113 protein-coding genes and 9 pseudogenes (2 of these 122 only partly in view) are annotated in these 111,224 nt (G+C 68.9%); 62 read left to right on the top strand and 60 right to left on the bottom strand.

The window, feature by feature from the left end; all coding sequences use genetic code 11:
- From OHA77_RS40680 to OHA77_RS40670, 3 genes and pseudogenes are all read right to left on the bottom strand, one after another.
- A protein-coding gene (locus tag OHA77_RS40680) for a carboxylesterase/lipase family protein (protein WP_406314862.1) crosses the window boundary here: on the bottom strand, positions 1-1,024 show its 5' portion. It extends 218 nt beyond the left edge of the window; 1,024 of the gene's 1,242 nt are visible here — the first part of the coding sequence; it begins with the start codon at positions 1,022-1,024; its stop codon lies beyond the left edge, outside the window.
- 3 nt (positions 1,025-1,027) lie between these two features.
- A complete protein-coding gene (locus OHA77_RS40675; protein WP_406314860.1) occupies positions 1,028-1,906 on the bottom strand; it encodes a VOC family protein in 879 nt (292 codons plus the stop codon).
- 167 nt (positions 1,907-2,073) lie between these two features.
- Positions 2,074-3,192: pseudogene (locus OHA77_RS40670) on the bottom strand (Tn3 family transposase); the annotation flags it as partial.
- Positions 3,193-3,845: 653 nt separating this feature from the next.
- On the opposite strand from OHA77_RS40670, the gene OHA77_RS40665 reads away from it, so the two are divergent.
- The 5 genes and pseudogenes from OHA77_RS40665 to OHA77_RS40645 all read left to right on the top strand — a co-directional run bounded on the left by OHA77_RS40665 (position 3,846) and on the right by OHA77_RS40645 (position 8,352).
- On the top strand, positions 3,846-4,394 hold the full coding sequence (locus OHA77_RS40665; RefSeq protein WP_406314858.1) for a cysteine hydrolase family protein: 549 nt from the start codon (positions 3,846-3,848) through the stop codon (positions 4,392-4,394).
- A 599-nt stretch (positions 4,395-4,993) separates the two neighbouring features.
- Positions 4,994-6,433 (top strand): annotated as a pseudogene (locus OHA77_RS40660) (DUF4158 domain-containing protein).
- Positions 6,376-7,482, top strand: a complete 1,107-nt coding sequence (locus OHA77_RS40655) for a Tn3 family transposase (protein ID WP_406314855.1) — start codon at positions 6,376-6,378, stop codon at positions 7,480-7,482. The pseudogene OHA77_RS40660 and the gene OHA77_RS40655 overlap by 58 nt, the downstream one beginning before the upstream one ends.
- Positions 7,464-7,985: pseudogene (locus tag OHA77_RS40650) on the top strand (Tn3 family transposase); the annotation flags it as partial. The gene OHA77_RS40655 and the pseudogene OHA77_RS40650, both read left to right, overlap by 19 nt.
- A gap of 208 nt (positions 7,986-8,193) precedes the next feature.
- Positions 8,194-8,352 carry a hypothetical protein gene (locus OHA77_RS40645; protein WP_406319981.1) on the top strand — a complete coding sequence of 53 codons (159 nt, stop codon included), beginning with the start codon at positions 8,194-8,196 and terminating at the stop codon, positions 8,350-8,352.
- Here the strand turns inward: OHA77_RS40645 and OHA77_RS40640 are convergent.
- Entirely contained in the window at positions 8,320-9,447 is a 1,128-nt protein-coding gene (locus OHA77_RS40640; protein WP_406314853.1) for a winged helix DNA-binding domain-containing protein, read from the bottom strand. The genes OHA77_RS40645 and OHA77_RS40640 overlap by 33 nt on opposite strands.
- A 4-nt stretch (positions 9,448-9,451) precedes the next feature.
- The gene (locus OHA77_RS40635; protein WP_406314850.1) at positions 9,452-10,021 is read right to left on the bottom strand and encodes an ArsR/SmtB family transcription factor; all 570 of its coding nucleotides are present in this window, start codon (positions 10,019-10,021) and stop codon (positions 9,452-9,454) included.
- A 60-nt stretch (positions 10,022-10,081) separates the two neighbouring features.
- Here OHA77_RS40635 and OHA77_RS40630 point away from each other — a divergent pair, with 60 nt between their 5' ends.
- The gene (locus OHA77_RS40630) at positions 10,082-10,651 is read left to right on the top strand and encodes a dienelactone hydrolase family protein (protein WP_406314848.1); all 570 of its coding nucleotides are present in this window, start codon (positions 10,082-10,084) and stop codon (positions 10,649-10,651) included.
- A gap of 374 nt (positions 10,652-11,025) precedes the next feature.
- Here OHA77_RS40630 and OHA77_RS40625 read toward each other — a convergent pair whose 3' ends face one another.
- Positions 11,026-12,339: an erythromycin esterase family protein gene (locus OHA77_RS40625; protein ID WP_406314845.1), complete on the bottom strand. Its 1,314-nt coding sequence runs from the start codon at positions 12,337-12,339 to the stop codon at positions 11,026-11,028.
- 91 nt (positions 12,340-12,430) lie between these two features.
- Complete coding sequence (locus OHA77_RS40620) at positions 12,431-13,195, bottom strand: SDR family oxidoreductase (protein ID WP_406314842.1); 765 nt, start codon at positions 13,193-13,195, stop codon at positions 12,431-12,433.
- Positions 13,196-13,316: 121 nt separating this feature from the next.
- Here OHA77_RS40620 and OHA77_RS40615 point away from each other — a divergent pair, with 121 nt between their 5' ends.
- Positions 13,317-14,213: a LysR family transcriptional regulator gene (locus tag OHA77_RS40615; protein WP_406314840.1), complete on the top strand. Its 897-nt coding sequence runs from the start codon at positions 13,317-13,319 to the stop codon at positions 14,211-14,213.
- A 9-nt stretch (positions 14,214-14,222) separates the two neighbouring features.
- Here the strand turns inward: OHA77_RS40615 and OHA77_RS40610 are convergent, their stop codons facing one another.
- The gene (locus OHA77_RS40610; protein ID WP_406314837.1) at positions 14,223-15,263 is read right to left on the bottom strand and encodes a hypothetical protein; all 1,041 of its coding nucleotides are present in this window, start codon (positions 15,261-15,263) and stop codon (positions 14,223-14,225) included.
- Between OHA77_RS40610 and OHA77_RS40605 the strand changes: the two genes are divergently transcribed.
- Positions 15,256-15,738, top strand: a complete 483-nt coding sequence (locus OHA77_RS40605; protein WP_406314834.1) for a cytochrome P450 — start codon at positions 15,256-15,258, stop codon at positions 15,736-15,738. The genes OHA77_RS40610 and OHA77_RS40605 overlap by 8 nt on opposite strands.
- Positions 15,739-15,815: 77 nt before the next feature.
- Here OHA77_RS40605 and OHA77_RS40600 read toward each other — a convergent pair whose 3' ends face one another.
- Together OHA77_RS40600 and OHA77_RS40595 are read right to left on the bottom strand one after the other, a co-directional pair.
- Positions 15,816-17,057 carry a hypothetical protein gene (locus OHA77_RS40600; protein WP_406314831.1) on the bottom strand — a complete coding sequence of 414 codons (1,242 nt, stop codon included), beginning with the start codon at positions 17,055-17,057 and terminating at the stop codon, positions 15,816-15,818.
- A gap of 433 nt (positions 17,058-17,490) precedes the next feature.
- Positions 17,491-18,441: a LysR family transcriptional regulator gene (locus OHA77_RS40595; RefSeq protein ID WP_406314829.1), complete on the bottom strand. Its 951-nt coding sequence runs from the start codon at positions 18,439-18,441 to the stop codon at positions 17,491-17,493.
- 113 nt (positions 18,442-18,554) lie between these two features.
- Between OHA77_RS40595 and OHA77_RS40590 the strand changes: the two genes are divergently transcribed.
- The 8 genes from OHA77_RS40590 (at position 18,555) to OHA77_RS40555 (ending at position 23,440) form a co-directional block, all read left to right on the top strand.
- Positions 18,555-19,475 carry a zinc-binding dehydrogenase gene (locus OHA77_RS40590; RefSeq protein ID WP_406314826.1) on the top strand — a complete coding sequence of 307 codons (921 nt, stop codon included), beginning with the start codon at positions 18,555-18,557 and terminating at the stop codon, positions 19,473-19,475.
- 32 nt (positions 19,476-19,507) lie between these two features.
- The gene (locus tag OHA77_RS40585) at positions 19,508-19,915 is read left to right on the top strand and encodes a nuclear transport factor 2 family protein (RefSeq protein WP_406314823.1); all 408 of its coding nucleotides are present in this window, start codon (positions 19,508-19,510) and stop codon (positions 19,913-19,915) included.
- Positions 19,916-19,921: 6 nt separating this feature from the next.
- A complete protein-coding gene (locus OHA77_RS40580; protein ID WP_406314821.1) occupies positions 19,922-20,311 on the top strand; it encodes a cupin domain-containing protein in 390 nt (129 codons plus the stop codon).
- Complete coding sequence (locus OHA77_RS40575; protein WP_406314818.1) at positions 20,259-21,158, top strand: NAD-dependent epimerase/dehydratase family protein; 900 nt, start codon at positions 20,259-20,261, stop codon at positions 21,156-21,158. Before OHA77_RS40580 ends, OHA77_RS40575 begins: the two co-directional genes overlap by 53 nt.
- An 89-nt stretch (positions 21,159-21,247) precedes the next feature.
- A complete protein-coding gene (locus OHA77_RS40570; protein ID WP_406314815.1) occupies positions 21,248-21,721 on the top strand; it encodes a tyrosine-type recombinase/integrase in 474 nt (157 codons plus the stop codon).
- Positions 21,722-21,864: 143 nt separating this feature from the next.
- A complete protein-coding gene (locus OHA77_RS40565; protein ID WP_406314812.1) occupies positions 21,865-22,197 on the top strand; it encodes a hypothetical protein in 333 nt (110 codons plus the stop codon).
- Positions 22,198-22,511: 314 nt separating this feature from the next.
- Complete coding sequence (locus tag OHA77_RS40560) at positions 22,512-23,153, top strand: TetR/AcrR family transcriptional regulator (protein WP_406314810.1); 642 nt, start codon at positions 22,512-22,514, stop codon at positions 23,151-23,153.
- A gap of 152 nt (positions 23,154-23,305) precedes the next feature.
- On the top strand, positions 23,306-23,440 hold the full coding sequence (locus OHA77_RS40555; protein WP_406314807.1) for a hypothetical protein: 135 nt from the start codon (positions 23,306-23,308) through the stop codon (positions 23,438-23,440).
- 101 nt (positions 23,441-23,541) lie between these two features.
- Here OHA77_RS40555 and OHA77_RS40550 read toward each other — a convergent pair whose 3' ends face one another.
- Positions 23,542-23,973 carry a TetR-like C-terminal domain-containing protein gene (locus OHA77_RS40550; protein ID WP_406314804.1) on the bottom strand — a complete coding sequence of 144 codons (432 nt, stop codon included), beginning with the start codon at positions 23,971-23,973 and terminating at the stop codon, positions 23,542-23,544.
- Positions 23,974-24,341: 368 nt separating this feature from the next.
- On the opposite strand from OHA77_RS40550, the gene OHA77_RS40545 reads away from it, so the two are divergent.
- Both OHA77_RS40545 and OHA77_RS40540 read left to right on the top strand, forming a co-directional pair.
- Positions 24,342-25,241, top strand: a complete 900-nt coding sequence (locus tag OHA77_RS40545; RefSeq protein WP_406314802.1) for an alpha/beta fold hydrolase — start codon at positions 24,342-24,344, stop codon at positions 25,239-25,241.
- Positions 25,242-25,263: 22 nt separating this feature from the next.
- Complete coding sequence (locus OHA77_RS40540; protein WP_326822921.1) at positions 25,264-26,055, top strand: MerR family transcriptional regulator; 792 nt, start codon at positions 25,264-25,266, stop codon at positions 26,053-26,055.
- Between the two features lie 266 nt (positions 26,056-26,321).
- Here the strand turns inward: OHA77_RS40540 and OHA77_RS40535 are convergent, their stop codons facing one another.
- The 4 genes from OHA77_RS40535 to OHA77_RS40520 all read right to left on the bottom strand — a co-directional run bounded on the left by OHA77_RS40535 (position 26,322) and on the right by OHA77_RS40520 (position 29,402).
- Positions 26,322-27,101: an NAD(P)-binding domain-containing protein gene (locus OHA77_RS40535; protein WP_406314798.1), complete on the bottom strand. Its 780-nt coding sequence runs from the start codon at positions 27,099-27,101 to the stop codon at positions 26,322-26,324.
- Between the two features lie 94 nt (positions 27,102-27,195).
- The gene (locus OHA77_RS40530) at positions 27,196-27,330 is read right to left on the bottom strand and encodes a hypothetical protein (protein ID WP_406314795.1); all 135 of its coding nucleotides are present in this window, start codon (positions 27,328-27,330) and stop codon (positions 27,196-27,198) included.
- Positions 27,331-27,579: 249 nt separating this feature from the next.
- Positions 27,580-28,386: an aminoglycoside N(3)-acetyltransferase gene (locus OHA77_RS40525; protein WP_406314792.1), complete on the bottom strand. Its 807-nt coding sequence runs from the start codon at positions 28,384-28,386 to the stop codon at positions 27,580-27,582.
- A gap of 53 nt (positions 28,387-28,439) precedes the next feature.
- Positions 28,440-29,402, bottom strand: coding sequence for an alpha/beta hydrolase (locus tag OHA77_RS40520; protein WP_406314789.1), 963 nt, complete (start codon positions 29,400-29,402; stop codon positions 28,440-28,442).
- Between the two features lie 131 nt (positions 29,403-29,533).
- On the opposite strand from OHA77_RS40520, the gene OHA77_RS40515 reads away from it, so the two are divergent.
- From OHA77_RS40515 to OHA77_RS40505, 3 genes are all read left to right on the top strand, one after another.
- Positions 29,534-30,187 carry a TetR/AcrR family transcriptional regulator gene (locus tag OHA77_RS40515; RefSeq protein ID WP_406314786.1) on the top strand — a complete coding sequence of 218 codons (654 nt, stop codon included), beginning with the start codon at positions 29,534-29,536 and terminating at the stop codon, positions 30,185-30,187.
- A 699-nt stretch (positions 30,188-30,886) separates the two neighbouring features.
- Positions 30,887-31,426 (top strand): ArsR/SmtB family transcription factor, encoded by a 540-nt coding sequence (locus OHA77_RS40510; RefSeq protein WP_406314783.1) that lies wholly within the window; start codon positions 30,887-30,889, stop codon positions 31,424-31,426.
- Positions 31,423-32,739 carry an MFS transporter gene (locus OHA77_RS40505; protein WP_406314780.1) on the top strand — a complete coding sequence of 439 codons (1,317 nt, stop codon included), beginning with the start codon at positions 31,423-31,425 and terminating at the stop codon, positions 32,737-32,739. The genes OHA77_RS40510 and OHA77_RS40505 overlap by 4 nt, the downstream gene beginning before the upstream one ends.
- Before the next feature lie 124 nt (positions 32,740-32,863).
- Here the strand turns inward: OHA77_RS40505 and OHA77_RS40500 are convergent.
- A pseudogene (locus OHA77_RS40500) lies at positions 32,864-33,221 on the bottom strand (Tn3 family transposase); the annotation flags it as partial.
- A gap of 93 nt (positions 33,222-33,314) precedes the next feature.
- Between OHA77_RS40500 and OHA77_RS40495 the strand changes: the two are divergent.
- Together OHA77_RS40495 and OHA77_RS40490 are read left to right on the top strand one after the other, a co-directional pair.
- Positions 33,315-33,434, top strand: coding sequence for an RICIN domain-containing protein (locus tag OHA77_RS40495; RefSeq protein ID WP_406319960.1), 120 nt, complete (start codon positions 33,315-33,317; stop codon positions 33,432-33,434).
- A gap of 166 nt (positions 33,435-33,600) precedes the next feature.
- Positions 33,601-35,235, top strand: coding sequence for a hypothetical protein (locus OHA77_RS40490; protein ID WP_406314778.1), 1,635 nt, complete (start codon positions 33,601-33,603; stop codon positions 35,233-35,235).
- Positions 35,236-35,461: 226 nt separating this feature from the next.
- Here the strand turns inward: OHA77_RS40490 and OHA77_RS40485 are convergent, their stop codons facing one another.
- From OHA77_RS40485 to OHA77_RS40460, 6 genes are all read right to left on the bottom strand, one after another.
- Positions 35,462-37,450 (bottom strand): excinuclease ABC subunit UvrA, encoded by a 1,989-nt coding sequence (locus OHA77_RS40485; protein ID WP_406314775.1) that lies wholly within the window; start codon positions 37,448-37,450, stop codon positions 35,462-35,464.
- Positions 37,451-38,216: 766 nt separating this feature from the next.
- On the bottom strand, positions 38,217-38,747 hold the full coding sequence (locus OHA77_RS40480; protein ID WP_406314772.1) for a pyridoxamine 5'-phosphate oxidase family protein: 531 nt from the start codon (positions 38,745-38,747) through the stop codon (positions 38,217-38,219).
- A 463-nt stretch (positions 38,748-39,210) separates the two neighbouring features.
- Positions 39,211-39,855: a TetR/AcrR family transcriptional regulator gene (locus OHA77_RS40475; protein WP_406314769.1), complete on the bottom strand. Its 645-nt coding sequence runs from the start codon at positions 39,853-39,855 to the stop codon at positions 39,211-39,213.
- Between the two features lie 118 nt (positions 39,856-39,973).
- Positions 39,974-40,798, bottom strand: a complete 825-nt coding sequence (locus OHA77_RS40470; protein WP_406314768.1) for an SDR family NAD(P)-dependent oxidoreductase — start codon at positions 40,796-40,798, stop codon at positions 39,974-39,976.
- Positions 40,799-40,947: 149 nt separating this feature from the next.
- Complete coding sequence (locus OHA77_RS40465; protein ID WP_406314765.1) at positions 40,948-41,640, bottom strand: Tn3 family transposase; 693 nt, start codon at positions 41,638-41,640, stop codon at positions 40,948-40,950.
- A gap of 95 nt (positions 41,641-41,735) precedes the next feature.
- Positions 41,736-44,966 carry a BTAD domain-containing putative transcriptional regulator gene (locus tag OHA77_RS40460; protein ID WP_406314762.1) on the bottom strand — a complete coding sequence of 1,077 codons (3,231 nt, stop codon included), beginning with the start codon at positions 44,964-44,966 and terminating at the stop codon, positions 41,736-41,738.
- Positions 44,967-45,078: 112 nt separating this feature from the next.
- On the opposite strand from OHA77_RS40460, the gene OHA77_RS40455 reads away from it, so the two are divergent.
- The 4 genes from OHA77_RS40455 (at position 45,079) to OHA77_RS40440 (ending at position 47,879) form a co-directional block, all read left to right on the top strand.
- The gene (locus OHA77_RS40455; protein WP_406314760.1) at positions 45,079-45,717 is read left to right on the top strand and encodes a hemerythrin domain-containing protein; all 639 of its coding nucleotides are present in this window, start codon (positions 45,079-45,081) and stop codon (positions 45,715-45,717) included.
- Between the two features lie 34 nt (positions 45,718-45,751).
- On the top strand, positions 45,752-46,171 hold the full coding sequence (locus OHA77_RS40450; RefSeq protein ID WP_406314758.1) for a DUF4267 domain-containing protein: 420 nt from the start codon (positions 45,752-45,754) through the stop codon (positions 46,169-46,171).
- A gap of 71 nt (positions 46,172-46,242) precedes the next feature.
- Positions 46,243-47,553, top strand: a complete 1,311-nt coding sequence (locus OHA77_RS40445; RefSeq protein ID WP_406314755.1) for an FAD-binding oxidoreductase — start codon at positions 46,243-46,245, stop codon at positions 47,551-47,553.
- Between the two features lie 122 nt (positions 47,554-47,675).
- Complete coding sequence (locus OHA77_RS40440; protein WP_406319980.1) at positions 47,676-47,879, top strand: hypothetical protein; 204 nt, start codon at positions 47,676-47,678, stop codon at positions 47,877-47,879.
- Positions 47,880-48,006: 127 nt separating this feature from the next.
- On the opposite strand, the pseudogene OHA77_RS40435 reads toward OHA77_RS40440, so the two are convergent.
- Positions 48,007-48,105, bottom strand: a pseudogene (locus OHA77_RS40435) (hypothetical protein); the annotation flags it as partial.
- Positions 48,106-48,250: 145 nt separating this feature from the next.
- On the bottom strand, positions 48,251-49,768 hold the full coding sequence (locus OHA77_RS40430; RefSeq protein WP_406314752.1) for an MFS transporter: 1,518 nt from the start codon (positions 49,766-49,768) through the stop codon (positions 48,251-48,253).
- Positions 49,769-49,864: 96 nt separating this feature from the next.
- On the opposite strand from OHA77_RS40430, the gene OHA77_RS40425 reads away from it, so the two are divergent.
- On the top strand, positions 49,865-50,389 hold the full coding sequence (locus OHA77_RS40425) for a MarR family winged helix-turn-helix transcriptional regulator (protein WP_406314749.1): 525 nt from the start codon (positions 49,865-49,867) through the stop codon (positions 50,387-50,389).
- Here OHA77_RS40425 and OHA77_RS40420 read toward each other — a convergent pair.
- Positions 50,328-50,585 carry a DUF4158 domain-containing protein gene (locus OHA77_RS40420; RefSeq protein WP_406314747.1) on the bottom strand — a complete coding sequence of 86 codons (258 nt, stop codon included), beginning with the start codon at positions 50,583-50,585 and terminating at the stop codon, positions 50,328-50,330. The two genes, OHA77_RS40425 and OHA77_RS40420, sit on opposite strands and share 62 nt — an antisense overlap.
- Positions 50,586-50,966: 381 nt before the next feature.
- Between OHA77_RS40420 and OHA77_RS40415 the strand changes: the two genes are divergently transcribed.
- Genes OHA77_RS40415 through OHA77_RS40400 form a run of 4 tightly spaced genes read left to right on the top strand, consistent with a single transcriptional unit; the run spans position 50,967 to position 54,916 of the window.
- The gene (locus tag OHA77_RS40415) at positions 50,967-51,500 is read left to right on the top strand and encodes a hypothetical protein (protein WP_326822900.1); all 534 of its coding nucleotides are present in this window, start codon (positions 50,967-50,969) and stop codon (positions 51,498-51,500) included.
- A gap of 52 nt (positions 51,501-51,552) precedes the next feature.
- Positions 51,553-52,572: a hypothetical protein gene (locus tag OHA77_RS40410; RefSeq protein ID WP_406314744.1), complete on the top strand. Its 1,020-nt coding sequence runs from the start codon at positions 51,553-51,555 to the stop codon at positions 52,570-52,572.
- 22 nt (positions 52,573-52,594) lie between these two features.
- Positions 52,595-53,926, top strand: a complete 1,332-nt coding sequence (locus OHA77_RS40405) for a Dyp-type peroxidase (protein ID WP_406314741.1) — start codon at positions 52,595-52,597, stop codon at positions 53,924-53,926.
- A 48-nt stretch (positions 53,927-53,974) separates the two neighbouring features.
- Entirely contained in the window at positions 53,975-54,916 is a 942-nt protein-coding gene (locus OHA77_RS40400) for a bile acid:sodium symporter family protein (protein WP_406314738.1), read from the top strand.
- 469 nt (positions 54,917-55,385) lie between these two features.
- Here OHA77_RS40400 and OHA77_RS40395 read toward each other — a convergent pair whose 3' ends face one another.
- Positions 55,386-56,201, bottom strand: coding sequence for a class I SAM-dependent methyltransferase (locus tag OHA77_RS40395; RefSeq protein ID WP_406314735.1), 816 nt, complete (start codon positions 56,199-56,201; stop codon positions 55,386-55,388).
- An 80-nt stretch (positions 56,202-56,281) separates the two neighbouring features.
- On the opposite strand from OHA77_RS40395, the gene OHA77_RS40390 reads away from it, so the two are divergent.
- Positions 56,282-56,764, top strand: a complete 483-nt coding sequence (locus OHA77_RS40390) for a MarR family transcriptional regulator (protein ID WP_326822895.1) — start codon at positions 56,282-56,284, stop codon at positions 56,762-56,764.
- A gap of 122 nt (positions 56,765-56,886) precedes the next feature.
- On the opposite strand, the gene OHA77_RS40385 is transcribed toward OHA77_RS40390, so the two are convergent.
- From OHA77_RS40385 to OHA77_RS40370, 4 genes and pseudogenes are all read right to left on the bottom strand, one after another.
- Positions 56,887-57,057, bottom strand: coding sequence for a hypothetical protein (locus OHA77_RS40385; protein ID WP_406319959.1), 171 nt, complete (start codon positions 57,055-57,057; stop codon positions 56,887-56,889).
- Positions 57,058-57,072: 15 nt separating this feature from the next.
- Positions 57,073-57,273 (bottom strand): annotated as a pseudogene (locus tag OHA77_RS40380) (Tn3 family transposase); the annotation flags it as partial.
- Between the two features lie 124 nt (positions 57,274-57,397).
- Positions 57,398-58,558, bottom strand: a complete 1,161-nt coding sequence (locus OHA77_RS40375; protein WP_406314731.1) for an epoxide hydrolase family protein — start codon at positions 58,556-58,558, stop codon at positions 57,398-57,400.
- Between the two features lie 39 nt (positions 58,559-58,597).
- Positions 58,598-60,811, bottom strand: a complete 2,214-nt coding sequence (locus OHA77_RS40370; RefSeq protein ID WP_406314729.1) for an HAD-IA family hydrolase — start codon at positions 60,809-60,811, stop codon at positions 58,598-58,600.
- Positions 60,812-60,865: 54 nt separating this feature from the next.
- Here OHA77_RS40370 and OHA77_RS40365 point away from each other — a divergent pair, with 54 nt between their 5' ends.
- Positions 60,866-62,062 carry an ROK family transcriptional regulator gene (locus OHA77_RS40365; RefSeq protein WP_406314727.1) on the top strand — a complete coding sequence of 399 codons (1,197 nt, stop codon included), beginning with the start codon at positions 60,866-60,868 and terminating at the stop codon, positions 62,060-62,062.
- Between the two features lie 94 nt (positions 62,063-62,156).
- Here the strand turns inward: OHA77_RS40365 and OHA77_RS40360 are convergent, their stop codons facing one another.
- Together OHA77_RS40360 and OHA77_RS40355 are read right to left on the bottom strand one after the other, a co-directional pair.
- A complete protein-coding gene (locus OHA77_RS40360; RefSeq protein WP_406314724.1) occupies positions 62,157-62,300 on the bottom strand; it encodes a hypothetical protein in 144 nt (47 codons plus the stop codon).
- A complete protein-coding gene (locus OHA77_RS40355) occupies positions 62,297-62,707 on the bottom strand; it encodes a hypothetical protein (protein ID WP_406314721.1) in 411 nt (136 codons plus the stop codon). The genes OHA77_RS40360 and OHA77_RS40355 overlap by 4 nt, the downstream gene beginning before the upstream one ends.
- A 93-nt stretch (positions 62,708-62,800) precedes the next feature.
- Between OHA77_RS40355 and OHA77_RS40350 the strand changes: the two genes are divergently transcribed.
- On the top strand, positions 62,801-62,998 hold the full coding sequence (locus tag OHA77_RS40350; protein WP_406314718.1) for an integrase core domain-containing protein: 198 nt from the start codon (positions 62,801-62,803) through the stop codon (positions 62,996-62,998).
- 80 nt (positions 62,999-63,078) lie between these two features.
- Positions 63,079-63,267, top strand: a complete 189-nt coding sequence (locus tag OHA77_RS40345; protein WP_406314716.1) for a hypothetical protein — start codon at positions 63,079-63,081, stop codon at positions 63,265-63,267.
- Positions 63,268-63,539: 272 nt separating this feature from the next.
- On the opposite strand, the gene OHA77_RS40340 is transcribed toward OHA77_RS40345, so the two are convergent.
- A complete protein-coding gene (locus OHA77_RS40340) occupies positions 63,540-64,373 on the bottom strand; it encodes a helix-turn-helix transcriptional regulator (protein WP_406314713.1) in 834 nt (277 codons plus the stop codon).
- A gap of 116 nt (positions 64,374-64,489) precedes the next feature.
- Between OHA77_RS40340 and OHA77_RS40335 the strand changes: the two genes are divergently transcribed.
- Both OHA77_RS40335 and OHA77_RS40330 read left to right on the top strand, forming a co-directional pair.
- Positions 64,490-65,554, top strand: a complete 1,065-nt coding sequence (locus OHA77_RS40335; protein WP_406314711.1) for an aldo/keto reductase — start codon at positions 64,490-64,492, stop codon at positions 65,552-65,554.
- Positions 65,555-65,863: 309 nt separating this feature from the next.
- Positions 65,864-66,181, top strand: coding sequence for a putative quinol monooxygenase (locus tag OHA77_RS40330; RefSeq protein WP_326824663.1), 318 nt, complete (start codon positions 65,864-65,866; stop codon positions 66,179-66,181).
- Between the two features lie 25 nt (positions 66,182-66,206).
- Here OHA77_RS40330 and OHA77_RS40325 read toward each other — a convergent pair whose 3' ends face one another.
- Both OHA77_RS40325 and OHA77_RS40320 read right to left on the bottom strand, forming a co-directional pair.
- Positions 66,207-67,016, bottom strand: a complete 810-nt coding sequence (locus OHA77_RS40325; protein ID WP_406314709.1) for an IS5 family transposase — start codon at positions 67,014-67,016, stop codon at positions 66,207-66,209.
- A gap of 90 nt (positions 67,017-67,106) precedes the next feature.
- Entirely contained in the window at positions 67,107-67,325 is a 219-nt protein-coding gene (locus OHA77_RS40320; RefSeq protein ID WP_406314707.1) for a hypothetical protein, read from the bottom strand.
- Between OHA77_RS40320 and OHA77_RS40315 the strand changes: the two genes are divergently transcribed.
- A complete protein-coding gene (locus tag OHA77_RS40315) occupies positions 67,320-67,598 on the top strand; it encodes a Tn3 family transposase (protein ID WP_406314704.1) in 279 nt (92 codons plus the stop codon). The two genes, OHA77_RS40320 and OHA77_RS40315, sit on opposite strands and share 6 nt — an antisense overlap.
- A 58-nt stretch (positions 67,599-67,656) precedes the next feature.
- On the opposite strand, the gene OHA77_RS40310 is transcribed toward OHA77_RS40315, so the two are convergent.
- Positions 67,657-68,760 (bottom strand): alpha/beta hydrolase family protein, encoded by a 1,104-nt coding sequence (locus OHA77_RS40310; protein ID WP_406314701.1) that lies wholly within the window; start codon positions 68,758-68,760, stop codon positions 67,657-67,659.
- A 77-nt stretch (positions 68,761-68,837) separates the two neighbouring features.
- Here OHA77_RS40310 and OHA77_RS40305 point away from each other — a divergent pair, with 77 nt between their 5' ends.
- Positions 68,838-69,758 carry an AraC family transcriptional regulator gene (locus OHA77_RS40305; RefSeq protein ID WP_406319958.1) on the top strand — a complete coding sequence of 307 codons (921 nt, stop codon included), beginning with the start codon at positions 68,838-68,840 and terminating at the stop codon, positions 69,756-69,758.
- Between the two features lie 358 nt (positions 69,759-70,116).
- Positions 70,117-71,310 (top strand): LLM class flavin-dependent oxidoreductase, encoded by a 1,194-nt coding sequence (locus OHA77_RS40300; protein WP_406314698.1) that lies wholly within the window; start codon positions 70,117-70,119, stop codon positions 71,308-71,310.
- Here OHA77_RS40300 and OHA77_RS40295 read toward each other — a convergent pair.
- On the bottom strand, positions 71,307-72,110 hold the full coding sequence (locus tag OHA77_RS40295; RefSeq protein WP_326822885.1) for an enoyl-CoA hydratase/isomerase family protein: 804 nt from the start codon (positions 72,108-72,110) through the stop codon (positions 71,307-71,309). The genes OHA77_RS40300 and OHA77_RS40295 overlap by 4 nt on opposite strands.
- 84 nt (positions 72,111-72,194) lie before the next feature.
- Here OHA77_RS40295 and OHA77_RS40290 point away from each other — a divergent pair, with 84 nt between their 5' ends.
- Complete coding sequence (locus OHA77_RS40290) at positions 72,195-72,752, top strand: TetR/AcrR family transcriptional regulator (RefSeq protein ID WP_406314694.1); 558 nt, start codon at positions 72,195-72,197, stop codon at positions 72,750-72,752.
- A gap of 399 nt (positions 72,753-73,151) precedes the next feature.
- On the opposite strand, the gene OHA77_RS40285 is transcribed toward OHA77_RS40290, so the two are convergent.
- The 4 genes from OHA77_RS40285 to OHA77_RS40270 all read right to left on the bottom strand — a co-directional run bounded on the left by OHA77_RS40285 (position 73,152) and on the right by OHA77_RS40270 (position 76,676).
- A complete protein-coding gene (locus tag OHA77_RS40285; RefSeq protein WP_406314691.1) occupies positions 73,152-73,799 on the bottom strand; it encodes a hypothetical protein in 648 nt (215 codons plus the stop codon).
- Between the two features lie 844 nt (positions 73,800-74,643).
- Positions 74,644-75,396, bottom strand: coding sequence for an alpha/beta hydrolase fold domain-containing protein (locus tag OHA77_RS40280; RefSeq protein ID WP_406314688.1), 753 nt, complete (start codon positions 75,394-75,396; stop codon positions 74,644-74,646).
- Positions 75,397-75,677: 281 nt separating this feature from the next.
- Positions 75,678-75,980 (bottom strand): hypothetical protein, encoded by a 303-nt coding sequence (locus OHA77_RS40275; RefSeq protein ID WP_406314686.1) that lies wholly within the window; start codon positions 75,978-75,980, stop codon positions 75,678-75,680.
- A 165-nt stretch (positions 75,981-76,145) separates the two neighbouring features.
- Positions 76,146-76,676, bottom strand: coding sequence for a hypothetical protein (locus tag OHA77_RS40270; protein ID WP_406314683.1), 531 nt, complete (start codon positions 76,674-76,676; stop codon positions 76,146-76,148).
- Between the two features lie 862 nt (positions 76,677-77,538).
- Here OHA77_RS40270 and ltrA point away from each other — a divergent pair.
- The gene (ltrA, locus tag OHA77_RS40265; RefSeq protein WP_406312929.1) at positions 77,539-78,936 is read left to right on the top strand and encodes a group II intron reverse transcriptase/maturase; all 1,398 of its coding nucleotides are present in this window, start codon (positions 77,539-77,541) and stop codon (positions 78,934-78,936) included.
- A 249-nt stretch (positions 78,937-79,185) separates the two neighbouring features.
- Here ltrA and OHA77_RS40260 read toward each other — a convergent pair whose 3' ends face one another.
- From OHA77_RS40260 to OHA77_RS40245, 4 genes are all read right to left on the bottom strand, one after another.
- Positions 79,186-79,479 (bottom strand): DUF1330 domain-containing protein, encoded by a 294-nt coding sequence (locus OHA77_RS40260; protein ID WP_406314680.1) that lies wholly within the window; start codon positions 79,477-79,479, stop codon positions 79,186-79,188.
- A gap of 281 nt (positions 79,480-79,760) precedes the next feature.
- Positions 79,761-80,645, bottom strand: coding sequence for a carboxylating nicotinate-nucleotide diphosphorylase (nadC, locus tag OHA77_RS40255; protein ID WP_406314677.1), 885 nt, complete (start codon positions 80,643-80,645; stop codon positions 79,761-79,763).
- Between the two features lie 244 nt (positions 80,646-80,889).
- Positions 80,890-81,057, bottom strand: coding sequence for a hypothetical protein (locus OHA77_RS40250; RefSeq protein WP_406314674.1), 168 nt, complete (start codon positions 81,055-81,057; stop codon positions 80,890-80,892).
- Positions 81,054-81,638: a carboxymuconolactone decarboxylase family protein gene (locus OHA77_RS40245; protein ID WP_406314672.1), complete on the bottom strand. Its 585-nt coding sequence runs from the start codon at positions 81,636-81,638 to the stop codon at positions 81,054-81,056. Before OHA77_RS40245 ends, OHA77_RS40250 begins: the two co-directional genes overlap by 4 nt.
- Before the next feature lie 81 nt (positions 81,639-81,719).
- Here OHA77_RS40245 and OHA77_RS40240 point away from each other — a divergent pair, with 81 nt between their 5' ends.
- Complete coding sequence (locus OHA77_RS40240) at positions 81,720-82,073, top strand: winged helix-turn-helix transcriptional regulator (RefSeq protein ID WP_406314669.1); 354 nt, start codon at positions 81,720-81,722, stop codon at positions 82,071-82,073.
- A gap of 64 nt (positions 82,074-82,137) precedes the next feature.
- Complete coding sequence (locus tag OHA77_RS40235) at positions 82,138-83,007, top strand: PhzF family phenazine biosynthesis protein (RefSeq protein ID WP_406314666.1); 870 nt, start codon at positions 82,138-82,140, stop codon at positions 83,005-83,007.
- 105 nt (positions 83,008-83,112) lie between these two features.
- Here OHA77_RS40235 and OHA77_RS40230 read toward each other — a convergent pair whose 3' ends face one another.
- The 4 genes and pseudogenes from OHA77_RS40230 to OHA77_RS40215 all read right to left on the bottom strand — a co-directional run.
- Positions 83,113-83,511, bottom strand: coding sequence for an integrase core domain-containing protein (locus OHA77_RS40230; RefSeq protein WP_406314664.1), 399 nt, complete (start codon positions 83,509-83,511; stop codon positions 83,113-83,115).
- 85 nt (positions 83,512-83,596) lie between these two features.
- Positions 83,597-84,886 carry an IS110 family transposase gene (locus tag OHA77_RS40225; protein WP_406314661.1) on the bottom strand — a complete coding sequence of 430 codons (1,290 nt, stop codon included), beginning with the start codon at positions 84,884-84,886 and terminating at the stop codon, positions 83,597-83,599.
- Between the two features lie 79 nt (positions 84,887-84,965).
- Positions 84,966-85,430, bottom strand: coding sequence for an IS3 family transposase (locus OHA77_RS40220; RefSeq protein WP_406314660.1), 465 nt, complete (start codon positions 85,428-85,430; stop codon positions 84,966-84,968).
- 148 nt (positions 85,431-85,578) lie between these two features.
- Positions 85,579-85,707: pseudogene (locus OHA77_RS40215) on the bottom strand (IS3 family transposase); the annotation flags it as partial.
- 165 nt (positions 85,708-85,872) lie between these two features.
- Here OHA77_RS40215 and OHA77_RS40210 point away from each other — a divergent pair.
- Together OHA77_RS40210 and OHA77_RS40205 are read left to right on the top strand one after the other, a co-directional pair.
- A complete protein-coding gene (locus tag OHA77_RS40210) occupies positions 85,873-86,313 on the top strand; it encodes a nuclear transport factor 2 family protein (protein ID WP_406314659.1) in 441 nt (146 codons plus the stop codon).
- A 510-nt stretch (positions 86,314-86,823) separates the two neighbouring features.
- Positions 86,824-87,498: a tyrosine-type recombinase/integrase gene (locus OHA77_RS40205; protein WP_406314658.1), complete on the top strand. Its 675-nt coding sequence runs from the start codon at positions 86,824-86,826 to the stop codon at positions 87,496-87,498.
- Here the strand turns inward: OHA77_RS40205 and OHA77_RS40200 are convergent.
- Positions 87,488-88,087, bottom strand: a complete 600-nt coding sequence (locus OHA77_RS40200) for an IS3 family transposase (protein ID WP_406314656.1) — start codon at positions 88,085-88,087, stop codon at positions 87,488-87,490. The genes OHA77_RS40205 and OHA77_RS40200 overlap by 11 nt on opposite strands.
- Before the next feature lie 234 nt (positions 88,088-88,321).
- Between OHA77_RS40200 and OHA77_RS40195 the strand changes: the two genes are divergently transcribed.
- Positions 88,322-89,761 (top strand): DUF4158 domain-containing protein, encoded by a 1,440-nt coding sequence (locus OHA77_RS40195; RefSeq protein WP_406314654.1) that lies wholly within the window; start codon positions 88,322-88,324, stop codon positions 89,759-89,761.
- A 479-nt stretch (positions 89,762-90,240) separates the two neighbouring features.
- Here OHA77_RS40195 and OHA77_RS40190 read toward each other — a convergent pair whose 3' ends face one another.
- Positions 90,241-90,879: a TetR/AcrR family transcriptional regulator gene (locus OHA77_RS40190; RefSeq protein ID WP_406314652.1), complete on the bottom strand. Its 639-nt coding sequence runs from the start codon at positions 90,877-90,879 to the stop codon at positions 90,241-90,243.
- A gap of 183 nt (positions 90,880-91,062) precedes the next feature.
- Here OHA77_RS40190 and OHA77_RS40185 point away from each other — a divergent pair, with 183 nt between their 5' ends.
- The 6 genes from OHA77_RS40185 to OHA77_RS40160 all read left to right on the top strand — a co-directional run bounded on the left by OHA77_RS40185 (position 91,063) and on the right by OHA77_RS40160 (position 95,126).
- On the top strand, positions 91,063-91,914 hold the full coding sequence (locus tag OHA77_RS40185) for an SDR family NAD(P)-dependent oxidoreductase (protein WP_406314650.1): 852 nt from the start codon (positions 91,063-91,065) through the stop codon (positions 91,912-91,914).
- 270 nt (positions 91,915-92,184) lie between these two features.
- Positions 92,185-92,538 (top strand): DoxX family protein, encoded by a 354-nt coding sequence (locus OHA77_RS40180; protein ID WP_406314648.1) that lies wholly within the window; start codon positions 92,185-92,187, stop codon positions 92,536-92,538.
- Positions 92,539-93,209: 671 nt separating this feature from the next.
- Entirely contained in the window at positions 93,210-93,416 is a 207-nt protein-coding gene (locus OHA77_RS40175; protein WP_406314647.1) for a hypothetical protein, read from the top strand.
- An 81-nt stretch (positions 93,417-93,497) separates the two neighbouring features.
- Positions 93,498-94,145 (top strand): tyrosine-type recombinase/integrase, encoded by a 648-nt coding sequence (locus OHA77_RS40170; protein ID WP_406314645.1) that lies wholly within the window; start codon positions 93,498-93,500, stop codon positions 94,143-94,145.
- Positions 94,146-94,177: 32 nt separating this feature from the next.
- Complete coding sequence (locus OHA77_RS40165) at positions 94,178-94,660, top strand: hypothetical protein (RefSeq protein WP_406314643.1); 483 nt, start codon at positions 94,178-94,180, stop codon at positions 94,658-94,660.
- 130 nt (positions 94,661-94,790) lie between these two features.
- Positions 94,791-95,126: a hypothetical protein gene (locus OHA77_RS40160; protein ID WP_406314641.1), complete on the top strand. Its 336-nt coding sequence runs from the start codon at positions 94,791-94,793 to the stop codon at positions 95,124-95,126.
- Between the two features lie 55 nt (positions 95,127-95,181).
- On the opposite strand, the pseudogene OHA77_RS40155 reads toward OHA77_RS40160, so the two are convergent.
- Positions 95,182-95,821, bottom strand: a pseudogene (locus OHA77_RS40155) (IS3 family transposase); the annotation flags it as partial.
- A 1,441-nt stretch (positions 95,822-97,262) separates the two neighbouring features.
- Here OHA77_RS40155 and OHA77_RS40150 point away from each other — a divergent pair.
- Together OHA77_RS40150 and OHA77_RS40145 are read left to right on the top strand one after the other, a co-directional pair.
- On the top strand, positions 97,263-97,403 hold the full coding sequence (locus OHA77_RS40150) for a hypothetical protein (RefSeq protein ID WP_406314639.1): 141 nt from the start codon (positions 97,263-97,265) through the stop codon (positions 97,401-97,403).
- A gap of 172 nt (positions 97,404-97,575) precedes the next feature.
- Positions 97,576-98,484: a hypothetical protein gene (locus OHA77_RS40145; RefSeq protein ID WP_406314637.1), complete on the top strand. Its 909-nt coding sequence runs from the start codon at positions 97,576-97,578 to the stop codon at positions 98,482-98,484.
- 16 nt (positions 98,485-98,500) lie between these two features.
- Here OHA77_RS40145 and OHA77_RS40140 read toward each other — a convergent pair whose 3' ends face one another.
- Positions 98,501-98,839 (bottom strand): hypothetical protein, encoded by a 339-nt coding sequence (locus OHA77_RS40140; protein WP_406314635.1) that lies wholly within the window; start codon positions 98,837-98,839, stop codon positions 98,501-98,503.
- 115 nt (positions 98,840-98,954) lie between these two features.
- Here OHA77_RS40140 and OHA77_RS40135 point away from each other — a divergent pair, with 115 nt between their 5' ends.
- Positions 98,955-100,037, top strand: a complete 1,083-nt coding sequence (locus tag OHA77_RS40135) for a transposase (protein WP_406314634.1) — start codon at positions 98,955-98,957, stop codon at positions 100,035-100,037.
- Between the two features lie 252 nt (positions 100,038-100,289).
- Here the strand turns inward: OHA77_RS40135 and OHA77_RS40130 are convergent, their stop codons facing one another.
- The 6 genes from OHA77_RS40130 to OHA77_RS40105 all read right to left on the bottom strand — a co-directional run bounded on the left by OHA77_RS40130 (position 100,290) and on the right by OHA77_RS40105 (position 104,929).
- Positions 100,290-100,913 (bottom strand): PepSY domain-containing protein, encoded by a 624-nt coding sequence (locus OHA77_RS40130; RefSeq protein ID WP_406314632.1) that lies wholly within the window; start codon positions 100,911-100,913, stop codon positions 100,290-100,292.
- On the bottom strand, positions 100,849-101,334 hold the full coding sequence (locus OHA77_RS40125) for a PepSY-associated TM helix domain-containing protein (protein WP_406314630.1): 486 nt from the start codon (positions 101,332-101,334) through the stop codon (positions 100,849-100,851). Before OHA77_RS40125 ends, OHA77_RS40130 begins: the two co-directional genes overlap by 65 nt.
- A 305-nt stretch (positions 101,335-101,639) precedes the next feature.
- Positions 101,640-102,377, bottom strand: coding sequence for a copper resistance protein CopC (locus OHA77_RS40120; RefSeq protein ID WP_406314628.1), 738 nt, complete (start codon positions 102,375-102,377; stop codon positions 101,640-101,642).
- The gene (locus tag OHA77_RS40115; RefSeq protein WP_406314626.1) at positions 102,374-103,606 is read right to left on the bottom strand and encodes a Dyp-type peroxidase; all 1,233 of its coding nucleotides are present in this window, start codon (positions 103,604-103,606) and stop codon (positions 102,374-102,376) included. The genes OHA77_RS40120 and OHA77_RS40115 overlap by 4 nt, the downstream gene beginning before the upstream one ends.
- Positions 103,606-104,199, bottom strand: a complete 594-nt coding sequence (locus OHA77_RS40110; protein ID WP_406314625.1) for a copper chaperone PCu(A)C — start codon at positions 104,197-104,199, stop codon at positions 103,606-103,608. The genes OHA77_RS40115 and OHA77_RS40110 overlap by 1 nt, the downstream gene beginning before the upstream one ends.
- 166 nt (positions 104,200-104,365) lie before the next feature.
- Positions 104,366-104,929 carry an MFS transporter gene (locus OHA77_RS40105; RefSeq protein WP_406314624.1) on the bottom strand — a complete coding sequence of 188 codons (564 nt, stop codon included), beginning with the start codon at positions 104,927-104,929 and terminating at the stop codon, positions 104,366-104,368.
- 43 nt (positions 104,930-104,972) lie between these two features.
- Between OHA77_RS40105 and OHA77_RS40100 the strand changes: the two genes are divergently transcribed.
- From OHA77_RS40100 to OHA77_RS40085, 4 genes and pseudogenes are all read left to right on the top strand, one after another.
- Positions 104,973-105,194 (top strand): hypothetical protein, encoded by a 222-nt coding sequence (locus tag OHA77_RS40100; RefSeq protein WP_406314622.1) that lies wholly within the window; start codon positions 104,973-104,975, stop codon positions 105,192-105,194.
- A 170-nt stretch (positions 105,195-105,364) separates the two neighbouring features.
- The gene (locus OHA77_RS40095; protein WP_406314620.1) at positions 105,365-105,898 is read left to right on the top strand and encodes a DUF3841 domain-containing protein; all 534 of its coding nucleotides are present in this window, start codon (positions 105,365-105,367) and stop codon (positions 105,896-105,898) included.
- 519 nt (positions 105,899-106,417) lie between these two features.
- A pseudogene (locus OHA77_RS40090) lies at positions 106,418-106,888 on the top strand (DUF4158 domain-containing protein); the annotation flags it as partial.
- Positions 106,889-107,723: 835 nt separating this feature from the next.
- A complete protein-coding gene (locus OHA77_RS40085) occupies positions 107,724-109,532 on the top strand; it encodes a Tn3 family transposase (RefSeq protein WP_406314618.1) in 1,809 nt (602 codons plus the stop codon).
- Between the two features lie 248 nt (positions 109,533-109,780).
- Here the strand turns inward: OHA77_RS40085 and OHA77_RS40080 are convergent, their stop codons facing one another.
- A complete protein-coding gene (locus OHA77_RS40080) occupies positions 109,781-110,647 on the bottom strand; it encodes a helix-turn-helix transcriptional regulator (RefSeq protein WP_336216931.1) in 867 nt (288 codons plus the stop codon).
- Positions 110,648-110,829: 182 nt separating this feature from the next.
- Between OHA77_RS40080 and OHA77_RS40075 the strand changes: the two genes are divergently transcribed.
- Positions 110,830-111,224, top strand: partial view of an aldo/keto reductase gene (locus OHA77_RS40075; protein ID WP_336216930.1) — the beginning only. It continues 661 nt past the right edge of the window; 395 of the gene's 1,056 nt are visible here — the first part of the coding sequence; it begins with the start codon at positions 110,830-110,832; the stop codon falls past the right edge of the window.

Genomic DNA, 111,224 nt, shown 5'->3' with positions numbered 1-111,224 from the left:
GTGACCAGTCGAACTGGTAGAGGTGGGCCGAGCGGGCTCGCCCGGCCAGGCGCAGGCTGCCGTCGCGGAACAGCCGCGCGGTGAGCTCGGCCTCAGCTTGAGGGAAGAAGGCCCGAGCCTCGTCCTGGGTGGTGCCGATCAGCATGGGCACCTCCTCCTGGGCGCCGGTGGTCAGGTCGGCTGGCACACCGTCGGCGGCGACCAGTTGGAAGGGCGGCGTCACCCCCGTGGGCCGCGCGATGCGGCGGGCGGTCTGCTCCTGGCCGGCGAGCAGGTCGGCGAGCGGTAGGGTGCGCAGCCGTTCGGCGTCACTCAGGCGCAGATTGAGGACGTCCAGGAGGATCTGGCCGATCTCGGCGGCCTCGCCGATGCTGTACGGCCGTACGCCGGCCGGTGTGCTTTGCAGGATGACTTGCCGGAACAGGTCACGGCCCGCGGAATGACCGGGCAGGGCCAGCGCGGACAGCGCTCCGGCGGACTGGCCGACCAGCGTGATGCGAGCCGGGTCACCGCCGAACGCCGAAATGTTCTCCCTCACCCAGCGCAGGGCGGCGATCTGGTCGAGCAGCCCGAGGTTGGCCGGGGCGAACTGCGGCGTCAGGTACAGGTAGCCCAGGGCTCCCAGCCGGTAGTTGACGGTGACGACCACCATCCGGCCGCGTTCGGCCAGCAGCGCGCCGTCGTACCAGGCTTGGGCGCCGGAACCGGTCAGGAAGCCGCCACCGTGCAGCCACACCAGGACCGGCAGCCCGCTGCCGCCCGGTGTCCACGCATTGAGTGACAGGCAGTCCTCACCCTGGCGAAGTTCGCTGCCGGGGCCGAGGGCGCGTTCGAGCCGGGACGTGCGCGGCTGCGGGGCTGCCAAACCCGGTTGGACGGCATCCAGCACGCCGTTCCACCGCGTCGGCCGCGGCGCGGCGAACCGCTCGGCGCGAGCATAGGGGATGCCGAGGAAGGCGGTGACCGCGCCACCCGCGGGGACGCCGCGCAGCGTCCCGGCGGATGCTTGGATCAGGTCGGTCACCGGTCACATCTCCAGGAAGGCCAGCGCGGCGCCGCGGGCCTGGGCGGCCCCGACGAAGAATCCGCCGGGCATGTCTTTTGTGGTGAACCCGTTGCCGTCCACCAGGTCGCGGGCCGCCTGTACGTCACGTACCGACACGGCTTGCCTGGCCATGTACGGCAATGCGGGCACCGACTCGCCGGGCATCATCGCGCGGAAGGCGGACACCGCGACGACCTCCACCCTGCCCAGCGGCAGCGGCAGCACGTGCACTGGTCCCTCGGTCACCGGTTCGGTGTCCAGGATGAGGGCGTAGCGGGCGACGGTGGGCTCCAGGTCGGCGTCGTCCACCACGAGCAGCACGCTGTACAGGCCGGTGGCGCCGTTGGCGTGCTCCAGGTAGCGCGGCTGGTGGATCAGTTCAGGGGTCAGGTGGTACGCGGCGTGGATCAGCCCTTCGGGTGTGAGCGCCCTGTCGAGGTGGACCGCCTGAAAGCGGGCGCTCTCCACACCGTCAGGGGTGTCCACATCCCGCTGCAGCGGCAGCACACCGGAGGAGGACAAGCCGGCCGCTCGCAGGCGCTTTTCGGCGGTTTCGACGTCGGTGCAGCCGAAGGAGTAGCCGTGCAGGCCCTCGTACTGGGCGATGAGCGGGCGGATGTTCCAGGGGTCGACCGAGCCGTCCCCGTACAGGCCGAGCAATTCCAGGTAGGTGCGGCCGAACAGGGCGCACCGGTTGCCGGCACCCATCGGCCTTCGCTCGCCGCCGGGGCGGTCGGAGCCCATGTGCATTGACAGTGGGCTGAGCGTGAAGCCCAGCGCCTCGTAGGCCGCCGCGGTGGCGTCCATGTCGGTGGTGTAGAGGACGGAGTGGTCGATCCGGTCGATGTCACGAGCAATCATGGGTGACAGGCTGCCGCCCCGGCGGCCACCGACTCCAGCCAACGGGGTGGGATCGACGTCTTTCGACATTCAAGGTCCTATCGTGATGGAATCCCACGCGCCAGCGCCAACCGCCGCTTCACGGGAGCAGCCTCGGGTTCAGCGACATCACTGCAGACGATCATCAAGATGTAGTGGTAGGCGATGCCGCCGAATCCTCCGTACCGGATGCTGGTCTCGGCCAGGAGATTATCGATGTAGGTGTCCACCTGGGTGCCGTCGGCGGCTACCGTGCTGCCGTCCCCCCAGGCCTTGACCACGTCCAGTTCGGCGAAGGCGTTGACCACATCGACGACCGCGGCGTTCAGCTTCTTCAGGGTGATGTGCCGGTTGCGGACCATGGACAGCTCGCGGGCGGTGACGCCGGCGATGTGCTTGGCCGCCTCGTAGGGGCCGATGTTGATGCCGCCGGTGAACACCGCCAGCGAGTACCGTCCCAGCTTGTCTTTGATCTTGGGGTCGGAGCCGGAGGCCGGGCCGAAGTGGCGATACCAGGTGAGCCAGTGGGCGGTGCGCGCGACGATGGACAGCAGCGAGCGTTCGGGCATGCGCCGCTCGATCTCGGCCGCCAGCCGTTCGGCCTCGGCATCGCTGCCCTTACCGCGGCGGCGTTTGAGGGTGGGCACACCACCTTCATCGATGACCAGGTCGGCGTTGTCGAGGTAGCCGGCGTCCAGCTGCGCGGCCGCGCTCAGGTGGGCGTCCTTGAGGTGGGCGACGAAGCCGGCGGGGGTGTCGGGCAGGCCGACCTTCTCGCAGAACGCCGCCAGCTTCGGCTGGCACTCCTCCCAGGGCAGCAGATGGGCGCCCCAGTCGGCGTACTCATTCGAACCGAGCACGGCCACGTCCCCGGTGCGTAGTTCCTCGGCCAGGTAGCAGAACACCATCGCCTCGAAGTGCCGCCGCGCCACCATGCCAGGCCGTCTGCGGTCGGTCACTGCCCGTCGCCAGTTACCCGACGCGAACGCGATACCCGACTCCGGCTCATCCTCCTGCACCGGTGGCGGCAGCGGGATGAAGTCGCGCCGCTTGGGTGAATGCTCGCGGGCGTGCGCCAGCGCAGCCAGCACCGAATCGTCGCTGGAGGTGGCCTTCAGCCGCAGCTTGCCCGCCAGCTCAAACAGCGCCGGCCGGTCCTTCTTGAAGAACCGGTACACCAGCAGCTCGTGCGCGTCACCGTGGAAGGCGGCGACCTCCTCGATGTCCGCCAGCTGCGCGGCGAACCCGCCGGCCTGCTCTACCGCAGCCCGGACCGCCTGCACGCTGTGAGTCTGCACCACGAGCGCCGACAGCATCTCGCCGAGTGCCTGGACCTGCCCGGCGTTACCGGCGCACGAGGTCACCGCCTCGACGGCCCGCGCCACCGCTTCGCGTCCGGCAGCCGAGGTCTCGCTGCCGGGGTCGAGACGTTCCAGCACCTGACGGTAGGTGCCAATCAGCCGCTCGCTGGTCGCGCGCTGCCGGGCGCGGATCTCCTCCAGCTCCGCCTTGGCCCGTTTGACATGGGAGGCCATCCGCTTGCACAACATCTCGGCCAGGTCGTCTCGGGCCCGCATCCGGGCGGAGTGCGTCAGGCACGCCAGCAACGCCACCTGCTTGACCGGGTCGTAGCGCGACAAGGTATCGACGTCCTGGGCGTCGGCCTCCCCCGAGAAGTCGGCGATCTTCGACGGCGCGATGCCCTCCAGCTAGGCGGTCCGCTCGATCCACGTCATCCCAAGGCCGTCCCTCGCCTCGATCCCGGCGTCCAGACGCCGAAACCGTAGCGGCGATCAACCATGCCAAACGGTCTTGTTCACCAAACCGCAACTAAACCCACGCGGAGGGTCACATCAGCGGACGATTAAACCTTCTGGCCAGCGACTCACTGCCCCTTTCACTCGTACTTGGTCTGCCCCCCATGGACTATCAGCCCGCGATCCTCGCGCTGCTACCCGAAAGCGACAGTGAAGCCCTGCTGGGACGCATGGAAAAGGTAATCGCCGACGTTCGCGCCACGGGCGGCACCGTCGCCTATGTCCGGGTCGGCTTCACCGAGGCCGACTGGGCCGCGATCCCGCCCACCAACAGGTCTTTCGCACCGATCGCCCAGCACCGTCTCATGCACCACGCAGACCTTGACACCGCCATCCACGAACGTCTCGCTCCCCAGGACGGAGACATCATCGTGCGTAAGATCCGTTATGGAGGCCTATCCACCACCGACCTCGATCAGCGGCTGCGCGAACACGGCATCACCACTCTGATCATCGCGGGCATCAGTACCAGCGGCGTCGTCCTGTCCACCGTCATCGACGCGGCCGACCGCGACTACCGGCTCTACGTCCTGGCCGACGGCGTCGCCGACCCTGACCCCGAAGCGCACGACGTCCTGCTCCATCAGGTCTTTCCCTCCCGAGCCCACATCATCGAAACCGCCGAGTTGCACACCCTCCTGCGGGCTGACTGACGCCAGCCGCGCCCGCCCGGCGTGGCACAACCCGCGACCTCCGAGGATGTCTCCAGCCCCTAAAGTAGCGGGGCCCTGCGCGCTGACCTGCTGTGGTTCAGCGCGCACGGTACCCGGCCGACCGTTATGGCCGGCCCGGCACATCCCGTCGCCGCCCTGGCCCCCGGAGCACTACGCCGCGGTGATGGACCGATGGAAGACTGTGGCGGCTGCTGTACGACACGGCCGCCCGCGCCGAGGAAATCCTCACCCTCACCGTCGAGGACCTCGACCTGGAATTCCGTCGGGCAGATCGGTCTGCACGGTGAGGACGGTCGCCTCGTCCACGACCATGGCCTCGGCGAACGAGCCGCACCCGCACAGGGCCGGAGCCTGGCGTCCGTCGGGCACCTCGCCTGCGCCCGGCAAATGTCATGTGAGCTTCGCTTTCCGAGATCCGCGTAGGCGAAGGAACGGGGTCGTGGTCATATCTCGACGAGATTTCTCGATAGGCGCTGAGTCGCAGGTCAGCAGGCTGTCGGGGTTGTAGCGGGACGAGTCGGTCTCGATTTGGGCATACCGGCGAGTAGTAGCTGACTACTCTCCTATGGTGACGATCCGTGCATCATGAGTATCTGTCTGACGAGCAGGTAGGCCGCTATGGCCGGTTCGTGGCGGACCCGACGCCAGAAGAGCTGGAGAGGTTCTTCTTCCTGAATGAGGCCGCGCTGGCGCAGGTGCAGCGGCGGCGTGGTCTACACAATCGGCTCGGCTGGTCGCTTCAATGGGGGACCGTGCGCATGCTCGGCAGGTTCCTGACCGACTCCGGCCCGGTCGAGGTGCCGGAGGTGGCGATCCGGTATGTCGCCGAGCAGTTGGGGATCGAGGAGTGGAGCGCGGTCAAGCAGTACGGCGACCGGTGGCAGACCCCCTACGATCACGCGGCGAAGATCCGCAAGCTGCTGAAGTACCGGGAGTTCGGCGAGGCCTAGGACGAGCTTGCGGCGTTCGTGGCCTCGCGGGTGGCCAAGACGCGTGACTCCAAGCGGGAGTTGTTCGACCGTGCGGTGCTATGGCTGATCGAGAACCGGGTGTTGCTGCCGGGCATCACGACGGTGTCACGACTGGTGGCCGAGGTACGGCGGGCGGGGTTGAGCTCGATCAACCGGACGTTGGTGGAGGCGGCGCCGCAGCATATGCGCGGGGAACTGGTGGCCACGCTGGCCGTGCCAAGGGGCAAGAAGGTATCGGTGCTGGAGTGGATGCGCACCGCGGTGACCAAGCTGTCGGGCACGGGCATGTGCGAGGCCTTCGACCGGTCGGCGTATGTGCTGGGGCTGGGCACCGGGGCGGTGGACTGCAGCGCGGTGGCGCTGGTGAAGATGGCCGAGCTGGCCAGGTTTGGAACCACCGCGAAGGCATTCCGGATCAGGCAGCTGGAGGATGACCGGCGCGAGGCCACGCTGCTGGCCACGGTACGGCACCTGGAAGGCGTCGCGGTCGATGACGCGCTGCTGCTGTTCGACCTGCTGATGTCGACGAAGCTGCTGTCGCAAGCCGGCCGGGCCGGGGACAAGGCCAAGCTGCGCAACCTGCCCCGGCTGCGGGTGGCGGCGGCCCGGCTGGCGGCCGCGTGGGCGATCGTACGCGACACCCCGCCGGTCCGTGTCGCCGAAGATGGCGCGCGCACCGACACCACGGCCAGCGAGGTGGTGGACGCGGTGGTGCAGGTGATCAGCCGTGAGCAGCTGGAGGCGGCGCTGGCCACGGTCGCAGAGCTGTTGCCGTTGCCGACGGAAGAAGACGACGGTGATCTGGAATGGCGGGCGGAGCTGGTGGCCCGCTACGGCACGGTCAAGCCGTTCATCGGGCAGCTGACCTCCGTCATCCCGTGGGGAGCAACGGCCGCAGGCTCTCAGGTTGTCGCCGCGGTGAAGGCGCTGGTGCGGGTGACGGCGGCGCGCAAACCGGGCCGCGAGCACATCAAGGGTTCGAGGAGCTGGTGGCCGGATCGTGGCGGCGCCTGGTGTTCGACAATCCCAAGCTGGAGGCGCCGCTGATCGACCGTCCAGCGTATGTGTTCTGCATCCTGGAGGCCCTGCATTTGGCGCTGCGCCGCCGCGATGTGTACGCGGTGGGGGCGGACAAGTGGGGCAATCCGCGGGCCCGGCTGATCGAGGAGCGGCTGTGGGTACGCGAGCGCGCCTCAATGCTGACCGCGCTGGGCCTGGAGGGCGACCCGCGCGCTCATCTGCGCGAGCTGGCCGACCTGGTCGATGACGCCTACACCCAGGTCGCCGCCGGTCTGGCGGCCAACGCGTCGGTCCAGATCAAGGGCGGCAAGCTGCAGCTGTCGCGGCTGGAGGCCGCCCCGCTGCCCGAGGGGTTCAAAGTCGTGCACGACGCAGTGGCGGCGATGCTGCCGCGCGTGGACTACCCCGAGCTGCTGCTGGAGACGCATGCCAAGACCGGGATGTTCGACTGCATGGGCCACATCACCGGAACGCATCTGCGCCGCGACGACCTCGATATCTCCTTGGCCGCGCTGACGGCGGCACGCTCGTGCAACGTGGGCCTGGTGCCGGTGGTCAAGGCGGGCGAGGCTGCGCTCACCGAGCACCGGCTGCTGGGCGTGGAGAAGGGCTACTTCCACGGCGAGGGCATCGCCGGCGTCTCGGCCCGCCTGGTCGAGAGGCAGGCCGGGATCGACATCACCGCCGACTGGGGCGGCGGGCTGGTGGCCTCGGTGGACGGCATGCGGTTCGTGGTGCCGGTCCGGTCCCTGCACGCCCGGCCCTCGCCGCTGTACTGGGGAATCGGCAAGCGCGCACGCGGTTCGACCTGGCTGAACACCATCTCGGACAAGGTGATGGGGCTCGGCGGGCTGCTGGTGCCCGGCACGCTACGCGACTCGCTGTTCATCCTGGACGCCATCCACCGCCTGGACGCCGTCGAGCACCCCGAGGTGATCACCACCGATCAGGGCAGCTACAGCGACGTCGTATACGGCCTGTTCGCCGTCTGCGGCTACCAGTTCGCGCCGCGGCACGCCGACATCACCGACACCCAGCTGTGGTGGGTCATGTCGCCATGCTGGAGGGCGACATGACCCGCGGCAACCGCGCCGGCAACGCCTGGGGCGACTTCAACACCCTGGGCCTTCGCCGGGTGTCGCTGCCGACCATCGTGCAGCACTGGGACGACATGGTGCGGGTGGCCGGGTCGCTGGCCACCAATCAGGTCCGCGCATACGACCTGATCCGCATGATGATGGCCGATGGCCGCCTGACCGGTCTGGGCAGCGCCTTCGCCCACTACGGCCGGATCTTCAAGTCGCTGCATTTACTCCAGATCATCCATGTCGAGGAGTACCGGCGGATGATCGGGGCCCAGCTCAACATCGGCGAATCGCGCCATCAGCTGGCCCGCCGCGTCTTCTTCGGCAACCTCGGCCGCCTGACCAGGGGATATGAATGGGGCATGGAGGATCAGCTGGGCGCGCTGGGCCTCGGTCTCAATGCGATCACCTGGTGGAATTCGCTCTATATCGACGCGGCCGTCAAGCAGTTGGAGGCCGGGGCGATGGGGATCGAGGGCGGCCGGGTCAGCCCCGAGATCCGAGCCCGGCTCAGTCCGCTGGTGTTCGAGCACATCAACTTCCACGGCTTCTACCCCTTTCACCGTCCTAACCTGGGCGCAAGGCTGCGGGAGCTGCTCGATCCCAGCGCCCGGACGACGAGGAGTAGGCCCTTGAGCAGTAACCATTCGGCCAGTGGCGATAGCGAGGCAAGACGCGGAGTGGCCGCCAATCGGTGCTTCGATGAGCCCGGCCAACAGCGCGTACCGGCTGAGCGTGGAGACCTTCGCCATCCCGCTCTTCCTGCTCGCGAACGCTCTGCTACTGGTCGACACCTGCCGCGCCGCCTCCCGCCAAGCCATGATCCATCTACCGGACGATCCGGAGCTCCGCACCGGGTAGGTCGGACCACCAGCGGTCATAGCGACGGTAAACCCCCGGCTCGCGGTCGGCCAGCAGCGCCGCCAGCGCCTGCGCCTCGCCGGCCAGTTCGTCCCACACCTGGCCGGGCAACGGATGGAACGCGGTGGCCTCGATCCCATCCCCGGTCGGCCGCCAGACGCCGGCGACATAGCCGTCGACCAGGAGCGTCGGCAGGACATCGCCGTTGGTTCGGGTGACGAGCTTGCGATACTGCGGCGGGATGACCCGGCTACGGTCGGCGTGGGCGAGCAGGACGTTGTCCCACATGGGCAGCAGCCTTACCGGGGCGGGCGTGTCCCCCGCCGGGCGAGGCGCACCCGGCAGGTCGAACAACTCCGAGCCGTCCGGCCCGGTCAGCCGCTGGAGTGTGCCTGCGAGGGCGTCTATCGCGCCGCGGGCGCGCTTGCGGGTCACCAGCGCGAACTGCGCCACGTCGGCAGCCGTTGCCGGGCCGAACCCCTCCAGGTAACGCAGGATCAGCCTCTGCAGGGCCGGGTCGGCTTCGGCTCCGAGCGTCGGCGGGATTCCGGCGGCGATGTAGGCCGGGCGGGCGCCGAACGACCACGGCGCTCCCGTGACCGCGTGCAGGAGCGGCGCGTAGCTCCGCAGCGCCCACCACACGCCCTTCGGTGGAACACCGAGCCGCTCTTCGATCCATGACTGGATCTCCTCCGCGGACCGGGGCTGATCCGCGAAGGCCAGCAGGTCACCGACCAGGGCGTCAGCGTCGGCCGGGGTGAGGCCGCTGCGGGTGAAGCGCGGGTCGCCGAGCCGGGGGCCGCGCAGCGAGGGCTGCATCGCCTCATGGATGTGGGGGTGGTCGTCGGCGTGAACGGCGTGCAGCGTGATCCGCAGGAGCGTGGCCTTGACGATCTTGCGGTCCGCGAAGGCCGCGTCCAGGTCGGCCGGATCGAACGCGGTGATCCGATTCCACAGGGCCAGGTACGGCGAAGCCGCATGTTGCGCCTGCAGGGCGACCACCCGGCGCACCGTCTCGGCGGCATCGAGGGCCTCCCGCCCCAGCAGCAGCTGGCGGGCCAGGGTGGACCGGTTGAGCTCGCGCGTGGTGAGCATGCTGTCATTCCTCCCCGGCCGGCAGGGTCGGATAGTCCGTCATGGGATACAGGCCGACGGCGAATCCGTAGGTCGTCTCACCGGAGCGGGGCATCAGGTCGAACTCCTGCACGAGGTCCTTGATCCGGTGCCAGAACTCGGTGGCCCGGTCCGGCGAGATGCGGGCATGCCGGATGAACGCGTACAGCTGGTGAGCCTGATAGGCCGCGGCGGATTCCTTGGCCGCGACCTCGAAGTCGTTGAAGTCCAGCGGCAGCGGGCCGCCGCCCGGAGCTTGGCCGACGCCGACGTAGAACATCCGGGCCGTACGGCCGTAGTAGCGCTCGTCGATCGCCCGTACGCGCCGGGTCCGTACCACGTACAGCAGCCCAGCCTCGGTCAGGACGTTGACGTGGTGCGCGACCGTGCTCTTGGGCCGTTTGACCGCGGTGGCCAGCTCGGTCACGGTCGCGGCCCGCTCGTGCAGGAGGCCGAGGATCGTGGTCCGCAGCGGATCGCCGATGGCCCGGACCTGCTCTGCAGCGGTGAGCACGATCGTGTCGGCGAGCTCGTAGTCGGGAACATTGGTTGACATATCCAGATTAATCTATCATCTTCAACCGTTCGAGATATCTGGTTCATAAGAGGCGGCCACATGGCGGAGATCTTGCTGTTTCACCACATTCAGGGGCAGACGACCGGGTTCCTCGGCTTCGCCGCCGAGCTACGCCAGGCCGGGCACACCGTGCACACACCGGACCTCTTCGCCGGGCACACCTTCGCCGGCCTGGACGACGGCCAGGCCCACGCCGAGAAGATCGGCTTCGACACCCTTCTCCAGCAGGGTGTCCGCACTGCCGACACCCTGTCGAACGAGTTGGTGTACGTCGGCTGGTCGCTCGGCGTCATGCCGGCCCAGACGCTGGCGCAGACCCGGCCGGGGGCCCGCGGGGCACTGCTCTTCGAGGCATGCCTCCCCACCTCCGAGTGGCCGGAGCAGCTGCCCGTGCAGATCCACGGTATGGACGCCGACCCCTTCTTCGCCGGCGAAGGCGACATTGACGCGGCCCGCACCCTGGTCGCCTCGGCCGAGCACGGCGAACTGTTCGTCTACCCGGGTGACCGCCACCTGTTCGCCGACGCCGGCCTGCCCTCCTATGACGCCCACGCGGCCGCGCTGCTCATGCGCCGCACGCTCGACTTCCTCGGCCGGACCGCACCATGACCGACAGGCCGCCTCCGGTGCGTGCGCCGGTGGCGAGGGTGGCGTGGTGCGCCCGAGCGACGGCATGGACGGCGGCGAGACCGAGTCCGTAGCTGTTGGAGCATCAACGGAGACTGGGGCAACCCGATCAGCATCTTCGCCGAGTTCCGGTAACCGCTCCACAATCACCTGTTTCATCCGGCCTCGCGAGCGCGAGGCCGGATCAGCTCGCGAACCGCACGCTGTCGCCACTGGCCGATCGGTCACTGCTCAAGGACCGGCCCGTCGCTGGTAGGCCGTCCGCCTCCTCCCTCATCCACACCACCCGCATCCGTCCCTCGGCGGAGAGTTGCCTAAGCGGCTGAATGGGCGCGCAGCCCGTGTGCTGGGGTTGTTCAGGGCAGGAGGTGTGCGGCCTTGACCTGGTGGAAGTGGATCACCACGTCGAACGAACGCCCCAGCGAGGCATGGAAGGCCTGGTCGGGTGACCAGAAGCCGCCGCCGATCACCCGGGTGGGGCGAGCCTGGGCCAGCCACTGCTTCGCGGGGCGCGGTGCCGTACGCGTGTCCAGGATGTAGTCACGGTAGCGGACCTGGTCCAGGACGTATTCGTTGTAGTCGGCGGGTGCGGCCTCGACGGAGCCCTTGCAGGTCAGGGGCCGCTCTGCGGGCTTGATGCCGTCCGGGCAGTCACCCTTGTCGATGGTGAAGTTGTAGCCACCCTGGTCGAAGGTGGTGCCGACGGTGACGAAGCGGTCGCCGAGCCGCTTATGCAGCACGCCACCCATTGGGGCGGGAACGTACGTGGTGTCGATCGGGGTGTAGCTGAGGTGCGCGTTCAACCCCGACATCTGGATTTTGTCGCCGGTGGTCCTGTTCCACCAGGCGATGTTGTCGGCCAGCACGGTGTCGCGGTAGACGGCCGCCTGGCGGCGTCCCTGGGCGGTGGCCTGGTCGAAGGCGAAGTCGGTGAAGGTCTGCGACAGTGCGCGGGCGTGCTGCACCACCCACCGGTCCGCGCCGTGCTTCTGCAGCAGCTTGAGCGCCCGGGTGGCGCGCTCGGCGTTGTCCTGCCGGGTCTTCAGCGGTACGGCCAGCGCCATGCCCATGTACTCGCCCGCGTTCTTCGTGGTGGGGCGCAACCCGTCGTACAGCTTGGTGAACTCGTCCAGCAGGTCGGGCTGACGCTGCTTGACGTAGCCGAGAACCTTGTCGAACAGGAGGTCACCGGGGTAGAGCAGGTCGGCGCCCATGAACTGCACCTTGCGCGGGTGAGTGGTGTTGTAGGCGCGCATCCACTGGACCAGGTTCAGGAATTCCTGGTTGTCGAACAGGTCGTAGGGGCCCTTGACCTCGTCGCGGAAGATGGCGCGGGGGTCGCCCTCGCCGTGCAGGACGTAGTCGTTGAGCCGCACGCCGGTGCTCCAGCTCAGCTCGCGGGCGAACGTGGTGAAACCCTTCTCGGTCACCAGGTAGCGAAACAGCCGCTGGTTGAGGGTGTAGAACTCGGCGGTGCTGTGGGTGGCCTCGCCCACCCCGACCACCTGCGCGTTGCCCACCATGGCGCCGAAGGCGTCCAGGTCGCGGGTGAGCGGCTTGGCCACGGTGTCGAGCGCGGCGACCACCTTCGCGTTGCCGGTGTCGGCCAGCGCCGGGGAGGTGATCGTGGCGAGGGCCAGGCCGAGCGCGAGGATCGCGGTCTTCTTCATATGAGTGCTTCCAGAACGGTTGAGTGGTGGTACGGACAGGGGAAGAGCCTGCTGGGCTGCGCTGACAGCCCAGCGACGGTGTGCTGCCAGCTCAGATCTTGGGCCCGAGGAAGCAGCCGCCCGAGGCGTCGATGACCTGCCCGGTCACCCACCGGCCGGCATCGGAGGCCAGGAAGGCGACCACGTCGGCGACATCCTCGGGCTGCCCGACCCGGGGGATGGCATTGCCGGTCCCGACCATCTGCTGGATCTCGGGGTTGCCGAGCATCCACGGGTTCATGTCGGTCACGGTCGGTCCGGGTGCCACCGCGTTGACCGTGATGCCGCGCGCGCCGACGGTCTGGGCCAGGGAGCGGCTGAGTACCTCGATCGGGGCCTTGCTCATCGCGTACGGGGCCTCCGGCATCGCGATCCTGGTTGCCGCGGTGGTCACGTTGATGATCCGGCCACCGTCATTGAGCAATGGCAGCGCCCGCTGGGTGATGAACAGCGGCGCCTTGGTGTTGATCGCCACGAGCCGGTCGAACGCCTCCGGGGTGATTACGTCGATCGGCCCCCCAGTGTTGATGGCGGCGTTGTTGACCAGGATGTCCAGCCGTACCTGGCCGGTCCACGCCGAAAGGCCCGCCTCCAGCCCGGCGAACAGGGCATCCACGTCCCCGGGCACGCCCAGCTCGGCCCGCACCGGGAAGCCCCGGCCGCCGTCCTTCTCGATCAGCTGTACGGTCTCCAGGGCCGCGGCCTCGTTGCTGCCGTAGTGCACCGCCACCAGTGTGCCGTCGGCGGCCAGCCGCCGCGCGATGGCTCGGCCGATCCCCCGGGAGGCCCCGGTTACCAGCGCTGTCTTGTCCGTCATCTCGTTACTCCAGAATCAGCCGACTTTGTCCGACAACTAGGATCGGCTCGACGGAGCACCGGAACAACGACAAAGATCGCAAGGTGGCATTAACCCAGCGGTTAATGTGAGAGGAGGGATTGTGGAGCTGCGCGACATCGAAATCTTCCTCACGCTCGCCGAAGAGCTCCACTTCGGCCGGACCGCCGAACGGCTGCGCGTGACCCCGGCCCGGATCACTCAGGCGATCAAGCAGCAGGAACGCCAGATCGGCGCCTCCCTGTTCGACCGGACCAACCGCACGGTACGGCTCACGCCGCTCGGCCGGCAGCTACGCGACGATCTCTGGCCGATGTACACCGGCCTCCAGGACAGCATGCACCGGGCCAAACTGGCCGCCCAAGGCATCACCGCCGTCCTGCGCGTCGGCTCGATGCCGGTCAACACCCACGACCTGCGCCCCTTCTGGGACGCCTTCCGCAACCTCCATCCCGAGTGGAGGCTGCAGATCCGGCATGCCCCCTTCATCGATCCGTTCGCCGGGCTGCGCCGCGGTGACCTCGACATTTTGATCACGTGGCTGCCGGTCGAAGAACCCGATCTGACGGTGGGGCCGATCGCGCTGAGCGAGCCACGAGTCCTGGCCGTGTCCGCCGACAACAAGATCGCGCAGTTCACCTCCGTCTCACTGGAAATGCTCACCGATTTCCGGCACGTGGACGGCCCGTCGATGCCGGAGTACTGGTTCGATGGCTACGCCCCGTTCCAGACCCCGCGGGGCCGCCAGATCGAACGCGGCCCCATGACGCGGAACACCGAAGAGGTCCTCTCCCTGGTCAGCGCCGACGAGGCGGTCAGCTTCTTCCCCGCTCACATGACCCGCTACTGGACCCGGCCGGATATCGCCTATGTGCCCGTCAGGGACATGAGCCCGCTGCCGTACGCCCTGGTGTGGTCCACCAAGGCGGAAAACGAGCTGATCCGCGCCATCGCCCAGATTGTGAGGGACCTCGGACCACTTCACCTCAGCGGCCCGTGAACCGGAGGATCAATACCGGCCTCCGAGCTTGATGATCCCGTTGCCGGCAATCTCGACCGGGGCCCCGGCCTGACGATCACGTGGGCAAGGACGAGCCATCCTGTCCGAGGTCGTCGGCCTGTCATCGCGGTCGCGGAGATCTTCCGGTCGCCCTGTTCGCGATGGCGCATGGCTTCGATCATGAAGGTGCAGGCGATCGCCCAGCGGTCCGAGCCGCTGCGCACCCGGGCGATCTCTTGATCGAGCAGCTCGTCCAGCCCGAGTATCGCCGCCATCACCAGCACTATCGTCAGCAGCATCGGATAGCGGCGCAGCGCGCCCGTGCGCGCAGTCGCCGATGAGCGCGCGGAGCCGCTCGTGGTCAGTGATCGGCCCGCCCTCGACGCCCACCAGGTGGATCGCGGTGAACGCGGCGCGGGCGTCCGCGGGCAGCGCGTCGCCGAACTCGGTGACCTTGGCGATGTAGGTCTCGGCCCGGGCGTCGTAGCGGAGCATGACCCAGTACCAGTACAGCGGTCCGAGCATCCGGGCCGCGGTCTCGGCGTCGTCTCCGTCGATGGCCGTTTGCAGGGCGTACATCAGGTTGTCGTACTCGGCCTGGAACAGCCGCAGCGACTCCGCCTGCTTGTCCGAGCGCAGCAGCGGCTCGTGTTCGTCGGCCAGGTCCGCGAAGTACCGGGTGAGCCCACGCAGGACGGTGTCGGTCTCTCCTGCGAGTCGGAGCTTCCCCGCCGCGTGTGCCCGGATGGTTTCCAGCATCCGGTAGCCGTCGCCGGCCCGCTCCACGATGGATTTGTCGACCAGGGAGTCCAGGAGGTAGACGACCTCGTCCGCGGGACGCGTCTCATCCGCGCAGACCGCTTCGATCACAGCGATACCCGTCCGCGCCGGAAATATCGATATCCGGGCGGCCAGTGTGCGCTCTTGTGAGATGAGGAGATCCCAGCTCCACTCAATGACCGCATGCAGCGTCTGCTGGCGGGGCTGGGCGGTCAACATGGTGTTCACGCTGATCCTGGCCGGCCACGAGACCACCGCTTCGATGATCATCCGAGGCACGTTCAGGCTGCTGTGCCACCCCGCCCAGTACGCCGAGCTCGCCTCCCGCCCCGACCTGCTGGAGCCCGCCGTGGAGGAGACCCTGCGCCACGAGGCTCCCGGCAGCAACGGCATGCTGCGGCGGATCACGGCCGACGTCGAGATCTCCGTCGGCACCGTCCCCGCGGACAGCGTCGTCCTGCCGAACCTCTTCGCCGCCGACCACGATCCGGAGGTGTTCGAGGACCCGCTGCGGTTCGACATCCACCGCTTCGCCGGCGCCTCGCCCACCCCGCACCTGGCGTTCGGCCACGGCCCGCACTACTGCCTGGGCGCGAACCTGGCTCGCATGGAGCTGCAGGAGGCGTTCCGTGCCCTGGTGACCCGCCTGCCGGGACTGTCCGCGCAGGAAGACCTGGCGGCCGTACGGTGGAGCGATGGCGCCTTCGTCTACCGCCCGGTCCGGCTCCGGGTCAAGGCCGGCTGACCGAACCCGGAGACGGTGGCGGCGCACCCCCCCGGGGGTCGTCGCGGCCCAGCAGCGCTACGACCCGCATGCGACGCTCAGCAGTTCTTCTCCTCCTTGAACACCATGTACAGCGCCTGGCTCGGCCCCACCGCCAGCAGCCGGCGCGCTTCGCCGTACCGTTCGAGGCCGCCTTCGTCCGTCCGCCAGAAGCGGCCGTCCTCCTCGGCGTCCGCCCACACCAGCAGACGGCGCTCCGGCCCGCCCACCCGCCGTACGAGCTCGCGAAGGAATTCCTCCAGCAGAAAGGGCACGAGCTCGCCCGCCTCGTGATCGGCGGCTTCCCGCCGGCAGGCGGCATCGAACACCTCGGCCTCGGCGAGGAACCCCGCCGTCGTCAGCGGTCTCATTCCCTCCCCCGCGACCCATCCCGCCCGCTCAAGGCCTTGCGCCGGATCGCCCAGCTCAAGTGGATCCCGCTCCTCCAGTACGGCGAGATCGTCGAGGTCATGCTCCTGAGCCTGAGGATCATCGGGCACGGGGTATTCGTCCTCCAGATACTCCTCCTCATAGCGCCGGGACCATACGGTGTCGCTCCACCAGCGGCGGACGGCGGCAAGCTCGGGAGCGGGCGGCAACCCGTGCTCGGCCAGATCCACCCGGAACGCGCCATACCCGGCCAGGCCCAGCGGGGCTCGCAGGATCGTTCCGGCGCAGACGGCACGCAGCCGTACCTCAGCGAGCGCCAGTCCGGCCTCCGGCAGCGACGGACAGGTCTCGCACCAATGTCCGGCGAACGAACAGGCCGGGTCGTGGTCGTCCCGACGACCGCTGCCGCGACCGACGCTGATACGGATCAGCCTGGAGCAGAAGGAGAAGACGACATGCGTCTCCTCACGGGCCTCGGGTCCGGTGGCGAGGTCGGTGACCGCCACCAGGACCGCCTCATCCGCCCACTCGAGAACGGCCCTGCCGAACGCGGCGGAGAGCAGACCGAGGCGCCGCGACGGCGCCGTCCGGAACACGGCCTGGCGGACGGTCTCGACCGCGTCCTGGACGTCGACCGGCTCGCAGGCGAACGGCTCCCGCATCGGTCCGCTCGGCGACAGGGCCGGGAAGATCCCGCACTCCAGCAGGGAACCGGCGAGCAGCGGGCCATCGAAGTCCCGCACATCCACCGAAAGGCGCGCCGCATAGGCGGGGTCTTCGTCCGAGTCCTCGTCCAGCCACCGGTTCAGCAGGTGCGCATGCGCCGCCACCTGCGTTTCCTCGTGCCAGTCGAGCGACAGAGCGTCGTCATCGCAGACATGCCCGAGAAACTCGCAGATCGTCAAATCCAACGGTCTAACCCCTTCGCCTGATCCCCGGGGTCCGGGGCCGTACCGCTCACGAGGGTGGCCTTCAGCCTCCGGGCCGCCTCCTGAGAGCGTGCTGCCCGTCCTGTGGTCAGCAGGTCCGACGGTAGGGGATCTCCGAAATGTACGTCTTGCGATCCGCTTCGGACGGCGGGCAGCGCTGGCGTGATTCACGCGTGCCCCGGTGGACGGCTACGGGCATCAGCTCAGCCGGGGAGATGCAGGCGGGCACGCTCAGCTCGGCAGTGGTCCCAGGTCGCGGACGACACGGGCGAAGACGCGTTCCTGCTTTTTGATCGACTGGCTGATCCGGGCCACGGAGACGTGCAGCCGCTCGGCGACCCGGCCGAAGTGCAGTCCAGCATATGCACCTTCACACCTGGCGATCTGTGGCGGTAGCGACCGCGGGGCCGCCGGTCTAGCGGACCGTGAGCTTGGCGTGGTCGGTGTCGGGCAGCCAGTCCCGCTGTGGTGTGTAGTCCAGCCAGCGGCGGGTGCGGCCCGTCTCGGCGAAGCCGCGCAGCAAAGTGTCCAGCAGCGGGTGGCGGTGCGCGGTACGCCAGGCCAGCGACCACGCGTACAACGGGGTCGGCTCCACCAGCGGGATGGAGCGCAGGCCCGTACGGTCGGGAAGCGGCGCGTCGGCCGGGAACAGCGTGAAGCACGAGGCGTCGGCGCGGATGTGCTGGACGAGGTGGTCCAGGCCGAGGTTGGGGCCGTCCTGGCGGCGGGTGATCTGGAAGTCGTCGGCGAAGCGGCGCAGGAAGTCCAGGCGGGTCAGCTCGGCCGGGCACCACAGGGTGCTGTCGCGCAGGTCGGACGGACGCAGCTCGGCGGCGTCGGCCAGCGGGTGAGACACGCTGACCACCGCGTCGACCGGCTCCAGCCGCGCCAGCCGCGCGGTGAGGCCCGCGTCGAGGCCGCCCGCGAGCGAGTGCACCCGGCCGAAGCCCAGGTCGGTGTCACCGCGCAGCAGCGCCGCCGCGACCGAGGGCCAGTCGCGTCCCGGGCCTGGCTCCAGCCGGACCGTGTCGAGCGCCCGCACCGCCTGAGCGATGGTACGCATCGGCGCGTACAGATGACCCCAAGTGTCGATGCGAACGACCGGCCCGCCGCCCGTCACCGCCGCGACCGCGCGTTCGCCCGCCGCCAGCGCCTCGTGCGCGGCCGGCAGGAACCGCTCACCCGCCTCCGTCAGCCGGGTGCCGCCCTCGCGTTCGAACAGCCGGGCCGCCAGCATCGTCTCCAGCCGCGCGACACGCTTGGACAGCGCCTGCTGGCTGGTGCCCAGTCGGTCGGCGGCACGCCCGAAGTGCAGCGTCTCAGCGGTCACGGCGAACGCGCGCACCAGAGCCAGGTCAAGATCCATGCCCACGACCATAGGCGACAACCGGGCGTTGTCGGCCAAGCGGTCGCGTTGTTGGCCCGGCCACCACCTGATCCGGTGAAGTAGTCGCAGACGCCACCAAGGAGGCAGAAACCATGAAAGCGCTCATCCCCACCGGAGACTCCGCCGAACCGGTCGTGCTCGCCGACGTTCCCGAGCCGACGCCACACGCGAACGAGGTGCTGGTGAAGGTCGAGGCGTTCTCGATCAACCGGGGCGAGACATTCAAGCTGGAGAGTCCCACGGCCGGTGACCGGCCCGGCAAGGACGTCGCGGGGCTGGTGGTGCAGCCGGCCGCCGACGGCAGCGGGCCGACCGGCATCGTCCGCGTGGTCGGCCACCCCATGGCGGGCGGCTGGGCGGAGTACGCCGCGGTGCCCACCGACGCGCTCGCGGTGCTGCCGGACACCGTCTGCGCGGTGCGGGGCGCGGCGTTGCCGCTGGCCGGTCTTACCGCGCTGCGGCTGCTGCGCACGGCCGGGACCCTGCTGGGGCGGCGGGTGCTGCTGACCGGCGCGTCAGGAGGGGTGGGGCACTACGTGACCGAGCTCGCCGCCGCGTCCGGAGCCGAGATCACCGCCGTGACCCGGGACGCCGAACGCGGGGCGCGGCTCACCGAACTCGGCGCGGCCGAGATCGTCCATGCCGTGGCCGACGCGCGCGGACCCTACGACCTCGTGCTGGAGTCGACCGGCGGCGCAGCCCTTCCCCTCGCCCTCGCCCGGCTCGCCAAGCGCGGCACCCTCATCTGGTTCGGGCAGGCCAGCCGGACCCCGGCAACGCTCGACTTCTTCGCCTTCTTCGACGGCCCCGAGTCCGGCGTCATCCGCCACTTCCACTACCTTGACGCTGACACCCGCCTCGGCGACGACCTCGCGGCGCTCGTCCGGCTGACCGCCGAAGGCCGCCTGCACCCCGAGATCGGCCGCGTCGGCGACTGGGCCGACACCGCGACCGTCCTGACCGACCTGCGTGAGCGCCGCATCCGCGGCAAGGCCGTGCTCACCCTCTCCTGAACGACGACAAACCCACCTTGAGGAGCATGACCATGAACAACGACCCCAGGGCCGTCGTCATCCGCTACGTCGAAGCCGTCCGCGACGGCGACGCCGACGTCATCTTCGACAGCTTCGCCGAGGACGCGACCTGGCATTATCCGAGCGACCTGCCCGTCTCGAAGGTGTGGCGGGGCCGCGATGCGATCGTCAACGACTTCCTGGGCGGCATGGGGCCGATCCTGGTCCCGGGCACCATGGAGATCGAGCTGATCAGCACGATCGCCGAGGGCGACCGCGTGGTCGCCGAGTGGACCTCCAAGGCCACCACCGTCTACGGCGGCGCCTACGACAACCGCTGCCTCGGCATCTTCACCGTCCGGCACGGCCGCATCGCCTCCGTCATCGAGTACGCCGACACCCGGCACGTGGCCGCCGCCCTCTTCCCGAACGAGAGGTAGAAACCGATGAGCTCCACGCTGGTGACGACCCTGCTGCACCGGACACCACCCTTCATCCCCGACGGCGCGGAGGTGATGACGGCGACGATCGAGCTGCCGCCCGGCGACCCGGGCACCCCGCCGCACCGCCACTCAGGCCCCGTCTTCGGATACCTCCTCGAAGGAGAGATGCTCTTCGAGCTGGAGGGCGAACCGGCCCGGGTGATCCGCGCCGGAGAGGCGTTCTGGGAACCGGGCGGTGACGTCATCCACTACCAGGCCGCCAACAACCTGCCTGGCTCCTGGACCCGGTTCGTGGTGGTGATGATCGGCGCCCCCGGCGAACCGATGCTCACCCTCGTCGATGAGCACGAACTCATCGCCCGCCGCGACCGTCGCGCACCGGCGGAGCGCTGAGATGCGCGTCTTCCTGGCCGGCGCGACCGGCGTCATCGGCCGCAATCTCCTCCCGCTCCTTCTGCGGGCCGGTCACCAGGTCACCGGCACCTCCACAACGGCACAGGGCGCGACGCGGCTCATCGACCTCGGCGCCACCGCGGTCACGCTCGACATCTTCCACCGTCCCGCCGTCTTCGCGGCGGTCAGGGACTCGGCACCCGACGCCGTCATCCACCAGCTGACCGCGCTCGGCGGCGGCAGCTCCGCCGACAATGCCCGCATCAGGCGCGAGGGCACCCGCAACCTCGTCGACGCCGCCCGCGACGTCGGCGTCGCGCGGATCATCGCCCAGTCCATCGCCTGGGCCTACGAGCCGGGCGAAGATCCCGCCGACGAATCCACCGCGCTGGACCAGGCCGCCGAACAACCGCGCGCCACCACCATCGCGGGAGTGAGCGCGCTGGAGTCGGCCGTGGCCGAACTACCCGAGCACGTCGTGCTCCGGTACGGGACGCTGTACGGTCCCGGAACCTGGTTCGCCCCCGGCGGGCTCATGGCGTCCCGGCTGCGGGCCGGTCAGCTCGCCGCCGACGACGCGGTCAGCTCCTTCGTCCATGTCGAGGACGCCGCCCAGGCCGCCGTGCTCGCGCTGGCCTGGCCCAGCGGGACCGTCAACATCGTCGATGACGAGCCGGCCCCGGCGTGCGCCTGGGTGCCGGAACTGGCTGCGGCGCTGGGCGAGCACGCCCCCGCACCGGGCGATGGCCGGCAGGGCTGGGAACGCGGCGCCCGCAACGCCGAAGCCCTCGCCCTCGGCTGGCACCCGGTCCACCGCACTTGGCGGACCGGGTTCCACCACCATTGACGCGCTCTCCGGCGTGCACGTTCTGGAAGGGGCTTCTTGAGCGGGCCGACCGCGGGGAGCTTCACGAGCCGGGTCTCCGGGACGTACCCGTGGGCGCCTACGAACTGGTGGACACGGCCTTCGCCGGATTTTACAACCCCAACTGGGCGGAACTCGCCCAGCTGCTGGTGGCCATCGACACCGGCAGCTCAAACCCGGCGATGAGTGCCGCGAAGGACGAGGAGGTGAAGGTCAGTACGCCGGTGTTCTGCCAGGACTTCCACCTGCCGGTCGCCGACTACACGAAATCCAAGTCACACCTCAACCGCCGCGGCGGCCGCCTGTCGGCCCGCGCCGCCTCCGCCGTCTTCATCGCCATCGCCCGGGCCGCCGGGCTGGAGGACCCCACCACCGCCCACGTCGGCCGCCACACCTTCGTCACCCAGCTGATTCGCGGCGGCGAAGACCTCGTCACCGTCGCCGAACTGGCCGGCCACGCCCGCCTCGACACCCTGCGCATCTACAGCCAGCCCACCGACGACGACAAGCAGGCCGCCCTGCGCCACCTCACCGTTGACCGCTAACAAAGCTTGGGCGAGATGACCATCAACCCAGACGACACCACCCCAGCCACCCCTGCCGAACAGAACCCAACAGATCAAAGCCACGCCACCCACATCGTGCCCTCCGGCCCGACGGCTGGCCCGACTGGCTCGGACGACGCCCCATGACCAGCGACGACAGAGCCAAGATCCGCAAAGCCCTCGAAACCGGGCTCCCCGAAGGGCCACTCACTGAGCCCGGCCCCTTCCTGTGCTGCCTCACCATCGACGGCCTCGACCGCGTCGACCCCCGCAAACTCGTCGCCCTTCGCGGCCGCGTCCACGCCGCCGCCCGCACCGCAGCCGAAGGACGAGCGACCACCTACCACGCCACCGACTCCACCATCACCATCGGCATCCGCGGACCCGACGCAGCCGAGCGCATCAACCAACTCCGCCACGCCCTGGCCAAACTCATCACCAAACACGGCTGGACCACCCGAGACGAACCCCGCTGATCTACAGCTCAACGCTTATCGAGAAGTCTCGTCGAGATATGACCACGACCCCGGAACAGGCCCGTCACAGGCTCTTCTCCATGGAGAGCAGACAACTGAATTAAATCAATTGATTGATTTAATTTTCATGCGGAACGGACACCTGTCAAGCCGGAAGGGCAAGCGGTGAGGACGGTTTGACAGGCCTGCCCTTTGCGTAGGCTGTCCTTCCGTCACACCTCGCCGGCACGGCTGAGGACCCTCGATGACCTGTGGGACTGGGCCGTCGCGGGCTGCGCGAAGTCCCGGTGCGGTGAAAGACGATGATCAACAAGATGAGACGCGACGAGCAGGTCAGCGCGACAAGGGAGGCGCTCCTGGCCGCGGCCGAGCGGCTGTTCGCCGAACGTGGAGTGCACGCCGTCGGCAACCGCCAGATCAGCGAGACCGCCGGGCATGGCAACAACGCCGCGGTCAGCTACCACTTCGGCACCAAGGCCGACCTGATCCGCGCGATCGCCCGCAGGCACGCCGAGCAGATCGAGCGCATCCGCGAACGCATGATGGCCGACATCGCCGACTCCACGGACCTGTGCGACTGGGTCTCCTGCCTGGTCCGCCCCTTCACCGAACACCTGGAGACCCTGGGCAGCCCCACCTGGTACGCCCGCTTCGCCGCGCAGGTCATGGCCGACCCCGCCTTCAGCGCCATCATGGTGGACGAAGCCCTGACCGCCGCCCCGATTTTGCGGCTGTTTCGGGACGGTCTGGCCCGGTCCCTGCCCGGCCTCCCCGCCGAGATCCACCACGAACGGGTCACCATGGCCCGGCACCTCGTTGTACAGATGTGCGTCGAGCGGGAACGGGCCCTCGCCGAACACGCGCCCACCTTCAGGCCCACCTGGGACGCCACCGCCAACGGCCTCATCGACGCGATCGTCGTGATGTGGCGAGCACCCGCCCTGGACGCTCCATGACGCCCGGTCGTCGAGGCCAGGTGATGGGCCGCTGGTACTGCAACGGCACTTGCGTAGATAGATCTGTTTACTGGTCATTGATGTCTCGTGACGGCTGTAAAACTTACAGGCGTGGCCGACTGGCCACCCGGCGCAACGGCAGCGTCACCAGCATGGCTTTGCGTGATGAACGGGTCGACGAACCGGTCGCCACCCTGCCCGCGCAGGCCTGGCGGCGCCGCTCCTGCGGTGATGGCGCGCACGGCCAGGGCCGCTATGCCTGGGCGCGCGTGGCGATCCGTCCCTGACGCGCCACCGGCCGCGCCCACTGGGTCCTGGCCCGCCGTGCCCACTACCGAAAACGTGGCCACCATCACATAAGCGCCGTTGCAGTATCAAACCTAAGGGATCAAGGCTGGTATCCGATGTGGTGCAACAGGATCCGCAGTCGGCGCTCGAGCTGTGCTGCGGTCACGTCTTCCGCATGCTGGAGCAGGACGGATCCGATCGAGCTGGCCAGGATGTCCTGGATGACGCTCGGGTCGGTGTCTGGTGGGAGGTGACCGGCGTCGATGGCCTGCTGCGCGATCTGCGCCAGGGCGTTCAGCCGGGGCTGCAGGTAGCGCTCGGTGTAGGCGGTCACCAGTTTCGGGTAGTCGACCGAGGCGCCGATGACGCGTGCCATCAACGTGCGGAAGCGGGGGCGGCTGAAGAGTTCGGCGATGGAGGAGGTGAGTTCGTCGATCGACTGCCCGGCCGGGGCGGCGTCCATGTCGGGGGCGCGGGCGTGCTCCAACGCGGCCATCAGGAGGTCGTCTTTGGTCGGGTGCCGGATGGTCACGCCAACCGATGTGCCCGTCGGGGCGGATCAGCACCACATCGTGCGAGTGCGGCTCTATCGGTGTGAGTGCGAGGACCAGGTCGGCGCTCAGTTGTGCACCGGCGGCCTCGGCGTGGCGGGCGGCGTCGCCCTGATCACCGGCGGAGTTGGCAGATCATCTAGCCGGAGTGTCACCCACCTCCCGGGTCGGATCCGTCGCACAGGTCCTGAGTCCTGACAGGAGTTGATGAACACGTCGGTGATGGCCAGCCGCAGTGGGCGGCGCAGGTCGCGGCCCGGAAGCCGGAAGCCGGCGGCCGCGGGTGTGCGGACATCAGATCGCTGCGGCGCTTGACCCTGACGCAGGGTCAATCTCTCAGCATGGTGGCATGACCACGGAAACCAGTGCAATCGAGGTCGTCGGACCGCGCAAGTCGTACGGCGAGCACGACGACGATGGAGAGCGGGCTGAGAGGGGCGACAAGACGATGCAGCGCTTCACGATCCACCATGACGGCGTCACGATCCCGGTGTCTCGCGACGGACAGGGACGACCACTGGTCCTGTGCCCTGGGCTGAACTCGACCCAGGCCGACCTGCGTGAGCTGGCCGAGCTGCTGCGGCGCGACCACGACGTGGTGACCTTCGACCTGCGGGGCCATGGCCTCGCCTCGGCCGCCGACCGGTACTCCTTCGAAGCCTTCCTCAGCGATCTGGTCGCAGTGATGGCGGAGCTGGGCAACCTCGGCCTGCCCGCAGCGCCCGTGCTGGTGGGCTACTCGATGGGCGCTGACCTGGCCGTGCACTATGCCTCCGAGTATCCTGACACCGTCGCCGAGCTTGTTCTCATCGACGGGGCGAACCCGGTGCCCGAACCGTTCATCACCGATGCCGTCCTGCCGGCGTTCCGCGCCATGTGGGAGGATATGGCGACGCAGCAGCAGGCCGAGCGGGGCACCGCGCGTCAGGTGTTGCTCACCGCCCAGGAGATTCTCGACCTGAACCTCGAGCTCGATGTGATTCGGTCCGAGATTCTCGACCGGTACAGGAAGGTCGACCGGCCCATCAGCATGATCATGTCGACCTCGATGGCCGGCGACAGCGGCGAAGGGCCCGCGCCCCGGTTCAACCAGAACTGGCGCGCCGGCGTCGAGCGGCTCGTCCGCGAGCACCCGCACATCGCCACCACCTGGCTCGACGCCGACCACCAGCTGGTCTTCACCCATGCCCCGGAAATCGCCCAGATCATCCGTAGTGCAGAAGGCCCAGCCGACCGGGCGACCTCTTAAGCGACTCCTGGAGACCGCTCTGATGCTGACCATCGGCGAGCTGGCGTCGTACGCCGGAGTGACGGTACGCGCGGTGCGGCACTACCACGCCAAGGGGCTGCTGCCGGAGCCCGAGCGGGACCGTTCTGGCTACCGCAGATACGACGCCGGCGCCGTGGTCGAGCTGATCAAGATCCGGACCCTTGCCGAGGCCGGGGTCCCGCTGGCGCGGGTGCGGGAGCTGCTGCGGGCCGGTGAGGAGGAGTTCGCTGCGGCGGTCGCGGACATCGACAGGCGGCTGCAGGCGGAGATCCGGGAGCGGCAGCGACACCGTGAGCGGATCGCCCGGCTCACCTCCGGGGACAGCCTGGCGCTGCCCCCGGAGGTGGTCGAGTATCTCAACCGGCTGCGGGCGCTCGGGGTCGACGAGCGGATCGTCCAGGCCGAGCGTGACGGCTGGATCCCGTTGGCCGCGCACTCACCCGCGCGGGTCCCGGAGTGGATGGCACGCAAGCGGGAGCAGATCGACGACCCGCGGCTCGTCGACTTCTACCTCACCCTGAGCCAGGCTCTCGATCGATCCGACGACGACCCGCGGCTGGTCGAGCTGGCCGACAAGCTGGCCGCCTACATCACGCGTATGGCCGACGAGCGGGGCGAGGACTATGTCGACGACACCGATATCGAGTCACCGCTTGTCAAGCTGATGGACACGCTGGCGTTCGACACTGTGCCGCCGGCGCGTCGGCTGATCGAGCTGCTGAAGCGGCGAGGTTGGACAGGCTGGACCAAGCTCGAGCGCGTGGACCCCACGCCGGGTGCGGCTCCCCGGTAGTGCCAGTCCGGGCGGGAAGACACCGCAGTGCGGCGATCCGGGCGCTGCCGGTGATGGCGGGCAGGGTCCTGCCGGGCGAGGCGCCGGGTTGGTGCGTCGGGCAGGGCCGGTCTCTCCGCGCCACTGATCTGGGGAGTGTTCCTGGTTCGGATCAAAGCGTGGGATCGGGTTTCCGGGCCGTCGGTCAGCTCATTCCACCGGTCCATCCTGCCGTATCGGGCGGTGGTCGCCGCTCCAGGTCTGGACGCACGTCCAGCCGGGCGCTCTTACTTCAGATCGGCGAGGAGGCCATCCAGGGCTTTCTCGAGGGCCGCGGCGTTGGCCGCATCGAACCAGGTGGTGCGGATGCGCTCGTTGTTCCCCTTGGGCGTCTCGTGGTCGGCGGCGAGTTGGTGCAGCGGGCGGGTCTCGTCGCCCAGGGAGCGGCCGACGTTCTGGAAGAGGCCACGCACATACTGGTCGGTGGTGTCGGAGGCGACGCCGTGGCCGGTGGCCCACGAGGTGAGCGTGGCGAGGTAGGCGTAGTGGGCGGTGAGCGTCCCGGTCAGTGCGGAGAAGACGTTGAAGGCGGCCTCGTCCGCGACGGGGAGCGCTCCGCCCAGCTGCTCGAAGAGAGAGTCCACCATGGGGTGCGAGGGGCAGGTCACGGTGACGGAGCGGCGCTCGCGCACCGCGGGCAGCGGGATGGCCCGGATGATCGGGGCGCTGGTGGCGAGGGTCCGGCGCAGGTCGTCGGCGGCGACGCCGGCCATCAGGTTGACCACGGTCTTGTCGTCGTCCACCTTCAGCCCGGCGAGTGCCTCGTGGTGGTCCTGGCGGCGCACGGCGATGATCACGAGCTCGGAGCGGTCCACCACCTCCTGGTTGTCGGCGCACACATGGACGCCCTCGTAGCGCTCGGACAGTTCGGCGGCGGTGCGGGCCCCCCGGGGGGAGAGGAAGACGGCCGGCGACGCACCGCCCTCGTTGCGCAGGCCCTCGACGATGGCCCGGCCGATCTCGCCCACTCCGATGATGCCGATGCGCTGCACTGTGTCTTCCTCCATGGTGTGTGGTGGTCGTGACCTGCGTTGGTGCGGGTCCGTGTGGTCGGGATGGTTGCCGTCGGCTCCTCGTGTGCGGAGTCGTATGGAGCCGACGTCACGTCAGTCGCGGTCTTCTCCACAGTAGGGCGACCGCGACGACGCCTGCCAGGCAGGGAATCATCTGGGTGGTGCTGCGGTCGACGTACGGGGCGATCGTCGCGAGGGCAGTGAGCGCAAGGCCCGCGTGCATCGCTCCGAGCGCTCCTCGTGCACGGGGTGGTTTCGTCATCAGAGTGCTTCTCTCTTCATCGGTCGATCAGGGCGATGCCGTGGTCGCTGTATCGAGCCCTGGGCCCCGGTGTCGGGGACGGCGGCGTCGATGCCGCCGAGGTCGGTCGCGGTCAGGCGCAGGTCGAGGGAAGCCAGGTTGTCGCGTAGGTGCGGGCGGCGGGAGCTGCCGGTGAGCAATCGTCAAGACCTGTGGATCGGATGAGTTCGGCTATCGGTGCTGTTGGTCCGCGCCGAGTAGTTCGGTGAGACGGCGAACCGCGAAGGAGACCAGCGGCTGCACCGGGATCAGTCGACATGGGGCGTCGCCGACCAGGACCTCCTCGATGCCGGTCTGCTCCTCGAATTCGCGGCCGATGGCGGGGAAGTACCTCCCGTTGTCGTTGCCGACGTCGAGCGTCTCGACCCACACCCGCTCGCCGTCGAGGTCCCGTGGGAAGCGACGGGTCTTCAGGCGCGGGTTGGGTGTGAGTGTTTCGGCGTGGTGCAGGAAGGTGTTGCGGTCGTGGCCGACCCCCACGAGGAGGACGTGGCCGCCGAGGTCGTTCAGACGGCCGAACGGCGACGTGCGGCCGACCGCGAATCCGAGCGTTTGACGGCGAACGATGTCGGCTGCCTGAGCGCCAAGGGCGGCGACGGACGCCTGCGGATGCGAGCTACGCACGCTCTCGGGCAGGGAACGCAGAAGTTCGGGGACGGCGCCCATGCCGGTGGACGGCAGGTCGGGACGAAAGGTGGGTACGGCCGCGCGCCGTTCGATCACCGCGGCGTCGGGGACACCTACGTGATCGGGGTCGGGATCGGTGACCTGCCAGGTGAAGGTGGGAGCAACGAGCGTTCCGGCCGGGCCGAGTATGGTGCGTAAACTGCCGATCACGGTGGCGGCTCCGCCGTCGACGCGGCCGATGCTGGACAGAGACGAGTGCACGATCACGGACATGCCCTCCCGGACTCCGACTTTGCGCCATCCCTCTACCAGGTCGGTGCTGGTCAGCTCGCCGGTTCGCGGCTCGGTCATTCGCATGCTTGAGGATCTCCGTCTTCATGGTGGTGGAGCGCAGCGTTCCTCCGTCACCGCGCCAGGGCCGTACGGAGGAACGCGAGGATCTCCGCCTGGGCAGCCTCGGCCTGTGGTTCCACGCCGGGCATGGCGAGGAACGCGTGCCTCGCGCCCGGGTATTCGGAATGCCGCACAGAGGTCCCGGCCGCGTGGAGCCGCTCGGCGTAGCGGCGGCCGTGATCGGCGACCGCGTCCTGGGTGGGCACCACCACGAGCGCGGGGGCGAGTCCGCTCAGGTTGTCGGCGTACAGCGGTGAGAATGCGCGGGTGTCGGTTCCCGGCGGGACGGCGAGCCGCTGGAAGAGCCGCAGTTGCGGCCGGGCGCGGGTCGGGCTGTATGCGTACTCGACCATCGACGGGTAGTCGAACATCGTCTCGGTCACGTCGACTGCGGGGTTGACCAGCACCTGCGCCTTGAGCTCCAGGCCGGCCTCCCGGGCCCGGATGGCCGTCAGGGCGCTGATCAGCGCGCCGCAGCTCTCGCCGAAGACGGCCGTGCGCGCCGGGTCGACGCCCCACTGCACGGCGTGCCGCACCACGTGGTCGAGCACGTCCCAGCCGTCGTCGGCCGCGTTCGCGAGCGGGCTGTCCGGGGCGAGGAGGCGGTGCTCGACCGAGACGACGAGGGCGGGCAGTCGGGCGGCGAGGTGGCTGTTGGTCCAGTCGCACTGCACCGCCGTGCCCACGAAGCTGCCTCCGTGGACATGGACCACGAGTGGCAGGTCGGTCCGGGCGGCGGCCTCGCCGTCGCCCGACGAGGCCGGCCGGTACACCCGGACCGGTAGGTCGCGGCCGGGCAGCGCGATCTGCTGCCAGTCGATCGCGGCGCCGGGGTCCGGCTCCCCGGTGATCGCCCGCATCGCGCTGGAGGCCCGGAAGCGGTTCTCCGCGTCGCGGTAGGCGAGCAGTTCCTCGGTCGTTATCACCGAGAAGTCCGGCTCCGGCGGCCGCGTCGCGGTAGTGATCTCGCTCATGTCTCCTTCTCCCTTCCCGGCCGGATGCCGGGTGTGTCATTGCGGTCGGACAGCACCTTGTCCTCATTATGCACGCAGTGCGTGCATCGGCAAGTGCATAGGTTAAGCTGAGTCTGGACGAGAGGGGCGAGATGACTGGCCGAAGGCGATGGTCGACCGAGGAGATCCTGGACACGGCGGCGGAACTGCTGCGCACGAGCGACGCCGAGTCGTTCAGCGTGCGCAAACTCGCCGCAGCGCTCGGGACCGACTCCTCCAGCCTCTACCGGCACTTCCGCAACAAGACCGAACTGCTGCGCGCGGTTGCCGACCGGATCCTGCTGGCCGCCATGGACGGCTACCGCCCCGAGGGCGACTGGAAGCAGCGCGTCACCGCCCTGGCCCTGCGCCTGCGCGAGGCCTTCGGCGAGCAACCCCAACTCGCCGCGGTGTGGGGACGCTATGCGTCCGGCGGCACCGGATCCCGTTTGGTCATGGAGGAGTTGCTGCAGGCCCTGCGCGCGTCCGGCCTGCCCGACGAGGAGGTCCCGGTGCGATACCACCGCATCGTGATCCACCTCGCCGCGCTGATCGCCTCCGAGGCCGGGATCGGCACCGTCACCCCCAAGGAGTACGAACAGGGCATGGAGCTGTTCCGCGTCGCGGTGCTCGGCGCCGACCCCGAGCTCTTCCCCGCCCTGGCCCACTTCGCCCGTGACATCCGCCCCCTCGGAGCAGACCGCCGCGCCGCGTTCGAGGAGATCCTCGCCGCCCAACTCGCCCACATCGAGGCCCGGATCCCCTGACGTGCCGGATTGCCGGCGCAAACCGGTATGTGGAGCAGGTCAGGCTGGAAGCTGCCCAGGTGCTGCTGGAGACGGGTGATGACCCCATGTCGGTAGTGGTGCGGCGCACAGGGTTCGGCTCACCCGAGTCGCTCCGCAGAGCGTTTGTGCGAACCTGGGTGTGACGCCTGGTGCGTTCCGGGCCGGTTTCCGGACGGCCGGCGTGGGCACGTCCGGGGCGGTCTCGCCGTAGTCAAGGCACAACGAGCCGATGGCGCTGGGTCGGCGGCTGCCTTCCACCGGCCAGGCTGTCCGCGCGTTCCGCGGCCATCTGCCGCACCTGGCTGACCTCGCAAGCCTGCAGCCTGGTCCCGTAGCCGGAGCCTTTGGATCTCCATCAACAGGAGCTCGCCGCACAGGCCTTGCAACGTCCCCATGGGCAGTCCGACTCCTGGGCTGCGAGCCGTCTGTCCTCGGACGAGCCCGCCGCCAGATGGCCGAATGTGCACCATTGCTGTCCGCGGCTGCGGCCAGGCGCACACGGTCCCTGCGAGTTGAACACATGTGGGTCGTCCACGGTTACACCGTCACCTACGGCGGACTGCTGATGCTCGGTGGGCGCCTGGGCGATCTGCTGGCCTCACGTGCTGGACGGCCGATTCCGGAAGTCGGAAAAGAACCCCCTTGCGCAATGGTCAAGAATCGTTGACCATTGGGGGCGTGCCTACCGATGATGTTCCCGAGACGTTCCACGTCACCACTGACGAGCAGCTACGCGCCGTCTCCAACCTCACGCGCCACCGGATCATGGCCGTGCTCCGCTTCGAGCCCGCGACGATCACGCAGATCGCCCAGCGGGTGGGCCTTGCGAAGGGGAGCTCCAGCTACCACGTGCGGCTGCTGGAGCGGGCCGGCCTGGTGAAGGTGGTGCGAACACGGAAAGTGAGAGGGGTCACCGAGCGGTACTACGCGATGGCCGCGCGGTCGATCGAGCTGCCGGATCCGGGCGAGGGAGGGCCGGATGTGCTGATGCGGCACGCGGTGGCGGACCTGGAGGCAGCGCCGGTGGATGGCGAGCGGCACGTACGGATGGCGCACCTGCGGCTCACCGAGGAGCGGTTCGCGGAGCTGGGGGCGCGGCTGCAGGCACTGGCGGACGAGTACCAGGAGCTGTCCGATCCGTCGCTGCCGGACGCGTCACTCGTCTTCGCACTGTTCCACCCGGCACCGCGCGAGCAGGCCGAAGGAGACGCCAAATGACCTCAGGCATTCGGAAGTTGCCGACCGGGTTCGGACGGCTGTGGACCGCGCAGACGGTGTCCTCGCTCGGTGACGGGGTGTCGCATGCCGCGCTGCCGCTGCTCGCGTTGACGTTGACACGGGATCCGATGGCGCTCGCCGTCGTCACGGCCGCCGGAACGCTGCCGTGGCTGCTCTTCGGGGTGCTCGGCGGTGCGCTGGTGGACCGCTGGGACCGCCGGCGCACGATGTGGGTCACGGACGCGGCGCGTGCGGTGCTGCTCGCGATACCGGCGGCGGCGGCCGCGCTCGACGTGCTGAGCATTCCACTGCTCGCGGCCCTCGCCTTCCTGCTCGGCCTCGGCGGACTCTTCTTCGACACGGCCGCCACGGCCTATCTGCCGGATCTGCTCGGCCGCGACCCCGCGCTCCTGGAGCGCGCCAACTCCCGTCTGCGCGGTGCCCAGACCGCCGCGTCCGGCTTCGCGGGGCCGCCGTTGGGCAGTGCCCTGCTCGCGCTCGGGCGGGCGGTCCCGCTGCTCGCCGACGCGGTGTCGTTCGCGCTCTCCGCACTGCTCGTACGGTCGCTGCCTGCCGCGCCCCGGCCCGTACCGCAGGCCCGGGAGTCGCTGCTGCGGCAGGCGCGGGCCGGCGCCTCCTACGTATTCCGGGATCAGCTGCTGCTCGGGCTCGCGCTGCGTCCGGCGATCGGGAACATCGCCTTCATCGCCGTGGAGACGGTACTCGCCCTCTTCGCGCACGATCGTCTCGGCATCGACACCTACGGCTTCGGCCTGCTCCTCACGGCGGAGGCCACCGGCGGTCTGCTCGGCGCGGGCATCGCCTCCTTCCTCGGCCGACGACTCGGCACCGGCACCGCGCTCACCTGCACGGCCGCCGTCGAAGGACTCGCCATCTTGGGCCTTGCCGCCGCCCCGAACCCGTACGTCGCCGGCCTCGCGCTCGCCGTCTGCGGAGCGGGCATGGGCGCCACGATGGTGCTCGGCCCCTCCCTCCGACAGGCGATCGTCCCCGCCCACCTGATGGGCCGGGTCGCCTCCACCTCCCGCATGCTCGCCATGTGCGCCGCCCCGTTCGGCGCCTTCCTCGGCGGCTGGCTGGCCACCACCTACGACGTACGCACCCCGCTCTACGCCGCCGCCGGCCTCCTCCTCACCATGACCGCTGTCACGGCGACCATGACCAGTAACCGCCGGGTTGAGGCGGCGCTGCGTGCCGCCGCCCCGGCCGATGATCCAGATCACCCGGAATCCGTGGATCTCGTTCAGGAGAGTGCCGTTCAGGGCTCCGCCAGGTCGTCGAGCCAGTGCTGAGCCCAGCTCGGCGCTCCTCGCCTCGCCCCCGGAGCGTCGGGCGCCCGGCCTCCACGGGATGCACCGAGTGGCCGGCGGGCCGGGTGCGCCGCCGTCGATCCTCGCCGTCCTCGACAGCCTCCAGGTCCCGGAAGGTACGCAGGCCCTGACCGGGTCCGCCGGCCTGGATGTTGAACAGGTAGCGGCCCAGGAAGTTGATGTGCCGGTCCCTGAGCGGGGAGATGCGGTCGACGCCCTCGTCCTTGATGTCGTGGCCCTCGGCGCGGAGCCGGGCGACGGCGGCGTCGAGGTAGCAGGTGTTCCACAGGACGACGGCGTTGAGGACCAGACCGAGGGCGGTGAGCCGGTCCTCCTGGCCCTCCCGGTACGCCTGGCGGATCTGGCCCCGACCGCCCGTGGCAGATCGCGCGGGCCATGCGGTGGCGGGACTCCTGCACGGTGAGCTGCCGGTTCATCAAACGGCGGTAAGTGTCGTCGACCGGCAGGTCACGCCGCGTTTGTAGCCGTAGTACTTGGGCGGGGGCCGGTGTTGATGCTCTCACGGGGACGACGAAGCGCAGGCCGGCACCGGCCGGATCGTCAACCCGTCGTCCGGCAGGTGCCTCGACGCGACCGGCGTCAGCTTCGCCAACGGCACCCGGCTGCAGATCTGGGACTGCGGCGGCGGGGCCAACCAGCGCTGGACGAGCGGCTGAACGAAGGGGCCCCTTCCGCGAAAGAGGCTCCCGAGAACGCGTTCTCCCGACCGGGGCGGGGGCGTACTTGATCACGGTTTGGTGTCGTGCGATCGGCCGATCTTGACGTGGGAGCACCCATAAGACGTTATTAGAACTCATGTTCCCATATGTGCAGGAGGTCCTCTTGCGCCACCCACTGGTTCGCCGAATAGCCGCTCACTGCGCCGCCGCCGGCCTGCTCACCGGCCTGCTCACCGTCGCGGCCCCCGCCGCCTCGGCGGCCGACACCACGACCGACCTCGGGGTGACCTTCGACTCCTACACCGCCGACCTGGTCGTCGGCGGCGGCCGGGTGTTCGTCTCCGCCGACGACCGGATCATCGTGGCCGACACCGGCGGAAACCTCACCGGCGGCGTCATCGGCCTGTCCGGCGTCCGCGAGCTGGCCATGAACGCGGACGACACCCGCCTGTACGCGGCGCTCACCGGCTCGAACGAGGTGGCCGAGATCGACACCGCGAGCCTCGCCGTCACCCGGCGGATCGACCTGTCGGCCCACCCGTGCCCGTCCACCCTGGCATTGCTGGGTGAGCGGCTGTGGGTGGGGCACGGGTGCGACAACGGCCCTGGCGGCGTCGTCGGCCTGGATCTGAGCGCGGCCACACCGGCGCCGGTGGCGGTCGGGGGCGAGCACCTGCGAGCTCCCGTGCTCGCAGCCGCCGGCGACACGCTCGTGATCGGCCAGACCAGCCTGCACCACGCCGACATGCTGGTCTACGACGTCGGCGGCGGCACCCCGGAGCTGCGCGGCACGATCGACGGCGAGGAGTGGCGCATGGACTACCTGCGCGACCTCGCCCTGACCTCCGACGGCACCACCCTGTTCTCCGCGGCCGACACCCCCGGTCACTTCACCAGGTACGACACCAGGACCCTGGCGGCGACCGGCACCTACGGCGACGGTTGGGACGGGTATCCGTCGGCCGTGGCGCTCGGCTCGGGCGGCTCCTACGTCGCCGCGGGACGCCAGTGGGGCAGCACCGACCTCACGCTCTACGACGCCGCGACCGGCGCGGCGATGTTCGCGGCCGACCAGCCGGACGCCGAACTGCTCCCGGACGGCGTCGCGTTCTCCGGCCCGGACGTCTTCGCGCTGCTGCGGAGCTCCGCGAACCGGCTGCTGCTGTGGCGGGTGACGGGCGTCGCGCTGCCGACATCCAATCTGACGGTGACGGCCCCGGCGCGCGCGTATGTCGGCTCGTCGGTCACCGTCGAGGGGCGGCTCACCCGCACCGACGGCAAGGCGCTCGGGCTCAAGCCGCTCGCGGTGACCCGGCGCCTGCTCGACGGGACGAAAGAGCCGATCGCCGGCGTGACGACGCAGAAGAACGGCGCGTTCACTTTCGAGGACACGCCGCCGGACATCGGTGAGGTGACCTACTTGGTGTTCTGGGACGGCGACGACCGCTACCGCCGAAGCAGCGCCTCCGTCACCGTGACGGTCAGGCACAGATCCACCCTCACCATGGACGGGCCGCAGTCAGGCGTCGTCGGCACGGCCATGGTGCTGACCGGCGTGCTGACGGCGGGTGGCAAGCCGCCCTCGCCGGGGGCCACGGTCACCGTGCAGCGCAGCGTGTACGTCGACAACGTCAGCGATGGAAGCGTCAAGCTGCCGCCGGTGAGCGTGAACGCCGACGGCACGTACACGTTCACCGACACGCCCGCCATCGCCGGCAGGTACAGCTACCTCGCGTTGTGGTCAGGGGAGGTCACGGCCGGGCCGGCCAAGGCCACCCATCAGATCATGGTCGAGTGACCCGACGGCTGTACCCGGCCGTCGGGCCGGGTACAGCCGTCAGTCCTTCTTCCGGAACGCCCTGGCCGGCCGTACGCCGATGGGCTGTTTCGTAGGTGAACGCTTATGAAACAAGCCCGAGCGGCCCCTTGAGACACAATCCGTGAGTGTGATTGCAGAGAGCTGCTTGTGAACTGGTGACACGGACCCGGGCGGGGTCCACAGGGCGGTCACATGTGCGGCGGCGTCATTCGTTGTGCAGGACAGCGGCGATCGTCCGGCGCGCCGCCGACCACGCCGGCACCAGCGCGCCCAGAACGGCGATCGCCACCCCCGCCAGCACTTCCAGGAGCGGCAGGCCCGCCGTGTACCGCCGGAAGAAACCGGCGGTCGGGGTGTCCGCGGTCGCGACGGCGTCCGGGGTGCCCTCCGCGACCACCGCACCCCCGTCCGGACCGGCTCCCGGCCCCAGGTCGATCACCCAGTCCGCAGACGCGGCGACGGGGATGTCATGTTCGGCCATGACGACGGTGTTGCCCAAGTCGAGCAACACATCGAGCGCATCCACCACACGCTGGATGTCAGACGGGTGCAGGCCCGAGACGGGTTCGTCGAGAACGACAAGGCCGGCCTTGCGGCCCGCGGCACCGCGCTGGATCGCGGACGCCAGCTTCAGTCGCTGCGCCTCGCCGCCGGACAACTCTGTGGCGCTCTGGCCGAGCTGGAGATAGCCGAGTCCGACCTGGTTCAAGGCTCCCAGGGTTTCCGCGAGTTGCCGGGGTGCGGAGAACTGCTCCACAGCCTCGGCGACGGTCAGCTCCAGCACCTGATCGATGGCCAACCCCTGATACCTGACCTCCAAAGCCTCCGGCGTGTAGCGCCGACCCTCGCACGCGTCGCAGACCACCCACACATCCGGCAGGAAGTGCATATCGGCCAGCTTGCGGCCATAACCGGTGCAGGTTTCACAGCGGCGGCCACCCGCGGTGTTGAAGCTGAACCAGGAGGCATTGACCCCGCGTCCGCGCGCCACGTCGGTCTCGGCGAACAGCTTGCGGACAATGTCGAACGCCTTGCTGTAGGTGGCCGGGTTGGACCGCGGCGTCCGCCCGAGCGGTTCCTGATCGACGACGGCGACCCAGTCGAACCCCTCCATGCCGGTCACCTGCCGCACCGTGTCGGTCGTCGTCCCGTTCAGGGCGGCCTCCACGCTCGCCGCGAGCGCGCCGAGCAGGCTGCTCTTGCCACTGCCGCTCACCCCGGTCAGGCAGGTGAGCCGACCGGCGGGGAAACGCACCAGGTCCGCGATCACGTTGTGCGCACGCAGGCCGTGCAACTCCACCCACCCGGTGTCATCCCCGGCCGGACGGCGGGCCCGGCGCAGCCGCGGCCCCTCACCGGCCAGATAGCGTCCGGTCAGCGACGTCGGGTGGGCGGCCGCGTCGGCGGGCGGCCCCGACACCAGGATCTCACCGCCGAGGCGGCCCGCGCCGGGCCCCATATCGATCACCCAGTCGGCCCGGGCGATCAGTTCAGGGTCGTGCTCGACCAGAAGCACCATGTTGCCGGCCTTGCGTAGCTCCAAGGCGATGTCGAGCAGGTGCGCCTTGTCCGCCGGATGCAGCCCGGTTCCGGGCTCGTCCAGGACGAAGACGATGCCGCTCAGCTCGGTGCTGAGCTGCGCGGCGAGCCGGGTTCGCTGCAACTCACCCCCGGACAGCGTCGCCGCGCTCCGGGACAGCTGGAGATGGGCCAGGCCGAGCCGGTCGAGGATCCCGAGCCTGCGGCCCAGGTCCTGCAGCAGCGGCTCACCCACCTCGCGCTGTCGGGCGTCCAGATCGCCGGGCACGCGCTCCGCCCATCTGCGCACCTCCCGTACTCCCACCTCGAGCAGGTCGGGATAGGTCAGCCCGCCGAGCCGCACGGACCGGGCCACTTGGTCGTACCCGCCGCCGCAGGTGCCGCATGGCTGCTTGCGCATGTACGGCAGGTAGCGCTGCTTGGCGCTGGAGGTCTGGGCGTTCACGAACACCCGCTCCACCTCGGCGAGCGCGCCCCGCAGCGGCTGGCTCGAGGTGTAGGTCACCGAAACCGTCTCCTTCTTGTTCGACATGTCGACGGTCGCCTCGACCTTCTCCTCACCCGTGCCGTACAGCACACAGTGACGGAACTCCTCCGGCAGCGACTGCCACGGCCAGCCGAGGTCCACACCCCGCTTCTCGGCAAGCTCCGGCACGAACGCGTGCTCCCCGACCGCCACTTGGCATACCAGGGCGAGGCCCCCTCGAAGAGCGGAAGCTCCGGATGGGTGATGACCAGGTCCTCCTGCGCCTGCCAGCGTCCGCCTACCCCGTGGCAGTCCGCACAGCTCCCTTCCGGCGTATTGCGGTCGAAATGAGCGGTCATCAGATGACCGTCCCCACTCTCCGCCGTCGGGTCCGCGCCGATCCCCGGAAGGCGCGAGTACAACAACCCCAGATGCCCGTCGATGCCGGTGATCGTCGCGACCGTAGAGCGGGGATTGCGGTTCAGACGGCGCTGGTCGACCGCGAGCGTCGCGCCGAGTCCCAGGATGCGGTCGACCTTCGGCCGATTGCGCTGGGTGATGTACTGCCGCACGAACGGCGAAAGTCCCTCCAGATACCGCAGCTGGGCCTCGTTGTGCAGGGTGTCGATGGCCAGCGAGGTCTTGCCGCTGCCGCTCACTCCGGTGAAGGTGATGAGCCGCCCCTTGGGGATGCTCACCGACACGTCCCGCAGATTGTTGGTACGAGCCCCCACCACCTCGATGGCCTCGCACCCCATACTTGCAACGTCCCGTACGAACGCAGTCAACCTTCGTTCATCCTCTCGCAACACAGCAGAACATGGGCGGACAGACACCTCACCCATGCTGAACAAACCGATCACGCCACTACGTGGCGGCCGCTCGTCACAATGGCGTTGAGCGGCCGCTTCACCAGGTCTCTCAGCACGTGGCCGGTCTCGATGCGGCCCGCGGATCAGGACCGGGACGCCGCGGTGAGCTTGTCGACGTCGGGGGCGTAGACGGTCATCCAGTGCGGTTGCAGCCGGTAATAGACCACGTCGTTGTCCCAGTCGAAGAAGTCGTCGCCGTAGAAGTCCTTGAAGTAGGCGAGCAGATCCGGCCAGTCTGCGGCCCGTTCGCCGTGCTGGGGGTTGAGGATCTCCACCGTGCCGTGTGTGAACACGCCCAGGTCCTCCCCGCGCATGTGCGCGGCGCTGATGGCGGGGCGGGCGGCGAGATGGCGAGCCTTGGCGGCGCCGCGTGCCGTGCCGAAGTGCCACTTTCCGTGCAGGAAGTGCCCGTCCACACCGCTGATCCGCGGCTCGCCCTTCGCCGTCACGGTAGACAGTGCGAGGGTGCACATGCCGGTCAGGATCTGGGTGAGTTGCTTCGCGGTCAGTGTGCGCTCGGTGTTGATGATCGAGCGGAGGTGCGAGGTGGAGCGGGAGAGCGAGGCGTCGAGGAGAGCCTGAAGCTCTTTGAGATCTTCTGGTGTTTCGCGCATTGCGGTCCTTGTCTATCCGTGGGGCCCCGGTCCACGCCCACATCGGTGCCGACCGGTGAACCCATGATCGATCTAAAACCCGACGTCCTATGTCATGTTTTTTTATCTGTCCTGAGGACACCGCCGAGCCGCGGCCGAGCCGTTTGTGCTCGTGGACGACCAGGGTGACGGCGATGCCGGAGGCGCGCATTTCGCGGGCCAGCACCTTGCCGCTGTCGTCCTTCTCGCGGACTCGGTCGTTTTGGCTGTCGCGGTCGCCCGACGGGCCGTCGGCGAGCTCCTTGTAGGTACTGCTCACCATGCTCGGGATCGGGTGCCTTTGGCATCTTCTGGCTGCTGGGCCGGCGGGCCAGGACCGTGCCCTAAACCCGCGCGGACGCCACCGACATGGCCTCCCTTCCCCCCTCCAACACCAGGACCTCCAACACCAGGACGCCGCAATGGAATGGGGGAGGAGGCAGCATTAGGTGATTTCGGTTGGTTTCGAGGCGAATGCCTGCAGGAAGGTGTGGACCGCGGCGCGCGAGAGGGCGCGCCGTTCGGTGTTGGGGACGTGCCGGGTGCCGAGGCGTGCTCGTTTGTCCATCGGGCCGCATAGTAGGGCGAAGAATTGTTCGGCGGCCAGGAGTGGATCCGGGGTATGCAGGTGTCCAGCGACGGTGAGGCGCGCGAGCCGGTCGGCCAGGGTTTCGGTGATGCGGTCAGCCGCCCGGGTGTGAATGATGTCGAGCAGGTCGGGGAACTGGTTGATCTCGGCGGAGAGCAGCCGGCGTAGCGCCCAGGATCGGTCGTCGCAGTAGCACTGGAGCAGGCGCAGGCCGACACCTTCCAGGGTTGCGCGAAGGTCGGTGTCGCAGTCGGTGAGCCGGTCGACCGCGGCCAGGTTGTCGGCCAGTGCCTGGTCGGCAGAGGCGGAGATGGCCTCGCGGAGTAGGTTCTCCTTGTCGCCGAAGTGGCTGTACACGGTGGCCTTGGCCACTCCCGCCTCAGCCGCGATCAGGTCCACCCCGGCCTGGGCGTAGCCCGCCCGGGCGAAAACCGTGAATGCGGCGTCCAGGATCGCCTGCCGTTTGTCGATCCGGCCACGCGCCGCGACGGCTCCACTCATTGCCTCAGCATACGCGGCCGCCCGCCAAACCAGACTCATCAGTCCGACCGGATGGTCGGGCTAGTCCTATAGCCATCGGACTCCTCCACCAGATGACCGGCACCGACGCCCTCCTCGGTTACCCGGCGAGCCCGGCGAGCAACTTCTCGGTGAGGAGGGACAATCGTTCCGCGTCCTTCGCGGAGAACAGCCCGGCATGCAGCTTCAGCTCGGTGAACAGGTTGAACGCGGTCAACGGTGACGCAGGCGGATCGTCGAGCAGTCGCACGAGCGGCGCGACCACGTCGGTCGCAGGTTTGGCCATCATCCGCTGCCGCTGGAGGTAGGCCGCAGTCTGCGGATCGAACTCCCCCGCGTAGCTGGTCGCCGTAGTGCCAGGGTGGAAGAGCACGTACCGTACCGGACCCCCGCCGTGCCGCTCGGCGAAGGTCACACCGAGCAGATCGTTCAGGCGTCCGGTCATGAACATCGCGTGCACCAGGTCGTACTGCCGGATGCTCTGCAGGTCGTTCCAGGCCACCGGCGTGTCGTGGCCGGGGCCGGCGACGTTCACGATCACCGGCCGGCCCACCTTCTCCAGCGGGCCGAGCAGCCCGTAACTCAAGAGCAGGCGGCTGAGATAGAACAGTGCGAAGTTGCTCTCAAATCCCTCGGCGGTCACCGACCGGTGGGACCGCATGAACCGCGCGCACAGCACCACGCCATCGATGGCCGGGTACGCCTCGGCGAGCATGTCGACTGTGCGGAGGGTGTTCGCGACCAGGCTGAGGTCAGCCTTGATGAACACCGCGCTTCCCGGCGCCGAAGCGGCCTCGGCCACCAGTCGTTCGCCCTTCTTCGGGTTGGTCCCGACTATCACGGCCCTGTCGCCCCGGGAGAACAACGTGCGGGCCAGTGCCGCACCGATGCCGTCGGTGCCACCGGTGATCACATAGGTCTTCATCAAGTCGGCGTCCTAGTCGTTGTCATGTGCGGATTCACCGTGGCTCGACACGGTGACCTTGGCCACGTCGGCCACACGTCGCGACGGCTTCCCGTCGCTCACACCGTCATTATACGATTATGTTCAGAAAACCATACTGTCGAGTCTGCTTATGTAGCTGGTCCAGTCTCCCTCCCAGCAGAGACAGTCGGAGCCGAGACAGCCCGTCTCAGCTGTGCCAATTGGGGTTGCGACCAGCCCTTTTGACCCGTACCGGCGATCGTGCAACGGCCCAGGCAGGTGAGATGGGCGTGCCCATGGTGAGCCACCACCGAGCAGGTCGGCACGACCGCCGCCTCTCGTGCAGGACGGCCAGGAACGGCGAAGAGCGCCGTGCCGCTCACTCCTGCGGGCTGACGTTGGTGCTGTCCAGCTCCAGGTGGGGGTTCATGTCGAGCTCGAAGCGGCCGTACAAGTTCAGGTGGGTCCAGAACAGGGCCGACAAGCCCCGCCGGTCGGCCGAGCTCCTCGATCGCCTGGTAGGTGGGGTGCTTGGGACCGCCGCGGGTGAAGCGGCGCAGCATCTGGTGCGACTCGGCGGTGCGGAGCCGCAGCGCGGTCGCATGCTTGACCATCTGATCGTAGTGACGGGCGACCGGTTCCCGGTCGATGGTCTTGTTCGACAGCACCGCCACCAGATGCGGCCAGGCCTCATCCTCGCCGAACCCCGCCAGGGGCGGCACGCTGATCCACTCCGCCCGCATGCTGATCTTGTGCACGAGCTGAACGAGAAGTTCCACCAAGCCGTCGACCATCTCGGTCTTGCGCACCCAGCGCAACGTCGCCAGCAGCGTCAGGCACATCCGCGGGGAGGCACCGGCGAAGTCGGCCCGATAGCAGCCGGCGTGACAGATAATGCAAGTTCTGTGTCACAGATGTGCGGCGCCGCGGGCAGAGACTAGGTGGTCGTTCGTAACCGGGCCTCGGCGGCCCAGTGGGGTGCGTTCCAGTGGTCGGCGATGGTGGCGGCCTGGGTGAAGTGGGCGGCGGCCTCGTCGGTGCGGCCGAGGAAGACGGCCAGTTCACCGAGGATGTGGGCGACCGGGCGCAGCGCCAACGACAGGCTCGCGGCGCCCGGCGGGGGGCCGTTGCGATGCGGAAGCAGCGTCGCGTAGATCTCCTCGGCGGCATCGCGGTCGTTCAAGGCGACGATGGCCATCGCGCGCAACGTTGTGAGGAAGGTGAAGAAGAAATCGGAGCGGATCGGGCTGGGTGACGCGCGGACCTCACGAGCTTCGGCGTCCAGGCCGTTGGCGTGGAGGGCGAGCGCGAGCAGGTCGGAGACCATGGGGCCAAGCACGGCGTGGAGGGCGCGAACGTCGTCCAGGTGCGCACCGAGCGTGCCCTCGTTCAGCCAGATCGTAGCCAGGGCGAGTTGGAGAAAGCCCGTGTGCACCGATCCGATGCGCCGCATGCCCTCGTCGGCCTTGATGTAGAGGAGCTCGGCGTCGGCGAATCGGCCTTCGATGAGCGCCAGGCTCGCCAGCGTGATCTCGGTGACGGCGATCGCCTCGCGCATTCGGTAGGTACGCGCGAGGTCCAGGGCCTCGGTGATCACCTGGTGCATGGTCACCGGGTCATTGGCGGCGGCGGCGACGCCGGCATGGTTGAGCAGCCCGGTGACGCGGTAGACCGGCAGGTCGTGCTCGATGCCGATCTCCACGAGCTCCTGGCAGAGCTCGGCGTCGCCGTGGACTTCGGCCAGGATCTCGAGTGCCGCAGCCCGCAACCGGGGTTCGGTGGCGAGGTCGAGTGCCTCCTGCGCTGCCTCTACAACCGTCGGGTCGTCCTCGCCGACCAGTTCGTGCGCGTACGCCGTCAGGAGCCGGGACCGCACCGAAGGGGTCAGGTCACGCTTCAGCAGGCGGCTCAGGCGGTCGACGATGGGCCGGTCCACCGTGCCGTACGTACGGGCCTGCCAGGCGGTCGGCTCTGTCCACGCGGTGAATGCGGCGATCATCAGGTCGTCGCGGCCCAGGGTCTCTGCGTACTCCACGGCTTCACGGCGTGTCTTGCGGGCGGCTGCGACGGCCCCCGCCCGGATCTGCGCGCGCAGCAGCCTGCCGAGCAATTCGACGCGTTCGTCCGGTCCGGTCGAGTTGGTGACGGCATCGGTGAGGAGGTCGGCCGCCACGTCGTGGGCGTAGCGGGCCTCGGCAAGCTCGGCGGCCTGGACGCAGTAGCCGACAGCCTTCGGTGAGCCGGCGCGCGCGTAGTGATGGGCCAGCGCCGCGATGTCGCCGGTTCCTTCAAAAGCGGCGGCGATCCGGGCGTGCATCCGGGTAGCGCGCAATCTGCTGACGTCGGCGATGAGCGTGTCCCTGACGAGGGCGTGGACGAAGCGGATGAGGCCTGGGCCGGGCTCGTCGAGGAGCCCGGCGATGACGCCCGCGTCCAGCGCGTCCATCACCCCGTCCTCGTCGGTGTCAGCGGCTTTGACGAGGACGTCCACTGAGCTTTCCCGGCCTGCGACCGCGGCCAGCCGGAGGACGGACACGCCTCCCTCGGGCAGGCGCGCGAGCCGTCGGCGCAGGACGTCCCGTACGCCTTCGGGGACCTCGGAGAGGGCGACCAGCGCACCTTCGCCGTTCAGCAGCCGGGCGCTTTCGCGCACGTAGAACGGGTTGCCGCCAGTGCGCTCGGCGATCCCTGCGATGGTCTCCTCGTCGGCCTCGCATTCGGCCCGTACGAGCTCCGCGACGGCCTCGTCGTTCAGCCCCGGCAGCGCTAGGCGGAGGGGCGTGGCGCGCGCGAGGGAGGCCAGCGTTTCGGTGAGGTGCCCGCTCTCGTCCGCGCGGTACGCGGCGACTACCAGGATCGGGGCCCGCATGCCGAGGCCGCCGCCGAGCAGTTCCAGCGTGGCGGCGTCCGCCCAGTGCAGGTCGTCCAGCACGACGGCGACCGGGCGTTCCGTGGCGACCGCCGCGAGCCACTTCCACACGACTTGGCGCAGGCGGAACCGTCCAGCGGTGGCGTCGGCGTTCACCGGTCCGGTGTCGGTGAGCAGCGGCGCGAGGTCGGCCGCGAACTCGCCCGGGGACGTGGACGCGGCGACGGCTCTCAGCGCCTCAGTCCAGGCCCACGCGGGCGGCGCGCTGTCGACCTCGGGGCAGCGGCCGACGGCGACCAGCCACCCGTCACGTTCGAGCCGCCTGCCGAGGTGTTCCAGCAGCGTCGACTTGCCGAGCCCGGCCTCGCCGGTGACAAGGGCGATGCGGGTGCCGTCGGTGGCGGCCTCGGCGGCGGCCGTGACCAGTGCCGACAGCTGTACCTCGCGTCCGACGAACGGCGCCTCGACGATCGGAGCCGCCCCCGGGAGAGGGGCCGCCTGCGGCAGCGGGGTGGTCGGCGGGGGCGGGGGCACGGTCGCGCGCATGACGTCCGTGCGCTGGGTGAGGATCGCCTCCTCCAACGCCGTCAGGTCCGGGCCGGGGTCGAGCCCGAGCTCCTCGGCGAGGATGCCGCGGGCGCGGCGGAGCGTCGCCAGCGCGTCGGCTTGGCGGCCGCTGCTCCACAGTGCCAAGGCGTGCAGCCGCCAGCCTTCCTCGCGGAGGGGCTCGTCGCGGGTGAGCCGCTCGGCCTCGGGAACCACCGCGGCGGGGAAGCCGATGCGCAGACCCGCCGCGACGTGCAGTTCGGTGGCGACCAAGCGTAGCTCGTTCAGCCGGGCCGTCTCGGCGGCGGCCCACGGCTCGTCGGCGACCTCGGCGAACGCCGGTCCCTGCCACAGCCCCAGCGCCTCGGCGAGCCGAGCCTGCGCGGCGCGTAGGTCGGTGTCCGTACGCGCTTGGCCCAGCAGGCCCTCGAACCGCCACGCGTCCACCGCCTCCGGTGGCAGCCGCAGCGCGTAACCCGGCGCCGCGCTCACCAGCAGCCGGGCCGGCGTGCGTGGCGGACGTCCGGGCTCCAGCAACCGACGCAGGTTGGACACATACGCCTGCAGGGACATCAGCGCCCGCGCGGGCGGCTCCCCGCGCCACAGATCCTCGATCATCCGGTCGACCGGCACGACCTGCCCACGCGCCGCCACCAGCAACGCCAGCACACCCCGCTGCCGTGGCCCGCCGAGGTGAACGGCCGTACCGTCTACCTCCGCTGCGAACGCGCCCAGCACCCGGATGAAGACCATGATCCGCACATCGTATGTGGACGTTCCAAATCGGCTCCAAATCGGCTCCAAGCCCCCTCCAAATACCCGGGAGCAGCCTGAACACGTCGCAACCGATGAAGGGCGGGAACAGATGAGCGTCAACATCCAGGATATGGAGATCGTCCACCGCGTGCTCCGCCGTGAGTCACGGCTGCTGGTGGAGCTCGTCGCGGCCGTCGCCCCGGGTGACACCGCTCGCGCCAAGGTGATCGCCGACCACTTCCGCGTCTACCGACTGGGCTTGCACAACCATCACAAGGGCGAGGACGAGCTGCTGTGGCCGCCGCTGCTTTCCCGGGTGGATCTAGAGGCCGACATCGTCCTGCGCATGCAGGCCCAGCACGAACGCATCGCGGCCACCCTGACCAGGCTGGACGCCACGGTCCCCGCCTGGGAGGCCACCGCGGGCGCCGACGAACGCGACACCCTCGTGGCCGCCCTCTCCGAGCACCGCGCGGTCCTGCTGGAACACCTCGACGACGAGGAGGCCACCCTCCTCCCGCTCGCGGCCAAGCACATCACCCAACAGGAGTGGGCCTCCCTGGGCGACCACCTGGTGAACAACACTCCCAAGCTCACCCTGCTCACGCTCTTCGGCGCCGTCCTGGAAGACGCGAACCCGGCCGAGCGCGCCATCGTCCTCAGCGGCCTCGCCACCCCGGTCCGCGTCATCTGGCACGTCATCGGCCGCCCCCGCTACGCCCGCCACATCCGCCGTGTCCGCGGCTGAACCCTGCCCGTCCGTACATACAAGGAGAACGACCATGTCGCTGAAGAAGCTCAACACCGTCCTGGCCACCGCCGTCGTCCTGTTCACCCTCTACCTCGGGTTGTCCTTCCTCCTGCCCTTTGAGGCGTCCTTCCCGGGGCTGCCGAACTGGCCCTCTGGCGACAGCGGCTTCCCTATCGTGAAGGGCAGCCGCGAGATCGCGATGGGCCTGGCCATGGGCATCCTGCTGATGACGGGCCACCGCCGCGCCCTGGGCTGGGTCCTGCTGATGGTGGCCGTCGCCCCGTTCGGCGACATGGTCAACGTCCTGGCCCACCACGGCTCCATGGCCGCCGCGTTCGGCATCCACGGCCTGACCGCGGCGCTGATCGCGGTCACGGGGTTGCTGATCCTCCGCGAGACCGGCAACGCCCGCAAGGCCACCGCCCCAGCACCCGCCGCGCAGCCCGCCTGACGTCTGCACGCCTCGAAGGGGTGCACGGTATTCCTTCGCATTTTCTGAGAACTCGAAAAAGGGAGACGACAATGACGATCAACGATTTGCGCGGTGTCCTCAAGGGGCGTGTGCTCCTGCCCGATGACGACGGCTTTGAACAGGCGGCCACCGCGTGGAATCTGACCGTCAAGCAGCCGGTGGCGGCCGTGGCGGAGGCCGCGGATGCCGATGACGTGGCGGCGCTCGTGCGTTACACGCGCCGGGCGGGTATGACGGTGACCGCGCAGCCGAGCGGGCATGGCGCCTCGGGTGATGTGGAAGGCCTGATCCTGTTGCGTACCGGCCTGCTGAACGAGGTGGAGGTACGCGCCGAGGAGCGCGTGGTCCGGGTGGGTGCGGGCGTGAAGTGGGGGCAGGTGCTGGCGGCGGCCGGTCCGCTGGGTCTGACGGGCCTGTCCGGCAGCGCGCCGGGGGTCAGCGTGACCGGCTACACCCTGGGCGGTGGGGTCGGCTGGTTCAGCCGCAAGTACGGCTTCGCCTCCGACAGCGTGCGGGCCATCGACATCGTGGACGCCGATGGCGAGCCGGGCCGGGTGACCGCCGAGTCCGATCCCGAGCTGTTCTGGGCGCTGCGCGGCGGTGGCGGGGACTTCGCGGTGGTGACCGCCCTCGAACTCGAGCTGTATCCCGCGCCAGTCCTGTACGGCGGGCGCGTGATCTGGCCGGAGCACCGGATCAGGGAGGTGTACGACGCGTTCCTGGAGATCACCGCCGAGGCGCCACGTGAACTCAGTGTCTGGATCAACCGGCTCCAGCCACCCGGCGCGTCGCCGATGGTCACGCTGGATCTGGCCTACCTGGGTGAGGCGGCTCAGGGGGAGGACCTGCTGGCGCGCATCGACAAGATCGAGGGCGCGATCTCCGACAGCCGCGGCGTCATCCCGGTTGCCGACCTGGGGGGCATCGCCGCTGAGCCCACCGATCCGGCCCCATCCATCGCTCGTGCGGAGTTGCTCACCGGCCTGGACGCGGATGCGGTGGAGCTCCTGCTGGCCAAGCCGATCGAACCGCTCATCAACGTGCAGATCAGGCACCTGGGCGGGGCGCTCGCCGAACCGGGCTGCGGGGCCGGTGCGAGCGGCGCGGTGGCTGAGCCGTACCTGCTCGGCCTGGTGGGTCTCGGCCTGCCGCACACAGCCGATGCGACGCGTGCCAAGCAGGCCGAGGTCGTAGCCGACCTGGAGGCCTACATCAGCGGCCGCAAGCCGTACACCGTGCTGTCCCCCGGTGACACGGCGGCGAAGTCCTTCTCCGGCAGCGCGTTCGCGCGGCTGCGGGAGATCAAGCGGGCCCGTGACCCGCACAACGTGTTCCGCGCCAACTACCCGGTGCACGGATAGATCGGTTCCCAGCAGGTCCCGGCCCCTCCGCCCATCGGGGCGGCGGGGCCACACCACACCCACGTGACAGATGTCGCCGCGAGCATTGTGAAGGGCACACCCACACATGAAGGACTCGCACAATGAGAGGTATCCGGTGCGCCGTGGCGATCAGCAGGTCCGCCGGCGCATCGGTGACCTCCCGCTCCACCAACAGCGCGGCCAGCAACGTCACCGCGGACGCCTGCGAACTGCGCGCACGGCGCCGCAGATGCGACGGCGCCTCGACCGCAGCCCGCGCCCGCCAGCACCTTCGGCGCCACGTCCGCGAGCAGGTTCTCGGGTAGCCCCGATCGTACGGATCGCGGTCAGCTTGTCGATCTCACGCGGCATCGCCTCGGCCCTGTTCTCGTATAGCCACCGCCAGGTGGCGTGATGCGCGTGGTGGGCGAGTTCGCCGGCCAGGACGTAGGCGCCTGTGAGGGCGAGGCTGGTGCCCATGCCGCGGAGGGGTGCGGCGCAGTATGCGGCGTCGCCGACGACGGCGATGCGTCCCCGGGACCATGAGGGCATGGTGACGTCCATCCTCTTCCCCGTGTCGGACAGCCGTGTGATCTCATCCCCGAACAGGTACTCGGTGTGTGGGTCTCCTCGTAGAGGATGCGGGACAGGTCGGCGCGCAGGATCTCCAGGTCGGCGATCGAGCCCTGGCCGGGTCTCAGACAGTGAGGTGCTGCTTGGTGCCGGAGCCGTCGGCAGCCGTGTCGGGGGTGATGCCGTGCTGCTCTTCTTCGGGGCGGCCCTTCTTGGGCAGCAGGAAGGTGATCGCGAAGAAGACCACCAGCAGACATGCCTGGACGATCAGCGCGCGGTGGAAGCCGCCGGTGAAGTCACCGGTCTTGGCCTGGGCGAAGAACACCGAGCCGAAGACCGCGACGCCGATGGAGCCGCCGACCGCCTGGACCGCCGACAGGACACCGGAGGCGGATCCGATCTCGTCGTCGTCGACCGCGGCCAGGATGAAGCTGAACAGGGCGGCGATCACCATGCCGGCGCCGATGCCCGCCACCGCCACGCCGGGAGCGATGTCCCAGATCGAGAACGAGGCGGCGTCGAGGCCGTCGAGCTCGAACCACAGCACGGCCGCGCCGGCCAGCTGGACCAGCGGTCCGATCTGGAGCACCTTGCGGCCGATCCTGTCGGCGAGGAACGCGCCGCTGATGGCGCCGCCTATCGCGGTTCCCACCGCGAGGGGCAGGTTGCCCAGTCCCGCGTCACCGGCGGTGAAGTGCTGGCCGATCTGGAGGAACAGGGTCAGCACGAGCTGGGTGCCGATCAGTCCGCCGAAGAACAGGGCGATGCCGCCGAGGCCGACGGTGAAGGCCGGCTTGCGCAGCAGGCCCGGGGTCACCAGCGGCTCGCGGCCCGCGGCGGCCGTGCGGCGCTGCTGAAGGGCGAAGAAGGCGAACCCGATCACCGAGGCGGCCATGGACAGCCACGTCCATAGCGGCCAGCCCTCCTCCTGCCCCTGGTTCAGCGGCAGCACCAGCAGGGCACAGGACACCACGACCAGGGCGGCGCCGGTCATGTCGACCCGTATCGTGCGGTCGCCCGCCTTCTTGGGCACGAACTTCGCGGCGACGATCAGTGCCGCGATTCCGACGGGCAGGTTGATCAGGAACACCGACCGCCAGCCCAGGCCGAAGAAGTCGCCCTCGATGAGGAAGCCCCCCAGGACCGGGCCGATGATGCCGCCCAGGCCCAGGACGGGTCCGAAGATCGCGAAGACCTTGGTGAGCTCGGGGCCGGAGAAGTTCTCCCGCAGCAGGCCCAGGCCCTGGGGCAGCAGCATCGCTCCGGCGGTGCCCTGCAGCAGGCGGAAGGCGATCAGCGACTCGATGTTCGGCGCGACCGCGCACAGCAGGGAGGTCACGGTGAAGGCCGCAAGTCCGATCAGGAACATCCGGCGCCGGCCGTAGCGGTCGCCGAGCCGGCCGCCGAGCACGAGCCCGGCGCCCAGGGTGAGGGCGTAGCCGCCGATCACCCATTGCAGTCCGACGGAACCGGCACCGAGGGATCTCTCCAGGTCCGGTCCGGCGACGTTGACGATCGAGGCGTCCAGGAGATCCATGATCTCCGCGAGGATCATCACCGCCAGGATCAGCCACCGCCACCGGTAGGGCTCGGTCGCCTCGTCAGGGGTGGGGGACAGGTTGCGCACGTCAGATGCCTCCACGGTGAAGTAATTCCATCATGAAGGTAAAGTGGTGGCGGTAGGTTGTCAAAGCGGGATGACCGTGCGGACCGCGTGACAGGAGCGAAGGGCGCAGGCATGGAGGAAGCAGTGCGCGACGGTGTCGCTGAGCAGCGTGAACGGCTGATGGAGTCGCTGAGGATCTACGGCGGCCACTACGCCGAGCTCAGCCGGCGCTTCGCCGCCTGGCTGGGCCTGCACTCCACGGATGCGACCGCGGTCCTGGAGATCGCCACCGCCGAGGAGCGCGGCACCCTCCTGTCACCGGCGCGGCTGAGCGAGCGGATCTCCCTCTCCACCGGCGCCACCACCGCGCTCCTGAACCGTCTCGAAGCGGCGGGGCACATCACGCGGGCCCGCGAGCACTCCGACCGGCGCATCGTCACGCTCCGCAGCGGAGCACACATCCAGGAACGGGCGGACGAGTTCTTCGGCCCGCTCGCCCACCGCCTCGACGCCGCGATGTCGCACTACCCGCCCCAGTTCCTGGAACAGGTCGAAGCGTTCATGGCCGACCTGAACACCACCATGGACAGCCACCTCACGGAACAGGACGCGGTGACACCGCGCTCCCTTCGCACCCCTGATGGACGCACTCCTTGACCCGGCGACGCGAGAGCGCGGGCAAGCAGATCTGCACCGCCATGCCCAGCCGGTGCGCGTCCGTACGCCGCAGCGCGATCAGGTCACGATCGTCGTCATCGAGGAAGAAGAACCGCTCCAGCTCCGGGCGCGTGGGCACCTGGGAGAACGTCCCGTACGCCTCGGCCTGCTCATCAGTCGGAAACTCCACCGGCACGAGGCGGACCGTAGCCAGCCCCAACAGCCGCCCGGCGACCTTTCCGCGAACCCCAGCGGCAGTCGCATCCCGTGTGCTAGCCGACCATGATCAATCTCAACGACACTTTCTGTACCGCAACTACTCACACCCGGAGGCGGAGGGTGGCCCGGGACGCGCACGGGGAATGGCCGGATGCGGCCAGTGCGTTGCTTACGGCGGTTCTCTTTGAAGCCTGGTGCGGCGGAAGTGTCAGATCATCCCCACCGGCGCAGGTAAGGGACGCAACCCTGTCGTGGCCATGGCACCCGAGTGCCGCCTGACGTCCCACCATGAGACAATTGCGCTGGTCAGGTCACTCCAGTCTCCCCCCTGGACACGTACGACGCAGGGGAGGTCGGAATGGAGATCACGCCACAGGCGGTCGTCATCCCGAAGGAGACCGGACAGCTGGAGCAGGGCAAGTACGGGCCCGTCTACCCGAAGACCCCGGCCTGCTACGGGTTCACCATCATCGCGAAGGTCAAACCCGGGCGAGCCGATGCGATCCGTGACTACGGCCACGCGCTCGCCCAGGCACTGCAGGAAGATCCGCACCTGCTCGCGCCGCTGAAGCTGCACTATCTGCGCTGGGTGCTCTTCGACGACGACACGCGCTTCATGTACCAGGGGATCTTCGACACCGACTTCGACAAGTACACCGAGGACGCCATCGCGTTGTTCACCCGGGCGGGCGTGAACACCGCTTTCGAGAACCTTGAGGGCTTTCCCGAGGACTGGAAGACCAACCCGGAGGCGTTCGTCAGATTCGTCCGGGAGCACCATTGCCCGAGTTTCATCGAGTACGGCGAGTACCCGTACGTCACCGCCGATGAGATCAAAAAGGCGCTGCGGATCAAGAACGCCCTGTCGGAGATGCTCGACCAACTGCAGTGACATCCGTCAGCCGCAACCGCACCGACATCCGCCGGCGCCGTATGGAGAGACGATGAACGAGCCCCGAACCGCGCGCACCTACAACCAGAACCACGTTTCCCGCCCGTACCGTCCCGGCCGGCGCCGGTTGAGCATCTACGTGGCGTGGTCCTTTCCCGCCGAGGCGGGACGCGACGTGGCCGAGCTGGACAACCGGTTCTCCACCATGACCGAAGTGCGGCGCGTGCAGTGGCCGGCCTACGAGGACCCGCAATGGTCCGATCCGCTGCGCTTCCAGCAAGGCATCGCGGGCGGGCTGGAGTTGTTCTTCTGGGGCTGGCTGCCCTTCCAGCAGTTCGTCGAAGAGGCCACCGGATATCCCGTGCCCGTGTACCAGCGCGTCGACCAGGCAGGTTTCCACACACCGCTGGACGAGCGGGTGCTGGCCGACACCGACACCCTGTTCGTGTGGGGCCTGGATCACATGATCACCGGGCAGGACGCCGCGGCCGCGGAGATCGAGGCGTTGCGCGACTGGCTCACCCGCGAAGGAACCTGCCTTGCTCTCGGGCCGCATCACGACGTCGGCGCGTCCGACGACATGGCGGTGCGTGAGGTGGAGTATCACCATCACGGCGACGCACTGGTACCCCGCCAGCAACGCTTCGGGCGCTACACCCGATCGCTGATGGAGGGCTTGGGCGTGCCCGTGGAGAACCGCTACGGGCTGCGCCCCGCGGTGACGGCGGGCAACAAGAGCGCGCCCCTGTCCATCGCCGAAGACCTGGATGTCAAGGGGTGGCTCCGAGGGGTGTCCCACTTCAACTTCCACATGCACCTGCCGCACTACGCCGTGATCACCGACGACCCGGACGTCATCCAGGTGCTGGGCAGGCAGCCGATCGACACCTCCAGGCCGCCGCACCCGTTCACCGAGGCCGGGAACAGTGAGTTCAACACCTTCCTGTGGATGCCGCCGAGCGGCGACCGGGCCGGTGACGTGATCTTCGCCGACACCACGATCTTCAGCTCGCTGTTCGGCGTCGACGAGAGCCTGCGCACCTTCTGGAACAACATCGTCTCGGCGACATAGCCCTACAGGAAGGCGGGTCCCCATGAGCGAACCGGCTCAGGCCAGACTCGAACTCGACGACATCCAGCGCGGTGTGCTCAGCGCCCGGCCGACGCCGTACGCGGCGACCTACATCCTGTTCCGCATCGACGACCGCCGCCAGGGGCGGGAACTGATGCGGCGCGCGAGCGCCGTGGTGACCTCGGCCGCCGACACGGTGAGCCCGCTGGGCGAGACCTGGGTCAGCATCGCCCTCACCTACCACGGCCTCAAAGCGCTCGGCGTCGCTCAGCAATCGCTGGACACCTTCGCCTGGGAATTCCGGCAAGGCATGGCCGCACGCGCCCACGCGCTGGGCGACACCGGCCAGAGCAATCCCGAACACTGGGAGGCTCCGATGGGCACGTCCGACGTCCACGTGGTGCTGGTCGCGCTCGCCCCCGACAACGCGCGACTGCAGGCCGCCGTCGATCGTGCCCGCCCCGCCTATGACGCCCTCAGCGGCGTGACGGCGATCTGGCGGCAGAACTGCCACGCGCTGCCCACCGAGACCGAGCCCTTCGGCTACCGCGACGGCATCAGCCACCCCGCCATCGCAGGCAGCGGCATCCCCGGATCCAACACGCTGGAAGAGCCGCTCAAGGCCGGCGAATTCGTGCTCGGCTACCCCGACGAGCTCGGCGGCCTCCAGCGTCTCCAACCCGAGGTGCTGGGACGCAACGGCAGCTACGCGGCCTTCCGCAAACTCCACCAGCGCGTCGGCGTCTTCCGGCGCTACCTGAGGGACAACGCCACCGATCCGCAGGATGAGGAACTGCTGGCCGCGAAGATCATGGGCCGCTGGCGCAGCGGCGCCCCCTTGGCCCTCAGCCCGGCATGCGACGATCCCGGCCTCGACACCGACCCGTACCGCAACAGCTTCCTCTACCAGCAGGACGACCCGGCAGGACTCATCACTCCCGGCGGCAGCCACATCCGCCGGGCCAACCCCCGGGACGCGGCGGTGGCGGGCGTACCCCGGCTGCACCGGATGATCAGGCGCGGCACCGTCTACGGCCCGCCGCTGCCCGACGGCGTCTTCGAAGACGACGGGGTCGACCGCGGGCTGATGTTCGCCTTCATCGGCGCGCATCTCGGGCGGCAGTTCGAGTTCGTCCAGTCCGAATGGATGAACGACGGCGTCTTCTTCGGCTCCGGCGACGCCAAAGACCCCGTCACCGGCTCCCACGACGGCTCCGGCGACTACACCATCCCGCGGCGTCCCGTACGGCGGCGCCTGCACGCGCTGCCGCGCTTCGTCGTCACACGCGGCGGCGAATACTGCTTCATGCCCGGGCTGACCGCGCTGCGCTGGCTCGGCGACCTCACCGACTGAGCCCCACGCGCCCACCACGCGCTCCGGCACGACGATCAGGGGAGCCTCATGGACGTCTTGCAGCTGCTGTTCAACGCCGTCACCGTCATCTTCGTAGCGGCCACCATGTTCGCCGCCGGCCTGGGAGCGACGCTGCCGGCCCTGCGCGCCGTGTTCGGACACCTCTGGCTGCTGGTGCTGGTGCTCCTGGCCAACCTGGCCGCCGTCCCCCTCCTCGGCTGGGGCATCGCCGCCCTGTTCGGCCTGCCCACGGCGTCCTTCATCGCGCTGCTCCTGATCGCCTCCTCACCCGGAGGACCGTTCGGGGCGAAACTCGGCATGGTGCAGAACGGCGACGTCGCCGCGGGCGCCGCCATGCAGGTCCTGCTCGCCGCCGTCGGCAGCATCACCTTCGGCCCAACCGCGAACCTCCTCTTGCAAGCGGCGAACGCGGGCGGCGGAGTCGTACTCGACGTCCCCACGCTGATCCTGACCGTCGCGGTCCTGCAACTCGTCCCCTTCGCCGTGGGCTTGATCGTGCGCCACTACGCGCCGCCCACCGCGCTGTCCTGGCATCCGGCAGCCGCCACGACATCGAATGTGACGTTCCTCATCGTGCTGGCGGGCATGCTCCTGGGCAACTGGCGCGACGTCATCACCCTGATCGGCTCGGGCAGCCTGCTCGCGGGCTTCGTCTTCTCCGGCCTCACCTTCGCCCTGGGCACCGCCCTGGCCACCGGACCCCGAACGCGCCGCACCACCATGGGCGGGGTAGCGGCCGTGCGCAACGCCGGGCCGGCGCTCGCAGCGGCCGGCATCGCCTTCGGCAACCAGCCGGCCATCCTCGGGGCGCTCGCCGCCGTACTGCTGAGCGGACTGGCCGCAGCCATCCCCATCGCAGCGATGCTGAGCCGCCGCCGGGCGGCGCCACCGCACGAAAGCGACCATCTGCCCGGCCCGCACACCGCTGGCGCTGATCGAGCGGATGGGCCCCGAGACAAGGAGACGTGACCGCAATACGCGCTTCGCCGGTGTCGTACGTTCAGGATCGCAGGCCGATCCTGCCACACGGCGGACCACAGGACGGCGGCCGGTTCCGCCCGCTCCGACTGCCGAGCACGACCCGCCCGGCGCCGCCGACGTAGCAGCCGACCAGGCCCGGCGCCAACCTCTACCGACGTCGCGGGGCCGGCTGAAAGCCGGTTCACGGCCATCGCTCTCTTCGCCTTCGATCTTGGTTTCGCAACCTGAAGGATCACGCGACGGCCGTCCTCATTTCACGATGCCACGCCTGTCACCGGCGAAAACTCGTACACCACCTCCGTGGACGCAACCCTGAATTGCCCTGCTCGCAGGTCTTGGCGGTCGGCTGACGAGTACACCGGTTCGAGTATCCCGGACGGCAGGCGGTACTGGGGATGCGCTGGTTCCACCAACACGTCAACGCGGCGAACGGCCACAGTAACGGCCATCGGCGGTGTCAGAAGCGGAACCGCACGATGCGGGTGGACCGCTTCATGCCCGGCAGTAGATTCATGACGCGGTACATGCGGCGTACGTTCGCGGGCGCCTTGGCCATCAGCACCGGCGAGTCGGACATCGGCGCCTCATCGACGTATTCGAGCCGCGGGTGCCAATCGGCCGGCGCTGCCGGGTCGTTGAAGCCGCAGTGGAACTGGGTGCCGTACTTGCGCAGCGTGGGATGCCATTTCGAGGTGCGCCACGCCCAGACTGACACCGTGTCGAACTGTATCTGTCCGGTGGGAAAGGCATCGACGACGCTGATCAGCAGCCGCCGGACGTCAGTCTCGGTCAGATAGGGCACCAATCCCTCGGCGATCATCAGCACCGGCCGGCCGCGGGGAATGCGTTCCAGCCAGGTCAGGTCGGTGACACTGGAGTCGATCAGGGTGTAGTGCTCACGTGGCGGCAGGAATTGCCGCCGCAGGTCGGTGACGGATCGATAGTCCAGGTCATACCAGTCGACGGTGGCGGGCGGGTCGATCCGGTACACCCGGGCGTCGAGACCGCAGCCCAGGTGCAGCACCACCGCGTCAGGGCGATCGGCGAGGAAGCTTCGCGCCCAGTCGTCGTGGGCCTTGGCGCGCACCACGGCGGCGAGACCCATCTGGCTGGTGCCGAATCTGCGCTTGTCGTAGCCGGGGTCGAGGCGGCGCATCGCCTGCTCGGCGTACCCGTCACCGAGAATCGGGTCCGATAGTCGGTTGTCCAGCGCTTTGGCCTTGAGGACGGGGCTTAGGGTCTGCTGCACTCCGACAAGTTCGGTGTCTCCCACACGGCTACACTAGACATATTTCATGAATTTCGTGAAGTTCGCGAACACTTTCAACAGTCAAGGGCAGATAGGGAGCTTCGGTGACACAAGCGGACGAGAACGCCATTGCCGGCTACCAGGAACGGTTCGCGCAGATCATGGTCGAATCCGGCATGCCCCGAATGGCCTCGCGCGTATACGCCGCACTGCTGGTCACCGACTCCGGCCAGCTGTCGGCCGCCGAACTCGCCGAGCGACTGGGCGTCGGCGCGTCAGCGATCTCGGGGGCGGTCAAGTACCTGGTGCAGGTGCGACTGGTCGAACGCGGCCGCGAACCCGGTAGCCGACACGACTTCTGCCGCATCCACGAGCACACCTGGAGCCACTACGTCAGCCAGTCCGACCCGGTGCTGGCCCGGCTACAGGAAGGCGCCGGCGAGGGCATCGCGGTCTTGGGTTCCGACTCTCCCGCCGGACGGCGGCTGGACGAGACCCGACGGTTCTTCGCGTTCGTACGCGAGGAGATCAAGCGGTCGATGGCGAAGTGGCAGCAACTCCAGGAGGCTGAACGCGAGCCCGGTTAGAGGCGCGCGCTATGAATTCGATAGTGGCGCGAGCGTTCGCGGCCGTGCCCTCCCAGGGATTCCAGAGGCCAGGGCCATATCCGTCGGATTTTCCATCAGTCCGGCCCCGTCAGGTAACGGTGTCATCTTCTGGACGCAGGACGGAGGCGTCCGTGTGGTGAACATGGCCGCCGTTGCTCAGTCGTAGAAGGCATCGGGTCCAGCATGCTCAGCAGGTGCGTCGTCTTGTCGATGCGGCCGTACTCGGCGAACGCCTGTCCCAGCGGCGTCGGAGAGCCCTGGCGGACGAACATGCGCAGTAGGCCGTAGGCGCGCACGTAGTTCTGGTCTACGTGCGAGGGCCGGCCACGGGTCAGCGCCTCATCCCCGGCCTTGATCACCGGCGTCAGCCCGACGTTGCAGGCCTCGCCGATCAGCAGCGCCACCAGCGATCTCGGCAGGTCGTTCATGCGGGTGAAGATGTCGGCCAGGTGCACGTAGGCGTCCAGGAAACCGGTCCAGGCTTGGAGGCCCGCTCGCTGGGGCAACATCCGCAGGCGTTCGTCGGCGGACTTGCGACGGGCCGGGCTGATCAACCGGGTGGCCATTTGGGCCGTGAGGGGTCCCGGTGGGTGAGGCGTGCTGGACCAGGACTCAGCGGACCAGGCGGAAGAACGTCCGCACCTCGTCCACGAACGCCTCGGGTTGTTCGAAGGCGGCGAAGTGGCCGCCCCGGTCCAGTTCGTTCCAGTGCCGGATGTCGGTGAAGCGCTTGGCGGCCCACCGCCGGGAGGGGCGCGGGTGCTCCTTAGGGAAGATCGAGCATCCCGTCGGCACCGTCACCACGTCGGTCGTCGCGCCCGCGAAGCGCCGCTGGACCTGCTTGAAGCTCTCCCAGTACAGCCGGGCGGCCGACGCGCCGGTACCCGGCAGCCAGTAGAGCATGAGGTTGTCCAGCAGTTCGTCACGACCGAGGGCGTTCTCCGGGTGCCCGTCGCAGTCGGTCCAGGAGCGGAACTTCTCCATGATCCACGCGCACAGCAGCGCCGGGGAGTCCACGAGGCCGTAGCCGATGGTCTGTGGCCGGGTGGACTGCTCCAGCGAGTAGCCGTCCTCCCACTCCCGTGCCCGCTCCAGCGCGGCCAGCGCGGTCCGTTCGGCGTCGGTGAGGTCGTCCATCGTGGCCGGGTCGGGGGCGGCGAGGGGCGGCATGAGGTGGATGCCCGCCACGTGCCCGGGGTCCTGCTGGCCGATGCTCGCCGTGATGCTGGTGCCCCAGTCGCCACCCTGGGCGCCGTACCGGTCGTAGCCCAGACAGGCCATGAGCCGGGTCCACGCAGCGGCGATCCGCTCGACACCCCAACCTGTGCCGGTCGGCTTGTCGCTGAACCCGTAGCCGGGTAGCGACGGGCATACGACGTGGAACGCGTCGGCCGCATCGCCGCCGTGGGCCGGCGGGTCGGTCAGCGGGCCGATCACCTTCAGGAACTCCACGATCGAGCCCGGCCAGCCGTGTGTGAGGACGAGCGGCAGCGCATCCTCGTGCGGGGAGCGCACATGCGCGAAGTGGATGCCGAGCCCGTCGACGGTGGTGCGAAACTGCGGCAGCGCGTTCAGCCGTCGCTCGGTGGCCCGCCAGTCGTACTCCTCGGCCCAGTAGCGGCACAGCTCCCGCAGGTAGGCGAGCGGGACGCCCTGGGACCAGTCGTCCACGGTCTCCTTCTCCGGCCACCTGGTACGGGCCAGGCGGTCGCGCAGGTCGCGCAGGTCGGCCTCGGGGACGTTCAAGCGGAACGGGGTCACCAGGTGGGACATCATGCCTTCCTTTCGATCGGCCGGTCTTTGCGGGGTCGGTCATCGAGCCGCCAGCAGGAGCGCCTGCTGTGGCGCGAGGCGGACCCGGCCGGACGTGGGGCCGGGGGTGAGGGCCGGGTCGTCGCTGTCGAACACTGTGGGCGCCGGCAGCTCCACCTCGGCCGATGGCGTGTCGCGCAGGTTCGCCACGGCCCACAGGTCGCCCCGGCGGTAGGCGGTCACCGATGGGTCGATCTCCTGCCTGGTCACCTCGTTGGTCACGGCGAGGAGCCCGGCCAGCCGGCGCCGGACCGTCAGGAGGCGGCGCAGGGCGTTCAGGTGCGAGGCCGGGTCACCCGTCTGGCCCGCCACGGTGTCGGAGTGGCTCCGGCCACCGCCGGGCAGCCATGGGCGGCCGGTCGTGAACCCCAGGCCGGGGCCCGGGCGCCACGGCATCGGCGTGCGGACGACGTCGCGGCTCTGGTCGGGCTGCGCCGCGCCCAGCGGGTCGGCACCCTGCCCCGGCGGCACCCGCCCGTCGCCCAGGCCGAGCTCCTCACCCTGGTAGAGCCAGACCGTGCCGGGCAACAGCGCCATCAGCACGTGCAGCGCCAGCGACCTGCGCCGCCCCAGCGCGCCGCCCCCGTAACGCGTGGCGGCCCTGGAACGATCGTGGTTGCCCTGCACCCAGGACAGGCGCGGCGACGCCGCCGCCGCGGCCATGATCATCGCGTCGATGCGGTCAGGGTCCCAGCCGGTCTCCACCAGTCCGAACCAGAACGACGAATGCAGCCGCTCACCCGTCACGAAGCGGGCCAGCGCGACGGGGTCCAATTCGTACACCTCGCCAACGAGAAACGCGCTGTGGCGGTCGGCGACCCCGCGCCACTGCTCGTGTACGGCGTGCACGTCGGGCTGGTGGATGTCGTAGCGGTGGTCCTGGCGCCGCCAGTCCAGGGTCGTCCCGAGCGTCGGCGCGAGCCGGTCGGGCGGCAGCGGCGGGTTGTCACGCAGGCCCGCGTCCTTGATCAGGTAGGCGGCGGTGTCGATGCGGAAGCCGTCGAGACCGCGCGCGAGCCAGTGCTCGATGACCGCGTCGATCTCGGCGGCGAGCGCGGGGTTGCGCCAGTTGAGGTCGGGCTGCTCGGGCCGGAACAGGTGCAGGTAGTACTGGCCGGTGGCCGGGCTGAACGTCCAGGCCGGGCCGCCGAAGTGCGACAGCCAGTTGTTCGGCGGGCCGCCGTCCGGGGCCGGGTCGCGCCAGATGTAGTAGTCGCGATGCGGCTCCGACCGCGAGGAGGACGCGGCGGCGAACCACGGATGGGCATCGCTGGTGTGGTTCACGACCAGGTCGCCGATCACCCGCATGCCCCGGCGACGCGCCTGGTCGAGCAGCTCGTCCAGGGCGGCCTCACCGCCGAAGGACGGGTCCACCGCGCGATAGTCGGCGATGTCGTAGCCGTGGTCGCGCATCGGGGACCGGAAGAACGGCGTCAGCCACACCACGTCGACGGCCAGCCGGGCCAGGTGGTCCAGGTGCGCGCTCACCCCGGCCAGATCACCCCACCCATCGCCGGTGCTGTCGCGAAACGACGGCAGGTACACCTGGTAGCCGACCGCGTCGCGCCACCAAGGCCGGACCCGGGCGCGTCGCAGCAGGTGGGCGAGCTGCCCGAGGTCGAGCAGGCGCAGGTCACCGTCGAGGCCGCGCAGCGCCGCGCAGCGCATGCCGGCGGCCCGTCCGGCGGTGAGCCCGGGTTCGGAGTCCTCGACGACGAGGCAGGCGGCCGAGTCGGCTCCCAGCCGGGCCGCTGCCCGCAAGTAGCCCTCGGGGTCGGGCTTGCCCGCCCGCACATCGTCGACGGTGAGCAGCAGTGGCGGGTCGATGCCGGCCGCGTGCAGCCGTTCCTCGGCCAGCCGCCGGTCGGCGCTGGTGACCACGGCCCACGGCAGCCCGAGCCGACCCAGTTCGGCGAGCAGGTCGTGCGCGCCGGGCGCGGCGGTGACGTCCGCCAGGTCGTCGTACTGCAGGGCATGCTGGCGCCGCGCCGCCTCCGCGACCTCGTGCGCGTCCAGCGCGGGCAGCAGCCGCCGTACAGTGTGCGCCGCGGGGCTGCCATGCGCCACGGCCAGCACCTCCGCCACGTCCACGCCGTACTCGCCCGCCCAGGTCGTCCAGGCCCGCTCGACCGACGCGTCGGAGTCGACAAGGGTGCCGTCCATGTCCAGGAGCACCGCTTCGAGCGCTTCGAGATCCAGCCGTTGTCGCCGCACAGGGGCTCCCTCCGATAAGCTCGTGGCACGAGGATATAGGAGGTGACGGTGGTCATGACAAGTTCCGCAGGCCGCGCGCGGTCTGTCCGTGCGCGGGACGCTCGCTGGCGCGGCGCGCTGGCCGTGCTGGAGGAGATGCGCCGCGAGCCGGGCGTGACCCGGGCGGGCGTGGCGCAGCGGCTCGGCCTCACCACGGGATCGGCCACCGAGATCACCGCGCGGCTGCGCGAGCTGGCGCTGCTCGTCGAGAGCCCAGCCGCCGTCTCCGGCCGGGGCCGCCCGACGACCGTCCTGCGCCCGCATCCGGACGGCCCGGTCGTCATCGCCGTCGACGTCCGGCAGGAGGACTGGCGGATCGCGGTCGCGGCGCTCGACGGCAGGCCGCGCCTGGCCGAGGCGGCCGCGCATGCCAGCCGCGACCCCGGCCAGGTGATCCGCACGATCGCGCAGGCGGTACAGCGGGTGCGCGAGCGCCACGAGGGACGCGTCCGGGCCGTGTCGGTGGCGGCCGCCGCGACCGTGCGGCACGGCCGAGTCGTGCAGTCCGCGGCGCTGGGCTGGGACGCGGTGGACCTCGCCGCGCTGGCGCCCGAACCGGGCCTGCCGCTGCTCATCGGCAACGACGCGACGCTGGCCGGCGCCGCCGAGGCCCGCTACGGCGCCGGCGCCGGGGTCGGTACGGCGTTGCACGTCACGATCGAGGTGGGCGTGGGCGGCACCCTGGTCGTGGACGGCCGCCCTGTCACGGGCGCGACCGGCACCGGCGGCGAGTTCGGCCATCTCCCGCTCGGCGACCCCGCGCTGCGCTGCCCATGCGGCGCGCTGGGTTGCTGGGACCTCGCGGTCGACGGCCGGGCCATCGCCCGTCACCTCGGGGAGCCGCCGCCTCCCGACCCGCGCAGCTACGCGCAGACGGCCCTGGCCAGGGCGGAGGGAGACGCGGCGGTCCGGGCCGCGGTGGGACGGGCCGCGAGCTGGCTCGGCCGCGGCCTCGCCGGGCTGATCAACGCCCTGGATCCCGGCATCGTCACACTCGGCGGCTTCGCCGAGCCGTTGCGCTCCGCGGCCGCCATGGAGTTCGGCGCGGCCCTGGCCGACGGGCTGATGAGCTTTCGCCGCCCGGACCCGCCGCCGGTGGTGGCCGCCGTACTCGGCGAGGACGGAGCGCTGCACGGGGCGGCGGCCACCGCGCTGGACCAGGTCCTCACCGAGGAAAGCCTCGGCGCGTGGGCGGCCGAGCGTCCTGGCTGAGCGACGGGCGGCTCACAGCGCATCCAGCCGACACAGACCCCCGCCGCCCGGCGCCGCATCCGGCGAGAAGGTCCCGCTCATCTCGCGGCAGGGTTCAGCGCTCGACCAGGACATCGATCTCGGCACGGGCCGGTGGCGTGCCGCGCAGGGTGACGCCGGGCACGGGCACGGGGACGGGGGAGGGGGCGGGAAGGGCGGCGGGAAGGGCGGCGGCGGGAAGGGCGAGGTCGGTGATCACGCGGGGTCCTTGGCGCCGTCGGCGGCGGAGGGCTCGAGGGCGGGCTGGCCAGGGGTGACGATGGCGCGCTGTTCGGGGTCGAGTTTGTCCATCGCCGCCAGCAGGCGCTCGGCGGCCAAGTAGCGGGAGAACTCCAGCGGCTGGTCGAAGTAGGCGCGCAGGTGGCTGGCCGCGCTTTCCTGGGAACGGGCGAAAGTGCGGCCGATGTAGGCGGCGAACGCGGCCGCGGCCGCGCCCAGGGCGCCGGTGACGATGCTGGCCGTGGGGGTGGTGGCTCTGAGCGCCAGCACGGCGAAGACGACCAGCAGCACGAAACCCACGGTCATGGCGATCTGGGCGTTGCGGAAGCTTTGGCGGGCCTGGCTGGTGGCGATCTGGTGGTAGTAGTCCGGCCGCTTGTGGGTCACATCCCATAGCGTCGGCAGGGCCAGCCGGTCGGCTTCGCCGATGGTGCTGGAGGGCGAGCAGACGATCGCGCCGGCGTCTGCTACGACAACGCGATGGCCGAGTCGTTCTTCGCCGCCATCAAGAACGAATGGCTGCACCGCTTCGTCTTCACCACCCGAGCCAAAGCGAAACGCCAGGTCATCCGCTACATCGAAGGGTTCTACAACCACCGGCGCCTGCACTCGGCACTCGGTTACCGACCGCCCCTGGAAGTACTCAACGAATCCGTTTCAACCCGAGCAGCCGCATAGGCTACGACCATAAGACGGCTGTCCGGAAACACCGAGGCCCCTCAGAAGCGAACATCGGGCACCAACGCACCCGCGAAGGGATGGCCCTCGCGAAGAAGAACGGCAAGCTCAAGGGCAAGCAGCCCAAACTGCCCGAACCCGCCCGCCGTTCCATCCGCCGCCGCTACGCCGAAGGCGAGGTTTTCTTCACCGACCTGGCCACCGAGTACATCGTCGGACGCTCCACCATCCACCGCATCATCCACGGAGCCCCAGAAAACCCCAGGTAGAACGCGGGATCGCCGCCTACTCTGCCCCTCACCGTAGCTATAGGAGTTCCGGGCCTTGATGTGGTGAGCCTTTAGTCAGGTGCAGGTCACGCGAGAGAAACCCTAGGCTCCGGTGTCAGGTGGTCAGCTCGGCGAGCAGTTGCCGGACGCGGGTTTCGATGTCGTCGCGGATCGGGCGGATCGGCATGTTTTCGGCTCAGATCTCACCGATGGATCCCGAAGTCACGCCGGAGCGACGGTTCAGCCTCAGTGCACGAATGGGCGGTTCGACATCACCGTGCGCACAACCGGTCCAATGCCGACTGGCTCTCATCGTCCGCGGCGCGGTAGATCATCAACAGCTGGTCCGGATCTTGAAGTGGCGTAAGCGTTTCGAAATGGACTGCGATCACACCGACGTCAGGATGCCGCATCATCTTGCGTCCGCGGCCGTTGACCTTGACGTCTCGCTCGGCCCACAATCGCGCGAATTCCTCGTCACGAGTGATGCATTCGGCGATGAGGTCGGTCAACGCCTGGTCCTCGGGATGCGCGGCCCACGCAGTGCGCAGGTGGGCGATCCCCTCTCGCACGACGCGTTCGCGGTCGACGTAGAACTCCCGTATCTCCGGATGCATCAGGCATAGCCACATCGCATTGCGCTTCGACGGCGGCAGGGTGTCGAAATCCAATAGCAGCTTCGCCATTGCACTGTTCCAGGCCAGGATGTCGTAGCGGTGGTTCATCAGCATTGCCGGCAGCGGCGACAGGTCGGCGACCAGCTGGGCCAGCGGCGGCCCTGCAGCGGTGGCGAGCTTGTCAGCACCGCGGGGGTGTTGTTGGGCCAGGCCGAAGAGGTAGGCGCGTTCGTCGGGGGTCAGGCGCAGCGCGCGGGCCAGCGCCTCCACCACGTCCGCTGAGGGCCGCAGCCCGCGGGCCTGTTCCAGTCGCACTACGTAGTCGGTGCTGATCCCGGCCAGTTCTGCGACTTCTTCGCGGCGCAGTCCCGGGGTCCGCCGGGCCTGCCGACGCGCCGGAAGGCCGAAATCCCGTGGGTCCAGGCGTTCGCGCCGGGTCCGCAGGAATGCGGCCAGCTCCTGTGTCATGTCCAAGGTGCTGGTGATCATGGCTGGTCTAACAGCCGGGGTAGGACTGGTGTTCCCAGGAGCTTCCTTCCCTTACCCCCGGCTCGCGGTGGCCGCAGGCTGGTGCTCGACGACGATCACGAGCACAGGAGGACATGATGTCGCTCACCCTCGACACCTACCGGCTGCTGGGCCGCTCCGGGATGCGGGTCTCACCGCTGGCCCTGGGCACAGCGACCTTCGGCACCGAGTGGGGCTGGGGCGCCGAGCAGGACGATGCACGCAAGCTGTTCGACCTCTACGTAGAGCGCGGCGGCAACTTCATCGATACCGCCAGCACCTACACCAATGGCAGCTCCGAGCGCATGCTGGGGGAATTCTCCCGCGACAACCGCGAAAGGCTGGTGCTGGCAACGAAATACACGACGCAGCGTCGGCCCGACGACCCGAATTCCGGGGGCGCTCACCGCAAGAGCCTGTTCGCGTCGGTGGAGACCAGCCTGCGGCAGCTGAACACGGACTACATTGATCTGCTCTTCCTGCACGTGTGGGATTTCACGACACCGGTCGAGGAGATCCTGCGTGGTATGGACGACCTGGTCCGGCAGGGCAAAGTCCTGTACGTGGCGATGTCCAACGCTCCGGCCTGGGAGATCTCGCGCATGCAGGCGATCGCCGACCTGCGCGGCTGGTCGCCGCTGGTCGCGCTACAGATCGAATACAGCCTCATCAACCGGGGCGGAGAACGTGACCTGATCCCGATGGCACAGGCGATGGGGCTGGGGGTGACCCCGTACTCACCGCTGGGCGGCGGCGTGCTCACCGGCAAGTACACCCGCGCCGACCTGACCGCGACGGACGCCGACTCCAGTGAAAGCAACCGCAAGAGCTTCAACGCCGGCTTGGGCATGGTGACCGAACGGACCCTCGCCATCGCCGACGTTGTGCGGGAGGTCGCCGCGGAGGTGGGACACACACCCGCCCAGGTCGCACTGGCCTGGACCCTGCAGAACCCAGGCGTGACAGCACCCGTCATCGGCGCTCGCACCCCCGAGCAACTGGTGGGAAATCTGGGCGCCCTGGAGGTCGACTTCACCGCCGATCAGCTGGGCCGCCTCGACAAGGTCAGTGCGATCGACCTCGGCTACCCGCACGACATGCTCGCCAGTGACCACATCCGCACTGTGACCGCCGGTGACCTGAAGATCGAAACCCGCCGCTGATACCCGTCCGAGCGCCGAGGGCGGGGCCAGGGGCGAAACGGACAGGATTGAACGCTAGGGGCGTTCGTGCTGGTCAGCGGTTTCGGCGAGTGCCCGGTACAGCGAGGCGTGGGGTGGCTCTACGGACGTGTCTTGGTCACACCTTCCGGCGAGCCTTGACCCCACCAGTGATCGGCGGAGTAGGTTCCTTCTCGACTAACTGATCGTTTCAGAATGCCGTTCGGGGCCGCCTGACAGTGCCGGAGTTGCTTCTTGGCGTGCGGCGCCCTACGCCCAACGTGTAGCAATGTTGGACATAGGGTGTTCGTCATGGATTCACACGTGCTTGTCGTTGCCGATGTGTCATGCAGTCCGGAGAACGCCGTTGAGTTCGGCCAGGTCATGCAGGAATTCGCTACCGCGTGTCGCGAGGAACCGGGTTGTCTCTCTTATGACGTGTTCCGCTCCGAGGACTCACCCGAGCGATATGTGAGCATTGAGAAGTACGTCGACTCGGCGGCGTTTGCGGCTCACCGCGACTCCGACCACTTCCGCGAGATTGGCCTCGCCCGGTTGATGCCACTGGCGACTGCGCGCGACGTGCGGATGTATGACCAGCCGAGCGAGATCCGGCCTGCTGGAAGGTAAGCCATGTCCCGGCTTACCCATCGCTTCAGGATGCCGTTCGGAGTCGTCGGAGGCAGATGATGCTGCAGGCGAGTTCGAGCAGGCCCTGGTGGAGGTCGGCCCGTCGCTCGTAGCGGATGCGTAGCCGCTTGAATTGGTGCAGCCAGGCAAACGCGCGCTCCACCACCCAACGCACCTTCCCCAGCCCCGAGCCGTGGGTGACGCCACGGCGGGCGATCATGGGCTTGATGCCGCGCTTCCACAGCAGGCGGCGGTACTTGTCGAAGTCGTAGCCCCGGTCGGCATACAGGCGCCGGGGCGTGCGGCGGGGCCGTCCACACAGACCCCGGATCGGTGGGACCGCGTCCAGCAGCGGCAAGAGTTGGGTGATGTCATGTCGGTTCCCGCCGGTGAGCGTAACGGCGAGCGGGGTGCCGTGACGGTCGACGATCAGATGGTGCTTGGAGCCGGGGCGGGCCCGGTCGACCGGTGAGGGGCCGACATGATTCCCCCCTTTGAGGGCTTGGATGTGCGATCCGTCCACGGCGCAGTTGTCCAAGTCGAGTAGGTCGGCGCGGCGCAACTCGGTGAGCAGGGCGGCGTGCAGGCGTGGCCAGACTCCGGCTTCGGTCCAGTCCCGCAGTCGGCGCCAAGCCGTAACTCCGGAACAGCCCACCCTTTCGGCGGGAACGTCGCGCCAGGCGACACCGGTCCGAAGCACATACATGATGCCTGCCAGGGCTGCCCGGTCTGGAAGACACAGCCGCCCGGGGTGGCGGTAGCGGCGCTCGGGAGCATCCGGCAGCAGTGGAGCTACCCGCTCCCACAGGTCATCTGGGACAAGATCACTATGCACTCCGACACCCTGCCGCCCAAGGTCGCCGAGCGCAAGACTGCGGCCCAACTCATTCTGAAACGATCAGTAAGCCGCGCGGGCGGCCTGTCGTCAGCTGCGGTAGCGGCGGGCGGCGGTGTCCGGGCTGACATCCAGAACTGCGCCGATCTCGTCCCAGGTGGCCCCGGCCGCGCGATCGGCGGCGACGGCCGCGGCCAGGACGGCGCGGGCATGAGCGAGCAGGGGCAGCGCGGCCGCCGCGTAGCCAGCGATCGGCCCGGATTTCCAGCCAGTCTGCTGGGTGGGCAGGGCGAGGTCTTCCGCGTGCATGTCGAGGGCCAGCTTCCCGGCTGCCTGGGCGAGGTGTTCAGCCTGGTCGCGGAGATGACGGCGCTGCTTGCGGGTGTTGTCCTGGCGTTGGTGGCGCTCGGTGAGCGGTCGCCAGCGCCAGGCCGCGCCCGCTACCTGGCCGACGAGACCTACCGGCGGCGCATCTCCCGGCAGCTGAACAAGGGCGAGAACCTGCACGCCCTGCGCCGCTCCCTCGCGTACGCCGACGAGGGAGCGCTCCGGCGCCGCCACCGTCTAGATCAGCGGACGTGATGCGCTGGCCTGCTGTGATGCGCTGTTGGTCCATGCGGCGCTGTCGCGTACGCAGGGCCTACTTCGACTCGACGCGTCCGATGGGTGTGGTGCTGCCGGCGAGCGCTGCGGTGGCCTGCGTCCAGGCCGGGTCTTCGGGGTAGAGCTCGCTGCGCAGGTAGGCCCAAATGAGCGCGCGTACGGCGGCAACTCGGTCGGGGTTTTCGTCGGTGGTCTCGGCCGCGTCGAAGGTGGAGATGCCGCCGAGCCCGTGCTCGGCGTCGAAGATTTCCAGCCGGGTCTTCGGCCCGGGCGCTGCGGTGTAGGGGTCGCTGCGCCAGTCCTGCCGGTCGGAGAAGAAGGAGTGCCAGTCCTTCTCGCCGACGACGATGAGCGCTTTGGGCGTCATACCGTCGAAGTTGGTGCTGGTGAGTGCGACGTAGGGCTGCGCTGCTGGGCCGTTCAGGTCTTCGCCGCAGCCGGGGGCGGCGATCATGACGCGGGCGCTGAAGCGGTCGTCGACGGCTCCGACCGTTGGCCCGTCGCTGGTGTCGGTGATGGTCTGGCCCGAGATCAGGCCGACGGTGTGACCGCCAGCCGAGTGACCGACAGCGGCGATGCGGCCGACGTCCAGGCGCCCCGCGAGTCCCGGAACGGCGCGTTCGATCTCGCCGAGGTGGTTCACGACCTGGCGGAGATCGTCGGCACGTGACTTGAGGTACAGCGGCGCATCCGGGTCGTCGGCCTCTCGCAGGCCGAGGAACGTGGCGTCGAGGTGCGTGGGCTGGATCACAACGAAGCCGTGCGCGGCCCAGAAGTTGACCAGCGGACCGTACCCGTAGAACGAGGAGACGAAGGTCGACGGGCCGTGCCCGTGCGAGAGAACGATGACCGGCAGATCACTGCCGACGGCCGGAGCCGTCACGCGAACCGCCAGCGGAACCGGGCGCCCCGGAACGTCGATCAGGACGGGGTGGTACGAGTAGACGGGCTTAGGGTCCGTCACCGGGAGACCGGCAGCGTACGTCGACGGGTCTTTCGCAGAGTCGTTGAGTTTCATGGAGTGCTCCTTGCGAGTCGTTCCCAATGTCCAGGTGGAGGTCCCGGCGAGCACCTCGTCTGCCGTCGACGCCGCCGTGAGGCCGGAGCCGAGCGGCCGCTGGAATTCCGAGGAGTGGGTCATGCTTCCAGCGTGAGCGAGATCGGACGAACTTTGAATGCTTGACGGTGCGGATTTCCTTCGCGATAGTTCAAGACGTGATGGTTGATCAGTTGTCGGAGGTGTTCGATCTCCTTGAGGTGCGCGGCCAGGTCTCCGGCGCGTTCGCGGTGCGGGGACGCTGGGTCACGCGGTCGGTGATCGCGAGCCCGCTGAAGTTGACAGTGATGGTGCGTGGCCGGTGCCGGCTGTCGGCCGACGGGCTGGATGCCCCGATCGAGATGGAGGCCGGTGACGTCGCGGTCCTGACCGGCCGCTCGTGGCTGCGTGCCGAGGGCGGAACCGGCGACGGCCCGCCCGAGGAGTTCGCGCCTGAGCCGGGAGACTATGCCCTGCGCGTCGGCGGCGCGGACTTCGCCGTCGACGACGTCATCCTCGGTGGCCACGTCGAGCTCAACCAGGCCGGCGCGGCGCTGTTGACGCAGACGCTGCCGCCCGTGGCGCTCATTCGCTCCTGCGACGCCGCCGCGCCCGCCCTACGGGCGTGCGTCGACCGCTTGGTCGAGGAGGTGACGGCCGAGCGGATGGGCGCTGCCTTTGCCGTACGCCAGCACGCCCAGCTGCTGATCTTGGAGGTGCTTCGGGCTTACCTGGGCCAGGCCGAACTGCCGCCGGGGTGGCTGCGGGCGCTGACCGACGACCGGCTGCGTCCCGCGCTGACCCTCATGCATCGCGAACCGGGCCGGCCCTGGGGGTTGGAGGAACTGGCCCGTGCGGCGGCGATGTCGCGGACGTCGTTCGCCGTGCGGTTCCGCTCCGTGGCCGGTGTCCCCCCTCTGACCTACCTCAGCTCCTGGCGGATGCTGCTGGCCCAGCGGGCGCTGCGCGACGACAACGTCCGGATCGGGGAACTAGCCGCACAGCTGGGCTACACCTCCGAGAGCGCCTTTAGCACCGCCTTCAAGCGAGAGGTGGGCGAGGCCCCCCTCCGCTACCGACACCGGCTCCGACAAGCGTCCTGACCAGCGGCGCTGGCTCGACTCTCGTGACGTCAGATTTCGATCGTGCCTGCTGTGATCTTGTGCGGAATCGTTCGTCTGTCGACACTCCACCGGGAAACTACGAGGTCGCAGGTGGTGAGCGTCAAGAACTCGTGCCGAGAATCAACGTCGGTAAACGGGTCGGTGAGCGGATTCCGACAGGCCTCGCGCGCTGTCCTGACCTGGGGATACACCCCTACTTTGCGGCCTATGACACCGACCCGAGCGGAGGGCCGTCCAAGCAGGCGCGGTAGGCGTCACGGGCAGGCCGTACCTTCCCCACTGTGTGACCGCGCATAATCCGTTGCCTGGACAGGGGGGGGTGGCCCACGATGCCCGGATGCGCTTCTCGATCAATATCCCGAACTTCGGCGACTTCGCCGACCCCCGAAACGTGGCAACCGTCGCGGCGGCGGCCGAGGAGTCCGGGTGGGACGGGCTCTTCGTCTGGGACCACGTTCATTACCGGGGGTACTCGGGGCGGCCCTTCGGGGACGCGTGGATGCTGCTGACCGCGGCCGTACTCGCGACGTCACGGATCCGGGTGGGGACGCTGCTCACTCCGGTAGCTCGTTATCGGCCGCAGCAGCTCGCGCGGCAGGTGGCCACCCTGGACAACCTCAGCGGAGGCAGGGTCGTCTTCGCCGCGGGGCTGGGTGGGCCGGTCGAGGACGAGTACGGCAGCTTCGGCGACTCCACCGATCGACGTGTGCTCGCCGAGCGGCTGGACGAAGGGCTGGAGTTGTTGGGGCGGTTTTGGACGGGCGAGGCCGTCGACCATCACGGTCGGCACTACCAGGCGCGGAACGTGAGCCTGCAGCCCGCCACTGTGCAGCGGCCCCGGCCGCCGGTGTGGATCGGGGGATTCTGGCCGAACCGTCCGCCCATGCGACGGGCCGCGCGGTGGGACGGCGCGGTTCCCCTGTTCAAGAACGCCCTGCACGGATACCCGCCGGACCGCGAGGACGTGCGGGAGTTGATCACCTATGTGTGTGGTCATCGACAAGGCGACACCCAGCGCCCCTTCGACCTCGTAGTCGGTGGCGCCACTCCGGCGGACGCGGCCAAGGCCAAGGATGTGATCGGCCCGCTGCGCGACGCGGGTGCCACCTGGTTGAGGAACCGAGCTGGCGCCCGGCCGCTAGCGGGTACGGCTCACCGACGACGTCGACGGCCCCGAGACGGTGCTGACGGTGCCGGATCCGGCGATGGACGATGTTCTGTTCGGGATGCTCGACGACTTCCGCTGACGCGCCGTGGGGCGGCGCGGGCCGGGACCGGCCGAAGATGGGGACCGGCCTCTCCGGCCGTCCCGAAAACGTTCGTTATCTTGAGCTGGGCTGGCCGACGAAGCGCTCACCTGCGGGGCCGCGGTGTGGACAGCGTCCATAAGGGAGTTGGTGGTTCTCCTGCTCCCTTATGGCCTGGAAATCGATCGTTGCTGAATCGCGACCTGAGTGTCGGGTCTGGGAGTTCGGTCGAAGTGTCCCGGCATCATCGTCGTGCGACGTGGGAACGTCGCGGCGAGGTCTAACGGCTGGCCGCGAGGAGTTGGTGTGCGTACCCGGCGCGCAGGTCCTCCACGATGCGTCGTTGCCACGGGCGGCGGATCGTGGCATGGGTGAGCCGCCGTGAGGTGCGGGGCGTAGCCGCGATGGCCGAGGCGATCTGTCGGGCGCGGCTCATGATGTGCTCGGCCGGGAGCACCTCGTTGACCAGTCCCCACCGCAGAGCGGTGGCAGCGTCGATCTTTTGGCCGGTGTAGGCCAGGTAGGCGGCGCGCTTGGTGCCGAGGAGTTCCTGCAGGACCAGGTGCATGCCGTCGCCGGGAACCGAGCCGGCGGCGAAGTTTCCGTCGGCGATGAGGGTGTCGTCAGCGCACAGGGTGATGTCGCACATCAAGGCGAGTTCCATGCGGGGGCCGGGGCCGTTCACCGCGGCGATGGTCGGGATGTCGACGTCGAAGGCAAGGCTCTCCAGCAGTTTCATCCCGTCGGAGTACTGCTCGTAGAGCACGTCGCTGGGCCATTGCGACGGCGGCTCGGAGAAGGACCGGGGATCGAAGCCCGCGATCCACTGGCGGCCGGTGCCGGTGATGATGAGCACCTCGTTGTCGCGATCGGCGCCGACGTCCCTGAGCACCTGGCCCCAGGCGTTGAGCAGGCCGCGCGAGAACATCGCGGGCCCGCCGCCGGTGTGCATCCTGACTTCCACGATTCCGGCGTCCCGGCGGATGTCGAAGTGCTCACCGTATCTGGGCGCGTACTGATCGAGGCTCGGTCGGTCGACGAAACCGCCGAGGCGCTGGTCGCGGTCGTTCAGCGTGTCAGTCATGGAGTTCCTCACGGGTAGACGGCGTGCGCAGTCTGCCATAATAAATGGGGTCAGACCCCATCTAGTGGCAGGGAGGGACGTTCGGTGAATGTCGGCCGAACCCGTCGCACGCGCGCGGACGCCGTAAGAAGCCGCGACCGCATCCTCACTGCTGCCCGCGAGGTCTTTGCCGAGGAAGGGGTCGCGGCCTCCCTGGAGAAGATCGCCCAGCGGGCGGGGGCGGGGTCGGCGACACTGCATCGCCACTTTGCCGGACGGGCCGCCCTGGCCGAAGCGGTGCTGCATGACAGGGTTGAGGCGCTTTGTGCCCAGGCGCGGTGTCTATCTGCCGATCCCGATCCCGGCGCTGCCCTTCGGACATGGCTGCGGGCGGTCGTGGACCATAGCAACTCCTTTCGCGGGCTGGCCGTCCTGCTGTCGGGCAAGGAGACGGCGCACCACGATCGGATCCGGTCGGCCGGCTCTGAACTCCTGCTCAAGGCGCAGGGTTCGGGCGAGGCCAGGGACGATGTCACGATCTCCGAGCTGCTCCAACTCGCCAACGGGATCGCGGTCGCCACCGAGCGATCAAAGGATCGAGCGACCGATGCCGACCGATTGCTGAACCTCATGATCACCGGCGTGAGGCCGCGCAGCCGATAGAAACCCATCATCATCTAGGGGCAGGTGGTGAACAGGGCCGTGATCAGGGCCGGCTCGTCGAGGTCGCTCGTCCTCGACGAACCGGCCCGGGGCCCGCCGTCGGCCGTCAGCAGGGGCCAATCGTCGCTCGCCGGGATGCCGGTTCGCCGGGTGTCCCGATGCCGGCCGCTCGGAGCCGGCCGAGGACCCGGGCGAGTTGGTGGCGCAGCCGCTGGTTGTCCTGGGTCGGCGTTCTCCTCCCGAACGCGGCCCCAGCCCCAAAGTGGGCTGGTCCGCGCAGGTCATCGGACTTCCGAGAAGATCGTGTTCTCGGAAGCGGCGCCGGTTCCGCCCCAGGGACGCTCTGCGGCGTCTCGAACCGGCGACAGCGTCACCGTCAGTGACCCTCGCAGGTGGCCCTCAGTCCGTGAGGAAGGATCCCTCGCGACAAGTGCGGCAGACGAAGATGTAGCCCAGCTGACCGCCAAGGTTCATCGCCGTCTCCGCGGACATCCCCTCCTCCAGGTGTGCCACGAACTCCATCGTGCCGGTGCAGGAGGGGCACACGGGCAGTCGGTCGTCCTCAAGGTAGGAAGGGCTGCCTCCGAGCGACCCGAGCACTTCGCGCTGCTTCCCGAATCGGTCTTCGGGTTCCCTCTTCCATCCCGAGCGTGCAAGGTCGTACGCGTCAGGCTCGATCCCTTCGTCGTCGCCGGCCTCCTCGGGGTCGATCGTCACGACATGAGTGCGGATGGCCGAGGTAGCGGGCAGCAGCGTCACACCCGTCTCGGGCACGGCCACTGGTAGCAGTTCCTCCCGGGGAAACAGATAGACCCGGCTCGCGCTGGAGGTCGCCTCCCAGAATTCGCACGCGCCAGGGTCGTTCTGGCACACGAACACCGACAGGACAGCGCCCTCGACGGGGAGATGGGCGAAGAACTGCAGCGGCCCTCCGCAGCCGCACACGGGCCAGGCGAATCCGGCCGGAGCCAGCGGCACGCCCCCGGTACGCGGGACGTCGGAATCGGCCGGTGCGGGGCCGTCGTAGATCATCAGCGCTGTCTGCATGACGAGAGGCTACTGGCCGCCTGTGACAGGTCGGCGGGAGAGGGCGCCCTCGCGCGAGATATCGCGAATGAGGTTTCGCTGTCGGCCGGACAGCTTGGGCCCGAGACAGGACAGCCAGCCGCAGAGAACGAGGCCACAGGTGGTCAGCGAGAAGAGCGCTAGGGTTCCGGGATGCGCGACTCGAACCTCATCGCGGAACTCACGGTGGGTAACGACAGGGTCGGGGCAGCGGGATGAGGGAGGAACGTGCGGGGAAGGCCCCGGGTTCCTCGACGCCCACGCCCGAGCAGCGGCGCCTCATCGCGTTCGGCGATTCGACGGAACAACCTTCACCAAGACCGCCCTGTTCGCCAGGACCGTGGTGGTCGATCCTGCGGCCGCTCATGGGTGGCCGGACGGGTGGCCACTGAAAGACGACACCGGAGGGGACCGGCCACCTGATCCGAGAGAAAGCAGGCAGCGTCCCGGTAGGGGAGGACTGACTGCAGGCCGGAGATGCCCCGAGCCATATACCGGACAATGCGTTGATTCTGTCCGGTATAGAAACCGGCGGGCGCCGCGCTGACCTGGGCAAACGTCCGGGGCGTGGCGGAGCGTCGGCGGACGGACGGCCATCTGTCCGGTTTGCCCCGGTTTCCGGGGCGAGTATGCAGCCCTGATGCATGATCATGCAGTCGCGGCCGCCGGGCCGGAAATACCGCCCGTATCCGTGTGATCACCATACGATGTGAGCGGTCGGCGCCCGGCTCGGGGGGAAACGGGCGCGGCCGTCGCCTGCCGTGGCCCAGCCGGGCCTGGGAGGGGGGTCCGGCGCTTGAGTGGAGCGGCCATGGGTGTGTCTGGGTCACACCTGCGCGAGGAATGCCACGGAGACGGCAATGAGGTTCGCTATATCGTCGTGGCCCGTGAACATGTGCCCGGCTCCCTCGACCGGCAGGAACGTTGAGCTCACGCCCGCCGCCAGCAGCAGCTTGTGCAACATCTCGCTTTGGCTGTGCGGAAGCTGCTCGTCGGCGGTGCCGTGAATAAGCAAGAAGGGTGGCGCGGCGGCCCGGACATGGCTGACGGGGCTGGCCTGCGCGGCGAGTGCGGGCAACTCGGCGGACGGCCCACCGATCAGTTTCGCCATCGGCGTTTCGGGGTTGTGCGGGTCGATGACGCTGAGGTCGGTGAGTGGATACCAGGCGACCACGGCAGAGATTGCGCTGTCGGTGAGCCCGGCCAGCGCCGCAAGGTGGCCGCCCGCGGACTCACCCCACAGGCCGATGCGGTCGGCATCGAGATTGAACTCCTCGGCGGAGGCTCGCAGGTAGGTCAATGCCGCTTTGACGTCGTCGAGCTGGGCGGGGAACAGCGCCTCGCCCGAGAGCCTGTAGTCGATTGTGGCCACGGCGATCTCCGCCTCGATGAGCGCGTCGAACACCGAGTCCGGTTGCACGGTCTCGGGGAGGAATCTCCGGTCGCCGAAAAGGAAAGCGCCTCCGTGGATCCACACCACCAGCGGAAACGGTCCCTCACCAGAGGGCACGCGAAGGTCGAGCAACAGAGGCCGGAAACCGGGGATCTGCGCGTAGCTGACACCTTTGTAGTCGTTCATAGGCAGCGATCCTAGGCCGGACCCCGAAATGGGCCGTCGATCACCCTCGCCAGAGGGAAATAGGCCCCGGAAGTGGTGCCGGCGACCCATGGCGATCTCACCGATCGCCACCCGGTGCCGTGACCTGAACGCTCACCAGTCACGGCACCGGGCGTCCCGAGACCTGCCTTTCAGTAGAGCGGAGCCACCCCGATCCTGAGGTCTCGCGCGCCCGCGCGTAGACCTGTCCAGGAAGTCCGCGAACTCGGTTGGCTCAGCGACCTGCGGGCAGCGGACCCGGCTCAGATCCCGAACAGCTCCAGTTGCTCGCCCTGGGCGGGGCCGGGCTCCTCGGAGCTCACCAGCTTCAGGCAGCGCAGGCAGGTGACCGGCCCGCGCTCCGGATGGGTGGCGCCCGGGTCCCAGCCGCTGACCCCGACCATGCAGGCCGGACCGGGCATCCGCTCTCCGCTCAGCCATCGGGTCATCACGACCGCGTGGACGATCCCGCTGGAGCGCACCCGAAGGTTGGCGTCCGCGTACGCCGAGCGCGCGGCGGCGGCCAGCGTGGCCAGCGCCTCGTACAGGCCGGGGACGTCCGTCATGGAGCCCAACCTAAGCGGTGAGGCCTCGCGCGCGCCCGCGCGTAGACCGGGCCGAAAAGTCCGGAAACTCGGCCAACCGAGACGCCGCCACAGGTTCGCCTGGCGCCCAAGCGAGGGGGCATGCTTCCTCCCTCGGCTGGAAAAACGAAGTTCTTATGGGATGAGCTATGAGGCGAGCAGGTCGAAATGGAAGCCGGCGATCAGGAGTACGGCCGCCACAATGCGGATGTGAACCGCGCGAGGATGCATGAAGATCGCAGGTAGCTTCGCGCACACCTTGTCGATGAGGAGCACGGTTCCCGCCACGGCCAGCGGGGCCAGACAGAGCAGCGTGACGACGACGACAACCTTGAGGAGACCGACGAGCACGTTCAAGCCGGGGACACCGGCCGGGACGGGAATGTCGATGCTCCATATGGCGATCCAGCTAAACGCCAGTACAAACGCGCCGACCGAAAACGAGTAGACCAGCGCGCGGCTCCAGAGAGCCTGGATCAGGGCGTGTAGCCGGTCTGCGAACGACGTGAGACGCTCGGGACCCGCGATGTCGAGCAGGATCGTCGCCCCGCTGACGAAGGCCGCGATCTTCCCGGCTCTGCCCCACCAGATCATCGGCAGGCCGAACATGTCGTTTCCCAAGTTGGACTTGCCGTCCAGCCACATCTGCCAAGCCTCGAAGTAGCCGATGTCCGCCACGATCGGAGCGTATGACCCGCCTCACCGCCTGACCAGCATCCTGCTCTGACGAGCCCGAAGGGGTACGGGTGAGGCGGGGGAGAAAAAGGGAGACTGGGCGGCGGGGTCTCGACGCCTCCCCACCGATCAGTAGAACGCCCCTGACTCGGGCGGACTCAATCGCGTGTACCTGGTTGCGCGAGTCTTAGTGCGCCACGAGGCGCTGTTGTTCCGAATGGAGGTGAAAGACCGTCCATCTCCTCGCCGTCGTAGCGGTGGGGTGAAGCTGGAGGCAGCCTGAGCCGGGAGTCGCCGGGGAGGGTGGGAGCAGCCTCGACAAAGTCGCGTCGGTCCAGCACTACCGGATGGGCCGGGCGCGGTGAGCGAGACGGGAAGGCATACGCGAGGAACCGGTGTCATTACGCCTCTTGACTTGCTACCAGCTCTAACCCGGTGGATTCGGGCTGGGAAGCGGCGCGCACTCGCCCTCCTCCTGACGAGGGCGGGGAACTCCGAGCAGGGTCTTAAGCGCCTGCGCTCGGAGGTCACGGTGAAGGACTACGGCGTAGCCGTGACGATGCCGCAGGGGCAGAGCCGGGTGCCTAACCCGTCGATCGGACAGCAGTGAACGTGGGAACCCTCCGTGATCGGTCCCGCCCGAACGCCCTGGCCAGGGGCGTGGGGCGGGATAGGCCCGACGTCGGCCGAAGACGCGGAGGGGGCGGAGCCGCCGTAGTACTCCGAGCGCGGGAGAGCCGCGTGCATGGGGAAGGGCGGCAGCGTGTCAGTCGATGAAGGGAATGCAATGTCCGAAGACGCGCCGGTGAATACCGGTGCCAGCGGTTGGCCCGACCCGTGGTCGGCCGAGCGTGCGGTACGGAGGATGCAGACCAAGTTGCACCGTTGGGCGACCGATGATCCCGGCCGCCGGTTCGGTGACCTGTTCAACCTCGTCCACGACCCGGCGTTCCTGAGACACGCGTGGGAGCGGGTCTCGCGGAATGTCGGGGCGAGGACTCCGGGGATCGACCGGGCCACGGTGGTCTGGATCGAGACCGTGATCGGGGTCGAGGACTTCCTGGGCCAGCTCCGGAACGCGCTGAAGTCGGGCGAGTTCCGGCCGGTCGAGGTGCGGCAGGTGATGATCCCCAAGGCGAGCGGCAAGCTTCGCAAGCTGGGGATCCCCACCGTCGCCGACCGGGTAGTCCAAGCGGCCCTGAAGCAGGTTCTCGAACCCATCTTCGAGGCGGACTTCAAACCGTGCTCCTATGGGTTCCGCCCCAACCGGCGAGCGCACGACGCGATCTCCGAGATCCATCACTTCGCCTCCGAGCCGGTCAACTACCGGTGGGTGTTCGAGGCGGACATCAAGGCGTGTTTCGACGAGATCGACCACACCGCCCTGATGGACCGTCTCCGGGCGAGGATCAAGGACAAGCACGTGAACTCGCTGGTCAAGGCGTTCCTGAAATCCGGGGTCATGACGGCCGACGGAAACCGGGAGGAGACCTGGACCGGAACCCCGCAAGGCGGGATCCTCTCCCCGCTGCTGGCGAACATCGCCCTGTCTGCGCTGGACGATCATTTCGACCGGCAATGGCACGAGGAGATGGGCACCAAGCGGCAGCGGCGCAGACGCAAGGACCAAGGCCAGGGCAACTGGAGATTCGTCAGGTTCGCCGACGACTTCGTCCTGATGGTGGCGGGCGACCGCCATCACGCCGAGGCCTTGCGCGAAGTGGTGGCCGGCGTGCTCGCCCCCTTGGGACTGCGCCTGGCCGAGGAGAAGACCCGTGTGGTCCATATCGACGAGGGGTTCGACTTCCTCGGGCACCACATCCGCCGCCAGCGGAAACGAGGAACGAACAAGTATTTCGTCTACACCATGCCGTCCAAGAAGGCCGTTCAGGCGATCAAGGACAAGGTGAAGGCGAAGACGCACAGGTCGACCCGCAACCAGGATCTGGCCGAGCTGATCCTCAGCTTGAACCGGATGCTGCGCGGGTGGGCGACCTACTTCCGGCACGGAGTATCCAAGGCGATCTTCGGCGCGATCGACGCCCACGCGTGGGGCCGGTTGATGCGGTGGATCCGCCGGAAATATGCGGGCAAGGCCCGCCTCGGCATGCCCGAGTTCAAGCGTCGCTTCTGCGACCGAGACTGGAGGATCGCCCACCAGGGGACCGCTTTCACAGGCGCGTCACCGGTCAAGATCGAACGCTACCGCTATCGCGGAACCAAGATCCCGACCCCCTGGACCACCGAACCCGCAGGAACCTGACCAGCGGGAAAGGCACGTGGAGCGCCCGGTGCGTGGAGACGCGCACGCCGGGTGCGGCGGGCGGGCCGGGGAAACCCACCGTGAGCAATCACGGCAGGGCACCCCGGTCCGACCCAACCCGACACCCCTATAGAAACCGGCGCGCGACGTGCTGACCTGCGCAAACGTTGAATCGCTCCGGGTTCGGTGGAGACCAGCGACTCCACCGGACCCAGGGCAGACCAAGGTCTCCATCGAAACCAGGGCGGTTCAGTCGATGCCTTCGATGATGCGGAAGTCGCGCTCGACGCTGTCGGAGAGGACCACCAGCGCCTTCTGGTATGCCTCGCTCTCGTATGCCGCGACGGCCTGTTCGAAGCTGTCGAACTCGATCAGAATGACGCGTTGCGTGTTTCCGGCCTCGTGGGCGACGACTCGACCGCCACGGGACAGGAGGCGCCCGCCCCCAGCCTGGACAGCCGGACCGGCCAGCTTGTCGTAGGCAGTCAGCCTCTCAGGGTCGGAAATGGCGCGGTAGACACTGACCCAGTAGCCCTTAGCCATGGAAACCTCCTGTGTTCGGCCGGACATGTCCGGCTGCGAATTGACGCTCAGATTGCTCGATCCCGGCGACAGAGCACCGGGCATTTGTGAGGACGTGCTGATCCGGCCTGGTTCGGCTCTGCCACCCGCGGCTGCCGGTTCGCGTCCCGGCGAAGTCTTCCCCGGCGCCCGGCGCCTTCGGCGAGGGGGGAACATGCCGGAGGCGGAAACGAAGGCCTCCCGGTCGACGGGGTCGGCCATGGCGGGCATTCCAGCCCGTCCACGCAGGAGGAGACACGGCCTCATCCGAACCTCGCCGGGTGTCGGCCACCCGCTGGTGCCGTCGGCGTCAGCAGCAGACTGAGGTCGAACGCCGGCGCGCTGTGGGTGATGGCACCGACGGATATCGCGTCGACTCCGGTCTCCGCGACGGCCCTGACCGTGTCCAGCGTGATGGATCCAGACGCCTCGAGTCGAGGTCCTTCAGACCCTCGCAGTGTCACGATGTACCGCATGTCTTCGATGGGCATGTTGTCCAGCATGATCCACTCGACCCCGGTGCGCAGCGCCTCAGCTGCCTGGGCCACCGACTCGACTTCGACTTCGACGGCGATGCCGGCGGCGTTGTGTGCGCGGATGGCTGCGACAGCGGCGCCGACCCCGCCCGCCACGGCGATGTGGTTCTCCTTGAGCAGCACCATTGCGGCCAGGTCGAGGCGGTGGTTGCTCGCCCCGGTGGTCGCGACCGCGTACTTGTCCAGGGCCCGAAGCCCGGGTGCCGTCTTACGGGTGTCCAGGATTCGCACCGACAGTCCGGCCACCGCGTCCACGAACGCCGCGGCGTGGGTAGCGATGCCCGACATGCGCTGCAGGAAGTTCAATGCGGTGCGCTCCCCGGTGATGATGGCGCGCGACGGTCCGGTCAGTTCCGCCAGGCTCTGTCCTGCCCGGACACGTTCTCCGTCCTTTACGCGCACACTCACCTCGACGTCGTGGCCGAGCTGTCGGTAGACCTCACCGAGAAGCGGGAGGCCGGCGACCACGCCGTCCTGTCGGGCCAGGATGCGCGCGTGCGCACGCGCGTCGGCGGGCACCGCCCAGAGTGTGGTGACGTCGTCGCCGGCGCAGTCCTCAGCCAGCGCGGTTCGCACCGCCGACTCTCGGACCTGCGTATCGATTTCATTCATCGGAAGCCTCCGGTAGGGAAAACGCGAAATTCGTGCATCCGGTGAAGTGGGTGCAGCTGCCCAGCTTGGGTCGCAGCCGCGCTCTCACAGTCGCAGCCTTCTAACGTGAGCGAGGGTTGCGGCACCGGCGAGCTCGACCCCCGCCGAACTCGGTGAGCAGGCCGGCGAGGGAATAGCCGACGCCGATGATGGAGACCACCGAGAGCAGGGCAATCGTGGCCGCCTGCGCCCCTCGGGAAGATGGTCACGGGCCACGCCCATCATCAGCGCCGTCGAGAGAGGCGTGGAACGTGGTCGCCACGCTGGTGATGAGCGGTGCCCCGAGGCTGGCGACTGCCGCCACGACCAGGGCGATGAACATTGGGGAGGGGCCCAGCAGCCGCGCCTCGGAGTGTTCCCGGGTAGTACTCATCGGCTGGTCCCGGTCGTGATGGGGAAGAAGTCGGCGAAGCGAGGCGCGCCGGGTTCGTGCGGCACGCGCGTGGCGCGCGCGGCGAAGCTGACGGCGTGGTACCACCCGCACAGCAGAAGCAGATCGAGCAGCTGGAGCTCGTCGAAGACCGACACGAGCTGTGTCCACAGCGCGTCATCGATGTCGGAACGCTCGTGCAGCGCGTCGACGGCGAGGATGAGCAGCCGTTCCCGCTCGGACGTCCAGCACTCGTCAGCGGGGCCGCCGTGCACTAGGGATGCCGCCTGCTCGCGGGTGAGCCCGACCCGTTCGGCGAACACCATCATGTGCACGCCCCACTCGTACTCGCAGCCGCACAGCGCGCACGTCCGGTCGATGGCGATCTCGCGCTCCCTCATGGTCAGGGTGAGCTGTCGGCCCAGCTCATAGCGCCCCCATCCGTGCATGGCGCCGGCCATCGGGAGGTTTCTGGCGAACATCCGGAACAGTCCGATCGGCGGCACGTCCCGGGGCATCATGCGCGCGAGCAGCGCGCCGGCCTGGTCGGCGTACGGCGGTTCCAACATGGCTATTCGCGACATCGGCGCTCCCGTTGAGGTTGTTTCGAAATTCGAAACACGCATGGATGCTAGTGTTTCGAATAACGAAACACAAGGAGGGCCATGCCGACACCGCGCCCAGGAACACCGGTTCGTGGATCGACGACCGGCCGTCCGATCATGGCCGCGATGGACCTCTTCGGTCGTCGGTGGGCGCTGCGCATTCTCTGGGAGCTGCGTGCGGGTCCGCTCGGCGCCCGCGCGCTGCTGGCACATTGCGAAGGAATGTCATCCAGCGTCCTCTACCAGCGGCTTCGCGAACTCACGGCAAGCGGGATCATCGTCCTCTCAGCCGACGGCTACGAGCTCACTCGCCTGGGGGCAGCACTCAGTCACGCCCTCCGACCGCTCGACGAATGGGCGATCACCTGGGCGCAGGCGCAAGAACAGAACGATCAGAATCCTGCGGAGGCATGAAGGTGGAGCCGGCGGTGGGCGGGAGAAGCGGACACCGGTCCGGCACAAGGATCACGGCACAACGATGAGTAGGCACGGTCTGCCCGTCACGATCGTCCGCGCCTGTCTGCGCGACGGCCACGGCGGCAGTCCCACCGCGGTGCTTGACGAGGCGCCGTTGAGTGACGATGAGCGCCGTCGTGTGCCGGCTGCGACGGGAACGTCGCACGCCGTCTTCGTGTCGGTGCACGACAGCCGACGGGCCGGTCCGGTCGTATCCCTCCGCTTCTTCACCGCCGAGGGAGAACTGCCTGCGTGCGGGCACGGGACGGTTGCCGCTCTGGCCTTCCTGGCCGAGCGCGCCGGGGGCCGGGAGTATCGAGCCACCATCCATGCGGCAGGGCGCGTCTTCCCTGGTTGGTCCGTACGAGAGAAGACGCATGTCAATGCCGCCTTCGACCCCGGTCCCGTAGACCTCCGCAGGCCCACAGCGACCGAGTGCGACCTTGTCCTGCCCGCACTCGGTGTCACCTCGGGCACACTCGCTCCCGGTACCCGCGTCGCCTCAGTGGGGCGGTCGCGGTTGCTGGTTCCCCTTACTACGCGGTCCGCTCTCACCACCCTCAGCCCGGACTACGAACGGCTCCGTGCCGCCTGCGACCGTCTCGGTTTCCTGGGCTGCTACGCCTACTCGGTGCCGACGCTCACCGGCCGCGTCGCGGCCCGCATGTTCGCCCCGTCGATCGGCGTCGCGGAAGACATCGCCAACGCCAACAGCACCGCTTGCCTCGCTGCGCACCTGGCCGGCCAGGGCATCAGCGACATCTCAGTCGACATGGGTGACTCCCTCGGCAGTCCCTCTACGATCACCGCCACCGCACAACCCGACGCGTCGGGGCTGCGGGTCCTCTTGGGCGGCGCCGCGGATGTCACACGCAGCATCCGCATGCCATAGCCAGCCCGAAGCTCATCAGCGGCCGGCACGTCAGACGATCTCCACCGTGGACTGGGATGCCCTGAACTTTCCGGACAGGTGGTGTATGGGTTGAGCCTATGCTGCTCAGGGGTGTGAGGGGTGTTCGTCGAGGACCTCGAAGAGCGGCCGGTAGCCCAGGGCTGAGTGCAGGCGCCGCCGGTTGTAGAAACCTTCGATGTAGCGGATGACCTGCTGCCGGGCCTTGGCGCGGGTGGTGAAGACGAACCGGTCCAGCCACTCGGTCTTGAGCGCGGCGAAGAACGACTCGGCCATCGCGTTGTCGTAGCAGACGCCGGCGCGGCCGACTGAGCGACGAATCTGCAGGTCGGTGCAGAAACGGCCGAAGGCGTCACTGGTGTAGTTCGAACCGCGGTCGGTGTGAAAGATCGCGCCCGGTTCGATCAGACCTGTCCCGAGCGCCTTGCGCAGGGCGTCTTTGACCAGATCGGTGCGATAGCGGTCGGCCATCGCCCAGCCCAGCACGGCCTTGCTGTGACAGTCGATGACGGTGGCCAGGTAAGCGAACCCCTCCTACGTGCGGATGTAGACACCTCACGCGGGTGAGGTGTCAAGCGGCGGCTGGTTGGGTCTTTTCTTTGGGGGTGGGCCAGGCGGTGGCCTCGTCGTAGAGCACACCGTGGTGCAGGCAGTGCCAGAGCTTGGCCAGCAGCTTGTTGGCCAGGTTACGCAGGGCGCCGTTGTGGGTATCTCCGGCGGCTCTGCGTTGGTCGTAGTGGGCGCGGGCCCCGGCCGATTTAGTGATCGCGGCGAAGGCCCACCAGTGGCAGGCATCGGCCAGGCGCTGGTTGCGGATATACCGGGCTGAGACGATCTTCATCTTGCCGGAGGCGCGGGTGATGGGAGCGGTGCCCGCGAAGCCGCGCAGTCCGGCGATGTCGGTGAATCGGCTGCGGTCATCACCAAGTTCGCCCAGGACTCTCGCACCGAGCACAGTGCCCAGGCCTGGCATGCTGGTGACGATCTGAGCCTGGTCGTGACGGGTGAACAGGCCGGTGAGCTGCTCTTGCAGCGCGTCGATGGCGCCGGTCATGGCGACGATGACGTCGATGAGGCCGGCAGTGGCAACTCCGAAGGCCTGCTCCACTTCGGCGGGTTGGCGCAGCTGCTCTTGGCGCAGTTGAGTCGACAGACGCTCCGGCAGTCCTGAATCGATACGCCGCCCGGCCCTGCGCAAAAGCGTCTCCAGCCGGCTGGGTGTCAACCTCGCCGCGGCTTGCGGCGTGGGCGCGGCCCCCAGCACCGTCAATGCCGCACGCTGGGTCAGGATCGGAAACGCCGCCAGCGCGGCCGGGTAGAACTCGCGCAGCAGCGAGCGCAGCCGGTTCACCGTCTGCTGCCGCGCCCAGATGGCTTCCTGATGCTGGCGAGCGATCGCCTTCACCCCTCGGGCGAGATTAGTGTCGGCGGGCAACGGCCGGTGCCGATGACGGTCGGTGCGCAAGATGTCGGCCAGGACCGTGGCGTCGCCAGGGTCGGACTTACCGCCGGCCTGCCCGTGCCGTTCCCGATACCGGGCCACCGCCCTGGGGTTGATCGCAAACAGGGTGAACCCGGCCGCCACTAGGGCCGCGACCAGCAGACCCTTGTCTGTTTCGATGGCGATCTCGATGGAGGTGGGCCCGTCAGGCCCAGCGTGCTCGGCGAGTAGTTCGGTCAGCCGCCGAAAGCCGGCCAGGTCGTCACCGATCCTGGCTCTGGACACGATCGCAGCGTCGGCGTTGATCAACGCGATGTCGTGGTGTCGCTCCGACCAGTCGATCCCGCAGGTGATGCGCAACAGGCCCTCCTCGAGTGATGTGACCGATGTTCGAGCACAGGGCCTGCGCAGCACCCTCATGGATAGCGCTCGCGGCGCGACACCTCACCAGCTGGCTGCAGACCCAGCAGCCGGCGGGGCCACCGTCTACATGAAGACTTCAAACAAAGTCGGTGATGTCTGAGTGGTCACCCGCCGACAGCTCGACCTGCACCCTGCCCGATCCTCTGTGGCTCTCCCATGAGGTGATGTCGCCGACCAGCTTGGCCCCGGGACGATCGGCGGTGAAGTCCCGGTCGATCAGGTCCGGGATGCCGCGGAAGTCGCCTGGCTCGGTCGTGGCCGGCCGGAACGCGCGGACCTGGACCGGTACCAGGCCGAGTTCGCGCATCAGCGCCCGGACCAGTTCCGGTGAGCAGTCCTCGCCCGTGCGGGTGAGCGCGGCATGCACCCGCCGATAGCCGTAGGTGTCGTGGCTGCCGGTGAAGATGCCGGCGATACGGGCCTTGAGCTGCTCGCGGCGTTGCGCGGTGGCCGAGGCCGGGCGGCTGCGCCACTCGTAAAAGCCCGAGCGGGAGATCTCCAGCCAAGCCGACCTCGATGCCCTGGCCGCTCGACTGAACAACCGCCCCCGCAAGTGCCTCGGCTACCGGACCCCGGCCCAATGCGTTGCCTTGACTCTTTGAATCTAAGGCCGCTTTTTTCAAGAACGCCAGCTTCTCGCGCAGGTCGGCGTTCTCCCGCTCCAGTTCGCGGATCCGGGCCCGCTCGGGCCCGGACAGCGGCTGTTCGGTCTCGGGGTGCAGGGCCTTGTGCATGTTGACCCAGCTGCCGAGCGTGGTGGGGTTCATCCCGAACTCGCGGGCGACCGAGGCGACCGCGCGCGGGCCGTCCAGCACCATGCGGACGGCTTCTTCCTTGAACTCCGGCGAGAACTGCCTGCGACGTCTCGTCACGTATCTACCTCTTCCAGACTCTCTGTTAGGTTATGTTCCCGACTGTCCGGAAGTCGTAGGGCACCTCACCCACTCAGGAGGCTGCCTCACCTAACGAAAGGCGCTTTGGCCGTGACGATTCAAGACAGCAAGATCGAAGCCATCGGCAGGTTCTTCACCGCGTACGCCGCCCACGACCTGGCCGGCATCCGCGAGGTGCTGGCCGATGACATCGAGTGGACGATCCCTGGACACCACCCCCTGTCGGGCGTCAAGCGCGGGGCGGAGGAGGTCGTGGCGTTCTTCACCGAACTGGGCAGGTCCGGCTTCCAGGCCGACCCGTTGTTCCTGGAGGCCAACGAGGAGTACGTCGTGGACATCCACCGTGGCTGGACGACCGAGGGCATCGGCAAGGTCGACACCCTATGGGCACTGGTGTGGCACTTCAACGCCGGTGGCAAGGTCGACCGGGTGGTCAATCTCTCCGCCGACCAGCACCAGATGGACGCCTTCATCTGGGACAACTACTCTCTGGCCCCGCTCCCCGCCCGCCTGGTCGCTTCGGCGGAGTAAGCGGCGCGTACGCGAGCCACGGGAACGCGTCGGTCACAGCACCGGCACTATTGCCCGCCCGGTCGGCGCGGTCCCACGGCCACTGGACGTCGATCACTCGGCAGTGCCACATAGACGATCAGCCATGCGATGGCGGTCCCTGCTCGGACGCTCTACAGCCCGGCGTCGGGCGCCGCTCCCGGGCAAAAGCCTCACAGGTGGGCGAGGGGGACGTCCGACTGCTCCTCGGGGGATGAAATGGACGCGTTCGGGGTCTCGGCACTACCCGGCCGTGGGCGAGTAGCCGACGTCGGCGTGCTCGCTAAGCTCGGCGGCCAGCACGCCCTGCGTATGCACAAGATCGGCGGGTGCGTGCGAACGGTCCGCCTGCTCATGTACGTGATAATGGCTTATTATCACGTACATGTGCGATCATGACGGCGCGGCGACCAGGAGAACCCCTCGCCGGGGCGGTGCGCGACTCCGGCGCGTTATCCGGTACATCGCCACCGACGTCGCGCGGCGGCCGGCATGAGTGCCGCGCCGAAGGTCGCCGCCTTGCGCGGCGGGCATGTCACTCTCGCCGCGGCCGCCGACGCCTTCCTGGCCACGGCGCGCACGGCCAATCCCAACACTCACCGCGCCTACGCCTCCGCGATCGACCGGCTCGGCCGCGACCGGCCGCTGGCCGAGGTCACCGACGCCGAGATCGGCACCGTGCTCGCTGATCTGTGGGGGACGAGCGCGCCGGCGACCTGGAACCGCAACCGCGCCGCGATCGCCTCGTGGCTGGTCTGGTGCCAGGCCAAGAAGCACTGGGCCGCCCCGTCGCTCCCGGCCGACGTCGAACGCCGCAAGGAGAGCGCCGACGAGACCCGCGCCGTGGCCAAAACCACGATCCACCGGCTGCTGTCGCGCCGTGACATCCCGCTGCGGGAGAAGACGCTGTGGCGGATGCTCTATGAAACGGCGGCCAGAGCGGCCGAGATCCTGGCGCTCAACGTCGAGGATCTCGACCTGGAGCACCGCCGCGCCCCCGTCCGCTCCAAGGGCGGCGCCGTCGAATGGGTGTACTGGGACAGCGGTACTGCCCACCTGCTGCCCCGCCTGCTCCGGCTTCCCGACGGCAGCTCACGTACCCGCGGCCCGCTGTTCCTGTCTGAACGGCTGAACCGCCCCGGTTTCGATGGAGACCTCAGGGGTTGATTCCAACGGTCTCGCTGGGCTGGTGTTGAGCGTAGTAGAGGGCTTCGTACTCCTCCGGCGGGACATTGCCGATCGAGGAGTGTAGGCGGGTCGTGTTGAACCACTCGACCCACTCGGCGGTGGCCAGTTCCACCTCGGCCAGGGTGCGCCAAGGGCCGCGGGATTTGATCAATTCGGTCTTGTACAAGCCGATCTGTGATTCCATCAGCGCGTTGTCCAGCGCGTCCCCGACCGTCCCGATGGATGCGTCGATGCCCGCGGTCATCAGGTGAGCGGTGAAACGGAAACAGGTGTATTGGCTGCCGGCGTCCGAATGATGGATCAGGCCCGCCCCGGTGGGGCGTCCGGCGCGGTCGCGCCGCCACAACGCCATGTCCAAGGCGTCCAGCACCAGGCCGGCGCGCTTGGACAGGGAGGCCGACCAGCCGACGATCGCGCGGGAGTAGACGTCGATGACGAAGGCGACGTAGACGATCCCGCACCAGGCGTGAACGTAGGTGAAGTCGGCAACCCAGACCGTATTCGGCCGGGGTGCGGTGAAGTCCCGCTTGACCAGGTCACTCGCCCGCTGATGGCCGGGATCGGCCATAGTGGTGCGGATCTTCTTGGGGTCCTGGTCATATCCGGCCGGGAATTCCCGCTAAGCCTCCGAGCATCGGCAAACGGGGCCATGGAGAGTATCGAGATCACGACAGGAGAGCGCCGAGCGAGCTTGGCTCGATTTGGGCGTACCGACTGATAGTGATCTAGGATGCGCGTAGTGTGACGGCTTGTGGCACAGGAGTATTTGTCCGTCGCACAGGTTGACCGGTATGGCCGGTTCGTGGCGGACCCGACGCCGGAAGAGCTGGAGAAGTTCTTCTTCCTGGACGCCGCCGCGCTGAAGGAAGCGCGGGACAAACGGCGCTTGCACAATCGCCTGGGCTGGTCCATCCAGTGGGGCACGGTGCGCATGCTCGGCACGTTCCTGACCGACTCCGGGCCGGCGGACGTGCCGCAGGTGGTGGTCGAGTACGTGGCCGAGCAACTGGGGATCGCCGACGTCTCGGTGGCGAAGTTGTACGGCGACCGCCCGCAGACACCGTACGAGCACGCCGGAAAGATTCGGACCATGCTGGGCTATCGCGAGTTCTCGGCCGCCGAGGGGGAGGTGGCGACGTTCATCGCCTCCCGGGTGCGTAAGAGCCGGGACTCGCGCCGGGAGCTGTTCGATCGGGCGGTGCTGTGGCTGATCACCAACCGGGTGCTGCTGCCTGGGATCACCACCTTGTCCCGGCTGGTCACCGAGGTGCGCCGGGCTGAGCTGGAGGCGATCAACCGCAGCCTGGCCGAGGCCGCGCCGCCACCGATGCGGGGCGAGCTGGTGGCGACTCTGCAGGTGCCGGACGGCAAGAAAGTCTCCACCCTGGAGTGGATGCGCACGGCGGTGACCCGGCTGTCGGGCACCGGGATGGAACAGGCGCTGGATCGCGCCTCGTACGTGCTGGGGCTGGGCACCGGGGCGGTGGACTGCACCGCGGTGGCGCCGGTGAAGCTGGCCGAGCTGGCCCGCTTCGGGATGACGGCCAAGGCGTTCCGGATCGAACAGCTGGAGAAGGACCGCCGCCTGGCCACCCTGCTGGCCACGGTGCGGCAGTTGGAGGGCACCGCGGTCGATGACGCGCTGCTGCTGTTCGACCTGCTGATGTCGACGGTGCTGCTGGCCCGGGCCGGCCGGGCAGCCGACAAGGAGAAGCTGCGTAACCTGCCCCGGCTGCGGGTGGCGGCCTCCAGGCTGGCAACGGCGTGGACGATCCTGCTGGAGACACCACCGTCCGGCCCGGCCGAGGAAGGCGACGGCCCCGAGGACGACCGGCCGGACGGCGAGCAGCACGTGCTCACCGTGCCGGAGATGCTCGACCACATCGAGCAGGTGGTCTCCCGCCAGCAGCTGGCGGGAGCGGTGGAGACGGTGCTGGAGCTGCTGCCGCTGCCCAGCACCGAAGACGACGGCGACCTGGAATGGCGAGTGGAACTCCTCGACCGCTTCGGCACCGTCCGGCCGTTCGTCGACATGCTGGCCTCGGTGATCCCGTGGGGATGCACCGCGGCGGGCTCACCGATCCTGGCCGCGCTGCACGCGCTGCCCCGCCTGATGGCCGCGCGCAAGCCGGGCGGGCGTGGGTCTCCTGCGGTGCCTGACGTTCGGCGGCCAGCAGCGCGGCCAGGCACTGGTCCCGGCCACCGGCCAGGCCCTGGTGCGCGGGCCAGGTCGGTGAAGTAGCGGGCCCGGCGTTCAGTGGTGGGTAGGCCGGCCGGGCGGATACGGCGGGCCGCGGTGAGGGCGGCGCCGACGTCGCCGGCGGCGTACTTGGCGGAGATGCGGTGCAGTTGCACGGTGGCGGGGGTGAAGCCGCCGCCGTGATCGCGCAGCAGCACCGGGCCCGCGGTGAGGCGGGCCACTCGCTGCAGTGAGAGAGGGATGCCCGCTCCTCCCCATGCCCCGGATGGCTGCCAGGATCGGCGACTCGCGTGCGGTTCGGTCAAGGGTGGGGCTTGCGCCATCGCGCAGCGACGCCGAAGGCGCCCTTGACGGGTCCGTACGCGAGTCGCATTATCGGGCAGCCGGGGCGGGTGAGCATCGACCCAGTGCCGTAGGCGGCATCACCGTAAACTTCGCCCTGCTCGGTGGAGAGAGGATGTCGGCCAGATGGCTACGGAGGATCCCGGCCATCTACCGCCGGACCTTACGCCCATGAGCGCTCACTGCTGATGATCGTGTTCAGTGATCGCTGCCTCGACCAGGACGCGCGCGGCCCACGTAATGGCCTCCTCCTCGGCCTGCGGGTCGAGGCCGAGGACGTCGCGCAGGGTGATCTGCGCCTCCCAGCCGCCCACCACCGTCAGGGCCGAGATCAGGCGCCGGAAGGACTCCTCGCTCAGGGTGCCTCGGAGCGGTTCGCAGGCCCGCTCCAGCCATATCACCCGGCGAGGGCTCCGGCGCGGGACGTCCGGCTCTTGAGCGTCGTTCACCGGCGGATCGACGGTCAGGCGGATCAACCGGCGGCCCAGGGGAAGCGATTGCGAGGAATGCTGCAGCATCGCCCGGATCAGGGCGACCACCCGGGCCGCGGGGTCGTCGGCGAGCGCGGGGTCGGCCAGTACCTCCTCGATGGGGGGCTCGTTGAACGCACCCAGGGTCGCATCGATCAGCAGGTGATCGAGGGTGGGGAAGTAGGTGTAGATCGTGCGACGGGACACGTCGGCGTCGGCCGCGATCTCGTCGATGGACGGCGTCGCTCCGTCGGCGCTGAGCCGGATCGCGGCATCGACGATCGCTTTGCGGGTGCGGCGGCGTTGCGCTTCGCGTCCGCCGCGGCGGACTGGATCGTCACTGGTCATCGTGCCCTGTCAATCCTTGGGTCGGTCGGGGCTGTTCGAGGCTGGTTTGACTGTCGTTCACGCCGTGAGTATACCTTGATGCAGTTATTGCACATGAGTGCAGAGAATGCACTAAAGTGCGATTCATGACGGCGTCGAAGGTCGCACGCCGCCACGCATCCCCGGAAGGGACGGAATGTCATCATGAGCAAGGTTTGGTTCGTCACCGGTTCCTCGCGCGGCCTGGGCCGCAACTTCGTCGAGGCCGCGCTGTCCCGCGGCGACAAAGTGGCCGCCACCGCACGAAGCGTGGCAAGCCTTGACGACCTGGTCGCCGCGTACGGCGAGGCGGTGCTCCCGCTTGCGATGGACGTGACCGACAAGGCCGCCGTCGCCGAGACCGTGAAGCGGGCCGCCGAGCACTTCGGCCGTCTGGACGTCATCGTGAACAACGCCGGCTACGCCCAGGTCGGCGCGGTCGAGGAGCTGACCGAGCGGGAGCTGCGCGACCAGCTGGAAACCAATCTGTTCGGTGCGGTGTGGGTGATCCAGGCCGCGCTGCCCTACCTGCGCGAGCAACGCTCGGGGCACATCATCCAGCTGTCCTCGGCGGCCGGGGTCATCGCCATGCCGCTCGGCGGCGCCTACCACGCCTCCAAGTGGGCCCTGGAGGGCTTGAACGAGGCCCTCGCCGGCGAGGTCGCCGACTTCGGCGTCAAGGTGACCATCATCGAGCCCGGCGGCTTCGCCACCCGCTCCGGCAGCAACCCCGATCCCCTCAACAACGGCCACATGACCCAGCCCGACCCAGCCTACGGCGCTCTGCGCGCACGCCTGGGCGCGGTCGCCGGCAAGCAGCCCGCCGGCGATCCGGCCGCCGCGGCCCAGGCGCTACTTCAGCTGGCCGACGCCGACAACCCGCCCCTACGGGTGCTGTTCGGCCAGGGCTTCTACCCGATGATTCAGCAGGTCTACGCCGACCGGCTCAAGACCTGGGCCGACTGGCAGGACCTGTCGGCGCAGGCTCACGGCAACCTCGACCAAGCAGATCGCTGAACGTCGATCCGAGCCGTTCGAGCTGACGGCCACCGAGGGCTCCGATCCGATCCTGAGGTTCGCGATGATCGGCCCAACGGCCCGACCGGGACCTTCACCGACCGTCTTGGCCCAGTCGCCTGGTAACCGCCGCGCAACCACCCCTCGGGCCTTTGCCCGCGACCCCCGCAAGGGCCCGAGGTGACATCTGTGGCACCGCGTCAGTTCCTTTTGTCGGACCAGTAACCCCGGGTCTCAAGGCCCGAAATAACCGACCACCATGGAGGACCCATGTTCGCCGCTTACGCGACGATCACCATCTTCGCCTCGCTGCTGTTCGGTAGCGCGGCCATCGTCTATCTGATCGGGCACGATTTCCCGAAGGCCCAGCTAGACATGAAGGGCCTGCCGCGATCGTGGGGACCCGTCCTGGGCACGATGCTGGCGCTGGGCGCGTTGGGATTGCTGGGCGGATTCGTCATCCCCATGCTGGGGACGCTGGCGGCCTACAGCCTCGTCCTGTACTTCGCTGGCGCGCTCATGGCGCACCTGCGAGTGGGGTCTCGCAAGCTGGGAAACTGGGCCTTCTTCTTCGCCACCGCGGTAGCCGCGCTGGGCGCGAGCCTGCTCTACCACTGGTGGTGACCCCTGACGACAGGGAGTGAGACGTCGCGACCGCCCGACACCGCGCCCCACCAACACCGACCACCCCCTCAGGCCCCGCCAAGGCGGGACCAGCCTGAAGCGATCGCCGCGGCGATCGCCACCTGGCTGGACCAGCAGAACCTCCGATAGCCCGCCCCATCAGGAACCCGTTCGAGCCAGCGGAGAATCGAGACGCGCAAGGAGCCGTTCCCTGAAAGGGCTGGACTGAAGCCGCCGGGATCCCGTCTGATCATCGCGATCGGGCGGGATCCCGGCGTTCAGGGGATTCACCAGTGCCCAGGACGACTTCGACCGCCGGGCTCAATCGGCCGCCGACAAGAACGAGGCTCGGGAGGAGGATCAGCAAGACGACGACTGAACGTCCGCCGCGCACCGTAGCCGATGTGACAGGGAAGAGCCCATTCCCTGTCACATGTAAGATCCTTGCCCCGTTCTGGCCAGCGGTGCCGCCTCGCGCCTCTAGGGTCGAAGGCAACATGTTCCCTGTCACATAGGAGCCTGCCGGTGGTCCCCGAACCCGCGCCAAGCCTTACCCCGACCGGCAGCGCGCCGCAGGCGCACTCGCGGCCTTTCGGCGAGATCGCCGCGGCGATGAACGCGCTCATGGACACCCCGCCCATCCTCCGCGACGCCAAAGGCCACCGAACCCCGTGACCACGGCCAAGGTCCTGCCACTCACCGGCGGCCCGACGCTGACCGACGCCGCCACCGCGTTCCTGAACCGCCGGGACCTGGACGCCGACACCCTGCGCTCCTACCGCCAGACACTGGCCCGCCTGCGCACCGTGCTCGGCGACGGCATCCTGCTGACCGACCTGACGGCCGAGCGGACGGCAGCGGTGTTCACCACGGCGTGAGGGAACGCGGCTGCCCGCACCTGGAACCGCCACCGCTCCGCGCTGCGCTCCTTCACCACCTGGGCCGCCGCGCGCTGGAGCATGACCGACCTGGCCGCGCTGGTCGAGCGGCGCCGGGAGAACCGCGACACCACGAAAGTCATCGACCGGCACCTGATCGAGGCCCTGTGGCAGCGCCGCGACCTGCCACTGCGGGACAAGACGCTCTTCCGGCTGCTGTACGAGAGCGCGGCCCGTTCCGCCGAGGTTCTCGGCCTCGACGTCGGCGACCTCGTGCCGGAGGCCAAACGCGGCCGCGTACGCCGCAAGGGCGGCGCCATCGACTGGATCCTGTGGCAATCCGGCACCGCCCGGCTGCTGCCCCGCCTGCTCGCCGACCGCACCCGCGGCCCGGTCTTCCTCACCGACCGACGCCCAGGCCCTGCCCGCACCCCCGCCGCCGCCGACCTGTGCCCGGTCACCGGCTGCGCCCGGCTGTCCTACGAACGCGCCGAATACCTCTTCAAGCAGGCCACCATCAGCCTGGACCCGACCGGCGCCGGATACACCCTCCACCAACTACGCCACTCCCGGCTAACCCACCTGGGCGAGGACGGCTGGTCGGCTTCCATGCTCATGACCCTGTCCGGCCACCGGAACCTGCATACCCTCGGCATCTACGTCCAGCCCAGCGCCGAAGCCGTCGCCGCCGCACTGGCCGAGCACGACCCCGGCCGCCGACGACACTGACCACGACCTCACACCGCCAGCAGGGTGATCGCATGCCTCGTGACCGAAGCCCCATTCGCGTCCAGCGGGTGTCCCGCCTGCGCTGGTGGTGGAACCGCATCACCACGCCACACGCCCCGCTGCGCTTCGTCTACCACCCGCCCGCACTTCCGGCCGGCCTGCGCGAAATCTACATCTACGATCCCGGCGACTACGACATCGCCCGCCTCGTCTGGCAGGTCTGCGACGCCTGCCGCTACGGCAGCATCAACAAGATCTCCATCGACCAAGAATGGCAACGCCAAGGACTCGGCCGCCGCCTGATCCACCGCGCCCTGCGCGACGGCCCCGCGTACGCCTGGGTCACCTCAGGACAGTCCCCGGAAGCCAAGAAGTTCTTCCCGATCATGAGCGCCGAGACGGGAGCGGCGTTCACCGCGCACGGCCCATCATGTCCCCACACCAAGCTCGACCGGAAAAGCCTCGCCGCCGAACGCATTCCGCCACCGCGTGCGGTGATCGAACACGACATCTGACAACGCCACGCCATGGACAACGCTGATCACGACTCCTCCTCCTCCCCCGGCCGGTGCCGAGGCGGCCGCGCCTGACTACACCGTTCCTCAACGCCAGGACGGCTGGCCCAACTGGCTCGGCCGCCGCCCGATGCGCAGCTCTGACCGAGCGAAAATCCGTGAGGCGCTCGAGACCGGGCTACCCGACGGACCACTCACCGTTCCGGGCCCTTTCCTGTGCTACCTCACTATCGACGGCCTGGACCGCGAAACCGACCAGCGCAAGCTCATCCGGCTCCGGGGCCGGATCCATGCCGCGGCCCGGGTCGCCGCCGAGGGATGCCGGACCACCTACTACGCCACCGACTCAGCCCTCACCATCGGCATCCAGGGCCCCGACGCACAGGAACGCGTCAACCAACTGCGCAACGCGCTGTCCAAGCTCATCGCCAAACATGGCTGGACTACCAGGGATGAGCCCCGCTGACCAGCACCTCATCGCTTAGCGGGAATTTCCGGCCGGATATGACCAGGACCCCTTCTTGCCCCTGGCGGGTTCCTTGCAGGCCCAGGGCGCGCATCCGCCGCTCCACCGTGCACCGGGCCACCTGGTGGCCACCTGGTGGCCCTCGCGCAGCAGCTGCCGCCAGACCTTCCGAGCGCCGTAGACGCCGTAGTTGGCGGCGTGGATCCGCCTGATGTGGCCGTCCAGCCCGGCATCGCGGACCGCGCGGGCCGAAGGCGGCCGACTCTTGGCGGCGTAGTAGGTACTGGGAGAGACGGCAAGGCCGTGCTCGGTCAGCACCCGGCAGATCGGCTCGACACCGAACACCTCACGGTGTTCGTCGATGAAGGTCACGAGTGCGTGTGCGGCCGGTCGAGCTCGGCCGCGAAGAAAGCCGAAGCGGCCTTGAGGATCTCGTTGGCCCGGCGCAGTTCGGTGTTCTCCCGCCGCAGTCGCTTCAGCTCGGCCGATTCATCGCTGGTGGTGCCCGGGCGGATGCCGTCGTCGATCTGGGATTGACGGACCCACTTGCGTAGCGTCTCAGCGGTACCGATGCCGAGCTTGGCGGCGACCGCGTTGATCGCGGCCCACTCGGTCGGGTAATCCGGGCGGACCTGTTCGACCATCCGCACCGCGCGCTTACGCAGCTCCGCCGGATAAGGGGACTTGGCTGCCATGACTCGATCCTCTCAAGAGATCAAGCCTCCACCGAACCCGGAGCGATTCACCTCGAGGTCACGGTCCGGGAGAATTTGCCCCCAGCCCAACGGCTCGCCGTCGAACGGTTCGCCATCATCGGCGAACGCGCCGGTGAAGGCCAGCGACTCTGCCCCGAGTTGGACAGCACACCATGAGCTGGCACGGCCAGCGCTCTGATGTCCTCTCGCGTCGCTGATGCGCCGGGACCGGCATACGTACCGTCGGCTCGCGGCACGCGCAGCGCCGACGCCGTAGGGGTCACAGGAGACATCCTGTCAGCCTGGCGGTCCGTCGAGAAGACCGGAGCGGATCATGTGTTCAGTCGCTTCAGCAGGGTTGGCCGATGGCGAGTCTCATGTTTGAGGGTACGTGGGGGCGACTCGCGGCGTTCAAACCGAACCGGGGGACAGGCCACGTAGGGTGGCCGTTCCACGGTTCGTCATGGCTGATTCTGCTGGTCCTGGAGGAGCGCGCAGACCGCCACCTTGGTTGTCCTCCAGCAGGTACGGCCGATGACCGGGGCGGGGGAGCGGAGCCTTTGGCGAGGATCCGTGTGGCCGAGTCGACATCGCCAACGATCCCTGTGCTCTTGCTGCGGAGCGGAAGAGCGTCACCGGGTCCATCCGGGTGTAATCAAGGTTAGATTATTAATCTACATTGTAAAGGTGTTCGGTTGAATTCAAGATCATTTACAAACCAAATACAGAGGGGGCAGACAAAATAAGCGTCAAAGGGGCACGGCGCAGGCCAGAGGTCCTGTGAGCGTCTGAAGGACGACCCGCATGGGCTGGCCAAGGGCGCCGAAAACCCGCCATGAGGTGCTGCTGACCGGCAGCCAGCCACGGGCGCCGGCGGCAGAGGACCGTCTTACCGGATCCGGCGGCGGGGTCGCGGCCGGCCACGTGGTCGGCGACGGCGTCGACACCGGGGCGGGCGTAGCGCTTCAGGGAGCGGACGGAGGCGTACCGGGAGCGGGCGAGCAGGGTCGGGGTGTTGGTGCCATCCTCGGCCTCGTGGGTCAGTGCGCTGTGGCGCAGCTGATGCAGCGACCATCCGCTGTGCTGCTCCAACTCGGCCGCATCCGTAATGCCGGGGTGGGCCAGCGGGCGGGTGGCATGTTCGAACAGTTCCGCGGCGCGCCGGTAGGAGGGGTGCCACCGGAATACGGCAGAAACAGGCCACGGTCTTGATCATTGGTCGTTAGAATCCTGGGGTTCGCGCTGGTTGGTGGCAGTTTCCGGGGGTTCGGGTGGCATCGATCGACTGGACGGCGTACCCGAGGTTCACGCGTGCGGTGTCGGCGCGGGAGCTGGCGGAGGTGTTCACTCCGTCGGCTGATGAGGCGGTGTGGTCGGCCTGCCGGAGGGCGTGGTGTTGGCCGAGGCCGCGGAGCGGTCGGCCACGCGGCACCGGAGTTACGTGCGCACTCGTGTGGGTGTGGCCTACGACGCGGCCGGGGTGCGGGCAGTGGCGGCCAAGGCGATCCGTAAGGCGGCGCAGGCGAAGGACAACCCGGCTGACTTGATCAACGTGGCGTTGGATGAGCTGGTCCGCGCGTAGTGCGAGCTGCCCGGTTACACGACGCTGGACGAGCTGACAAAGAAGATCCGCACCAAGGTGAACCGCGGGTTCTTCTCGCTGGTATCCGGCCGGGTCGACGCGGCCGGCCGGGCGAGGCTGGGCCGGCTGCTGGTGGTCGATCCGGTCATCCGGCGCAGCGAGGTACGACGGGTTGAAGGATGTGGCGCAGGCTGCGTCGCTGGGCAAGTTCAAGGGCCGTCTGGCGTTCCTGCGGGACCTGGACGCGCTCGGGGCGACCGAGGTCTGGCTGGAGGGGGTCCCGCCCGGGAAGGTCGCGCATTTCGCGGGTGAGGCGCGGGTGACCGATGTCGCGGATCTGCGCAAGGTGGCCGATGAGGACAAGCGCCTCACGCTGATCGTCAGTCTGCTGCATACGGTGCGGACCGGGGTGCGCGACGACGTGGTGACGATGTTCTGCAAGCGGATCGCGGCGATCCACAAGAAGGGCCGCGACCAGCTGGAGGCGCTGCGGGAGATTCATCGGGCCGAATCCGAGCGGCTCCTGGGCGTGTTCGGTGATGTCCTGGACGGTGTCCGGGAAGCCGTCGCGCCCGCCCAGGAGCCGCTCGGTGACCCGGCCATGGATGTTCGGCAAGGAGGCCGGGCCACGGAGGCGGTGGCTGAGCGGGCCGGGCGGCTGGTGTTGAAGGCTCTGGAGCAGGCGGGCGGTCTGGAGGCGCTGGCGGCCGCGCATGAGGCGGTGTCGGCGCATCACGGCAATAACTACCTGCCGCTGCTGGAGGCGCACTACCGTTCACACCGCTCGGCAGTCGATCGAGTTGGAGTCGACCAACGCCGATCGCAGCGTCTTGGACGCGGTGAAGTACCTGCAAGCCCAGCGCAACGCCCGCGCCGCGTTGGTCCCCGACCGGATCACGGTGGAACGGGAAGGCTCGGACGGCGCCGCGCAGACGGTGACGTTGTCGGTGCAGGTGGAGGCGTTCGCTTCGGCGATGTGGCGGAAGATCTTGAGGGACCCGGCCCGGCCGGGGATGGTGGTGCGCCGCCACCTGGAGGTGTGCGTGTTCTCCTACCTCGCCGCGGAGCTGCGGTCGGGTGACATCGCGGTGGCCGGGTCAGATTCCTACGCCAACCTGCAGGACCAGCTGATGACCTGGCAGGAGTGCGCGCCGCTGGTGGAGGAGTTCTGCGCCGAGGCCGGCCTCCCGACGGAGGCAGCCGAGCTGACCGGCCACTACAAGAGGCTCCTGGCCGAGACCGCCGCCGGGGTGGACGCCGACTACCCGGGCAATACCGATCTCGTTCTGGAGGGCGGGCGCCCCGTCCTGCGCCGCCGGAAAGGTGCCGAGCGGAGCAAGGAGGCGCTCAAGCTGGAAGAGGCTGTGCATGACCGGCTTCCGCAGCGGGACCTGCTGGACATCCTCACCCGCACCGCCTACCAGCTGGGCTGGCACCACCACTTCGGGCCCGCGTCCGGTTCCGACCCGAAGATCTCCGAAGCGCTCGGCCGGTACGTGCTGACGGTGTTCACCCGGCACCCTGCTCGGCCCGGCTCAGGTTGCCGCGCACATGCGCGGCAAGGTCAGCGCCGCCGAACTCGCCCGGGGCGCGAACCAGCACGCCACCAGCGAGAAGGTCGCCAAAGCGTCCACCACGGTGATCAACGCGTTCAACCAGCTCGACATCACCTCGGTGTGGGGCGACGGCACGACGGTGGCCGCCGACGGTTCGCAGGTCGAGACGTGGGAGAACAACCTGCTCGCCGAGTCCCACATCCGCTACGGCGGCTACGGCGGCCTGGCCTACCGGCACGTCTCCAACACCTACGTCGCCTTGTTCTCCCACTTCATCCCGTGCGGGGTGTGGGAGGCGGTCTACATCATCGAGGGTCTGCTGAAGAACGCCTCGGAGATCCAGCCCGACACCATCCACGCCGACACCCAAGGCCAGTCGCTGCCCGTCTTCGGGCTCGCCGCCCTCCTGGGATTCGACCTGCTGCCGCGCATCCGCAACTGGCACGACCTGATCTTCTACCGGCCCAGCCCGGAGGCCACCTACCAGCACATCGACTCGCTGTTCGGCGACGAGGCGATCGACTGGCAGCTGATCGAGACCCACTGGAGCGACCTGCTGCGCACCGCGATCTCCATCCGGCAGAACCGGATCTCCTCGGTCACCCTGCTGCGGCGCTTGGGCAACCATTCGCGCAAGAACCGCCTTTACCGGGCCTTCCGCGAACTCGGTCGCGCGGTACGCACGATCACGCTGCTGCGTTATCTGTCCGATCCGGACCTGCGCGAGCAGATCACCCAGGTCACCAACCGCAACGAGGCCTTCCACGGCTTCGCCGACTGGCTCATGTTCGGCGGCAAGCTCATCGGCCACAACGACCCCGACCACCAAGAGAAGATCATCAAGTTCAATGAGCTGCTGGCCAACTGCGTGATCTACTCCACCGCCTGCGACATCACCGATGCCGCCAACGCCATCGCCGCCGAAGGCCGCCCCGTCGACCCCGACGACCTGGCCACCATCTCGCCCTACATCACCCACGTCATCCGCCGGTTCGGCAACTGGATCCTCAACCTCACCCCGCCGGCCGCTCCCACCACGCACCTCGATCTGGAATCCCGTGTTCTCTTCGCCCCATGATGGCCGTCGCTCGGGTCCGTTCCACTGGCCGTAAAGCGGAGCGTTTGCGCAGATCGGCACCGTCTGGAGGGTCTTCGGGCATAGCTCGGAGGGTGGGCCGCTAACCTGCATATCCGTCGTTTCCTGCGTCGTTATTGTTAGGGCCCCTTTTCCCTTCCCGCCCGCCTCGAACGTTTCGAGGCGGGAAGTCAAGGCCGGTGAGTGATCCGTTACCTCACCGGTGACGCCGCAGGCCAGCGAGGTGGTGTCGGCTCAGCCCACCAGGGCGTTCAGCTTCGGAATGCGGCGTACCACCAGCCAGTCCAGGACCAGCACCGCGGCCATGGTGATCCCGGCCAGCGGGAACAGCACGCCCAGCACGGCCATCACCGCCAGCACCCTGTAGGTGGTGCGCCGGTCGGTGCTCCTGGCCGGTGCGGCGAGACGGCCGCGCGGGCGGCGCTTCCACCACATCCACGCCCCGGAGACGACCAGGGTGATCATCGCCAGGCAGGTGCCCAGCATGACCAGCAGGTTCACCGTGCCGTAGCGGCGCCCCTCGTGCAGCGCGATGCCCTGCTCCACGGCCTTGGCCAGCACCCCGTACTCCTCCCAGCCGTAGTCGACCAGGACCGTGCCGCTGTACTGGTCGACCAGCACGGTGCGGCCCAGCGCCGGGTCCTCGGCGTCGGTGGCGACCACGGTGTAGACCCCCTTGGGGCCCGTAGGCGGCAGCACGCTCAGTTCGCACCCGGGCGGGGTGCAGCCGCCGGCTGCCGGGGCGGCGGCTGCCAGCGCCCGCTCGGCGGTGATCGATCCGGGGTATGGCCAGTCACCTCCGGTCGCGCCGCCGCCGTGGCCCTCGTGCCCGCCGCCCGGTGTCTCGGTGGCGGGCACCGGCAGTTGTTCGGCGGCCCACGGCACCGCGGCGTCGCCGGCGCCGGGCCGGGCCGCGCCACCACAGGTACACGCCGGTGGCCACCAGGATCAGCGCCCAGCAGGCGGCGGTCTCCACGATCCTGTCGCCGGCGACACCGGTCATCAGCTCGCCGTGGATGGTGCGCACGATCCGCATGAACGTGGTCGAGTCGTCGATTTGGCCGAGCACCTCACCCGTGCCGGGATGGACGTACACCGAGATCCCCGGCGCGAAGGGGTCGGACGGGTCGCCGGCGGCCGTGACGATGCGGGTCGTGCGGTCGGGCGCCTGCGGGGGGATGACGCTGTCCAAGGTCGAGCCGGGGCGGGCGGCCAGGGCGGCGTGGATCTGGCTGCTCAGCGGCAGTGCGGAGGCGACAGGGGAGGACAGGGTGCGCACATCGGCGTAGCGCCAGTTTTCGAGCGGGTGAGTCCGGCGATGGTGTCGCAGGCGGAATCGTTGAGGTCATGGGAATGGCTCCGTTTCACGCGGTACGGGGGTACACAGCGCGGCGGCGAAAGAATCACCGCACGGCGGGTGCGCGGGCATGGCTTGCGGCACGGGCGGCGCCGAGCCGCCCGTGAGCGCACGGGAACCGAACTGGCCAAAGGCCCTTGGACGAAGAGCGTTCGCGCGTAAGGCGGTGATCGGGCACACCCGCCCGGCGGCGCGAGCGCCGATGACAGGCCCGGCGCAGACGGCTCCTATGAAGTGGGCGGGCCCGGGTCCGCCTCGGGGTCGATGGGGTCGGTGGGGTTCTGGTGTCTTCGCCGTCCGCCGCGGCTGCTGATCCATACCGCGGCCGCTATTGCGACCAGGACAGCGGCGGCCCACAGCCAGCCTGGGATGCCGGCGGATCCTGCCTCCGGGCCGCTGCCTGCCACTGGTGTGGCCGTGGCCGACGGGGCGCTGGAGGCTGCGGCTGTGCCTGCAGCGGTTGGGGAAGCGGCCGGAGACGACGTAGCCGCCGGGGAGTGGAGCGGGGCAGGCGTGTTCGAGGCGGTGACGGTGAAAGGGATCTCCCCTTCGATGGGGTGACCGTCAGAAGACACCACCCGCCAGCCGATCACGTACCGGCCCGGCCCCAGCGGCTCGGTGACATCGACGAGCACTTTGGGCCCCTGCAGGCGCGGCTTGCCGATCGCGGCCGCACCACCAGGGCCGCGCAGCACCACGGCCGGGAAGCGAACGTGGCTGGTGTACTCCAGCACGATGCGCTCGATGCCGGAGACCTCGGCGTCCGGCTTGGGGGAACTGCTCTTGAGCCGGTCGTGCGCGGCGGCCGGGGAGGCCGTCAGGCCCAGGAACAGCCCGCAGCCGGCCAGCACCGCCAGCACGGTGGCGATCCGGCGCCACCATGTCGGCCGATGTGACCGCACCCGGCGCAGGCGCAGCTGGGCGCGAGTAGCGGCCGAGTGAGGAGTGATCGGGAACGGGCTCATGTCAGCAGGCCCTCTCCGATCCAGCCGCCGGGTCCGCAGCCCGGCGGGACGGCGAAGACGGCCGAGCCGATCGGCGTGGTCCACTCATTCAGCAGGTCGACCTCGGCCAGCCGTTTTTGCACCGGTAGGAACTGGCGGGTGATGTCGGCCTGGTAGGAGGAGAACAGCAGCCCGGAGTCGGCGTGCCCGTTGGAGGTCAGGCCCTCGTCGTAGTTGTAGACGCGGCGAAACATCCGCAGGGCCGGGTCTTCAGTGTGCGCGCGGCGAATGTGGGCGTACTCGGAGATGACCGTCAGCCCGGCGTCGTTGAGCTTGGTGAAATCGGGTTCGTCGTGCTCGCGGGTGCCGGTCAGCGGGGCGCCGGTGTCCAGGCGGCGGCCGACGGTGAACTCCTTGGCGACCCGGTCGGCGGCGTCCCAGGTCTCCATCTCGGCCCGGATGCGCCGCAGTACCAAGGTGGTGCCGCCGTGCAGCCAGTCCGGCCCTTCGCCCACCCACACCGCGCGGTCGAAGTCGGGTGTGCCGGGGATGGGATTGACGGTGCCGTCCAGCTGGCCCATGACGTTGCGCTGGGTCTGCCCGAAGGCCTGCACCCCGACGGCGCGGCGGAACCCGCGCTGCGTCCAGTGCACCCGGGCGAAGGCACGGGCGTCTTTGACGATCACGCGCAGCGCGTGCGCGACGGTCAGCGGGTCATCGGCGCAGATCTGCACCAGCAGGTCGCCGCCGCTCCACCGCTCCTGCAGCTTGTCGATGGAGAAGCCGGGCAGCTGCTCGATCTGCCCCGGGCGCCGGTCCGCTGCGCCGGCTGCGGTGAACAGGCCGGGCCCGAACCCGAAGGTGACGGTCAGCCGGGCGGCCAGCACCGCCAGCTCCGGCTCGGTGTCGGCCAGCGCCGGACGGCCCTCGCTCAGCCGACGGGCGTCGTCGGTCAGCAGGCGCATCATCCGGCCGATCGCCTCCTGATCGACGCCTTTGCGCAGGTCCAGTCCGATGAAAACGGCATGCGCCTGGGGAGTGGTGGCGATCCCGGCCTGATGCGGCCCGTGGAACGGCTCGATCGCGGTCCCGGACGCCGCGGCCGGGGTCGCGGCGTCCGCTGGCGCGGGAGCGGCCAAGGCGCGCGCGGCCAGGGCGCCGGTCACGGCGGCGCCGGCAGACAGCAGACCGCGCCGGGTGAGCCCGGCCCGGGCCGGGCGGCGGCCCGGGCCGGTGACCGGTTCGGACATCAGCTGTTGTCCTTGTCGTCCGAGCCGCCCATGTCCATGCCGCCCTCACCGCCGGGCTGATAATCCTCCTTGCCGCCGGCGAATTCCTTGCCGATCGCAGTGAACTCCAGGGTGCCGCCGTCGGCCAGTGTCAGGGTGAACGGGATCTCCGCGCCCGGCTCCACCTTCTTGGTGACGCCCATCAGCATGATGTGGTCACCGCCGGGGGCGAGCTCGTGGGTGCCGCGGGCGGGGATCACGAAACCGCCCTCCTTGGGGCGCATGACCATCTTGCCGCCGGATTCGACGACCTCGTGCAGCTCGATCTTCGGCGACAGCGGGGAGGCGCCGGACACCACGCTCACCTCGGTGTCGGTGTTGTTGACCAGGGTGCCGAAGGCCGCGGTCATGCCTTCGCCGGTGGCCTTGACCCAGGGGTCGGTAATCGTCAGCGTGGGCGCGGGAGATGCGGTCGGCGCGGCAGCGCTCGACGAGGGCGCCAAAGGCGCGGAGGGCGCGGCGGAGGTGGTGTCCTCGGCTGCGCAGCCGCTCACCAGCACGGCCGCCAGGGCCAGAGCCGGAAGGACGTGGGAACGCGAAGGGGGGGAGAACATGGCGGAAGAAGGCCTTTCATGGCAGGCCTCGGCAGCCGGAAGGCTCCGGTCGTGCCGACGGCGGATCACGCAGGTTCACTCGGTGCGGCCGCGTGGACATCGCGGCCGCCGGTCCCGGGGCCGATGGCACCAGGCATGAAGATGTCCTCCGGCACCGCCGCTGCGGTCAGCCGGAGAGGAGGGGAACCTGCGCGTGCGGCGGGCCGCGCCGGGGCGCGGCGGACGCCAGCAGCGCTGAGCGCAACCGGCCCGGTTCGGGCGCCGCCACGGCGGCGACCGGCTTGTGCACCGGCTGCAGGTAGGCCACCAGTACGAGGCGCAACCGCACCGCCAGCCGTCGCAGCAGCCCCCATAATGCGGCCTCGCCCCGGTCCAGCCACAGCGCGGTCAGCCCGGCTGCCCAGGCATGCGCGACCAGCATGCCCACACTCGGCGCCAGCCCCGACGTGTGCGCGTGACCTATGGCGTCGTGGACCGCGGGAGCGTGACTGAGGGAAAACAGCACGTGCAGCGCCGCCTGCAGCCCCACCAGCAACGGGAAGATCACCGCCAGCGGGCGCTCGCGCCCCGAGGCCGCCGCCGCGGCGCCGAACGCCAACAGCAGGCCACCCGCCGCCACCGGCGCCGAGACCGACCCACCGCCCAGCCGGTGCGCTACCACGCTCAGCCCCAGGCACACCACGGCGAACACCGCGGCGCGGGCGAGACGGAACGGCAGGGAGGCGGTCATGATGCGGCCATCATCCCACCTCACCCCATCGGCCCGGAATAGGGTGCCGGCGGGCTCCATCGCCAGCGATCGTCACGGCATCGCCTGGCTCGGTATCGCTTCGTTCTCGGAACAGGGGATGTGGGAGCTCGGCGGTGCCGAGCTGGCGCCGGACCGCTACCGGGTGCGGCTCACCAACGATGTCGACGACCCCGAGACGGTGCCGACCGTGCCGGATCCAGCCATGGACGATGTTCTGTTCGCGATGCTCGACGACTTCCGCTGACGGTCACCGCAGGTCAGAAGCTACTTCGTTAGAAATTTCTTCATTGCTACTAAAACCCCTGCCGGTCGACACCGTCGCGGCCGAACTCCCTGTCCGCCCCAATGGACCGTCACCGCCGCTCCCGGATAATTACGTAGATCCTTCTGTCCCCGGGCTGGCACAATCGCCCGATGCGTTTGTGGACGGTCCAACATCGAGCGGTTCTCAAGTCGCTGGAGGATGCCGGCGAGCTGTTTGGGGACTGGGACCGGATCATGGTCCGAAACTACCGGGCCTGCTACCAGGAGATGGTGGCGGAGATGGCACAGCGTGGCCTCGTCAGTGGAGGCCGGCCACCGGTGTGGGCGTGGGCCGGGCCGGACACCCGCGACAACCGCGTGGCGCTGGCGGCGGAAGCGCTCCTCTGCCCGCAGACCCCGGAGGAGTACGCCCGCTATGTGGTACTCGACCTGGACGTGCCGGACGAGGTCGTCCTGCTCAGCTCGTACGGGCGCTGGAACGACTTCATGGAAGCGATCATCTTGGGCGAGGAATCGCCGGCCATGGATTGGTCGATTGGCCGAGAGGAGCTCAACGGGGTGCAGGCGTGCCTTGCGCGTGTCGCAGCCGGATGGGTGCTCGGCGTCCGTCCGCTGGAGCCGTTCAGGCCGGAAGAGGAAGAGGAGGACGAGGACGAGGACGAGGAAGACGGAATCAGCTCCTGACCGGGCGCCGGGCGCCGAGTCGCTGGCCGTCACAGGCCAGATGCGGTCGAGGGAGCCGCGCGTCGCGGACTCCTTAGCGAGATTCTTCGTTCGGATGCTCGTCAACCCCCTTGAAATCCCCGCCGCGGTCCGCCTTGCGCTCGACTATGCCGAGATCCGCACAGTCCACACCGAGCCCGAGGCCCAGCAGCGCACTGGGGAGCCCGTATGACCACCCGCCGCAGCGGGGGTGGACCTGCAACGGAACCGTTTCGTACGGTAAGCGCCTTCCCGCAGGCCAGGGCAGGGGCCGAACGGGGCCCGTGCGGGGTCGTTAGCGTCCGTTCCCGTTCCGGCGCAGCTCACCTGTGACCATGGTTTCGGGGTGGATCGGCTGGTGGGTGACACCTGGTGATGGTGATCTTCGTGTCCGGAAGTCCTCGGTAACGGACAAGATCAACCTTGGGGTCATAAAACGAGTGCACGAACCCTACGTAAGGGTATGGTCGCTTACCGTACGGCTCGTGGAGCTTGGGTTTTATGGTGCGGGTCATGCCGGTCGAGTTCCTCAGTGATCAGGAAGCGGCTGCCTACGGCAGCTACAGCGCCTCGGTGTCGCAGGCAGATCTTGAGGCGTTCTTCTACCTCGACGACGCCGACCGCCGGCTGATGGCGAAGGCGAAGCTGAGGGGTGATCACAACCGCCTCGGGTTCAGCATCCAACTCACCACCGTGCGTCATCTCGGCCGGTTCCTGAGCGATCCGCTGCAGGGGGTGCCGACCGAGGTCATCGACTTTCTGGCCGGGCAGCTCGGGGTGGCCGACCCTTCGTGCGTCAAGCGGTATGCCCGGCGCGAGCCCACCCATCGTGAGCATGCCGGGACGATCCAGGAAGCGCTGGGCTTGAGGGACTTCACCGAGGCGGAGGCCGAGCTGGCAGAGTACGTGGCCCGGCGGGCGTGGATCACCGGGGACGGGCCCAAAGCGATCTTCTTCGATGCGCTGCGGTGGCTGCGCGAGCAGCAGGTGCTGCTGCCGGGACTGTCGCGGCTGGCCCGGCTGGTGGCGCGAGAGCGGGAGGCGGCGACCCGGCGGCTGTGGGAGACGTTGTGTGCGGCGCTGAGCGAGCAGCAGCGCCGCGAGCTGGACGCGCTGCTGGTGGTGCCGGCGGGGAAGCGGATCTCCCAATTGGAGGAATGGCGCACCGGTCCGGCGCGGGCCTCAGGCCCGCAGATGATCAAAGCGCTCAGCCGGGTCGCTGAGATCATCGCCTCGGGCCTGTCACGGGTGAAGCTGGATGTCACGGTGACGCCGCGGCGGCTGGCCGAGCTCGCTCGGTACGGGATGGGCGCCGATGTGGCCCAGCTCAAGCGGCACCGCGACAGCCGGAGGCTGGCCACGCTGGTGGCGACGGTGACGCAGCTGGAGGCCACCGCCACCGACGACGCCCTGGAGTTGCTGGAGCTGCTGTGGGCGACCGAGCTGGCCGGCAAGGCCCGGACCGAGGCCGACAAGGGGGTCGTCAAGAAGCACCCGCGGCTGGCCAAGGCCTCGGCGGTGCTGGCGGTGGTGGCCCAGGTGCTGCTGGAGGCCCGGACGTGGGGTGAGGAGGACCAGGTCCGGGTCGCGGAGGTGTGGGAGGCGATCGAGGCGCGGATCGCCCGCGAGCAGGTCCGGGCCGCGGTGGCCACCGTGACCGGGATGCTGCCGCCGCCCGAGGCGGTACCTGAGGGCGACTGGCGGGCCGAACTGGCAAGAGGGCCTCCACCGTGGTGGGGCTGTGCCGAATGCTCACGACCACGATCACCTTCGGCGCGAACGCCCGGGGTGCCCCGGTCTGGCGGCGATGATGGCGCTGGGCGAGCAGTTGGGCACCGAGGCGCGCTGGAGCGTCAAGAACCCGCGTATCCACCCGCAGGTGGTGACCGGCCCGTGGAAGCACCTGGTGTTCGGCCATCCGGCTGGCACCGACGGGTCGGTGGAGCGCGGCGCCTACATTTTCTGCCTGCTAGAGCTGTTCTGCCGTCATCTGAAACACCGCGACATCTACGCCGAAGCCTCCACCCGCTACCGCGACCCGCAGGCCCGGCTGCTGGACGGCGCGGTGTGGGAGGCGGTCAAGACCGATGTGCTGACCACTTTGGACCTGCCCGAGGATCCCGACGCGCTGCTGGCCGCCCACGTCACTGCCCTGGATGGGGCCCTGCGCTACGTCGGCGGACGCCTGGTGGCCAACAGCGACGTGCGGGTGGACGGGCAGGGGAAGATCCACCTCGCCAGCGACAAGGCGATCAAGGAGCCGCCGTCGCTGATCGATCTGCGCAAGCGGGTGGCGGCCATGCTGCCCCGCATCGACATCGGGGACCAGGTCCTGGAGGTGATGGGCTGGGTATCGCAGTTCCTTCCCTCGCTGACCGCCCTGTCCGGCGGGACGAGCCGGATGGCGGACCTGAACGTCACCGTGGCGGCCTGCCTGACCAGCCAAGCCCTCAACATCGGATACGGGCCGGTCTCCAGCCCCGGCGTACCCGCGCTGGACCGGCGCCGGATCGGGCACGCCGGCCGCACCTACCTGCGCGCCGCCGGCTACACCGCGGCCAACCCGCACCTGATCGAGGCCCAGGCCGCCATCGGCTTCGCCCAGGCGCTGGGCGGCGGGATGGTCGCCGCGATCGACGGCATGCGCTTCGTCGTGCCCGTCCCCTCCCTGATGGCCAAACCCAACCGCAAATTCTTTGGCCCGAAACGCGGTATGACGTTCCTGAACATGATCAATGATCGAGCGTTCGGCATCGCGCATAAAATCGTCGCAGGAACCGACCGAGACTGCCTGCACGCCATCGACTTGTTCTTCGGCTTCGGCGCAGCGAAACTGCCGGAAGTCCTCGTCACTGACACTGGATCCTATTCGGATCTGGTGTTTGGAATCGCGCATCTGCTGGGTGTTGACTATCGTCCGGCGCTGGCTGACCTGCCCGATCAGAAATGGTGGCGCGCCGATAACGGGGCTGACTACGGCCCGTTGAACACTTTCGCCAGGGGGAAGTTGGACCTGGGCAAGGTGCGGCGGCACTGGGGGGAGATCCTCCGGTTGATCGCCACGATCTACACCAGCAAGGTCAGCGCGTCGGATGTGGTCAGAGCCCTGCAGCGGGACGGGCACCCCACCGCCCTCGGTGAGGCGATCGCGACCTACGGCCGCCTCTTCAAAACCCTCCACATCCTGTCGATCATCGACAGCGAACCTTACCGGCGCGGCATCAAAGGCATGCGCAACCTCCAGGAAGGGCGCCACGCACTGGCCGAGAAGATATTTCACGGCCGCCGCCGCGAGGTGTTCCAGAGATACCGGGAAGGCATGGAGGACCAGCTGGGCGCGCTGGGCATTGTTTTGAATTGCGTGGTTCTCTGGAATACGGTCTATATTGACGCCGCGTTGAACACGTTACGCGCCCAGGGGTATCCCGTGCGGGATGAAGACGTCGCCCGCCTCAGTCCTTTCATGCGGAAACACATCAATGTCCACGGGAAATACTCCTTTACCACGGTGGATTCCGCCGACTCCGCCAAAGGCGCCGTCGCAACCCGGAAGTTGCGTGACCCCGACGCCCGCGACGAGGACGAGGAGGAGTTCGATGAGGACGACTCCTGGTAGACGCCCTCGGTACGAGGGAACACCCGGTACCGAAGTTATCTGGGGTTGTCGAGCGAACTAGCTGGTCAGCCGCTTGAAGGCCGTTAAGCCACGTGAGAACCGGTCCTCGTCGCGGCCCTTCGAGACGAGGTCCTTCCCGCTGTCCATCGTGCACCCGTTGGCGAGCTCCTGCGGTAGCCCGATCGCCTTGACTGTCAGCTTCGCGGCGATTTACCGAACCGCCGACGGGTGGCTGCAAGGCCGGGTCGTCAGCTCACGGTCAAGCTGCTCTGTTGGGCCCAGGTCGCCAGCAGGTGGAGCGCTGTCTGGGACGGGGATCCTTCCTCTGCCGTGTGGGCGATCAATGCCTGGTCGGGGTCGTCGGGGAGCCGGAGCGTCTCGAATCCGAGGTCGAGCCTGCCGACCACGGGGTGCTGGTAGACGTACCGTCCGTGGGTCTTGTCCTTGAGCCGGTGTTTCGCCCACACCTCGCGAAATTCCGGGCTGGCGGCCGACAGTTCGTCGATCAAGGCTGCCGTCCGCGTGTCCTCGGGGTGGCGTCCGGCATCGAGCCGGAGGTAGGCGGCCACGTCGCCGGCCTTGCCGCGCCAGTCGGCGTACAGGCTGCGCATGCCCTCGTCCAGAAACACCAGACGGGCCAGGTTGCGCTGCTGTGGCGGCAGCGCTGCGAAGTCGGTGATCAGTGCCGCGGCGAGGTGGTTCCAGGCCAGGACGTCGGTGTTGCGGCCGACGATGTAGGCCGGGACGTCGGCCGAGGAATCCAGCAGGCGGCGAAGACCCGGCCGTACGCGTTGCAGCGGGGGCTCGGCGTCGGCGCGGTCAGCCTCGGACCAGGGGCGGGCCAGGCGGTACAGATGGTCACGTTCGACGGCGTCCAGCCGCAGAGCGCGGGCGACCGCGTCCAGGACCGCCTCGGAGAAGTGCAGGGTACGGCCCTGCTCCAGCCGGACGTAGTGGTCCACGCTCACCCCGGCCAGCTGAGCCAGTTCCTCCCGCCGCAACCCGGGCACGCGCCTGCGGCCGCCGTAGTCGGGCAGGCCCAGCTCTTCGGGCCGCAGCCGGGCCCGACGCGATCGCAGGAATTCACCCAGTTCCGCACGTCTGTCCAATGCCATGTGACCAGTATCCCGGTCCCGGTTCCGCTGCCGCCCTCCGGAGCCTGGTCACGCCATGCCTAGGCAGCGGCGGGCACTGGGTCGACCGCTTCCGCCAGACCACAGTGATGTGCGCCGGAACGGTTCCGGCGCCAGACACCCCAGAGGGTGCCTGGCCCTGATCTCACAGGGAGCACTGCGACATGAGCACCACTGACGTGCCGACCCGGCCGCTCGGCGCCACGGGCATGGGCATCACCCGTCTGGGCTTCGGCTCCTGGGCGGTGTCGGGATCCGGCTGGCGCTTCGGCTGGGGCGCCACCGACGACGCCCAGTCGATCGCCGCGATCCGCCACGCGGTTGCCTCCGGCGTCAACTGGATCGACACCGCCGCCGTCTATGGGCTCGGCCACTCCGAGGAACTGGTCGGCAAGGCCATCGCCGACCTGCCCGAGGCCGACCGCCCGTACATCTTCACCAAGGCCGGCCTGGTCTGGGACCCCGACGACCCGCAGGCCACGCCCCGCCGGATCATGAAGCCGGCCAGCGTCCGCCGCGAGATCGAGGACTCGCTGCACCGGCTGAACGTCGAGCGCAT

It is taken from the genome of Streptosporangium sp. NBC_01639, from assembly GCF_045209755.1.
Lineage (GTDB): Bacteria > Actinomycetota > Actinomycetes > Streptosporangiales > Streptosporangiaceae > Streptosporangium.
The sequence above is the reverse complement of the archived record's forward strand: the minus strand, read 5'-3'. Positions and strand labels throughout refer to the sequence as shown.

Coding starts and splice junctions, on each gene's coding strand:
- OHA77_RS40675 (WP_406314860.1), bottom strand. CDS start 1,906: ATGATTGCTCGTGACATCGACCGGATCGACCACTCCGTCCTCTACACC.
- OHA77_RS40665 (WP_406314858.1), top strand. CDS start 3,846: ATGGACTATCAGCCCGCGATCCTCGCGCTGCTACCCGAAAGCGACAGT.
- OHA77_RS40645 (WP_406319981.1), top strand. CDS start 8,194: ATGAGCCCGGCCAACAGCGCGTACCGGCTGAGCGTGGAGACCTTCGCC.
- OHA77_RS40640 (WP_406314853.1), bottom strand. CDS start 9,447: ATGCTCACCACGCGCGAGCTCAACCGGTCCACCCTGGCCCGCCAGCTG.
- OHA77_RS40635 (WP_406314850.1), bottom strand. CDS start 10,021: ATGTCAACCAATGTTCCCGACTACGAGCTCGCCGACACGATCGTGCTC.
- OHA77_RS40630 (WP_406314848.1), top strand. CDS start 10,082: ATGGCGGAGATCTTGCTGTTTCACCACATTCAGGGGCAGACGACCGGG.
- OHA77_RS40625 (WP_406314845.1), bottom strand. CDS start 12,339: ATGAAGAAGACCGCGATCCTCGCGCTCGGCCTGGCCCTCGCCACGATC.
- OHA77_RS40620 (WP_406314842.1), bottom strand. CDS start 13,195: ATGACGGACAAGACAGCGCTGGTAACCGGGGCCTCCCGGGGGATCGGC.
- OHA77_RS40605 (WP_406314834.1), top strand. CDS start 15,256: ATGATCATCCGAGGCACGTTCAGGCTGCTGTGCCACCCCGCCCAGTAC.
- OHA77_RS40610 (WP_406314837.1), bottom strand. CDS start 15,263: ATGATCATCGAAGCGGTGGTCTCGTGGCCGGCCAGGATCAGCGTGAAC.
- OHA77_RS40595 (WP_406314829.1), bottom strand. CDS start 18,441: ATGGATCTTGACCTGGCTCTGGTGCGCGCGTTCGCCGTGACCGCTGAG.
- OHA77_RS40590 (WP_406314826.1), top strand. CDS start 18,555: ATGAAAGCGCTCATCCCCACCGGAGACTCCGCCGAACCGGTCGTGCTC.
- OHA77_RS40585 (WP_406314823.1), top strand. CDS start 19,508: ATGAACAACGACCCCAGGGCCGTCGTCATCCGCTACGTCGAAGCCGTC.
- OHA77_RS40580 (WP_406314821.1), top strand. CDS start 19,922: ATGAGCTCCACGCTGGTGACGACCCTGCTGCACCGGACACCACCCTTC.
- OHA77_RS40575 (WP_406314818.1), top strand. CDS start 20,259: ATGAGCACGAACTCATCGCCCGCCGCGACCGTCGCGCACCGGCGGAGC.
- OHA77_RS40565 (WP_406314812.1), top strand. CDS start 21,865: ATGACCAGCGACGACAGAGCCAAGATCCGCAAAGCCCTCGAAACCGGG.
- OHA77_RS40560 (WP_406314810.1), top strand. CDS start 22,512: ATGAGACGCGACGAGCAGGTCAGCGCGACAAGGGAGGCGCTCCTGGCC.
- OHA77_RS40555 (WP_406314807.1), top strand. CDS start 23,306: ATGGCTTTGCGTGATGAACGGGTCGACGAACCGGTCGCCACCCTGCCC.
- OHA77_RS40545 (WP_406314802.1), top strand. CDS start 24,342: ATGACCACGGAAACCAGTGCAATCGAGGTCGTCGGACCGCGCAAGTCG.
- OHA77_RS40540 (WP_326822921.1), top strand. CDS start 25,264: ATGCTGACCATCGGCGAGCTGGCGTCGTACGCCGGAGTGACGGTACGC.
- OHA77_RS40535 (WP_406314798.1), bottom strand. CDS start 27,101: ATGGAGGAAGACACAGTGCAGCGCATCGGCATCATCGGAGTGGGCGAG.
- OHA77_RS40530 (WP_406314795.1), bottom strand. CDS start 27,330: ATGCACGCGGGCCTTGCGCTCACTGCCCTCGCGACGATCGCCCCGTAC.
- OHA77_RS40525 (WP_406314792.1), bottom strand. CDS start 28,386: ATGACCGAGCCGCGAACCGGCGAGCTGACCAGCACCGACCTGGTAGAG.
- OHA77_RS40520 (WP_406314789.1), bottom strand. CDS start 29,402: ATGAGCGAGATCACTACCGCGACGCGGCCGCCGGAGCCGGACTTCTCG.
- OHA77_RS40515 (WP_406314786.1), top strand. CDS start 29,534: ATGACTGGCCGAAGGCGATGGTCGACCGAGGAGATCCTGGACACGGCG.
- OHA77_RS40505 (WP_406314780.1), top strand. CDS start 31,423: ATGACCTCAGGCATTCGGAAGTTGCCGACCGGGTTCGGACGGCTGTGG.
- OHA77_RS40480 (WP_406314772.1), bottom strand. CDS start 38,747: ATGCGCGAAACACCAGAAGATCTCAAAGAGCTTCAGGCTCTCCTCGAC.
- OHA77_RS40475 (WP_406314769.1), bottom strand. CDS start 39,855: ATGAGTGGAGCCGTCGCGGCGCGTGGCCGGATCGACAAACGGCAGGCG.
- OHA77_RS40470 (WP_406314768.1), bottom strand. CDS start 40,798: ATGAAGACCTATGTGATCACCGGTGGCACCGACGGCATCGGTGCGGCA.
- OHA77_RS40465 (WP_406314765.1), bottom strand. CDS start 41,640: ATGTGCCTGACGCTGCTGGCGACGTTGCGCTGGGTGCGCAAGACCGAG.
- OHA77_RS40460 (WP_406314762.1), bottom strand. CDS start 44,966: ATGGTCTTCATCCGGGTGCTGGGCGCGTTCGCAGCGGAGGTAGACGGT.
- OHA77_RS40455 (WP_406314760.1), top strand. CDS start 45,079: ATGAGCGTCAACATCCAGGATATGGAGATCGTCCACCGCGTGCTCCGC.
- OHA77_RS40450 (WP_406314758.1), top strand. CDS start 45,752: ATGTCGCTGAAGAAGCTCAACACCGTCCTGGCCACCGCCGTCGTCCTG.
- OHA77_RS40445 (WP_406314755.1), top strand. CDS start 46,243: ATGACGATCAACGATTTGCGCGGTGTCCTCAAGGGGCGTGTGCTCCTG.
- OHA77_RS40440 (WP_406319980.1), top strand. CDS start 47,676: ATGAGAGGTATCCGGTGCGCCGTGGCGATCAGCAGGTCCGCCGGCGCA.
- OHA77_RS40425 (WP_406314749.1), top strand. CDS start 49,865: ATGGAGGAAGCAGTGCGCGACGGTGTCGCTGAGCAGCGTGAACGGCTG.
- OHA77_RS40415 (WP_326822900.1), top strand. CDS start 50,967: ATGGAGATCACGCCACAGGCGGTCGTCATCCCGAAGGAGACCGGACAG.
- OHA77_RS40410 (WP_406314744.1), top strand. CDS start 51,553: ATGAACGAGCCCCGAACCGCGCGCACCTACAACCAGAACCACGTTTCC.
- OHA77_RS40405 (WP_406314741.1), top strand. CDS start 52,595: ATGAGCGAACCGGCTCAGGCCAGACTCGAACTCGACGACATCCAGCGC.
- OHA77_RS40400 (WP_406314738.1), top strand. CDS start 53,975: ATGGACGTCTTGCAGCTGCTGTTCAACGCCGTCACCGTCATCTTCGTA.
- OHA77_RS40385 (WP_406319959.1), bottom strand. CDS start 57,057: ATGTTCGTCCGCCAGGGCTCTCCGACGCCGCTGGGACAGGCGTTCGCC.
- OHA77_RS40375 (WP_406314731.1), bottom strand. CDS start 58,558: ATGTCCCACCTGGTGACCCCGTTCCGCTTGAACGTCCCCGAGGCCGAC.
- OHA77_RS40365 (WP_406314727.1), top strand. CDS start 60,866: ATGACAAGTTCCGCAGGCCGCGCGCGGTCTGTCCGTGCGCGGGACGCT.
- OHA77_RS40350 (WP_406314718.1), top strand. CDS start 62,801: ATGGCCGAGTCGTTCTTCGCCGCCATCAAGAACGAATGGCTGCACCGC.
- OHA77_RS40345 (WP_406314716.1), top strand. CDS start 63,079: ATGGCCCTCGCGAAGAAGAACGGCAAGCTCAAGGGCAAGCAGCCCAAA.
- OHA77_RS40340 (WP_406314713.1), bottom strand. CDS start 64,373: ATGATCACCAGCACCTTGGACATGACACAGGAGCTGGCCGCATTCCTG.
- OHA77_RS40335 (WP_406314711.1), top strand. CDS start 64,490: ATGTCGCTCACCCTCGACACCTACCGGCTGCTGGGCCGCTCCGGGATG.
- OHA77_RS40330 (WP_326824663.1), top strand. CDS start 65,864: ATGGATTCACACGTGCTTGTCGTTGCCGATGTGTCATGCAGTCCGGAG.
- OHA77_RS40320 (WP_406314707.1), bottom strand. CDS start 67,325: ATGCACGCGGAAGACCTCGCCCTGCCCACCCAGCAGACTGGCTGGAAA.
- OHA77_RS40310 (WP_406314701.1), bottom strand. CDS start 68,760: ATGACCCACTCCTCGGAATTCCAGCGGCCGCTCGGCTCCGGCCTCACG.
- OHA77_RS40305 (WP_406319958.1), top strand. CDS start 68,838: ATGGTTGATCAGTTGTCGGAGGTGTTCGATCTCCTTGAGGTGCGCGGC.
- OHA77_RS40300 (WP_406314698.1), top strand. CDS start 70,117: ATGCGCTTCTCGATCAATATCCCGAACTTCGGCGACTTCGCCGACCCC.
- OHA77_RS40295 (WP_326822885.1), bottom strand. CDS start 72,110: ATGACTGACACGCTGAACGACCGCGACCAGCGCCTCGGCGGTTTCGTC.
- OHA77_RS40285 (WP_406314691.1), bottom strand. CDS start 73,799: ATGCAGACAGCGCTGATGATCTACGACGGCCCCGCACCGGCCGATTCC.
- OHA77_RS40280 (WP_406314688.1), bottom strand. CDS start 75,396: ATGAACGACTACAAAGGTGTCAGCTACGCGCAGATCCCCGGTTTCCGG.
- OHA77_RS40275 (WP_406314686.1), bottom strand. CDS start 75,980: ATGACGGACGTCCCCGGCCTGTACGAGGCGCTGGCCACGCTGGCCGCC.
- ltrA (WP_406312929.1), top strand. CDS start 77,539: ATGCAGACCAAGTTGCACCGTTGGGCGACCGATGATCCCGGCCGCCGG.
- OHA77_RS40260 (WP_406314680.1), bottom strand. CDS start 79,479: ATGGCTAAGGGCTACTGGGTCAGTGTCTACCGCGCCATTTCCGACCCT.
- nadC (WP_406314677.1), bottom strand. CDS start 80,645: ATGAATGAAATCGATACGCAGGTCCGAGAGTCGGCGGTGCGAACCGCG.
- OHA77_RS40250 (WP_406314674.1), bottom strand. CDS start 81,057: ATGAGTACTACCCGGGAACACTCCGAGGCGCGGCTGCTGGGCCCCTCC.
- OHA77_RS40245 (WP_406314672.1), bottom strand. CDS start 81,638: ATGTCGCGAATAGCCATGTTGGAACCGCCGTACGCCGACCAGGCCGGC.
- OHA77_RS40240 (WP_406314669.1), top strand. CDS start 81,720: ATGCCGACACCGCGCCCAGGAACACCGGTTCGTGGATCGACGACCGGC.
- OHA77_RS40235 (WP_406314666.1), top strand. CDS start 82,138: ATGAGTAGGCACGGTCTGCCCGTCACGATCGTCCGCGCCTGTCTGCGC.
- OHA77_RS40225 (WP_406314661.1), bottom strand. CDS start 84,886: ATGAGGGTGCTGCGCAGGCCCTGTGCTCGAACATCGGTCACATCACTC.
- OHA77_RS40205 (WP_406314658.1), top strand. CDS start 86,824: ATGAGTGCCGCGCCGAAGGTCGCCGCCTTGCGCGGCGGGCATGTCACT.
- OHA77_RS40200 (WP_406314656.1), bottom strand. CDS start 88,087: ATGGCCGATCCCGGCCATCAGCGGGCGAGTGACCTGGTCAAGCGGGAC.
- OHA77_RS40190 (WP_406314652.1), bottom strand. CDS start 90,879: ATGACCAGTGACGATCCAGTCCGCCGCGGCGGACGCGAAGCGCAACGC.
- OHA77_RS40185 (WP_406314650.1), top strand. CDS start 91,063: ATGAGCAAGGTTTGGTTCGTCACCGGTTCCTCGCGCGGCCTGGGCCGC.
- OHA77_RS40180 (WP_406314648.1), top strand. CDS start 92,185: ATGTTCGCCGCTTACGCGACGATCACCATCTTCGCCTCGCTGCTGTTC.
- OHA77_RS40170 (WP_406314645.1), top strand. CDS start 93,498: ATGACCGACCTGGCCGCGCTGGTCGAGCGGCGCCGGGAGAACCGCGAC.
- OHA77_RS40165 (WP_406314643.1), top strand. CDS start 94,178: ATGCCTCGTGACCGAAGCCCCATTCGCGTCCAGCGGGTGTCCCGCCTG.
- OHA77_RS40160 (WP_406314641.1), top strand. CDS start 94,791: ATGCGCAGCTCTGACCGAGCGAAAATCCGTGAGGCGCTCGAGACCGGG.
- OHA77_RS40135 (WP_406314634.1), top strand. CDS start 98,955: ATGCGCGGCAAGGTCAGCGCCGCCGAACTCGCCCGGGGCGCGAACCAG.
- OHA77_RS40120 (WP_406314628.1), bottom strand. CDS start 102,377: ATGAGCCCGTTCCCGATCACTCCTCACTCGGCCGCTACTCGCGCCCAG.
- OHA77_RS40115 (WP_406314626.1), bottom strand. CDS start 103,606: ATGTCCGAACCGGTCACCGGCCCGGGCCGCCGCCCGGCCCGGGCCGGG.
- OHA77_RS40110 (WP_406314625.1), bottom strand. CDS start 104,199: ATGTTCTCCCCCCCTTCGCGTTCCCACGTCCTTCCGGCTCTGGCCCTG.
- OHA77_RS40105 (WP_406314624.1), bottom strand. CDS start 104,929: ATGACCGCCTCCCTGCCGTTCCGTCTCGCCCGCGCCGCGGTGTTCGCC.
- OHA77_RS40095 (WP_406314620.1), top strand. CDS start 105,365: ATGCGTTTGTGGACGGTCCAACATCGAGCGGTTCTCAAGTCGCTGGAG.
- OHA77_RS40085 (WP_406314618.1), top strand. CDS start 107,724: ATGATGGCGCTGGGCGAGCAGTTGGGCACCGAGGCGCGCTGGAGCGTC.
- OHA77_RS40080 (WP_336216931.1), bottom strand. CDS start 110,647: ATGGCATTGGACAGACGTGCGGAACTGGGTGAATTCCTGCGATCGCGT.